The organism is Castellaniella sp., assembly GCF_049671645.1.
Lineage (GTDB): Bacteria > Pseudomonadota > Gammaproteobacteria > Burkholderiales > Burkholderiaceae_B > Castellaniella.
On sequence record NZ_JBATVG010000008.1, the window covers coordinates 1 to 113,704 of the forward strand.

Annotated in this window: 105 protein-coding genes, 2 tRNA genes and 2 pseudogenes (1 of these 109 cut by a window edge); 23 read left to right on the forward strand and 86 right to left on the reverse strand. The window is 65.4% G+C overall.

The annotated features are described in order from the left end of the window. The 4 genes from WBG56_RS02365 to WBG56_RS02380 all read right to left on the reverse strand — a co-directional run. Positions 1 to 208, reverse strand: a 208-nt coding sequence (locus tag WBG56_RS02365; protein WP_424264947.1) for a TRAP transporter large permease subunit, incomplete at its 3' end; no start/stop codon positions are given. After that, a complete protein-coding gene (locus WBG56_RS02370) occupies positions 205 to 741 on the reverse strand; it encodes a TRAP transporter small permease (RefSeq protein WP_424264948.1) in 537 nt (178 codons plus the stop codon). The genes WBG56_RS02365 and WBG56_RS02370, both read right to left, overlap by 4 nt. Positions 742 to 886: 145 nt before the next feature. Continuing rightward, positions 887 to 1,891, reverse strand: a complete 1,005-nt coding sequence (locus tag WBG56_RS02375) for a TRAP transporter substrate-binding protein (protein ID WP_424264949.1) — start codon at positions 1,889 to 1,891, stop codon at positions 887 to 889. Positions 1,892 to 1,954: 63 nt separating this feature from the next. Next, complete coding sequence (locus WBG56_RS02380; protein ID WP_424264950.1) at positions 1,955 to 2,947, reverse strand: TRAP transporter substrate-binding protein; 993 nt, start codon at positions 2,945 to 2,947, stop codon at positions 1,955 to 1,957. A gap of 224 nt (positions 2,948 to 3,171) precedes the next feature. Here WBG56_RS02380 and WBG56_RS02385 point away from each other — a divergent pair, with 224 nt between their 5' ends. Together WBG56_RS02385 and WBG56_RS02390 are read left to right on the forward strand one after the other, a co-directional pair. Continuing rightward, a complete protein-coding gene (locus WBG56_RS02385) occupies positions 3,172 to 5,184 on the forward strand; it encodes a PAS domain S-box protein (protein WP_424264951.1) in 2,013 nt (670 codons plus the stop codon). Positions 5,185 to 5,236: 52 nt separating this feature from the next. Next, entirely contained in the window at positions 5,237 to 5,827 is a 591-nt protein-coding gene (locus WBG56_RS02390) for a response regulator transcription factor (protein ID WP_424264952.1), read from the forward strand. Between the two features lie 96 nt (positions 5,828 to 5,923). On the opposite strand, the gene WBG56_RS02395 is transcribed toward WBG56_RS02390, so the two are convergent. The 15 genes from WBG56_RS02395 to WBG56_RS02465 all read right to left on the reverse strand — a co-directional run bounded on the left by WBG56_RS02395 (position 5,924) and on the right by WBG56_RS02465 (position 19,547). Beyond that, the gene (locus WBG56_RS02395) at positions 5,924 to 6,277 is read right to left on the reverse strand and encodes a GFA family protein (RefSeq protein WP_424264953.1); all 354 of its coding nucleotides are present in this window, start codon (positions 6,275 to 6,277) and stop codon (positions 5,924 to 5,926) included. 138 nt (positions 6,278 to 6,415) lie between these two features. Further along, entirely contained in the window at positions 6,416 to 7,423 is a 1,008-nt protein-coding gene (locus tag WBG56_RS02400) for a BMP family protein (RefSeq protein ID WP_424264954.1), read from the reverse strand. A gap of 114 nt (positions 7,424 to 7,537) precedes the next feature. Further along, positions 7,538 to 7,858, reverse strand: a complete 321-nt coding sequence (locus tag WBG56_RS02405; protein ID WP_424264955.1) for a hypothetical protein — start codon at positions 7,856 to 7,858, stop codon at positions 7,538 to 7,540. A gap of 242 nt (positions 7,859 to 8,100) precedes the next feature. Continuing rightward, positions 8,101 to 8,595, reverse strand: coding sequence for a YaiI/YqxD family protein (locus tag WBG56_RS02410; protein ID WP_424264956.1), 495 nt, complete (start codon positions 8,593 to 8,595; stop codon positions 8,101 to 8,103). Positions 8,596 to 8,598: 3 nt separating this feature from the next. After that, positions 8,599 to 8,865 carry a hypothetical protein gene (locus WBG56_RS02415; RefSeq protein WP_424264957.1) on the reverse strand — a complete coding sequence of 89 codons (267 nt, stop codon included), beginning with the start codon at positions 8,863 to 8,865 and terminating at the stop codon, positions 8,599 to 8,601. Positions 8,866 to 9,107: 242 nt separating this feature from the next. Next, a tRNA-Pro gene (locus tag WBG56_RS02420) sits at positions 9,108 to 9,184 on the reverse strand. Positions 9,185 to 9,286: 102 nt separating this feature from the next. Beyond that, positions 9,287 to 11,092 (reverse strand): GGDEF domain-containing protein, encoded by a 1,806-nt coding sequence (locus WBG56_RS02425; RefSeq protein ID WP_424264958.1) that lies wholly within the window; start codon positions 11,090 to 11,092, stop codon positions 9,287 to 9,289. Positions 11,093 to 11,247: 155 nt separating this feature from the next. Next, positions 11,248 to 11,805, reverse strand: coding sequence for a putative Fe-S cluster assembly protein SufT (gene sufT, locus WBG56_RS02430; RefSeq protein ID WP_424264959.1), 558 nt, complete (start codon positions 11,803 to 11,805; stop codon positions 11,248 to 11,250). A gap of 23 nt (positions 11,806 to 11,828) precedes the next feature. Further along, the gene (gene sufU / locus WBG56_RS02435; protein WP_424264960.1) at positions 11,829 to 12,281 is read right to left on the reverse strand and encodes a Fe-S cluster assembly sulfur transfer protein SufU; all 453 of its coding nucleotides are present in this window, start codon (positions 12,279 to 12,281) and stop codon (positions 11,829 to 11,831) included. Between the two features lie 3 nt (positions 12,282 to 12,284). Continuing rightward, the gene (locus WBG56_RS02440; protein WP_424264961.1) at positions 12,285 to 13,574 is read right to left on the reverse strand and encodes an aminotransferase class V-fold PLP-dependent enzyme; all 1,290 of its coding nucleotides are present in this window, start codon (positions 13,572 to 13,574) and stop codon (positions 12,285 to 12,287) included. Further along, positions 13,571 to 14,878 carry a Fe-S cluster assembly protein SufD gene (gene sufD, locus WBG56_RS02445; protein ID WP_424264962.1) on the reverse strand — a complete coding sequence of 436 codons (1,308 nt, stop codon included), beginning with the start codon at positions 14,876 to 14,878 and terminating at the stop codon, positions 13,571 to 13,573. The genes WBG56_RS02440 and sufD overlap by 4 nt, the downstream gene beginning before the upstream one ends. Next, positions 14,875 to 15,699, reverse strand: coding sequence for a Fe-S cluster assembly ATPase SufC (gene sufC / locus WBG56_RS02450; RefSeq protein ID WP_424264963.1), 825 nt, complete (start codon positions 15,697 to 15,699; stop codon positions 14,875 to 14,877). Before sufC ends, sufD begins: the two co-directional genes overlap by 4 nt. A gap of 13 nt (positions 15,700 to 15,712) precedes the next feature. After that, on the reverse strand, positions 15,713 to 17,161 hold the full coding sequence (gene sufB, locus WBG56_RS02455) for a Fe-S cluster assembly protein SufB (RefSeq protein ID WP_424264964.1): 1,449 nt from the start codon (positions 17,159 to 17,161) through the stop codon (positions 15,713 to 15,715). Further along, on the reverse strand, positions 17,158 to 17,652 hold the full coding sequence (locus tag WBG56_RS02460) for an SUF system Fe-S cluster assembly regulator (protein ID WP_424264965.1): 495 nt from the start codon (positions 17,650 to 17,652) through the stop codon (positions 17,158 to 17,160). Before WBG56_RS02460 ends, sufB begins: the two co-directional genes overlap by 4 nt. Before the next feature lie 74 nt (positions 17,653 to 17,726). Continuing rightward, positions 17,727 to 19,547 carry an ABCB family ABC transporter ATP-binding protein/permease gene (locus WBG56_RS02465; RefSeq protein ID WP_424264966.1) on the reverse strand — a complete coding sequence of 607 codons (1,821 nt, stop codon included), beginning with the start codon at positions 19,545 to 19,547 and terminating at the stop codon, positions 17,727 to 17,729. Between the two features lie 115 nt (positions 19,548 to 19,662). On the opposite strand from WBG56_RS02465, the gene WBG56_RS02470 reads away from it, so the two are divergent. Further along, positions 19,663 to 20,190 (forward strand): sigma factor, encoded by a 528-nt coding sequence (locus WBG56_RS02470; protein WP_424264967.1) that lies wholly within the window; start codon positions 19,663 to 19,665, stop codon positions 20,188 to 20,190. Continuing rightward, positions 20,187 to 20,660, forward strand: a complete 474-nt coding sequence (locus tag WBG56_RS02475) for a hypothetical protein (protein WP_424264968.1) — start codon at positions 20,187 to 20,189, stop codon at positions 20,658 to 20,660. The genes WBG56_RS02470 and WBG56_RS02475 overlap by 4 nt, the downstream gene beginning before the upstream one ends. Positions 20,661 to 20,666: 6 nt before the next feature. On the opposite strand, the gene WBG56_RS02480 is transcribed toward WBG56_RS02475, so the two are convergent. From WBG56_RS02480 to WBG56_RS02520, 9 genes are all read right to left on the reverse strand, one after another. Further along, positions 20,667 to 21,089: a MerR family transcriptional regulator gene (locus WBG56_RS02480; protein WP_424264969.1), complete on the reverse strand. Its 423-nt coding sequence runs from the start codon at positions 21,087 to 21,089 to the stop codon at positions 20,667 to 20,669. Next, entirely contained in the window at positions 21,086 to 21,394 is a 309-nt protein-coding gene (locus WBG56_RS02485) for an integration host factor subunit alpha (RefSeq protein WP_424264970.1), read from the reverse strand. Before WBG56_RS02485 ends, WBG56_RS02480 begins: the two co-directional genes overlap by 4 nt. An 11-nt stretch (positions 21,395 to 21,405) precedes the next feature. Beyond that, positions 21,406 to 23,811, reverse strand: a complete 2,406-nt coding sequence (gene pheT, locus WBG56_RS02490; protein ID WP_424264971.1) for a phenylalanine--tRNA ligase subunit beta — start codon at positions 23,809 to 23,811, stop codon at positions 21,406 to 21,408. A gap of 26 nt (positions 23,812 to 23,837) precedes the next feature. Beyond that, positions 23,838 to 24,860 (reverse strand): phenylalanine--tRNA ligase subunit alpha, encoded by a 1,023-nt coding sequence (gene pheS, locus WBG56_RS02495; RefSeq protein ID WP_424264972.1) that lies wholly within the window; start codon positions 24,858 to 24,860, stop codon positions 23,838 to 23,840. Positions 24,861 to 24,938: 78 nt separating this feature from the next. Next, positions 24,939 to 25,298, reverse strand: coding sequence for a 50S ribosomal protein L20 (gene rplT / locus WBG56_RS02500; protein ID WP_298015903.1), 360 nt, complete (start codon positions 25,296 to 25,298; stop codon positions 24,939 to 24,941). Positions 25,299 to 25,311: 13 nt separating this feature from the next. Continuing rightward, positions 25,312 to 25,509 (reverse strand): 50S ribosomal protein L35, encoded by a 198-nt coding sequence (gene rpmI, locus WBG56_RS02505; protein WP_043682165.1) that lies wholly within the window; start codon positions 25,507 to 25,509, stop codon positions 25,312 to 25,314. A gap of 191 nt (positions 25,510 to 25,700) precedes the next feature. Further along, positions 25,701 to 25,949, reverse strand: coding sequence for an accessory factor UbiK family protein (locus WBG56_RS02510; RefSeq protein ID WP_424264973.1), 249 nt, complete (start codon positions 25,947 to 25,949; stop codon positions 25,701 to 25,703). A 39-nt stretch (positions 25,950 to 25,988) separates the two neighbouring features. Beyond that, the gene (locus WBG56_RS02515) at positions 25,989 to 27,506 is read right to left on the reverse strand and encodes a YifB family Mg chelatase-like AAA ATPase (RefSeq protein WP_424264974.1); all 1,518 of its coding nucleotides are present in this window, start codon (positions 27,504 to 27,506) and stop codon (positions 25,989 to 25,991) included. Between the two features lie 115 nt (positions 27,507 to 27,621). Continuing rightward, positions 27,622 to 28,011, reverse strand: a complete 390-nt coding sequence (locus WBG56_RS02520) for a hypothetical protein (protein WP_424264975.1) — start codon at positions 28,009 to 28,011, stop codon at positions 27,622 to 27,624. A gap of 431 nt (positions 28,012 to 28,442) precedes the next feature. Here WBG56_RS02520 and WBG56_RS02525 point away from each other — a divergent pair, with 431 nt between their 5' ends. Continuing rightward, positions 28,443 to 28,781, forward strand: a complete 339-nt coding sequence (locus WBG56_RS02525; protein WP_424264976.1) for a P-II family nitrogen regulator — start codon at positions 28,443 to 28,445, stop codon at positions 28,779 to 28,781. A gap of 17 nt (positions 28,782 to 28,798) precedes the next feature. Beyond that, complete coding sequence (locus WBG56_RS02530; RefSeq protein ID WP_424264977.1) at positions 28,799 to 30,028, forward strand: ammonium transporter; 1,230 nt, start codon at positions 28,799 to 28,801, stop codon at positions 30,026 to 30,028. Here the strand turns inward: WBG56_RS02530 and WBG56_RS02535 are convergent. From WBG56_RS02535 to thrS, 7 genes are all read right to left on the reverse strand, one after another. Next, positions 30,016 to 31,803 carry a diguanylate cyclase domain-containing protein gene (locus WBG56_RS02535; protein WP_424264978.1) on the reverse strand — a complete coding sequence of 596 codons (1,788 nt, stop codon included), beginning with the start codon at positions 31,801 to 31,803 and terminating at the stop codon, positions 30,016 to 30,018. The genes WBG56_RS02530 and WBG56_RS02535 overlap by 13 nt on opposite strands. Before the next feature lie 117 nt (positions 31,804 to 31,920). Further along, positions 31,921 to 33,576 (reverse strand): phosphoenolpyruvate--protein phosphotransferase, encoded by a 1,656-nt coding sequence (gene ptsP / locus WBG56_RS02540; protein ID WP_424265126.1) that lies wholly within the window; start codon positions 33,574 to 33,576, stop codon positions 31,921 to 31,923. A gap of 139 nt (positions 33,577 to 33,715) precedes the next feature. Continuing rightward, a complete protein-coding gene (locus WBG56_RS02545; RefSeq protein ID WP_298015888.1) occupies positions 33,716 to 33,985 on the reverse strand; it encodes an HPr family phosphocarrier protein in 270 nt (89 codons plus the stop codon). A gap of 15 nt (positions 33,986 to 34,000) precedes the next feature. Continuing rightward, positions 34,001 to 34,414 carry a PTS sugar transporter subunit IIA gene (locus WBG56_RS02550; RefSeq protein ID WP_424264979.1) on the reverse strand — a complete coding sequence of 138 codons (414 nt, stop codon included), beginning with the start codon at positions 34,412 to 34,414 and terminating at the stop codon, positions 34,001 to 34,003. After that, on the reverse strand, positions 34,411 to 35,373 hold the full coding sequence (gene gshB / locus WBG56_RS02555; RefSeq protein WP_424264980.1) for a glutathione synthase: 963 nt from the start codon (positions 35,371 to 35,373) through the stop codon (positions 34,411 to 34,413). Before gshB ends, WBG56_RS02550 begins: the two co-directional genes overlap by 4 nt. A gap of 61 nt (positions 35,374 to 35,434) precedes the next feature. Beyond that, positions 35,435 to 36,016, reverse strand: coding sequence for a translation initiation factor IF-3 (infC, locus tag WBG56_RS02560; RefSeq protein ID WP_424265128.1), 582 nt, complete (start codon positions 36,014 to 36,016; stop codon positions 35,435 to 35,437). Beyond that, complete coding sequence (thrS, locus tag WBG56_RS02565; protein WP_424264981.1) at positions 36,013 to 37,959, reverse strand: threonine--tRNA ligase; 1,947 nt, start codon at positions 37,957 to 37,959, stop codon at positions 36,013 to 36,015. Before thrS ends, infC begins: the two co-directional genes overlap by 4 nt. A 407-nt stretch (positions 37,960 to 38,366) precedes the next feature. Between thrS and WBG56_RS02570 the strand changes: the two genes are divergently transcribed. After that, positions 38,367 to 38,443 (forward strand) — tRNA-Val (locus WBG56_RS02570). A gap of 129 nt (positions 38,444 to 38,572) precedes the next feature. Here WBG56_RS02570 and WBG56_RS02575 read toward each other — a convergent pair. The 3 genes from WBG56_RS02575 to WBG56_RS02585 all read right to left on the reverse strand — a co-directional run bounded on the left by WBG56_RS02575 (position 38,573) and on the right by WBG56_RS02585 (position 40,289). Next, positions 38,573 to 39,079, reverse strand: a complete 507-nt coding sequence (locus WBG56_RS02575; protein ID WP_424264982.1) for a PaaI family thioesterase — start codon at positions 39,077 to 39,079, stop codon at positions 38,573 to 38,575. Positions 39,080 to 39,101: 22 nt separating this feature from the next. Next, a complete protein-coding gene (locus WBG56_RS02580; protein WP_424264983.1) occupies positions 39,102 to 39,470 on the reverse strand; it encodes a hypothetical protein in 369 nt (122 codons plus the stop codon). Positions 39,471 to 39,542: 72 nt separating this feature from the next. Then, positions 39,543 to 40,289 (reverse strand): sulfite exporter TauE/SafE family protein, encoded by a 747-nt coding sequence (locus WBG56_RS02585; protein WP_424264984.1) that lies wholly within the window; start codon positions 40,287 to 40,289, stop codon positions 39,543 to 39,545. A gap of 89 nt (positions 40,290 to 40,378) precedes the next feature. Between WBG56_RS02585 and WBG56_RS02590 the strand changes: the two genes are divergently transcribed. Continuing rightward, positions 40,379 to 41,266 carry a LysR family transcriptional regulator gene (locus tag WBG56_RS02590; protein WP_424264985.1) on the forward strand — a complete coding sequence of 296 codons (888 nt, stop codon included), beginning with the start codon at positions 40,379 to 40,381 and terminating at the stop codon, positions 41,264 to 41,266. Positions 41,267 to 41,307: 41 nt separating this feature from the next. Here the strand turns inward: WBG56_RS02590 and WBG56_RS02595 are convergent, their stop codons facing one another. The 3 genes from WBG56_RS02595 to WBG56_RS02605 form a co-directional block, all read right to left on the reverse strand. Beyond that, the gene (locus WBG56_RS02595) at positions 41,308 to 42,078 is read right to left on the reverse strand and encodes a spermidine synthase (protein ID WP_424264986.1); all 771 of its coding nucleotides are present in this window, start codon (positions 42,076 to 42,078) and stop codon (positions 41,308 to 41,310) included. 86 nt (positions 42,079 to 42,164) lie between these two features. Then, the gene (gene bktB / locus WBG56_RS02600; protein WP_424264987.1) at positions 42,165 to 43,346 is read right to left on the reverse strand and encodes a beta-ketothiolase BktB; all 1,182 of its coding nucleotides are present in this window, start codon (positions 43,344 to 43,346) and stop codon (positions 42,165 to 42,167) included. A gap of 110 nt (positions 43,347 to 43,456) precedes the next feature. Continuing rightward, a complete protein-coding gene (locus tag WBG56_RS02605) occupies positions 43,457 to 44,425 on the reverse strand; it encodes a chemotaxis protein (protein ID WP_424264988.1) in 969 nt (322 codons plus the stop codon). Positions 44,426 to 44,600: 175 nt separating this feature from the next. On the opposite strand from WBG56_RS02605, the gene WBG56_RS02610 reads away from it, so the two are divergent. Then, a complete protein-coding gene (locus WBG56_RS02610; protein ID WP_424264989.1) occupies positions 44,601 to 45,335 on the forward strand; it encodes an ABC transporter substrate-binding protein in 735 nt (244 codons plus the stop codon). Between the two features lie 140 nt (positions 45,336 to 45,475). Here the strand turns inward: WBG56_RS02610 and WBG56_RS02615 are convergent, their stop codons facing one another. The 10 genes and pseudogenes from WBG56_RS02615 to recC form a co-directional block, all read right to left on the reverse strand. Further along, positions 45,476 to 46,072, reverse strand: coding sequence for an IMPACT family protein (locus tag WBG56_RS02615; RefSeq protein WP_424264990.1), 597 nt, complete (start codon positions 46,070 to 46,072; stop codon positions 45,476 to 45,478). Beyond that, the gene (locus WBG56_RS02620) at positions 46,073 to 47,674 is read right to left on the reverse strand and encodes an ABC-F family ATPase (RefSeq protein ID WP_424264991.1); all 1,602 of its coding nucleotides are present in this window, start codon (positions 47,672 to 47,674) and stop codon (positions 46,073 to 46,075) included. It abuts the gene before it with no gap. A 56-nt stretch (positions 47,675 to 47,730) separates the two neighbouring features. Next, entirely contained in the window at positions 47,731 to 48,771 is a 1,041-nt protein-coding gene (locus tag WBG56_RS02625) for an LD-carboxypeptidase (protein ID WP_424265130.1), read from the reverse strand. Positions 48,772 to 48,864: 93 nt separating this feature from the next. Next, positions 48,865 to 49,419, reverse strand: a pseudogene (gene tadA / locus WBG56_RS02630) (tRNA adenosine(34) deaminase TadA); the annotation flags it as partial. Then, positions 49,412 to 50,260 carry an HAD family hydrolase gene (locus tag WBG56_RS02635; RefSeq protein ID WP_424264992.1) on the reverse strand — a complete coding sequence of 283 codons (849 nt, stop codon included), beginning with the start codon at positions 50,258 to 50,260 and terminating at the stop codon, positions 49,412 to 49,414. The gene WBG56_RS02635 and the pseudogene tadA, both read right to left, overlap by 8 nt. 3 nt (positions 50,261 to 50,263) lie before the next feature. Continuing rightward, positions 50,264 to 51,757: an NAD(P)H-hydrate dehydratase gene (locus tag WBG56_RS02640; protein WP_424264993.1), complete on the reverse strand. Its 1,494-nt coding sequence runs from the start codon at positions 51,755 to 51,757 to the stop codon at positions 50,264 to 50,266. Beyond that, positions 51,754 to 53,400, reverse strand: coding sequence for an acyl-CoA synthetase (locus tag WBG56_RS02645; protein WP_424264994.1), 1,647 nt, complete (start codon positions 53,398 to 53,400; stop codon positions 51,754 to 51,756). The genes WBG56_RS02640 and WBG56_RS02645 overlap by 4 nt, the downstream gene beginning before the upstream one ends. A gap of 70 nt (positions 53,401 to 53,470) precedes the next feature. Next, positions 53,471 to 55,450: an exodeoxyribonuclease V subunit alpha gene (gene recD, locus WBG56_RS02650; RefSeq protein WP_424264995.1), complete on the reverse strand. Its 1,980-nt coding sequence runs from the start codon at positions 55,448 to 55,450 to the stop codon at positions 53,471 to 53,473. After that, complete coding sequence (gene recB / locus WBG56_RS02655; RefSeq protein WP_424264996.1) at positions 55,443 to 59,201, reverse strand: exodeoxyribonuclease V subunit beta; 3,759 nt, start codon at positions 59,199 to 59,201, stop codon at positions 55,443 to 55,445. Before recB ends, recD begins: the two co-directional genes overlap by 8 nt. Continuing rightward, positions 59,198 to 62,767 (reverse strand): exodeoxyribonuclease V subunit gamma, encoded by a 3,570-nt coding sequence (gene recC, locus WBG56_RS02660; protein WP_424264997.1) that lies wholly within the window; start codon positions 62,765 to 62,767, stop codon positions 59,198 to 59,200. Before recC ends, recB begins: the two co-directional genes overlap by 4 nt. A gap of 128 nt (positions 62,768 to 62,895) precedes the next feature. Here recC and WBG56_RS02665 point away from each other — a divergent pair, with 128 nt between their 5' ends. Together WBG56_RS02665 and WBG56_RS02670 are read left to right on the forward strand one after the other, a co-directional pair. Next, positions 62,896 to 63,681 carry a YggS family pyridoxal phosphate-dependent enzyme gene (locus WBG56_RS02665; RefSeq protein WP_424264998.1) on the forward strand — a complete coding sequence of 262 codons (786 nt, stop codon included), beginning with the start codon at positions 62,896 to 62,898 and terminating at the stop codon, positions 63,679 to 63,681. 170 nt (positions 63,682 to 63,851) lie between these two features. Beyond that, positions 63,852 to 64,346, forward strand: coding sequence for a Spy/CpxP family protein refolding chaperone (locus WBG56_RS02670; protein WP_424264999.1), 495 nt, complete (start codon positions 63,852 to 63,854; stop codon positions 64,344 to 64,346). 173 nt (positions 64,347 to 64,519) lie between these two features. On the opposite strand, the gene WBG56_RS02675 is transcribed toward WBG56_RS02670, so the two are convergent. Further along, entirely contained in the window at positions 64,520 to 65,047 is a 528-nt protein-coding gene (locus WBG56_RS02675) for a C40 family peptidase (RefSeq protein ID WP_424265000.1), read from the reverse strand. An 88-nt stretch (positions 65,048 to 65,135) separates the two neighbouring features. Between WBG56_RS02675 and WBG56_RS02680 the strand changes: the two genes are divergently transcribed. Continuing rightward, positions 65,136 to 65,843: a c-type cytochrome gene (locus WBG56_RS02680; protein WP_424265001.1), complete on the forward strand. Its 708-nt coding sequence runs from the start codon at positions 65,136 to 65,138 to the stop codon at positions 65,841 to 65,843. Further along, positions 65,840 to 66,772, forward strand: coding sequence for a c-type cytochrome (locus WBG56_RS02685; RefSeq protein ID WP_424265002.1), 933 nt, complete (start codon positions 65,840 to 65,842; stop codon positions 66,770 to 66,772). Before WBG56_RS02680 ends, WBG56_RS02685 begins: the two co-directional genes overlap by 4 nt. A 49-nt stretch (positions 66,773 to 66,821) precedes the next feature. On the opposite strand, the gene WBG56_RS02690 is transcribed toward WBG56_RS02685, so the two are convergent. Together WBG56_RS02690 and WBG56_RS02695 are read right to left on the reverse strand one after the other, a co-directional pair. Then, positions 66,822 to 67,505, reverse strand: a complete 684-nt coding sequence (locus WBG56_RS02690) for a response regulator (RefSeq protein WP_424265003.1) — start codon at positions 67,503 to 67,505, stop codon at positions 66,822 to 66,824. Then, positions 67,502 to 68,896, reverse strand: a complete 1,395-nt coding sequence (locus WBG56_RS02695) for an ATP-binding protein (RefSeq protein ID WP_424265004.1) — start codon at positions 68,894 to 68,896, stop codon at positions 67,502 to 67,504. The genes WBG56_RS02690 and WBG56_RS02695 overlap by 4 nt, the downstream gene beginning before the upstream one ends. Before the next feature lie 55 nt (positions 68,897 to 68,951). On the opposite strand from WBG56_RS02695, the gene WBG56_RS02700 reads away from it, so the two are divergent. After that, a complete protein-coding gene (locus WBG56_RS02700) occupies positions 68,952 to 69,917 on the forward strand; it encodes an ABC transporter ATP-binding protein (RefSeq protein ID WP_424265005.1) in 966 nt (321 codons plus the stop codon). Continuing rightward, complete coding sequence (locus WBG56_RS02705; protein ID WP_424265006.1) at positions 69,914 to 70,675, forward strand: ABC transporter permease; 762 nt, start codon at positions 69,914 to 69,916, stop codon at positions 70,673 to 70,675. The genes WBG56_RS02700 and WBG56_RS02705 overlap by 4 nt, the downstream gene beginning before the upstream one ends. A 75-nt stretch (positions 70,676 to 70,750) precedes the next feature. Here the strand turns inward: WBG56_RS02705 and WBG56_RS02710 are convergent, their stop codons facing one another. Next, positions 70,751 to 71,878, reverse strand: coding sequence for an aminotransferase class V-fold PLP-dependent enzyme (locus tag WBG56_RS02710; RefSeq protein WP_424265007.1), 1,128 nt, complete (start codon positions 71,876 to 71,878; stop codon positions 70,751 to 70,753). A 155-nt stretch (positions 71,879 to 72,033) separates the two neighbouring features. Between WBG56_RS02710 and WBG56_RS02715 the strand changes: the two genes are divergently transcribed. Then, entirely contained in the window at positions 72,034 to 73,317 is a 1,284-nt protein-coding gene (locus WBG56_RS02715; RefSeq protein WP_424265008.1) for an EAL and HDOD domain-containing protein, read from the forward strand. Continuing rightward, on the forward strand, positions 73,314 to 74,528 hold the full coding sequence (locus WBG56_RS02720) for a benzoate/H(+) symporter BenE family transporter (protein WP_424265009.1): 1,215 nt from the start codon (positions 73,314 to 73,316) through the stop codon (positions 74,526 to 74,528). Before WBG56_RS02715 ends, WBG56_RS02720 begins: the two co-directional genes overlap by 4 nt. A 48-nt stretch (positions 74,529 to 74,576) precedes the next feature. Here the strand turns inward: WBG56_RS02720 and WBG56_RS02725 are convergent, their stop codons facing one another. From WBG56_RS02725 to mdlC, 5 genes are all read right to left on the reverse strand, one after another. After that, positions 74,577 to 75,632 carry a TRAP transporter substrate-binding protein gene (locus WBG56_RS02725; protein ID WP_424265010.1) on the reverse strand — a complete coding sequence of 352 codons (1,056 nt, stop codon included), beginning with the start codon at positions 75,630 to 75,632 and terminating at the stop codon, positions 74,577 to 74,579. Positions 75,633 to 75,685: 53 nt separating this feature from the next. Next, positions 75,686 to 77,020 (reverse strand): TRAP transporter large permease, encoded by a 1,335-nt coding sequence (locus WBG56_RS02730; RefSeq protein ID WP_424265011.1) that lies wholly within the window; start codon positions 77,018 to 77,020, stop codon positions 75,686 to 75,688. Beyond that, on the reverse strand, positions 77,017 to 77,580 hold the full coding sequence (locus tag WBG56_RS02735; protein WP_424265012.1) for a TRAP transporter small permease: 564 nt from the start codon (positions 77,578 to 77,580) through the stop codon (positions 77,017 to 77,019). Before WBG56_RS02735 ends, WBG56_RS02730 begins: the two co-directional genes overlap by 4 nt. Before the next feature lie 91 nt (positions 77,581 to 77,671). Further along, positions 77,672 to 79,123, reverse strand: a complete 1,452-nt coding sequence (locus WBG56_RS02740) for an aldehyde dehydrogenase (RefSeq protein WP_424265013.1) — start codon at positions 79,121 to 79,123, stop codon at positions 77,672 to 77,674. Between the two features lie 52 nt (positions 79,124 to 79,175). Further along, entirely contained in the window at positions 79,176 to 80,798 is a 1,623-nt protein-coding gene (gene mdlC, locus WBG56_RS02745) for a benzoylformate decarboxylase (protein WP_424265014.1), read from the reverse strand. 152 nt (positions 80,799 to 80,950) lie between these two features. Here mdlC and WBG56_RS02750 point away from each other — a divergent pair, with 152 nt between their 5' ends. After that, positions 80,951 to 81,853: a LysR family transcriptional regulator gene (locus tag WBG56_RS02750; RefSeq protein ID WP_424265015.1), complete on the forward strand. Its 903-nt coding sequence runs from the start codon at positions 80,951 to 80,953 to the stop codon at positions 81,851 to 81,853. On the opposite strand, the gene WBG56_RS02755 is transcribed toward WBG56_RS02750, so the two are convergent. From WBG56_RS02755 to WBG56_RS02815, 13 genes and pseudogenes are all read right to left on the reverse strand, one after another. Next, positions 81,759 to 82,550: a hemerythrin domain-containing protein gene (locus WBG56_RS02755; protein ID WP_424265132.1), complete on the reverse strand. Its 792-nt coding sequence runs from the start codon at positions 82,548 to 82,550 to the stop codon at positions 81,759 to 81,761. The genes WBG56_RS02750 and WBG56_RS02755 overlap by 95 nt on opposite strands. Further along, positions 82,539 to 83,222: pseudogene (locus WBG56_RS02760) on the reverse strand (ABC transporter ATP-binding protein); the annotation flags it as partial. The gene WBG56_RS02755 and the pseudogene WBG56_RS02760, both read right to left, overlap by 12 nt. Next, on the reverse strand, positions 83,215 to 83,964 hold the full coding sequence (locus tag WBG56_RS02765; RefSeq protein ID WP_424265016.1) for an ABC transporter ATP-binding protein: 750 nt from the start codon (positions 83,962 to 83,964) through the stop codon (positions 83,215 to 83,217). The gene WBG56_RS02765 and the pseudogene WBG56_RS02760, both read right to left, overlap by 8 nt. Continuing rightward, complete coding sequence (locus tag WBG56_RS02770) at positions 83,961 to 84,956, reverse strand: branched-chain amino acid ABC transporter permease (RefSeq protein ID WP_424265133.1); 996 nt, start codon at positions 84,954 to 84,956, stop codon at positions 83,961 to 83,963. The genes WBG56_RS02765 and WBG56_RS02770 overlap by 4 nt, the downstream gene beginning before the upstream one ends. A gap of 66 nt (positions 84,957 to 85,022) precedes the next feature. Beyond that, positions 85,023 to 85,880: a branched-chain amino acid ABC transporter permease gene (locus tag WBG56_RS02775; RefSeq protein WP_424265017.1), complete on the reverse strand. Its 858-nt coding sequence runs from the start codon at positions 85,878 to 85,880 to the stop codon at positions 85,023 to 85,025. A gap of 107 nt (positions 85,881 to 85,987) precedes the next feature. Then, complete coding sequence (locus WBG56_RS02780; RefSeq protein ID WP_424265018.1) at positions 85,988 to 87,163, reverse strand: ABC transporter substrate-binding protein; 1,176 nt, start codon at positions 87,161 to 87,163, stop codon at positions 85,988 to 85,990. Positions 87,164 to 87,199: 36 nt separating this feature from the next. Beyond that, a complete protein-coding gene (locus WBG56_RS02785) occupies positions 87,200 to 88,159 on the reverse strand; it encodes a Gfo/Idh/MocA family oxidoreductase (RefSeq protein WP_424265019.1) in 960 nt (319 codons plus the stop codon). Then, entirely contained in the window at positions 88,159 to 89,025 is an 867-nt protein-coding gene (locus WBG56_RS02790; protein WP_424265020.1) for a class III extradiol dioxygenase subunit beta, read from the reverse strand. The genes WBG56_RS02785 and WBG56_RS02790 overlap by 1 nt, the downstream gene beginning before the upstream one ends. After that, positions 89,022 to 89,411, reverse strand: a complete 390-nt coding sequence (gene ligA, locus WBG56_RS02795) for a protocatechuate 4,5-dioxygenase subunit alpha (protein ID WP_424265022.1) — start codon at positions 89,409 to 89,411, stop codon at positions 89,022 to 89,024. Before ligA ends, WBG56_RS02790 begins: the two co-directional genes overlap by 4 nt. 3 nt (positions 89,412 to 89,414) lie before the next feature. Then, positions 89,415 to 90,332 (reverse strand): amidohydrolase family protein, encoded by a 918-nt coding sequence (locus tag WBG56_RS02800; protein WP_424265024.1) that lies wholly within the window; start codon positions 90,330 to 90,332, stop codon positions 89,415 to 89,417. Positions 90,333 to 90,342: 10 nt separating this feature from the next. Next, positions 90,343 to 91,038, reverse strand: a complete 696-nt coding sequence (ligK, locus tag WBG56_RS02805) for a 4-carboxy-4-hydroxy-2-oxoadipate aldolase/oxaloacetate decarboxylase (protein WP_424265026.1) — start codon at positions 91,036 to 91,038, stop codon at positions 90,343 to 90,345. A 19-nt stretch (positions 91,039 to 91,057) separates the two neighbouring features. Continuing rightward, on the reverse strand, positions 91,058 to 92,086 hold the full coding sequence (locus tag WBG56_RS02810; RefSeq protein ID WP_424265135.1) for an amidohydrolase family protein: 1,029 nt from the start codon (positions 92,084 to 92,086) through the stop codon (positions 91,058 to 91,060). Between the two features lie 43 nt (positions 92,087 to 92,129). Next, positions 92,130 to 93,287: a 4-oxalomesaconate tautomerase gene (locus WBG56_RS02815; protein ID WP_424265028.1), complete on the reverse strand. Its 1,158-nt coding sequence runs from the start codon at positions 93,285 to 93,287 to the stop codon at positions 92,130 to 92,132. A gap of 137 nt (positions 93,288 to 93,424) precedes the next feature. Between WBG56_RS02815 and WBG56_RS02820 the strand changes: the two genes are divergently transcribed. After that, complete coding sequence (locus WBG56_RS02820) at positions 93,425 to 94,339, forward strand: LysR family transcriptional regulator (protein ID WP_424265030.1); 915 nt, start codon at positions 93,425 to 93,427, stop codon at positions 94,337 to 94,339. Positions 94,340 to 94,349: 10 nt separating this feature from the next. On the opposite strand, the gene WBG56_RS02825 is transcribed toward WBG56_RS02820, so the two are convergent. From WBG56_RS02825 to WBG56_RS02850, 6 genes are all read right to left on the reverse strand, one after another. After that, positions 94,350 to 95,243 carry a DUF1932 domain-containing protein gene (locus tag WBG56_RS02825; protein ID WP_424265032.1) on the reverse strand — a complete coding sequence of 298 codons (894 nt, stop codon included), beginning with the start codon at positions 95,241 to 95,243 and terminating at the stop codon, positions 94,350 to 94,352. Positions 95,244 to 95,309: 66 nt separating this feature from the next. Continuing rightward, entirely contained in the window at positions 95,310 to 96,308 is a 999-nt protein-coding gene (locus tag WBG56_RS02830; protein WP_424265034.1) for an aldo/keto reductase, read from the reverse strand. Between the two features lie 93 nt (positions 96,309 to 96,401). Further along, a complete protein-coding gene (locus WBG56_RS02835) occupies positions 96,402 to 97,571 on the reverse strand; it encodes an ABC transporter substrate-binding protein (protein WP_424265036.1) in 1,170 nt (389 codons plus the stop codon). Positions 97,572 to 97,617: 46 nt separating this feature from the next. Further along, the gene (locus WBG56_RS02840) at positions 97,618 to 98,592 is read right to left on the reverse strand and encodes a PDR/VanB family oxidoreductase (RefSeq protein ID WP_424265038.1); all 975 of its coding nucleotides are present in this window, start codon (positions 98,590 to 98,592) and stop codon (positions 97,618 to 97,620) included. A 70-nt stretch (positions 98,593 to 98,662) separates the two neighbouring features. Continuing rightward, positions 98,663 to 99,715 (reverse strand): Rieske 2Fe-2S domain-containing protein, encoded by a 1,053-nt coding sequence (locus WBG56_RS02845; protein WP_424265040.1) that lies wholly within the window; start codon positions 99,713 to 99,715, stop codon positions 98,663 to 98,665. A 185-nt stretch (positions 99,716 to 99,900) separates the two neighbouring features. Then, on the reverse strand, positions 99,901 to 100,380 hold the full coding sequence (locus WBG56_RS02850) for a MarR family winged helix-turn-helix transcriptional regulator (protein ID WP_424265042.1): 480 nt from the start codon (positions 100,378 to 100,380) through the stop codon (positions 99,901 to 99,903). 161 nt (positions 100,381 to 100,541) lie between these two features. Between WBG56_RS02850 and WBG56_RS02855 the strand changes: the two genes are divergently transcribed. After that, a complete protein-coding gene (locus tag WBG56_RS02855; RefSeq protein WP_424265044.1) occupies positions 100,542 to 101,276 on the forward strand; it encodes an alpha/beta fold hydrolase in 735 nt (244 codons plus the stop codon). Between the two features lie 39 nt (positions 101,277 to 101,315). Here the strand turns inward: WBG56_RS02855 and WBG56_RS02860 are convergent, their stop codons facing one another. Continuing rightward, complete coding sequence (locus tag WBG56_RS02860) at positions 101,316 to 102,167, reverse strand: class III extradiol dioxygenase family protein (protein ID WP_424265046.1); 852 nt, start codon at positions 102,165 to 102,167, stop codon at positions 101,316 to 101,318. A 2-nt stretch (positions 102,168 to 102,169) separates the two neighbouring features. Next, the gene (locus tag WBG56_RS02865) at positions 102,170 to 102,532 is read right to left on the reverse strand and encodes a protocatechuate 4,5-dioxygenase subunit alpha (protein ID WP_424265048.1); all 363 of its coding nucleotides are present in this window, start codon (positions 102,530 to 102,532) and stop codon (positions 102,170 to 102,172) included. A 178-nt stretch (positions 102,533 to 102,710) separates the two neighbouring features. On the opposite strand from WBG56_RS02865, the gene WBG56_RS02870 reads away from it, so the two are divergent. Next, on the forward strand, positions 102,711 to 103,715 hold the full coding sequence (locus WBG56_RS02870) for a helix-turn-helix domain-containing protein (protein WP_424265050.1): 1,005 nt from the start codon (positions 102,711 to 102,713) through the stop codon (positions 103,713 to 103,715). Here WBG56_RS02870 and pobA read toward each other — a convergent pair. Then, positions 103,697 to 104,875 carry a 4-hydroxybenzoate 3-monooxygenase gene (gene pobA, locus WBG56_RS02875; protein WP_424265051.1) on the reverse strand — a complete coding sequence of 393 codons (1,179 nt, stop codon included), beginning with the start codon at positions 104,873 to 104,875 and terminating at the stop codon, positions 103,697 to 103,699. The two genes, WBG56_RS02870 and pobA, sit on opposite strands and share 19 nt — an antisense overlap. A 117-nt stretch (positions 104,876 to 104,992) precedes the next feature. Here pobA and WBG56_RS02880 point away from each other — a divergent pair, with 117 nt between their 5' ends. After that, positions 104,993 to 105,946, forward strand: a complete 954-nt coding sequence (locus WBG56_RS02880) for a helix-turn-helix domain-containing protein (RefSeq protein WP_424265053.1) — start codon at positions 104,993 to 104,995, stop codon at positions 105,944 to 105,946. 6 nt (positions 105,947 to 105,952) lie between these two features. On the opposite strand, the gene exaC is transcribed toward WBG56_RS02880, so the two are convergent. Continuing rightward, positions 105,953 to 107,479: an acetaldehyde dehydrogenase ExaC gene (gene exaC / locus WBG56_RS02885; RefSeq protein ID WP_424265055.1), complete on the reverse strand. Its 1,527-nt coding sequence runs from the start codon at positions 107,477 to 107,479 to the stop codon at positions 105,953 to 105,955. Between the two features lie 314 nt (positions 107,480 to 107,793). On the opposite strand from exaC, the gene WBG56_RS02890 reads away from it, so the two are divergent. After that, positions 107,794 to 109,674 (forward strand): sigma-54-dependent Fis family transcriptional regulator, encoded by a 1,881-nt coding sequence (locus tag WBG56_RS02890; protein WP_424265057.1) that lies wholly within the window; start codon positions 107,794 to 107,796, stop codon positions 109,672 to 109,674. 49 nt (positions 109,675 to 109,723) lie between these two features. Here the strand turns inward: WBG56_RS02890 and WBG56_RS02895 are convergent, their stop codons facing one another. The 3 genes from WBG56_RS02895 to dnaG all read right to left on the reverse strand — a co-directional run. Then, positions 109,724 to 110,668, reverse strand: a complete 945-nt coding sequence (locus WBG56_RS02895) for a DMT family transporter (RefSeq protein WP_424265059.1) — start codon at positions 110,666 to 110,668, stop codon at positions 109,724 to 109,726. Positions 110,669 to 110,787: 119 nt separating this feature from the next. Further along, positions 110,788 to 112,974: an RNA polymerase sigma factor RpoD gene (gene rpoD, locus WBG56_RS02900; RefSeq protein ID WP_424265061.1), complete on the reverse strand. Its 2,187-nt coding sequence runs from the start codon at positions 112,972 to 112,974 to the stop codon at positions 110,788 to 110,790. Positions 112,975 to 113,107: 133 nt separating this feature from the next. Further along, positions 113,108 to 113,704 carry the 3' portion of a DNA primase gene (dnaG, locus tag WBG56_RS02905; protein WP_424265063.1) on the reverse strand. 1,335 nt of this gene lie beyond the right edge of the window, so the window shows 597 of its 1,932 coding nt (coding positions 1,336–1,932); its start codon lies beyond the right edge, outside the window; it ends in the stop codon at positions 113,108 to 113,110.

Consider the following 113,704-nt stretch of genomic DNA (forward strand, 5'->3'; position numbering starts at 1 on the left):
TCATGAAGGCCCCGGCCAGGATGAAGAAGGGGATGGCCATGAGCGTGAAGTGCTCGGAGGTCTCGTAGAGCTTGAGCGAGAGCGAGGCCAGCGAGTCGGTGCCGAAGGCCATGATGGTCAGGAGCGAGGACAGGCCCAGGGCCACGGCCACGGGCATCCCCATGAACATGAACAGGAACAGCAGGATGAACAGAGCGGTAGTTGTCATTTTTGGTCTCCGGTGTCGTCGCTGCGGTATTTCATGGCGTCGGCGACTTCATCGCCCAGCAGGGAGGCGTGATCGCCCTGGAGCAGATGCCAGAGCACCTCGCCGAATCGGTAGATCAACAGCAGAAAGCCCACGGGCATGACCAGGCGCGGGACCCACTGGGGGATGGGCAGGTCCTGGGCCATGATGCCGATCATGTGGATCTTGCTGACGTAGATCCAGCTGCCGTAGAGCACGATGGCGGCGTAGACGAGGCACAGCAGCGTGCTGACGATGGCCAGGTAGCGGGCGGGGCGCGGGGCGAGCAGGCGCACGAAGGCGTCCACGCCGATGTGCGCGCCCACGCGCACGCCGTAGGAGATGCCCAGGAAGATCAGGGCGCCGAAGAAGTACATCGTCAGTTCGAGCGCCCAGACGAAGCTGTAGTTGAAGACGTAGCGGGCGACGACCTGGGCGAATGTCACCACAGTCATTGCCGCCAGCAGGAAAGCGATCAGGCCTTCCTCGATGTGTTCCAGCCAGTTTTTCAACATGGTAAGGAAATCCTTGAGTCGGGATGGGAAGCAGCTGCGGAAAGGCAGCTGCGAGAGCGATACGATGGCGCGCCCGGCCGCAGGACCGGGCGCGCGATGCGCCTCGGCGTCAGCGACTCATGCCGCTGACGCCGAGGCCCGATCATCAATTCTCGTTGGACGCCCGGGCCTTCGCGATCAGATCTTCGCCGATCTGGCTCGAGAACTTCGTCCAGACGGGCCGGACAGCCTCGCGCCATGCGGCGACATCCCGCTTGGTCAGGGGCTGGATCTTGGCCTTGCCGGCGTCGGCGATGCGCTTCTGGTCGCGATCGTTGATCTCGGAGGCCAGCTTGTTGGCGTGTTCCGTGGCGCCTGCCATGGCGGTCTTCAGCGCATCGCGGACGTCCTGGGGCAAGCCGTCCCACCAGCCGGAATTGGTGATGACCATGTAGTCCAGCGCGCCGTGATTCGTGACGGCGATGGTCTTCTGCACTTCATGGAGCTTTTGCGAGTAGATGTTCGACCAGGGGTTTTCGGCCCCATCCACCACGCCGGTCTGCAAGGCCTGGTAGACCTCGGAGAAGGCGAGTTTCTGCGGGTTGGCGCCCAGCTGGCGGAACTGGGCCTCCAGCACGTCGGAGGACTGGATGCGGAACTTCAGGCCTTTGATGTCTTCCGGACGAACCAGCGTGTCCTTGTTGGTGGACATCTGCTTCATGCCGTTGTGCCAGTAAGCCAGGCCCTGGATGCCCTTGGACTTCATGGAATCGAGCAGCTCGTGGCCGGCCGGGCTGGCCTGGAAGCGGTCCAGGGCGGCCACGTCGTCAAACATGAAGGGCAGATCGAAGACCTGCAGCTTCTTGGTGTAGCGGTCGAACTTGGCCAGGGACGGGGCGATGATCTGGACGTCGCCCAGCAGCAGGGCTTCCATTTCCTTGCCGTCGCCAAACAGCTGCGAATTGGGGAACACCTGCACTTGCACCTTGCCGGGCAAGGCGGCTTCGGCCAGTTCCTTGAACTTCAGGGCGCCCTGGCCCTTGGGCGTATTTTCAGCCACGACGTGGCTGAACTTGATGACGACAGGCTTGTCGGCGGCCAGCGCCGCCGAGGAGAAAGCCAGGGCGAGGCACACGCCCAGCGTTTTGACGAAAGGGATACGGATGCTCATAGGAAGGTCTCCTTGTTTTATGAAAATGACAGGGGGGGAAAACTGGATCATCGTATGGATTGCTCAAGGCGCTGCAATCGCGCGGCGGATATCGGAAATCAGTTGCGCGCCGATATGGGCTTCCATATCGACGCTGACGCCCGCCAGGGCCTTTTTCCAGGCCTCGCGCTCGGGCTCCGTCAGGACATCGACCTGGGTTCTTCCGGACTCGCGGATGGCCTCCAAGGCCCGATCGTTTTCTTCCTGCGCGATCGAACTGGCGTAACGCGTCGCTTCCCGCATTGCGCCTTCGAGTTCCCGGCGTATGTCGGGAGGCAGCCCTTCCCAGAATTTTCTATTCACGATCACGGCATACCCCAGGTAGCCATGATTGGAGACGGTGAAGTGCGATTGCACGTCCTGCATGCCCTGCGTGTAGAAATTGGAGGGCGGATTCTCGGTGCCGTCCACCACGCCGGCCGCCAGCGCGTCGTAGACCTCGCCGAACCGCAAGGTCATCGGCTGGGCGCCCAGCGCTCTCATCTGGGCATCCAGCACCCTGGACGGCTGGATCCGCATCCGCAAGCCCGCGAGATCGGAAGGCACGCGCACCGGGCGATTGGCGGAAAAGGACTTGAAGCCGTTATCCCAGAATGCCAGGCCGATGACGCCCTTGAGCCGCAGGCGCTGCAGCATGCCCTCGCCGATCGGCCCGTCCGTGATCCGGTGCAAGGCGGCCTTGTCGGGGAACATGAACGGCAGATCGAACACCTGAAACTCGCGCGCGCCCAGCGGCCCGAACTTGGACAGGGACGGCGCGATCATTTCAACGGCGCCCAGCTGCAGGGCTTCCAGTTCCTCCCGATCCCGATAGAGCTCGCTATTGGGGTAGATCCGCACGCGGACGCGGCCTTCCGTGGCCTGTTCGGCAAGCTGCCGGAAGCGTTCCGCCGCCTTGCCCTTGGGCGTATCCGCGGCAACCACGTGGCTGAACCGGATCAGGATGGGCTCCTGGCGCGCATAGGCGACCTGGGAACACACCAGCGCACAGGAGAACAGGAGAGCCAACAGCTTCATTGCTTGAGCGGTATCCGGAATCTTGAAGTCAGGGGAGTCGAAAAATACGCCGCCATTGTCTGCAAGCACGGCACGCGTTTCAACTGTGGAAATCCACAATCCGGCCCGCAAGACGGCGCGTCTTCGCCCTATGCCGCTCAGCTACACTGGAGGCGGAATAAATTTCGCCACGCCGCCCCCGCCCTCCCGTCACCAGGGGGCAGATGGCCTGCCGCCCGCCGCGCATGAGTCCCTTCCTGTCCTACGCTCCGCTTGTCCACCGACGCACCTGGCAATGGCTGGTGCCGATCTTGTGCGCGCTCTTGTTCCTGACCACCGTCATCTGGCTGCCGCGCCAGGCGCAGCAGATGGAATCCACAGAGCGCCAGGAACAATTGATCGCCGACACGCTGTGGGTCGAGCAGACCATCCGCTTCCAGCTGGGGCGCAACGAAGACGATATCCGCTCACTGGCCAATGCCATCGCCGCCGGCCGCCTGACGGGCGGAAAACTGCAGGACCGGATGCGCTTTCTGCAGCGAACCCACCCTGAACTGACCCGCATCGCCTGGGTCGATGCCGATGGCAAGGGGACGGCATCCGACCATAAAGACCTTCTTTCCCCGGAAGATCTGCCCGAGTCGCTGCGCCTGAAGCTGGAGCGCGTGCGCAGCACCGGCACGCCGGAATACACCCAGCCGAACCCGCCCGAAGGCACGCAGCGCCCCGCCCTGATGGACTATCTCTTCCCCATTCACCAGGACGGGCGCTACATCGGCTGCGTGATCGCCACCTACTCCCTGACCGGAATCCTGGAACAGATGGTGCCCTGGTGGTTCGCCCAGAAGAACGAAGTCCGCCTGACGGACCGTCACGAGAATGCGCTCGGGCAGCGCACGGCGGGCGGGGTCGGACGGGGCGTGTACACCTACGCGCACGACCTGAACCTGCCCTACGCGGACATCACGCTGCGAACCGACAGCGTCAAGGGAGCCCCGAACCTGCTGTCCAATCTGCTGGTCATCGTCATCGTCGCCTTGACGCTGGGCCTGCTCTGGAGCCTGGCCGCCCTGTGGCGCGACATCAACCGCCGGATGGCCGTCGAGCGGGCATTGCGCGAACAGATCGCTTTTCGCACCGCGATGGAGGACTCGCTGGTGACCGGGTTGCGGGTGTACGACCTGAACGGCAAGATCACCTACGTCAACCCCGCGTTCTGCCGCATGGTCGGCATGTCGGCCGAATCCTTGATCGGCTGCTCGCCTCCCATGCCCTATTGGGCGCCGGAAGTCTTGACGGAATACCAGGAGCGCTTCACGCAGCGCATGGCGGGCATGATCAGCCCCCATGGTTTCGAAACGCTGTTCCTGCGCAACCGCACCGAACGCTTCCCCGTGCTGGTCTATGAATCGGCGCTGGTCGACGAAAGCGGCCGGCAGACCGGCTGGATGAGCTCCATCCTGGATATTTCCGACCGCAAGCGATTCGAGGAACTGAACCGGCGCCAACAGGAAAAACTCCAGGCCAGCGCCAGAATGGTGACCATGGGAGAAATCGCATCGACATTGGCTCACGAACTGAACCAGCCGCTGGCCGCCATCACAAGCTACACGACCGGCGCCCTGAACCTGCTGAGCGACCCCGCCGCGCGTCCGGACGATGCGGGCCTGGAGCGCATCCGGGGCGCTCTGGAAAAAGCCAATGCCCAGGCGCAGCGCGCGGGGCACGTCATCCGCAGCGTCCACACATTCGCCAAGCGGCGCGAACCGCATCTGGAAACGGTGCAACTCCCCGCCCTGATCGCGGACGTGGTCCAACTGGCGGAACTGCAGGCCAGCCAGCACTTCATCACGATCAAGGCCGACATCGGGCCGGACACGCCGGCCGTGCTGGCCGATCCGATGATGCTGGAGCAGGTGCTGCTCAACCTGACCCGCAACGCCATCGAGTCCATGCGGGACGTGGAGCCCGAACGCCGCGTCCTGCACATCGGCGCCAACGCGGACCCGCTTGTGCCGGGCAGTGTTACCATCAGCGTGGCTGATCGCGGATGCGGCATTCCGCCGCATGCCCGGGACCGCCTGTTCTCGCCCTTCTTTTCCACTAAGTCAGATGGCATGGGCATGGGCCTGAAGATCTGCCGCACCGTCGTCGAGTTTCACGGCAGCGCCCTGGCCTACGCGGACCAGCCCGGCGGAGGCACCGTCTTCCGCTTCTCGCTGTCCGTGGCCACCGCCGCCGAAAACATGAAAAAATAGGGTTGCCGGGCCGCTCATGGGCCGGACACGCCCAGAGGAGGGAGACAGCAAGGTGCTACACATCGTCGACGATGAAGAAGCAATACGGGATTCACTGATCTGGCTGGCTGAGTCGCGCCGGATCAACGCCTCAGGCTACGACTGCGCCCAGGCCTTTCTCGACATGCTGGAAGCGGACCACGTCTTCAGCCCCGAGGGGGACTGCCTGCTGCTGGACATGCGGATGCCCGACATGAGCGGCGCGCTGCTGTTCGACACCCTGGCGGCGCGGGGGCTGACCCGGCGCATGCCGGTCATCTTCCTGACAGGCCACGGCGACGTGCCGATGGCGGTCGACAGCCTGAAGCGCGGGGCATTCGATTTCTTCGAGAAGCCGTTCAACGACAACAAGCTGATGGACCGGGTGCAGGAAGCGCTGCAAGCATCGCTGGACGCCGGGGACCAGGCGCTGGTGCAGGCGCGCCTGGCCGCTCTGTCGTCGCGTGAACGCGAGGTCATGGACCTGATCCTGGAAGGCAAGATGAACAAGGTGATCGCCGACATGATGGGCATCAGCATGCGCACGGTGGAAGTGCACCGGTCGCACATCCTGACAAAGATGCACGTGCGCACCGCCGTCGAACTGGCGCGGCTGCTGAAATAGCCGACGGTCGAGGGCGGTCCGCGCACAGCGGGCCTGGCCATCAGCCAGCCCGGTAGCCGCCATGCTCGCCCTCTGCGCGGCCCGCCCCGAGCATCCCTAGCGGAGGTTCGCCCCGTCGTAGCGGGTCAGATCGAGCGCGTCCAGATCCGCCTGCGGGACGCAGCGCAGATTGACCGCGCGTGAAAGCGTGCCATCGGGCAACGCACCCAAGGCGAAGGCCTGGGTTCCGCACACGGCGCAGAACTGATGCTCGATCTGGTGAGTGTTGAAACGGTAGCTGCGCAGCGAATCCTGGCCTTGCGTCAGACTGAACTTTTCCGCGGGAAAAAACGCCAGCAGAAAGCCCTTGGCGCGGCAATGGGAACAATTGCAGCTCACCGCCTGCGTCGGCAGGGGCGCATCCACGGAAAATTTGACGGCACCGCAGTGGCACTGGCCTTGGAAGGACATGATGTCTCCTGGGAATGAGGCTATTGAGCCAAACATGATAATCGCTGTCTGGCGGACATGCGGGAATTCCACACCAAGCGATCCATCCCCACGCCCGGCGCAGGCGGGCCCATACGGGCCCCCGCCCGGGGACTGATGTCACAACTGGATCTTGAACTCGGGGCCCGAATAATCCGTCTTGACCTGGATCCGCCCGCTCAGGATCTGCTGCCGGAAGTCTTCAATTTTCTGCCGGACAGCCTGGGGCGTGTCGTCTGCCATGATCAAGCGCACCGCCTGATCGTTCTGCAGGCCGACCTTGGAGATGCTCCCGGGCCTGAAGCGCTTCTGGACAAAATCATCCACCGCAGCGAACACCCCGATGCCGACGTCGGCATAGGCCGACGCGATGAACACCTGGGGATCCCTGGCCACCCAATCCGCCACATTGCCGATCTCGTGAATGCCCAGGGCGCGACAGGCCTCGGTGGTCCCCGACCGGCCGGCGTTCAGCATGGTGAAGATGATATCGGCCCCCTGCTTCGCCTGCGCCCGCGTGACCCGGTCCGCCAAGGCGGCATCATCCTGATTCCCAGAAAAATTGGTCAGCAGGCGCACCTTCGGATTGGCTGTACGGACGCCATCCGCATACGCGGCGCGCCCGCGCAGACCCGGCGGGACGCGGATGCCGGATTGATGAGCCACCACGCCGGTGCGCGTCATCATGGCTGCATACGCGCCAGCCAGCCACGCCGATTCCTCTTGAAGCACATCGTAGCTGGACAGATTCGCGCCGGTCACATGGCCCTGCGTCACGACAAAAAGAATGTCCGGGAACTCGGCGGCGACCTGCTCCGCTGCCTTGTTGTTCTGCCCGCCATGCGCGATGACGAGCGCGGGACGCGCCTGCGCCAATCCCCGAAGCGCCACGACTTGCGCGCTGGTTTCGTTGGGGATTTTGTCGACGTAGGCCGTCTGGACCCCGAGCTTTCGCTTGGCCAGCATCAGCCCCTGATAACCGGCCTGCATGAAACCGCCATCATTGATCTGGCCGCAAAACAGCGCCGATACCCTGGTTGCGCCACCGGAGCCTTTAAGGGGCGCGCAAGCGGCCAGGGAAGCCAGGGGGATCGCCGTCAAGAGGCGCCGCCGAGTGTGATTCATCATGTCGTCTCCGTTTTCCGGTTTCATTGAACCTTCGAAGACTTTAGCAAAGAAGGCTTCCGGGAATATGCGCATTCCCGTATGAAACGCATACGAAGACGGACATGGTGCGACCCGCTAGTCCACCAGGGCAGTTCCCGAGCCCAGCGCAACCAGGCGAAGCGCATTTCTAAGGTTCGCTTTCATGAGCTTGCTGACAACCTTTGCGGTATCCGCATCGCGCGGGTTCGCAAGGCAGGTCAGCAGCCTTTCGATGTCGCCGTCCGTCAGCGCCACCTGGTGCTGATCCGCACCATCTTTCCCATTCGGAACCCAGGCGGTTATCTGAACGACCAATCTCCCTTGGTCATCGATCTGTGTTTCCGGCTGCCCAGGAAATTTCGCGCGCAGGTCACCCGCTTTTCCTGCCGACGATTTTTCAGTTTTGTTGATCTGCATGGCACCCCCAATGTTTCAAATCGCACCGGCTGATTCTAAGCCCGACCACCCCTAAAAATCCCTCAAGGAAAACCATGACCATCGCCCGCTTTGACTGGGATGGGCGGGCGTGGCGGCATGCAAATCATCGGTCACCTTGAGCAACCTGCGGCAGATGCCGGCTTGGTGGGAAAAGCGGCAGCCCTGGCTGGACTGCTCGTTTTATAGGTGCTCGCAGCAAAGCGGCACGGATGAGCGCGCCGTCAGGACGTTGAGAGAGGCGGCACTTTCCCCCGACCGGCGCCGTCTTCCCGCCGCGCCTTCTGCAATATCTGGTCCAGGGCATTGGCAAATGCGCGCCTGTCCGCCTGGCTGAAAGTCGCCGGCCCGCCGGTATCGACGCCTGCGCTACGCAACTCTTCCATCATGTCTCGTATCGACAAGCGCTCACTGATGCTATCGGCGGTATAGCGCTCGCCACGCGGGCTCAGCACCAGCATCCCCTTGCCCAGGGCTTCGCTTGCCAAGGGAATATCCGCGGTGATGACGAGATCGCCGGTAGAGGCGTGTTCGACGATATAGGCGTCCGCCACATCAAACCCGCGCGGCACCTGGACGGCCCGGATCAAAGGCGATGGCGGCGTGCGCAACATCTGATTGGCTACCAGGGTGAGTGTCCGCTGCGATCGCTGCGCGGCCCGATACAGGATGTCCTTGATGACGGCAGGACAGGCGTCAGCATCGACCCATATGTTCACGGACTAGCCCTTCAACGCTTCGGCCAGCAGCACGTTCACCAGCTCGTTGACGCTGACGCCATCCGCCTGCGCCTTGACGTTCAAGGCCGTGATCAATGGCTGGCGCAGCTTGACGGGAAAGGACACCAGGCCAGCAGCTCGATCCAGGCGACGCTGTTCGCGGCGATCCACAGCAGACGCGGCGCCGGCAAAGCGATCCGGCGGGATGGCGGCATTGAGCTTGCCCATGAGCTTCAGGGCTTTCTGCTTGTCGAGATCGGTTTTTTTCATGGAGAGCTCAGCGTAGTGATCCGCCGACGGCAAACTTGGCAGACAGCGTTATAGAAGATATCACCTGAGCAAGTTTTGACCGGGTCAATTCAGGTGGCGATAAACAGCACTTCATCAATGATGACGTACCTGCGGTAGCTGGCCCCGTACCGGGACGGGGAAATCCAGGGCGCCTGTAGGGCACGGCCCCCATGAAAAGAGCAAGGGCTTACAGAGAAACCTCTGTAAGCCCTTGGTAATGCTGGTCGGGACGGCGGGATTCGAACTCGCGACCCCTTGCACCCCATGCAAGTGCGCTACCAGGCTGCGCTACGCCCCGAAAGAACGTGATTCTAGCATAGAAATTCACAGGTCTGCAGGCGGCCAAAGTGAATTCACCAAAGACGTCGGCCCGCCCCCGATCCGTCTCCTCGGACCCGGATCAGGCAGCCGCGCCAATCGGTGCTCGCCGCTCGATGAACAAGGCGGGACCGGGCCGCTTCTTCGCCTGGGATTTGGCTTCGCCGGCGGCTTGCGCGACCTGATGGCGCGAATGATAGACGCCAGGCTCGACCGGCACCACTCCCAGGGACAGCGCGGGCAGCTCATAATGCCGGAGTTGGCCCTGGCGGTCCTCGGCCACGTAGCCCTGGATGTCGCCCCGCCCTGCCTCCACCATCAGCTGAATCATGCCCTGACTGAAGGACTCGATCATGCTGCGACAACGCTGCTGCCAGTCGGCGCAGCGGAACAGCACGATGAAATCGTCGCCGCCGATGTGACCCAGAAAGTCCTGACGCTCATCCACCTGCTGCGACAGCACCCGGCTCAGCAGCCGGATGACATCGTCCCCAAGGCGATAGCCGAACACATCGTTGAAGGGCTTGAAATGATCCAGATCGGCATGGCAGACGGCAAATTTCCGGCCGCTGGCCAGATAGCGCTGAATCTGCCGGTCGATGGGGACATTGCCGGGCAGCTGGGTGAGCGGATTGGCATGACGCGCCGCTCGAAGCTGCAGGCGGTTCAGCGCCTGCAACAAATCCTGGCTGGACCCGATGCCCAGATACTGCCCCCGGGCCGTGATGACGAAATCCGTCGCCAGCGCGTGGCCTTCGGCCTCGGCCAGCCAGCGGCTGAGCGTCAGCAGCGGCGTGTGCATGTCCACGATCAAGGGCTTGCTGTCCATGAACAGGCTGCAGGGCTTGGGGCCGTACAATTCCCGCTGGTACGGCAGTGAAAACCGCTCGACCAGGCTGGCCCGGGTCAAGACCCCCACCGGAACATCCTCATCCACCACCGGAATGGTATGCAATTCAGGATGGTGGCGAAACAGGCTGAATACCGTCTCGTTGGGCATGACGGGGGACACGCTGGGCACGCGGCGCAGCAAGCGCAAGGCGCGGCCCTCCGCGCCGTCATGGGCCGGACTGGATTCCAGACCGTCCTGCGTGTCCGCCCGCCGGAGTTCCGCCAGGCTGAGCATCAATTCAGGCCACAGTGTCCGGGCGGGCTCCGCTGCGGGATGGTCGATGCAATATCCTTGCGCGCAGGCGACGCCCAGGTCCACCACGCACGCCAGTTCATCCAATGTTTCGACGCCCTCGGCGACGACGACGGCGCCGGCGACGGTGGCGATGTCGCTGACCGAACGCAGAATCTGCTGACGCAGCACGTCGTGCTGAATCCCGGCCGTGAAGGTTTTATCGGTCTTGATGAACTCGGGCCGCAAGGCCAGCCAGCGCCCCAGGTTCGAAAGACCCGAACCCAGGTCATCGATGGCGAAACGGATGTCCCGCGCCCTGAGCCGGGTGATCACAGGAAGCAGATCCCCCGGAGCCCGCCCCTGATCCTGTTCAGTCAGTTCAATGACCAGGCGGCTGGTCGGCAGGCCGCACGCCGCCAGCAAGCCGATCAGGTCCAGCGCCCCTCCAGCCGCGTGGAGCAAAGCCGTCGGGCTGAGATTCACGAACAGGTTGCCGGGCAGCCGCAAGGCGGCGAAGCGCTGGATCACGATGCGGCAGCAGCGAAGTTCAAGCGCGATATCCAGGCTGCGCGCGCGGGCGGCCTCGAACAGGCGATCCGGCGTGTGCAGGGGATGGTCGCTCGGCCCGCGGATCAAGCCTTCGAATCCCAGGAGCGCGCCTTCCCGCGCCCACAAAATCGGCTGAAAGACGGCGCTCAATTCACCCTGGAGCAGCTGCGCGGCGACGTCGCCCCTCCCTTCTTGAGAGTCCGGATCAGTCATCGGTGATTCGTGCGGCCCGGATTCCGGAAAACAACGCATGGGAAACATCAGCAAAACGACGTGGCACACACATTACACGATGTTCATGACACAAAGATGAACCCGTCGCGTCTGCCCGCACGATAAAAAAACAGGGTAACCGTCAAGCGCAAGCCCTACAGCAAGCCCAGTTGCAGCTTGGCCGGCTCGCTGATCATTTCCCGGCTCCAGGGCGGGTCCCAGACCAGGTCGACGGTGGCTTCGTCCACGCCTTCGATGTTCAGCAGCTTGTTGCGCGCCTCATCGGCGATCATGGTGCCCATGCCGCAACCCGCCGCTGTCAGCGTCATCTTGATTTCGATGCGGAAACGATCGGGCGTGCTGGCGGGCAGCACCTTGCATTCGTAGACCAGGCCCAGGTTGACGATGTCCACCGGAATCTCCGGGTCGTAGCAGGTGGACAGCATGGTCCAGGCGGCTTCCTCGACGGATTCCAGAGTCGCCGGACCTTCATGGACATGCTTGACGTCTTCTGTGGGCTCGAAGCCCAGGGCGTCGCCATCGGCGCCCTCGATGCGGTATAGGTTGCCTTCCACCATGACGGTGTAGGTGCCGCCCAACTGCTGGGTGATGACGGCTTCGCAGCCGGCCTCGATGGTGACGGGCGAGCCGTAAGGCACAGTGACCGCCGGGCAATCCCGGTTCACGATCACTTCCTGACGATTGAAACTCATGATGTTACCTCTGGTTCATCGCGTTATTCGGTGACGGCCGTATCCTGCGCCTGGACAATGGCGTTGTGCAGGGTGTGCCAGGCCAAGGTGGCGCATTTCACCCGCGAGGGGAATTCGCGCACCCCGGACAGGACTTCCAGCTTGCCCAGATCGCAATCCGGGTGGGCCTCGGTCAGCATGGCGTGGATGTTGCGAAACAGCGCGTCGACCTCTTCGATCTTCATGCCGCGCACCGCTTCGGTCATCAGCGAAGCCGATGCCGTGGAGATGGCGCAGCCATGGCCGACGAAGCTGACTTCCTGCACCACGCCGTCCTGCACCTTGGCGTACACGGTCAGTTGATCGCCGCACAGGGGGTTGTGGCCGTCGGCCCGGTTCGAGGCATCCTCCATCGCATGGAAATTACGCGGATTGCGGTTGTGGTCGAAGATGACTTCCTGGTAGAGATCGCGCAGTCCGTCGTCGGTGTCCCTCATGCTTTACACCCCAAACAATTTCTGGGCCTTGCGCACGCCGGCCACCAGGGCTTCGACGTCGCGCAGGTCGTTGTACAGGGCGAACGATGCCCGCGCCGTGCCCGGAATGCCGAAGTGCGACATCAGCGGCATGGCGCAATGGTGTCCGGCGCGGATGGCCACGCCTTCGGTGTCCAGGATCGTGCCCAGATCGTGCGGATGGATGCCATCCACCAGGAAGGACAGGATCCCGGCCTTGTGCGCCGCCGTGCCGATCAGGCGCACGCCGGGGATGGACCGCATGGCGTCCGTCGCCTGTGCCAGCAGGGCCGATTCGTGGGCCGCGATACGGTCCAGCCCGATGCCGCGCACGTAGGCAATGGCGGCGCCCAGGGCCACGGATCCGGCGATGTTGGGCGTGCCGGCCTCGAAGCGCTGCGGGCCGTCGGCCCAGGTGCTGCCGTCGAAGCTGACGGTCCGGATCATGTCGCCGCCGCCCTGCCAGGGCGGCAGGTCCGCAAGGATGGAGCCGCGCACGTACAAGGCGCCGATACCGGTGGGACCGTAGATCTTGTGACCGGAAAAGGCATAGAAATCGCAATCCAGCGCCTGCACATCCACCGTGGCATGAGCCACAGCCTGGGCGCCGTCGATCAGCACCAGAGCGCCGGCCTCGTGCGCCAGGCGGGTCAGCTCGGCCACCGGGTTCACCGTGCCCAGCGCGTTGGACACATGCGCGATCCCGACCAGGCGGGTGCGGGCGTTCAGCTGCGCCTTGAAATCGGCCAGGTCGAGTTCGCCGGTCTCTGTGATGCGGGCATGCCGCAACACCGCGCCCGTGCGGGCGCACAGCAGTTGCCAGGGCACGATGTTGGAATGGTGCTCCATGCCCGTGACCAGGATCTCGTCGCCCGCCCGCAGGCCCTGCCCCCAGGTCTGGGCGACCAGATTGATGGCTTCGGTGGTGCCGCGCGCGAAGATCACGTGCTGGCTGTCGGGCGCGTTCAGCAAGCCGCGCACCTGTTCCCGCGCCTGTTCGTACAGATCGGTGGCATGCTGGGACAGCCAGTGCACGCCGCGATGGATGTTGGCGTTGGACTGTTCGTAGAACTGGTCCAGGGCCTGGATGACGGCGCGCGGTTTCTGGGTGGTCGCGCCGTTGTCCAGATAGGCCAGGCGGCGCTTGCGCACCGGCCGGGCCAGGATGGGGAAATCATCCGCCACGGGACGGCCGTCGGCGCCCAGCAAGGCGCCGGCGGTCTCATCGGATTGCGCCAGGCGCACGGTTTCGGAAGAGCTCAGGGGCGCGTTCATGCGGCCTCCAGCGTCATGCCGCCCGGCAGCAGGGCCCGAATGGCGTATTCGATGCGCTGGCGCAGCACCGGCGTATCGATGCGGGCCACGCTGGCGGCGGCGAAGGCATAGGTCAGGATATCGCGGGCATGGGCTTCGTCCAGGCCTCGTGTGCGCAGGTAGAACAGGCTGTCGGCATCGATCTGGCCGACCGTGGCGCCGTGGGCGCATTTCACATCGTCGGCGTAGATTTCGAGTTCCGGCCGGGAATCGGACTTCGCCAGGCGCGACAGCAGCAGGCTATCGTTGCGCTGGACGGCATCGGTGCCATCGGCGCCGGGAGCCACCAGGATGCGCCCGCTGAACACGCCATGCGCCGTATCGGCCAGGATGCCGCGATAGTTTTCGTGGCTGACACAGCGCGGCTGGTCGTGACCGATCAGGGTGTGGTGATCGACATGACGGCGCTGATCGACGTAATACAGGCCGTTGAACAGGGTTTCGCAACGTTCGCCCGCGAAATGCGTGGCGATGTCGTGACGCGCCAGGCGGGCGCCCAGCGACACCGAATGGGAAGCGAAGTACGAGCCGCGCGACTGCACGGCGTCGATGTCCCCCAGGTGCCAGGCCTGCGCCGATTCCTGTTGCAGCTTCAGGTGCGTGACGCGGGCGTCCTGATCCAGGGTCAGGCGCGTGGCCGCATGGCGGAAATTGCTGGCCTGGGCCACGCCGACGTAGTGTTCGACGACCGTGGCCTGCGCGCCGGCCGCCGCCTGAATGACGTGCCGCAGAAAATGGGCCGCTTGCGGCGAGGCGGCCGCGCAGACCACATGGATAGGCTGCTCGACGGCCACGCCCCGGGCCAGGCTGATCCAGGCGCCGTCGCTGGCCAGAGCCAGATTCAGGGCGCTGGTGCTATGCCCTTGTTCCGCCTGGCCGTAGGCGGCCTGGATCGCATCGGCATGGTCAGACCAGGCCTGCGACAAGGGCAGCGCGAGCGCGCCGTCCGGCAGTGCGCCGATATCCGACAGGCCGGCGTCGAAGGCGCCATCCACGAACACCAGCCAATGGCCGGACTCGCCCGCCTTCAGATCGGCGACCAGATCGGCCACCGGCTGGGCGCCGCCATCGGCGAACGTGGCGGCGGCCAGGGGCGACAGCGACGTATGACGCCAGGCCTCGATCTTGGTGGTGGGCCAGCCCTCGCTCATGAAACGGTCCAGGGCCTGCCGGCGCACGCCGGCCAGCCACGGCAACCGGGCGCCGGGCAAGTCCCCCGCCCGCTGGCCGAAGACATCGGCCCAGGCTTGCAGATCCGTGCTCATGCCCGCGCCCCCGGCTTGACGCCGATCTTCTTGCCATCGTCGGCCGGCTTGGCGGCGCGCGCGGCGGCCGGGGCTTGATTGACCCCTTCGATCCAGCCGTAGCCCTTGGCTTCGAGTTCGAGCGCCAATTCACGCCCGCCGGAGCGCACGATCTTGCCGTGGGCCAGCACGTGCACGAAATCGGGCACGATGTAATCCAGCAGGCGCTGGTAGTGGGTGATGACGATCATGGCACGATCCGGCGAACGCAGGCGGTTCACGCCATCGGCCACGGTCTTCAGGGCGTCGATGTCCAGGCCGGAATCGGTTTCGTCCAGGATGGCCAGCCTGGGTTCCAGCAAGGCCATCTGCAGGACTTCATTGCGTTTCTTTTCGCCGCCCGAAAAGCCTTCGTTCACTGACCGGTACAGGAATTCATCACGCATGCCCACGAGCTTCATTTCGGCCTTGGCGCGTTTGACGAAATCCATGGCGTCCAGTTCGGGCTCGCCGCGATGGCGGCGGCCGGCGTTGACGGCCGCCCGCAGGAAATAGGCGTTGGAGACGCCCGGGATCTCGATCGGGTACTGGAAGGCCAGGAAGATGCCGGCGCGGGCGCGTTCTTCCACGGGCAGGTCCAGCAGGTTCTGGCCCATGAATTCGACGGTGCCGCCCGTGACCTTGTAGTCGTCGCGCCCGGTCAGCACCTGCGACAGCGTGCTCTTGCCCGCGCCGTTGGGGCCCATGATGGCGTGGACTTCACCGGCCTTGACCTCCAGGTCGAGGCCACGCAGGATTTCGTTGTCCTCGATCGAGGCGTGCAGATCATTGATTTTCAGCATGAGATGGGTTTCCTTAACCGACGCTGCCTTCCAGGCTCACGCCGAGCAGATTCTGCGCTTCGACGGCGAATTCCATGGGCAATTCCTTGAAAACTTCCTTGCAGAAGCCGTTGACGATCATCGACACGGCGTCCTCGGCCGACAGGCCGCGCTGCATGGCATAGAACAACTGGTCTTCCGCGATGCGCGACGCCGTGGCTTCGTGCTCGACGCTGGCGGTGGGGTTCTGCACCTCGATGGTCGGGAAGGTGTGCGCGGCGCATTCCTTGCCGATCAGCAGCGAATCGCACTGCGTGTAATTACGGGCGTTTTCCGCTTTGGGCGTCATCCGCACCAAGCCCCGGAAGGTATTGCTGCCATGGCCGGCGGAAATGCCTTTCGAGATGATGGTGCTGCGGGTATTCTTGCCCATGTGCACCATTTTCGTGCCGGTATCGGCCTGCTGGTAATGGTTGGACAGCGCCACGGAATAGAATTCACCCGTGGAATCGTCGCCGCGCAGGATCACGCTGGGATATTTCCAGGTGATGGCCGAACCGGTTTCCACCTGTGTCCAGGAAATCCGCGAACGCGGCCCGCGACAGTCGCCGCGCTTGGTGACGAAGTTATAAATGCCGCCCACGCCGTTTTCGTCGCCGGGATACCAGTTCTGCACCGTGGAATACTTGATGCGGGCATCCTCCAGCGCGACCAGCTCGACCACGGCGGCGTGCAGCTGGTTTTCATCGCGCATGGGCGCCGTACAGCCTTCCAGGTAGCTGACGATGGCGCCTTCGTCGGCAATGATCAGCGTGCGTTCGAACTGGCCGGTATCGGCGCTGTTGATGCGGAAATACGTGGACAATTCCATCGGGCATTTCACGCCCTTGGGAATATAGACGAACGACCCATCCGAAAAGACGGCTGAATTCAGGGCCGCATAGAAGTTGTCGCCCGGCGGCACGACCGTGCCCATGTATTTCTGCACCAGATCGGGGTGGGATCGGACGGCTTCCGAGAACGAACAGAAGATGATGCCGACGTCGGCCAGCTGCTTGCGAAACGTCGTCGCCACCGACACCGAATCGAACACGGCGTCCACCGCGACTCCGGCGAGTTTTGCCCGCTCGTGCAGGGGCACGCCCAGCTTTTCGTAGGTCTTCAGCAGTTCCGGATCGACTTCGTCCAGGCTCTTGGGACCGTCCTTCTTGGATTTCGGGGCCGAAAAATAGCTGATGTCCTGGAAATCGGGTTCCGGGAAATTGACCTTGGCCCAGTTGGGGCGCGGCATCTTCAGCCATTCGCGGTAGGCCTTCAAGCGCCATTCCAGCATGAATTCAGGTTCGCGCTTGACCGCGGACAGGCGGCGGATCACGTCCTCGTCCAGACCTTTCGGAAAGGTCACGGCCTCGATTTCGGTCACGAAACCGGCGTCGTATTCACGGTCGAGGAAAGAATCGAGCTTGTCGTTGACAGTACTCATTTGGACAGACTCCAGTTCGGGGTATTCGGGACGGGACGAACGGCGGCCACGGTGGGGGCGGACGCCACGGGCACCGGAATCGGCCGGCCTTCATCCAGCATATCGGCCAGCGTGACGGATTCCAGGGTGCGCCGCACGACCAGATTGATGCGTTGCCAATGGGTGCGGATATGGCAACCGCTTTCCACGCTGCAGGCGCCGGGCATCGCTGTGCATTCCGTCAGACCGAAAGGCTGGTCTTCCAGAGCATCGATGATTTCGGCCACGTTGATCTGATTGGCGGCGCGCTCCAGGCGGTAGCCGCCATGGGCGCCGCGCGTGCTGGACACCAGGCGGTGCTGGGCCAGGAGCTTCAGGACTTTGCTGACGACGGGCTGCCCCAGCCCCAGGCTGGCGGCCAGATCAGCGGCGCTGCAGACGTGCGTCGGACGGGCTGCCATGTGCGTCAGCACAAGGATTCCGTAATCGACGATCTTGCTGATCCGCAGCATCGGCTGTTCCAGGGAAAATTCGGTAAACCAAATAGTACTGCTTTGGTACGGTATAGGTCAAACCCTAATGGCCTTCAATCGCCCTTCGCGGAAGAGCCAGAACCGTCGAAAGAGCCCATCTCGCCGTGCGACTGCTGCAACTGCCACATACGGGCATAGCGGCCCTGTTGCGCCAGCAGGGCCGCATGGGTGCCCTGCTCCACCACCCGGCCGGCATCCAGCACCAGGATGTGGTCGGCATGCACGATGGTGGACAGGCGGTGCGCGATGATCAGCGTGGTGCGCCCCTGGGCGATGCGCTCGAGCTGCTCCTGGATGGCCCGTTCGGTGCGGGTGTCCAGGGCGCTGGTCGCCTCGTCGAACACCAGGATGGGCGGGGACTTCAGCAGCGCCCGGGCAATGGCGACCCGCTGCTTTTCCCCGCCGGACAATTTCAGCCCGCGCTCGCCCACCGGGGTATCGTAGCCCTGTGGCAGGGATGAGACAAAATCGTGGATGTGCGCGGCCTGCGCGGCGCGGATCACGTCCTCCGGCGTGGCATCGGGACGGCCATAGGCGATGTTGTAGCCGATGGTGTCGTTGAACAGCACCGTATCCTGGGGCACGATGCCGATGTGCGCCCGCAGGCTGTCCTGGGCGTAGCCGCGGACATCGAGGCCGTTGATCCGCACGGCCCCGCCGGTCGGATCGTAAAAGCGGAACAGCAGGCGCGACAAGGTGGATTTGCCCGCGCCCGACGCGCCCACCACGGCCAAGGAACCCCCGGCCGGCACGCTGAAACTGACGCCATGCAGAATCTGCCGGTCGGGTTGATAGCCGAAATCGACCGCCTCGAAACTCAGGCTGGCCCGATCCGCCCGCAAAGCCACCGCGTCCGGCCGATCCGCCACTTCCTGCTGATGCGCCAGCAGATCGAACATGCGTTCCATGTCGGCCAGGGCGTGCTTGATTTCCCGGTAGACGAAGCCCAGGAAATTCAGGGGAGCGTACAGCTGCGTCAGATAGGCCGACACCAGCACCACGTCGCCCACGGTCATGCGCCCCTGGACCACGCCCTGCGCCGACTGCCACAACAGCGCGGTCATGCCCGCCGTGATGATCAGGCCCTGTCCCATGTTCAGCAGATTCAGCGAGACCTGATTGCGCACGGCCGAATCCACCCAACTGCGCATATCCTTGTCATAGCGCTGGCTTTCGTAGGTCTCGTTGCCGAAATACTTGACGGTTTCGTAGTTCAGCAGCGCATCGATGGCCTTGCCGTTGGCCTGGCTGTCCAGGGTGTTCATGGTGCGCCGATACACCATGCGTCGTTCCGTGACCCGCAGGGTGAACAGCACGTAAGCCGCAATCGTGGCCAGCGTCAGGGCGGCAAACACCCAGTCATAGCGCCATAGCAGCACCCCCGTCACCATGGCGATTTCCAGCAGCGTGGGCAGCACGTTGAACACCGTGAAATTCAACAGAAATCCGATGCCCTTGGTGCCGCGTTCGATGTCGCGAGTCAGCCCGCCGGTGCGCCGCCCCAGGTGAAAGCGCAGCGACAGCGACAGCAGATGGGCGAACAGCTGGCTGGCCACCTGCTGGATGGCGCCCTGCGTCACCCGGGCGAACAGGGCATCGCGCAGCTCGCCGAACACGCCCGTCAGCAGCCGGGCCAAGCCATAGCCCGCCAGGGCGGCCAGGGGAACGGTCAGCAACGCCGGCGCCGTCCCGAGGGCGTCGATCAGGTCCTTCAGATAGATCGGCGTCAGGACATTGGCGACCTTGGCCACGACCATGCAGCCAAAGGCCAGCAGCACCCGGCTGCGAAACGCCCACACATACGGCCAGAGATTCTTCAGGGTCTGCCAGTCGTCGCGCCGCGAGGGCGCCGGGCCGGTATGGGAAAAACGCATGGAAACGTCCGGAAATCGGGGGTGACAATCTGCCCGTCCGCCCATCGGGACAAGCGGAAGGCTGCGCATACAATAGGGAGCATTGACGAAAACCCGGCAAAGCCGGAAAGATTGTATGACTGTTTCGGTATTCGATTACGAGGCGGAGCTGACTGCCTGCGCAGCCGGGGATCGCGCGGCCTTTCACACGCTATACCACCACGAGGCGCCCGTCATGCGGGCGCTGGCCCTGGCGATGCTGGGCGCGACCGACGAGGCCGATGCGGTTTTGCACGAGGCCTTCGTGCTGATCTGGCGCAATGCCGCCGGCTACAGCGCATCCATCGGCACCGCCCGGGCCTGGATGTACAGCATCCTGCGCTACCGGGCCCTGGATCACCTGCGCCGCCAGCGCGCCACGGGCGATACCACGGCCGAACAACAGCCGCTGCCCGATCTGTCGCTGCCCGGCGCCGACAGGCCGGACACGATCCAGGGGGTGCTGGCCGCCCTGCCCGCGCCACAACTCGACGCGCTGCTGCAAGCCTACCTGCACGGCGGCGACCCGGCACGCATCGCCGACCGGCTGGATCGGTCCGAACCCGATATCCAGGCGTCCATCGAATCCGTCCTGACGCATATCGACGAGGCCGTGCACGCATGAAACAGCATCGTTCCTATTCCGACCACGAAATCGCCTGCTATGTCCTGGGGCTGGACATGCCCGAGCACGCGGGCGACATCCAGGCCCGCCTGGCGCGCGACGACGCGGCGGCCGCGTGCGCCTTGAAATGGGAAGCCTATTTTCTGGGAATCGCGGACGCCCTGCCCCCTGCGGCGCCCCCTGCGGCGCTGCTGATGCAGATCCAGGCGACACTGGGCATGGAGGACACGCCCATCGTGGCAGAGCCTCGCCAGCCCCGGCAGGCGGCAGACGAACCCGAGCACGACGCGACAGCCGCCGCCGAACCTGCCATGCCCCATCGGGTCCGGCGCCTGTCCTGGCGCCGCGTGCTGGCGGCCATCGGCATTGTCGCGGCCGTGGCCGTGATCGCGCTGCTGACCTGGGCCAGCCTGAAGCCGCCCCCCGACGGCACGCTGGTGCAGCAGCCGCTGCACCTGGAATCGCGCTAGGCGCCCCTACAGATTCAGCAGGCCATCGGCCTGGTTCGAGGGGCGGGCCTGGCCCAGAACCTGACCCAGACTGTCCCGGATGGACTGAAGGTCGCCCCGCAAGGCCTGCAATTCGGCGCCGCTGAGCCGCACGGCGGCATCCTGATCGTGGGGGACATCGCCGCCTTCGCCCAGGCGGTTGCGAGCGCCGGCGATGGTGAAGCCCTGTTCGTACAACAGATCGCGGATACGACGCACCAGCAGCACCTCATGATGCTGGTAGTAGCGGCGATTGCCCCGGCGCTTGACCGGCTTCAACTGGGCGAATTCCTGTTCCCAGTACCGCAGGATGTGCGGCTTGACCCCGCATAATTCGCTGACTTCGCCGATGGTGAAATAGCGCTTGGCGGGAATGGGCGGCAGTACAGTGGCGGGGGTGACGGGTGTCATGCGGGACCTCCGGCCGCCTCAACGCCATCCTTCAGTTTCTGGCTGGCATGAAAGGTGACCACCCGGCGGGCGGAAATCGGAATGACCTCGCCGGTTTTCGGGTTGCGGCCGGGGCGCGGCGGTTTGTTGCGCACCTGAAAGCTGCCGAACCCCGACAGTTTGACCTCGACCCCCTGGACCAGGGCGTCGCGGACCTCGGAAAAGAACGTGTCCACCACGTCCTTGGCTTCGCGTTTGTTCAGGCCCACCTGCTCGAACAGCAGTTCGGCCAGATGGGCTTTGGTCAGCGTCCGATCCGTATTCACCCGAAAACCTCCTATGTGCGCAAGCGTGCCCCGTGATGCCGGGACAGCGCGTCGATCAAGCCCTGCATGCAATATTCGATCTGGCTTTCTTCGAGCGTGGCATTGCGTTCCTGGAACCAGAAGCGTAGCGCCAGACTGCGTTGATCGCCGGACGAGGCATCGCGCCAAATGTCGAACAGTTTAATGTCTTTGACGACCGCCAGCGCAGGATCGGCCGCGATCTGGTGTTCAAGTGTATCAAGCAGGGACTGCCATGATTGATCGGCAGCCACCCAGATGGCCAGATCCCGCACCACGACAGGCTGGCGGGACAAGTCGGCCGGCCGTGGAAAGACCCGCGCGGCAATGGCTTCGGCATCCAGTTCGAAAACGACCGGAGCGTGCGGCAGATCCAGCCCCTGCGCCCAGCGGGGATGAACTTCGCCCAGCCAGCCGATGGGCAGGCCATCCAGAAGCACCCGGGCGCTGCGGCCGGGATGCAGGGCGGGATGGCTGGCGGCCTCGCAGCGCAAGCCGGCCGCCCGGGCCCCCAGCAACGATTCCAGATCGCGCTTGAGATCGAAGAAATCGACAGAACGGTTAGCCTCGCCCCATTGTTCGGGCAAGGCCGGCCCCCAGGCCGCGGCGGCCAGGTGCGTGGGCTGCGCGACGCCCGCCACCGAGAGGTCGCCGTCGGCCACGGATGCGTCACGGGCAAAGACACGGCCGAGTTCGAAGACGCGGACCCGGCTTTGCCGGTGCTTGGCATTGTGCGCGATGTTGGCCAGCAGGCCGCCAATCAGGCTGGAACGCATCACCGCCAGTTGGCTGGCGATCGGGTTCAGCAGCCGGATGGGTTGTTCGTTGCCGCAGTAATCGCGCTCCCAGGCTTCCTCGACGAAGGAAAAATTGATGACTTCCTGGAAATCCAGCGCTGCCATGGAGGCCCGCATGGCGTGCGGGCCATACAAGACTTCAGGCTGCGCCCGCATACGGGCGGGCGCCACGGGCGGCTGGTCGGGAATCTGGTCGAAACCATAGATGCGGGCGACTTCCTCGATCAGGTCTTCCTCGATCGTCAGGTCGAAACGCGCGGCCGGCGGCGTCACCACGAAGGCGTCGCCCTGCTGCTCGAAATCAAAGCCCAGGCTGCCGAAGATGCCGGCCACCTGCTCCGCGGACAACGCGACGCCCAGCACCCGGGTGCAGCGCGACAGGCGCATGCGCACCGGCTCGCGAGCGGGCAGCCGGATAATCTGGTCATCCAGGGGGCCGGCTTGCCCACCGCAGATGTCCAGGATCAGCTGCGTCATGATGTCGAGGTGGGCGGGGATCGTCGAAAAATCGACGCCGCGCTCGAAGCGGTGCGCGGCTTCCGAGGTGAGCTTGAACCGGCGCGTCAGGCCCATGATAGCCTCCGGCCACCAGAATGCCGCTTCCAGGAAGACGTCGGTGGTGTCCAGGGTCACGGCGGACGCCTGCCCGCCCATGACGCCGGCCAGGCTTTCCAGCGCCCGGTCCGTTTCGATCACCCCGACGTCCGGGGCCAGCTCGACCGTCTGGCCATTGAGCAGTTCCAGCTGTTCGCCGTCGCGGCCCCAGCGAACGGTCAGCCCGCCCTGGACACGCTGCAGGTCGAACACGTGCGTAGGCCGCCCGAGTTCCAGCATGACGTAGTTGGAAATATCCACCAGGGCGGACACGGACCGCTGGCCCGCGCGTTCAAGCCGGGCTTTCATCCATTCGGGCGTCGCGGCGCGGGCGTTCACCCCGCGCACGATGCGCCCGGCGAAACGGCCGCACAGATCGGGCGCCTGCACACGGACCGGCAGGCGGTCGGCGATCGTGACGGGCACGGCCGGGACGTCCAGGGGGCGCAGAGCGCAGCCGGTCAAGGCGGCGACTTCCCGCGCCACCCCCCGGATGGACAGGCAATCGGCCCGGTTGGGCGTGAGTTTCAGGGTGAAGATCGTGTCATCCAGATCCAGCGCCTGGCGCAAGTCGGCGCCGGGGGCCAGATCCGCAGGCAGTTCCAGCAGGCCGGCATGGTCCTGGGAAAGACCCAGTTCGCGGGCCGAACACAGCATGCCGCTGGATTCGATGCCGCGCATCTTGACGGGACCGATCTTCATGCCGTCCGGCAGTTCGGCGCCCACCCTGGCCAGGGGGATCACCAGGCCGGCGGCCGCATTGGGGGCGCCGCAGACGATCTGCAGGAGGCTGCCCGAACCGTCGTTCACCTGGCAGACCCGCAATTTATCGGCATTCGGGTGCGGCTCGACGGATTCGATCCGTGCTACTACGACCCCGGAAAACGGCGGCGCGTAGGGGTCGGCGTCTTCGACCTCCAGCCCGGCCATGGTCAAGCGGTGGGACAAGGTCTGGCTGTCGATGGCGGGATCGGCCCAGGCCCGCAGCCATGATTCTGGAAATTGCATGATTCAGATTCCGTTTCGCAGGGGCACTAGGCGTTGAACTGGCGCAGGAAGCGCAGGTCGCCCTCGAAGAACTGGCGCAGGTCGTTGACGCCATAGCGCAGCATGGTCAGGCGTTCCAGACCCGAGCCAAAGGCGAAACCGATGTAGCGTTCCGGATCCAGTCCGAAATTGCGCACCACCTGGGGATGCACCTGGCCCGAGCCGGAAATTTCCAGCCAGCGGCCTTGATTCGGCCCCGACGTGAACATCATGTCGATTTCGGCCGAGGGTTCCGTGAACGGGAAAAACGACGGCCGGAAGCGCAGCGTCAGGTCGTCGGTTTCGAAAAATGCCCGCAGGAAATTCGTGTAGACGCCCTTCAGGTCGGCGAAGGAGATGTCCTCTGCGATCCAGAGGCCTTCGACCTGGTGGAACATGGGCGAATGGGTGGCATCGCTGTCCACGCGGTAGGTGCGCCCCGGCGCGATGACCTTGATGGGCGGCTTGTTCATGCGGGCATAACGCACCTGCATGGGGCTGGTGTGCGTGCGCAGCACCAGCGGCAGCCCGCCGGCATCCTGCATGTCCACGTAGAACGTGTCCTGCATGGAGCGGGCCGGATGGTTCTCGGGGTTGTTCAGGGACGTGAAATTGGTCCAGTCGTTCTCGATTTCGGGACCGTCCGCGACATCAAAGCCGATGGAACGGAAGATCTGCTCGACCCGCTGCCAGGTGCGGATGACGGGATGGATGCCGCCGACGCCTCGCCCGCGCCCCGGCAAGGTCACATCGATGGTTTCAGCGGCCAGACGCAGGTCCAGCGCCGCCTGGACCAGTTCTGCGCGACGCGCATTCAACAGGGCTTCGACCTGCTGCTTGGCCTGATTGATCTGCGCCCCGCGGGTGCGCTTTTCCTCGCCCTGCAAACCCGCCAGGCCTTTGAGCAGCGCCGTCAAGGACCCTTGTTTGCCCAGAAAGACCGCTTTTTCATTTTCCAGCGTGGCTGCATCCCGCGCCTGGGCGAAACGGCCCTGCGCCTGGGTGATCAGCTCGTCGAGCGTCGTGTCCATAGTTCCTTCCAAAACACAAACGGAGCCCAGGTGAGCTCCGTTTGCGATGAGACAGAATCGAAAACGAAACTGTGTCGATTAGGCTGCCAATGCGGACTTCGCCTGGGCCACAATGGCGGCAAAGCCAGCCTTGTCCTTGACGGCCATATCGGCCAGGACCTTGCGGTCGAGTTCGATCGAAGCCTTTTTCAGGCCGGCGATGAACACGCTGTAGGTCACGCCGAGTTCACGGCAACCCGCATTGATGCGAGTGATCCACAGAGCGCGGAAGGTGCGCTTCTTGTTGCGGCGGTCGCGATAGGCGTACTGGCCCGCACGCATGACCGCCTGTTTGGCGATCCGGAATACATTACCGCGACGACCGCGGTAGCCTTTGGCGGCCTTGAGGACTTTTTTATGGCGTGCACGAGCCGTGACGCCGCGTTTTACGCGAGGCATGAGAGATCTCCGATCAGGCGAAAGGCAACATCGCCTTTACGGAGGCGACATTCGTTTCATGGACAGCGGCCGAACCGCGCAGTTGACGCTTGTTTTTGGTGGTTTTCTTGGTCAGGATGTGACGCTTGAAAGCCTGGCCGCGCTTGATGGAACCACTGCCGCGCACCTTAAAGCGCTTGGAAGCGCCTTTTTTGCTCTTCATCTTGGGCATGACGATTACTCTGTTGGCTTGGGCGAATCCAGGTGTCCCGACACATCGGGCGCTTGTCTGACCTGTTATCCGCCAGTCTGACGAACCCGGCATGCGCAACCTGCATGACCGGCTTCAATGTTCCCCCTATCGGCAAATGCCTGTAAAAAGGCCTTGCAAACATAGGGGAAAGCCCTTGATTATAGGACGATTCATTCAGCTTTGTCTAATTGCTGTTCCAATGCCTGCACACGGGCTTCCAGGGACTGGACGCGATCCAGCGCCCGGGCCAGCAGATCCGCCTGGACGTCGAACTCTTCCCGGGTGATCAAGTCCATGCGGGCAAACGTCTGCGCCATCAGGGCCTTCATATTGCGTTCAATGTCGGCGGCCGGGGTCTTGGCCAGCAAATCGGACATGTTCTTCTGGAAATCGTCGAACCATTGATTGGGGGCGATCATCGCGACCTCCTGCAGCGGATAAAAGCTCATTTTAACGGTTCAGAGGTTCCCTGGACCCGCGTCCGGTCGAAACTGGATCGCCTGCGCCAGCGCCGCCACCCCGACCGCCGGCTCGTCCCTCAGGTCGGCCAGGGTGCGCGCCACCCGCAGGACCCGCTGGGTCGCGCGGGCCGACCACCCCCAGGTCTCGACGGTGCGGGCCAGCAGAGCCTGGCCCGTTGCATCCAGGCGGGCGTGCGCAGCCAGCGCCGACGCATCCAGACGGGCATTCAGGCAGGCCTGGCGCTCCAGTTGCCGGGCGCGGGCCGCCGCCACCCGCACGCGCACCCGGGCCGACGATTCCCCAGGGGGCGCCTCGTGCCAGGCGCTCTCGACGGACAGGGCGACATGCAGGTCGATGCGATCGAGCAGCGGCCCCGACACCTGCGAGCGATACCGCGCGATCCGCTCCTGGGGACAACGGCACACCCGGCGCGGGTGGCCCAACCAGCCGCAGGGGCAGGGATTCATGGCGGCCACCAGCTGGAAGGCGGCCGGGAAATGACAACTGCCGGCCGCCCGCGCCACCGTCACCGAGCCGGTTTCCAGCGGCTCGCGCAGGGCCTCCAGCGCCCGGCGCTCGAATTCCGGCAATTCATCCAGAAACAACACGCCATGATGGGCCAGACTGATTTCCCCCGGCCTGGGGCAAGCGCCGCCGCCCACCAGCGCGGGCCGCGAGGCGCCATGATGCGGCGCCCTGAACGGCGGCGCGCCCGGCAGCGCCAGCAAGGGCCGCACCAGGCCCTGGATGGCGGCGACTTCCAGCGCCTGGTGCGGCGTCAGAGGCGGGAGCAAGCCGGGCAGGCGCTGGGCCAGCATGCTTTTACCCACGCCGGGCGGCCCGCTCATGATCAGGCTGTGCCCCCCGGCGGCGGCAATTTCCAGTGCGCTGCGCGCCAGCGCCTGGCCGCGCACGTCGCTCAGACACGACGCCGCGCCCGCCTCGACCGTCAGCGGCGCCGGGCTCGCCTGCGGCAAGGGCCGGCGGCCTGCGAAATGCGCCACGACCTCATCCAGACCGCCGGCCGCCAGCACCCGCAACCCAGGCACCAGGGCGGCAATGCCGGCAGCCGGCGGCGCCATGATGAGGATAGCCCGGGAATCATCCCGCGCCACCGCCAGGGCGATCGCCAAGGCGGAATCGGCCGGCACCAGCGCCCCGGTCAAAGACAGCTCGCCCGCCAGGACATAATGGCGAAGATCAGGGCTGCCGCCCTGCCCGTCGGCCACCTGCCCCGAGGCCAACAAGACGCCCAGAGCGATCGGCAAATCGAAACGCCCGGAATCCTTGGGCAGATCGGCCGGGGCCAGATTGGCGGTGATCCGTCCCGCAGGGAAATCAAAGCCGCAATTGAGAATGGCGGCACGCACCCGCTCGCGGCTTTCACGCACTCCGGCGCCGGGCAGGCCCACCAGAGAAAAGGACGGCAAACCGCCGCCCACATGGACCTCGACCTGAACCGGCCGGGCATGCAGGCCGAGCAAGGCCCGGCTGGCCAACACTGCAAGCGACATGTCGTTCCCCCGCCTCGATGCGTCTGCATCGCACTATACGAGGCGGGCTCGACAAAAAGGGCGCGGATGCGCCCTTTTTGCCACACCCTCCGCTGCTCGCGGAGGGGGATACCGCTTACTTGCTGCCGTTGCCCACGGAGTTCTGGATCGCGGCATCCGCCTTGGCGGCGCCTTCCTTCACGGACTCACGCGCGCTGTTGGCGGCTTCCCCTGCCTTGTTGGCCAGTTCACCTGCCTTGTCGGACACGGCCTGACCCATTTCCGCTGCCTTTTCCTTGGCGGATTCAGCCGAATCCTTCATCTTGTCCTGCATGGATTGCGGCTCGCCCTGGGGCGCCGTCGACTGATCTTGCGGAGCCGGCGGCACGGGCGCCGGAGTGGGAGTCGTGGAAGGGGCGGGAGCCGCCGGCGGAGCAGCCGGCTCTTCGCTCTTGGAGCAAGCCGCCAGCAGGCCCAAAGAAGCCACCACGGCAGCCATCGTCAGCGTTTTGCGCATCGTGTTCATGATCTTCCCTATTCAAAATTCCGCTTTCGGTACATCGCGGATCATTCTCGAAGGCCGGCCTGTTACAACCGGGTTAGTTACAATTCTAGCGGCCTCAAAAACAGGGTAAACCCTGACATGTAAAGACTGATTTCAACCGCACAGGGGTCTTCCGATCCCCTATCCGCCAGCCCCCGCAGGGGAAACCCGGCGCCGAAGCGGCGGGCCATCCGGCGGTCTCGCCAACAACTCGACACAAAACACGGGGCCGCGTCGGGGTTTTCGCAGCCGGGCATCGGCCGATTCCATGCCCCGGCATGGGGCACCGCAAGGCGCGGATGCGCCAAGATGGGGCGCCGACCCCGCCGGCCGCTCTCGGGTACCCGCGTCGCAAAGACCTGGCACGGCTTTTGCTTTGAATTTTCCGCACCCCGCTTCAACAAGGAACGCTCATGAAACTCATCACCGCCATCATCAAGCCATTCAAGCTGGACGAAGTGCATGCGGCGCTCGTCGCATCCGGCATCCAGGGCATGACGGTCACGGAGGCCCGCGGCTTCGGCCGCCAGAAAGGTCATACGGAACTGTATCGGGGCGCCGAATACCAGGTGGACTTCCTGCCCAAACTGCAAATCCAGGTCGCCGTCCCCGACGATTGGGTCGACCTGACGCTGGAATGCCTGTGCCAGGCGGCCCATACCGGCAAGATCGGCGACGGAAAGGTCTTTGTCACCCCGCTGGACCAGGCCGTGCGCATCCGCACCGGGGAAACCGGCGAAGCCGCCCTTTGAATACAGGAGCATCTCTCATGGATAAAGCTGACGTTGTCTGGACGATGGTGTCCACCTTGCTGGTCTGGTTGATGTGCATGCCGGGGCTGGCGCTTTTCTATGGCGGCCTGGCCCGGGGACGCCACGTGCTGTCCGTCATGAGCCAGACACTGGCGGTCTGCGCCCTGGTCACCGTGCTGTGGTTTCTATATGGCTATTCGCTGGCGTTCGCCCCCGGCTTCGGGGGCTTGGGAGGCTGGTCGCGCCTGGGCCTGGCGGGGCTCTACCAACCGGCCGCGACGACTACCCTGCCCTTGCTGGGTTCCATCCCCGAATTGCTGTTCGCGCTGTTCCAGGCCACCTTCGCGGCCATCACCTGCGCGCTCATCACCGGCAGCATCGCCGAACGGGCGCGGTTCGGCGCTGTGCTGTGCTTCACCGGTCTCTGGTTCACCCTGGGCTATCTGCCCATCGCCCACATGGTCTGGGCGGGAGATGGCTGGCTGCACCTGCGCGGAGCGCTGGACTTCGCGGGCGGCACCGTCGTGCATATCAGCGCGGGCGCGGCCGGCCTGGTTGCCGCCCGCTACCTGGGGCCGCGCCGGGGGTATGGCCGCCAGGCCATGCCGCCTCACAGCCTGCCTCTGAACCTGGTGGGCGCCGCCCTGCTCTGGGTGGGTTGGTTCGGCTTCAATGGAGGGTCCGCCCTGGCCGCCAACGAACAAGCCGTGCTGGCGCTGGTCAACACCTTGCTGGCCGCGGTCAGCGGCATTCTGGCCTGGGCGTTGGCGGAAGGCCTGCTCAAGGGCAAGGCATCCCTGCTGGGAGCCGTTTCCGGCGCCATTGCGGGACTGGTGGGTATCACGCCGGCCGCCGGCCTGGTGGCTCCCGGCGCCGCGCCTTTGATCGGGGCGCTCACCGCCTGGGCGGCCTTGTACGGGGTCAATGGGCTGAAACGGCGCCTGGGCATCGATGACGCTTTCGATGTGTTCGGCATCCACGGGGTCGGCGGCATCGTCGGCGCCCTGCTGACGGGCGTGTTCTATTCAGGCAGCCTGGGCGGCCCCGGCCCGGCCGGCTGGGGCGCCCTGCTCTGGCAGACCTGGCTGCAGGCCGAAGCCGTTGTGGTCAGCCTGCTGTGGGCAGGCCTGACGGCCGCGCTATCGATCTGGGCGGCCGACCGTCTGGTCGGACTGCGGGCCAGCGGCGAACAGGAAAGCCAAGGCCTCGACCAGGTGGACCATGGCGAAACCGCCTACCCTGTCTGACACGCGCCCTGCGGCTCGGCGACCACCTCGTCGGGCTGCGGGCCGCGCAACGGATCGCGACGCAATCGGGCGGTTTCCCGCAGCTCCGGGGAAAACAGACAATATTGATTCCGACCCATTTCCTTGGCCGCGTACATCGCCAGGTCGGCATGCTTGAGCAAGGTCACGGCATCCTGGCCGTCGTGCGGATAGAACGTCACGCCGACGCTGGCGGAAACATGCGCGGTATTGCCGCCCAGCATGTAGGGCTGCGCGATGGCATCCAGCACTTTCCGGCAGACCGGACGCACATCGTCCGGGTGATCCAAGCGGTCGATGATCAGGATGAACTCGTCTCCTCCCAGGCGGGCCGCCAGATCGGAATCGCGGATGCAGCCCGCCAGGCGTCGGGACACCAGGCGCAGCAATTCGTCACCCTGGTCATGGCCGAAGGTGTCATTGACCTCCTTGAACAGATCCAGGTCCAGGAAAACCAGCGCGAAAGACAGGCCGCTTTCACGTGACGCCTCGATGCGCTGCTGCAGGCTGGTATGAAACATCTGCCGATTGGGCAGCTGCGTCAGATGGTCGTAATGGGCCTGGCGCCAGATCAGCGCCTCGCGACGGCGTTTCTCCGTCACATCGGAAAAGAGACCGATCCGGCAGTTCACGCTGCCATCCGGGTTGTATGACGTATTGATCGTCAGGCGCTCGATGAATTCCTCGCCCGATTTACGCCGGTTCCAGATATCGCCGCCCCAGCGCCCGGTATCCGCCAGGCTTTGCCATATGTTTCGATAAAAATCCTGATCATGGCGGCCCGAACTGAGGATATTCAGGCGCTTGCCCACGACATCGGCCGCCTGGTACCCGGTCACTGCCGTGAAGGCGGGATTGATGTTCCGGACGTAGCCATCGACATCCGTGACCACCATCGCCTCGCTGGTGTGCTCATACACCAACGCGGCCTGTTGAAGCGAGACCCGTTCGCGGGCGATTTCGGCCAGCAGGCGCTCGATGTGTTCCGCGGACTCATCCAGCGCCTGGCCCAGGCGCCCCAATTCATCGCGGCGGCGCAGACGGGAGCGCACCGTAAAATTGCCCGCCGCCAATTCCTGGCATTGCCGCACCAAAAGGCGGATCGGGCGCAAGACCTGGCGGGACACCAGCGCATAAGCCAGCAGCAACAGGCACAGATCCAGCAAGAACAGGCCATACGAACTGTACAGCGCCCGCTGCTGAACATCGCGGGCATGCCGGACCAGTGAATCCAGCAGGGTTTCGGCGCTGGCCAGCAACTGGTCCCCCGCCGCCAGGAGCGGCTCGGGATCGCCGATCAGGGCCGCCCGCGCCGCCGGCGTCATCGCGGCCCCCGACGTGATGGAGGCAATGAGCTCCTGGTAGATCTGCCAATCGCGGCCCACGGCGGCCAATTGCCGCGCCTGAAGCAGTCCCACCCGAGGGACATTCAAACCATAGACTTCACCGCCGGACATCAAGGCGCGATAGGCTTGATCGAACGTGTCCCGATGCTGCTGCAATCGGCTGACGTGCCGCGGCGCCGCAGCGCCGGCCAGCGCCTCCAGGGCAATGCGCTGGCTGAGCATGCGCATTTTGCCCGCCACATTGACCGCCACGGCCAGACCGTCCGATTCCTGCAGCAGGGACCGGACAACCAGAATATTGCCCACGGCCAGCAGCATCACCAGCGCGAAGGCCAGGATGACCTTCTGCTTGAGCATCCGGGGCCAGGGAAAACCGGGCAACTGGCGTTCCGCCAGACGAGAAGGGGTCATCAGGGCCTCAAGGTCGACGGGCTGCCGGTCCAGGCCCGCAGCATGAACCCAGTGTAATGGGCAGGTTTGGGGAAAGTATCCGGGAACCGCTGAAACCTGCGCCGGATTTGATCCGCATCAAGCCGACAAAGCGGCCAGATCGATGCGCTCCGCGCGATTCAGCGCCGAAGCGACCTTGACCCGCAAGGCATTGGAATGCGCCCTGCGGATTTCTTTCTTGACGTCCAGCAATTGCTGCGGATGCATGGAAAACCCCGTCAGCCCCAGCCCCAGCAGCATGCGGGTGACGCGCACGTCGCCCGCCATCTCGCCGCACACCGACACGGGCTTGCCCACGCGCTCTCCGACATTGATGGTATGGGCGATCAAACGCAGCACGGCCGGATGCATGGGGTCGTACAGCGAGGCGACGTCCGTGTCTCCCCGGTCGATGGCCAATACGTACTGGATCAGATCATTGGTGCCGATGGACAGGAAATCCAGCGTTTCCGCGAAGGGTTCGATGGCGATCGCCATGGCCGGGATCTCAACCATGGCCCCCAGCTGCACGCAGGTTTCATGGGCCAGGCCGGCATCCCGCAGTTCTTCGGCCGCGCGCGCCAATGCCCGACGGGTCGCGACCACTTCGTGCATGTGCGACACCATGGGCACCAGGATCCGGATGGGACCATGCGCGGCCGCCCGCAACAGGGCCCGCAACTGGGTATTGAAGAGTTCCGGATTGGCCAGGCAATACCGGATGGCCCGCAGGCCCAACGCAGGGTTGGTGGCCACGGTCGCCTCGCCATCCAGCGTCTTGTCCGCCCCGATGTCCAATGTGCGGATCGTCACCGGCCGCCCCGCCATCGTGCGCACGACAGCGGCATAGGCCTCGTACTGTTCGTCCTCGTCGGGCAGGTCCTTGCGCCCCATGAACAGGAACTCGCTGCGAAACAGGCCGATGCCTTCGGCGCCGGCGGACAGGGCATCGGCGGCTTCCTCGGGCAATTCGATATTGGCTTCCATGCGGATCTGGATGCCGTCCAGCGTCATCGCAGGCGCAAAACGCAGGGCTTTGAGTTCATCACGCTCGCGCAGAAAAGCGGCTTGCCGTTGCTGGTATTCCCGCAGGATGGCCGGAGACGGGTTGACCAGCACCAGGCCCTGGATGCCATCGACGATCAGCAGATCGCCATCGCGCACCAACGCCCGCACCTGCCCCATGCCGACCACGGCGGGCACGTTCATGCTGCGAGCGACGATGGCCGTATGCGAGGTCGCTCCGCCCAGGTCGGTCAGGAAGGCCCCGAATTTGCCGCCGCGCAGGCGCATCATGTCGGCGGGCGAAATATCGCGCGCCACGACGATCAGGCTGCCGTCGGTATCGACTTCGTCCAGATCGGGCAGCCACTGGGCGGACCCCGACAGGACGCGCAAGACCCGCTCGATCACCTGGCGCACGTCGGCGCTGCGCTCGCGCAGATAAGCGTCTTCCATGAGGGCGAATTGTTCCGCCAGGGTCTGGCCCTGCGTGGTCAGCGCCCATTCGGCATTGACCAGGCGCTCCTCGATCAGCTGGCAGACCGACTGCACCAGCATGGGGTCCTGCAGCAACATGGCATGCACCGACAGCAGCACCCCCAGTTCCCGCGGCGCATCGTCGGGCAGCGTCTCGACCATCTGATGCAGGTCGTGGACGGCGGCATCGACCGCCTGGCACAGGCGCTGCTTTTCGGCGATGGTGTCTTCGTGGGCGATCCGGTAGTGCGCGACTTCCAGCGCGGCGGCGCTCATGACGACCGCATGGCCGATGGCGTAACCGCGCACGACCCCCTGTCCAAACAGGCACAGGGTCGAATGCAGGACGGTCACCGTCGTGTCGGGCGCGCTCATGCCGGGATCCCGGCACAGCATGCGCCCGCAGCGGCCTGGCTCATTCGGGTTCCCCGAACTTGCCTTCGAACAGGGCGCGGATGTCGCCCAGAGCCTGATCCTCGTCGGCGCCCAGCGCCTCGATCTTGACTGTGACTCCCAGGCCCGCCGCCAGCATCATGACGCCCATGATGCTCTTCGCATTGACGCGCTGCGCCCCACGGGAAATGAAGACGTCGCTTTTGAAGCGGCCGGCCAACTGGGTCAGTTTCGCCGCCGCGCGGGCATGCAGGCCAAGCTTGTTGGAAATCACCAGATCGATCATGGGCATGGGCAAAACTCCTAACTAGCAGTCGGGAGGGGGATCCGCGTTGACGATCCCGCGCAGCGCCCCCTGTCGCACGCGCTCGCTGAGAGATTCCGGATTTTCCTGCTGATCGGTCAAGGCCTTGAGCACCATGCAAGCATTGGTGCCGGTCAGCAGATGAATGATATAGCCTTCTTCGAGCGCCTGGCGCAGCGCCTGGGCCGCAATATTGAACGGCGTGGCGCCGTACAGATCGCACAGGATCAGGATGGGTTCCTCGGGCTGGCCCTGATGCACCCAATCCAGCACCCGATCAGTCTGTTCCTGCGGCGGCGCGTCGGGCACGATGTCGAAGACCTGCAGATCGGGCACCCGACCCAGCACGTGTTGGGCGCAGGCGGTGAAAGCCGACCCCAAGGGCTGATGCATCACCAGGGCCAAGCGGGTTTTCATACCGCCCCCAGGGCCTGCTGCAGCGCATCGACAAAGCGTCCTGCCACGTCAAAGCCGGTTTGCTCCGTGATTTCCACGAAACAGGTCGGGCTGGTGACGTTGATTTCCGTGATGTAGTCGCCGATGACGTCCAGGCCGATCAGCAGCAGGCCGCGCCCCGCCAGCCGGGAACCGACGGCGCGCGCCAATTCCAGATCGTGCGCGGACAGCGGCCTGGCGACCCCGCGCCCCCCGGCCGCCAGGTTGCCACGGGTTTCGCCCTGCAGCGGAATCCGCGCCAGCGCGAACGGCACAGGCTCGCCGCCGATGATCAGAACGCGTTTATCCCCCTGGGCGATCTCCGGGATATACCGCTGCGCCATGATGGTGCGCGTGCCCAGTTCCGTCAGGGATTCCAGGATCGCCCCGAGATTGGGCTCGCCGGGCTGCAGGCGGAAAATGCCGCTGCCGCCCATGCCATCAAGCGGTTTGACGATGACATCGCCCTGCTGCGCATGAAAGGCCCGCAAGCGGGCCATGTCGCGGCTGACCAGAGTCGGCGCCGTGTACTGCGCGAATTCCGTGATGGCCAGCTTTTCAGGGTGGTTGCGGATGGCCGAACCGGCGTTGAAGACCCGGGCGCCCTGCGCCTGCGCATAATCGAACAGATGCGTGGCGTAGACGTATTCCATGTCGAAGGGCGGATCCTTGCGCATCAGGACCGCATCGAACTCCGTCAGATCGCAGTCTCGCGCATCGGCATCCTGGGTCCACCAGCCATGCCCCATCCAATCGGCATCGCCGCGCAGCCGCATGGCGGTCGCGGCCACCCGCACGCGCCCTTGATCCACGAACAGATCGCCCATTCCGGCGAAACTGAAAGCGTGGCCCCGCGCCGCCAGGCTGCGCATGATGGCCACGGAAGAATCTTTCCAGGCTTTCAGGCCGGGCAGCGGATCGATGACAAACAGGACATGCATGAAAAAAACCTATGGATGAACAAACGACCCGCCCTTGCGGCCCACCGGTCAACTGTCGTGATCAGGCCGCATCGCCTTGCTTGCCGGCTTTCCGGCGCGGCGCCAGCACCATCACCATCTGACGGCCTTCCAGCTTGGGCATGGCCTCGACCTGCACCAGTTCCCCCAGGTCGTCGCGCACCCGTTCAAGGACCCGCATCCCCAGTTCCTGGTGAGCCATTTCGCGGCCCCGGAAGCGCAGCGTGACCTTGGCTTTGTCGCCCTCTTCGATGAAGCGGCGCAGATTACGCAGTTTCACTTGATAATCGCCTTCGTCGGTACCCGGGCGAAATTTGACTTCCTTGACCTGGATGACCTTCTGGCGGGCGCGAGCTTCGGCCTGGCGCTTTTGTTCCTGGTATTTGAACTTGCCGTAATCCATCAGTCGGCAGACCGGGGGGTCGGCCGTAGGCGAGATTTCGACCAGATCGACGTCGTTCTGTTCGGCCTGGGCCAAGGCGTCGGAGGTGCGCACGATGCCCAACTGTTCACCGTCCACGCCAAGCAGACGGACCTCATGGATACGGATTTCACCGTTGATGCGGTGTTTCTTTTCGGTTGCGATGTCAAAGACTCCTAGGTGTTGAAGAAATGGAGGTTTCAGGCCTGACCTGAATCACCCCCCTGATAACGGGAAACGATTTCCTGCTGCAGGCGGGCGGCAAAATCGGCGATCGGCATGGTGCCCAGATCCAATTTCCCGCGCCCCCGCACCGCGACGGCGCCGGATTCACGTTCTTTATCGCCCACAACCAGAATATACGGAATTTTCTGCAGGCTGTGCTCGCGAATTTTACGGGTGATTTTTTCGCCGCGCAAATCAGACAAGACCCTAAACCCTTGTTTAACAAGGGTTTTGGAAACCTGATCCGCGTAATCAGCCGAACTGTCGGAAATACAACAGACGACGGCATGGTGCGGCGCCAACCAGGCGGGCAGCGCACCCGCGTGATTTTCGATCAACATGCCGATGAAACGTTCCAGCGACCCCAGGATCGCGCGGTGCAACATGACCGGCGTGCGGCGCTGATCCTGGGCATCGACGTATTCCGCGCCCAGGCGCGCCGGCATGGAAAAGTCGACCTGGATCGTGCCGCATTGCCAGTGCCGGCCGATGGCGTCTTTCAGGGTGTATTCGATCTTGGGGCCATAGAAGGCGCCCTCGCCTTCGGAGACCTGATAGTCGCAATGCGACAGATCCAGGCTGTCCATCAATGCCTTTTCGGCCTTATCCCAGACCTCGTCGGCGCCGATGCGCTTTTCAGGCCGCGTGGCGACCTTGTACAGGATTTCAGTAAAGCCGAAGTCGGCGTAGACCTTCTGCAGCAGGCGGGTGAAGGCCGCGCATTCATCCTGCAGCTGGTCTTCGGTACAGAAGATATGGCCGTCGTCCTGGGTAAAACCGCGCACCCGCATCATGCCATGCAGCGAACCCGAAGGTTCATTGCGGTGGCACTGGCCGAACTCGCCATAGCGCAGCGGCAGTTCGCGGTAGGAATGCAGGCCGGCGTTGAAGATCTGCACGTGGCCGGGGCAATTCATGGGTTTCAGGCCATACACGCGGTTTTCGGATTCCGTCGTGAACATGTTTTCCTGGTAGTTGTCCCAGTGGCCGGTTTTCTTCCACAGGGACAGGTCCAGGATCTGCGGAGCCTTGACTTCCTGGTAGCCGTTGTCCTGATAGACCTGGCGCATGTATTGCTCGACCTGCTGCCAGACGGTCCAGCCCTTGGGGTGCCAGAAGATCAGGCCCGGCGCCTCATCCTGGAAATGGAACAGATCCAGTTCCCGGCCGATGCGGCGGTGATCGCGCAATTCAGCCTGTTCCAGCATATGCAGGTAGGCATCCTGGTCGGCCTGGCGCGCCCAGGCAGTGCCGTAAATGCGCTGCAGCATTTCGTTCTTGCTGTCGCCGCGCCAATAGGCGCCCGCGACCTTCATCAGCTTGAAGACCTTCAGGTGGCCCGTGGACGGCACGTGCGGCCCCCGGCACAGGTCGACGAAATCGCCCTCGCGATACAGACTGATCTTTTCATTCGTGGGAATGGACGCGATGATTTCGGCCTTGTAGGCCTCGCCGATGCCGCGGAAGAACTTGACGGCGTCGTCGCGGTCCCATTCTTCCCGCACGACGGTTTCGTCACGCTTGGCCAATTCGGCCATTTTCTTTTCGATGGCCTGCAGGTCTTCGGGGGTGAAGGGGCGTTTATACGAAAAATCGTAGTAGAAGCCGTTGTCGATCACCGGGCCGATCGTGACCTGGGCATCGGGAAACAGGGATTTCACCGCATAGGCCAGCAGGTGCGCGGTGGAATGGCGGATCAGCTCCAGGCCATCGGGGTCCTTGTCCGTGACGATGCTGAGCGCCGCATCCTGGCCGATGACATGGCTGGCATCGACCAGCCGGGCGGGCTGACCATCGACTGTGATCCTGCCCCCAAGGGCGGCCTTGCCCAACCCGGTCCCGATCGACTTCGCGACGTCGTGCACGGAAACAGGATGATCGAACTCACGTTGTGAGCCGTCGGGCAAGGTGATGCGAACCATGAATGTGTGTCCTGAAAATACAAAACGCGGCCTGCGCCGCGTCGGTAAAAGTCTAGATTGCCATGCAGGAAGGATATGAGTGCAGTTTAGCAATCGAGCCCGCAACAATCAATTTCACGCGGCCCCAGCCGCTATTTGCCGAGCCCCGCAGCCATCCGTCACGGATTACTGTTGCAAACAGGACATTTTCTCGCCATGCCCTTGAACATGATACGAGCATTTCACCCCCTTCCCCGCCACTCCCGAGCCGAAGACCGCATCGAAAACCCCGGCATCGAAGCAGGACCTGGCCACCACCTTGAAACCTGCTCCGGCGGACCTCTTACCGCCCCAAGTCCATCCAGCGTCAAGCAGCACTTCGCATTTGACAGCTACCGAAATCACCCATACAATCACGTTCTTTCTTCAGGCGGTTAGCTCAGTTGGTTAGAGCGCTACGTTGACATCGTAGAGGTCGCTGGTTCGAATCCAGTACTGCCTACCAGAATTCACAAGGGCTTCCCAGCCCTGCCAAGAGAAGCCGTGTTCTCAATGAGATACGGCTTTTTTGTCACCAAATGGCACCCAGCGGCCCCGATTCAGCAAAGGCGCGATAGGGGTAAGTTTGGGAGAGTCACCGCCCCAAAGCGGCATCCCCGCGCAATGCCATCACAACGCTTTCGAAAGTGGCCACTACCATGCCATCTTCGCCGCGCTGAATGTCGCATCTGTAACGGCTGACAGTCCGGCCTCTGTGCGAGGCCCAGGCATTGATACGCAGTTGAGAAGCCCAGACGGGGCGTAGGAAATTTGCTTTCAAATCGATGCTGGTGAAACTCTCATCCGCACGCACGAGCGTTGAATGGGCTGTGCCAATCGCAGCATCCGCCAACTCGCAAAGCAGCCCGCCATGGACAGTCCCTTGTTGATTGCCATGTATCGCGGCATCAGCCTCGAACTGGAGAGACGCGGTGCCTTCACCGATGGCAATAATGCGGAACCCCAGCAACTGCGAGATCGCGGTGGGATACCGCATATGCGTGATATCGCTCTTGGTCAGCGTGCCGTCCAACTGACGCTGTAAATACTCCAGGACAGACAGAGGACGGGGGGCAGTTGGCGGAACATGAGATGCATGCATAGGAACTCTCGATCAATTCAGGTTAACGGATACGAGCGGTCTTGGTCGCGTAATAGATGCAATACCGGTATGCACGCTCAAGATTTTCTGGAGCAATCCATGGGTACTGTTCGGTAAGCAGTGCGTTGAAGCGGTCATGCATGCTCGATGATTCCTCTCCTGAGGAAAGCCGCAACGCCAAGTGCTGCCCAAAGAGAACCATGTCGAGGCAGGTCTGGTTCAATTCATCAAGCTCCTGATCCGAAAGCGAGGGGCGGAGATCTTTCAACCGGCCTTGAATCGGGCTCAAGCAGTTGTCAAAATCAAGCGCGATATCGAGGGCGCTATTGAGCAAGCCTTCGCGGCTTTCGTCCCGATCCTGCTTTTTCCAAAACGACGCAAATAACTTCATAACTCGAATCTATGGACTCAAAGGAAAGGTCAAACGTCCGGATAGCCATCAAACTGCTCTCGTTGTCATGCGTCAGAAAAAGGGACGGGAGACGAGTTCGAGACCCAACAATGCAAGGAACAGCAGGAAGCATTGCCGAAACCGCACAGGGCTGATGCGCGCCCTGATCAGCGCCCCCAGCCGCATTCCTACCAAGGCAGGGGCGATGGCCATCGCCGACAAGCCAAGCTGATCGACATGAAATGCACCATTGGCGATCAGTCCCGCCGCCAGCGCAACGGTCGAGACGGTAAAGGACACGCCTAATGCCTGGACAAGCTCATCCTTCTCCAAGCGCAAAGCGCCAAGATAGGGAACCGCAGGCATGACAAAGACTCCTGTCGCACCGGTAATGGCTCCAGTGAGGAGACCCGCCGCAGGAGACATCCACGGTTCAATGTGTGGCGGCACGGAAAACTCCGGGGCGAACAAGGCATAGCCAGCATATGCAAGCAGAGTCGCGCCCAGGCCAAAGCTGGACCAAAGGGGATCGATGCTCACTAGAAGCGCGGCCCCACCCATCGACCCTGCCACGATAGCTGACAGCATGGGCCATAAGCGCCGCAGCAGACACGCGACGGCAGGGCCGGAGAAAATCTGCCAGACATTGGTGACGAACGAAGGCATCACCAATAGCGCCGCCGCAAGGGGCGGAGATATGATCGCGCCGAGAACCCCCATTGCAACCGTCGGCAGGCCCATGCCTGTGACACCCTTCACCGCCCCTGCGAACAGGAAGGTCAAGGCCAGCAGGCCGTAGTAGTGTATTTGCTCGCTCATGCCTACATTGAAGCGAATCACACGCTCGGGCACAATGCGGAATCTTGGTTCAACCCTTCGGCTCAACCGAAGGATTCGAGGGCGATTTCATGCGACTTGATCTGGCCGATCTGCACCTTTTTTTATGCATCGTCGACGCGGGCAGCATCACCCAGGGCGCCGCTCGCGCCAATCTGGCACTGGCGTCCGCCAGCGAGCGATTGCGCAACATCGAAACAGACGCTGGCGTAGCGCTCCTGGAACGTCGTCCGCGCGGAGTCGTCGCGACGGAAGCGGGAGAGGCCCTGGCTCACCATGCGCGCCTCATCCTGCGCCAGCGAGATCTTCTGAAGGGAGAACTGGATGGTTTCTCGAACGGAATGCGGGGAACGCTTGTCCTTTACGCCAATACTGCCGCGCTGACGAACTTTCTTCCACAGAGGCTGGCAGCCTGGCTGGCCGAACGCCCCCAGCTGCACATCGAGCTAAAGGAGCGTACCAGCGCGGAAATAGTCCACCTCGTCAAAGCTGGTCTGGCGGAAGCCGGCATCGTCTCGGATGCGGTCGAAGTGCACGATCTGCGCGTGAAACCGGTGACGAAGGATCACTTGATTCTGATCGTGCCCAGCTCGCATCGCTTTGCCTCCCAGACAAACATTCAATTTTCCGATGTCCTGTCCGAACCGTTCGTGGGCCTCGCCCCGGGCAGCGCATTGCAGGATCACATTGAAGAGCGGGCTCGCGCGGCTGGCCGAATCCTGAAACTACGCATACGCATGAAAACCTTCGAGGGCCTTTGCGAGATGGTCCAGCACGGCATTGGCGTGGGTATCCTGCCGCAAAGCATTGCCCGTCGCTACCAGCGGCGCTACACATACCGAAGACTGGCGTTGACGGACGGCTGGGCTCGCAGGAGGCTCTGCGTCTGTTTTCGCGAATGGGAGACGCTGTCATCCCCGATGCGGAGCCTGCTCACGCACTTGGAAACAACGCGCTAAGCCGCATATGGCCGGGGCGAGACGGCGGCCTTGCCGCCCGCCTACATCAACGCCAGCAAGGACCGCGCCCAGCGCTGAGCGGGCAGGCCGGTGCGGGATTCCACCAGCGAAGCCCGATTCAGCAGATCGGCGGCGGAACCGTCCAGCGCATGACCCTTGAAGGCCAGCGCAACGGTATTGCCCTCGTCGATTTCCGGCAGGCACAGCACCCGGCCGTTGAACGCCTCGCGGATGCGCTGCAGATTGCGGTCGAAACTGTCGTGCTGGCCGAACAGATTGACCGCCATGACGCCCGGCTCATCCAGGATCCGGTAGCAGTCGCGGTAGAAAGAGGCCTCGTCACAGACCGGCCCCTGGGCCTGGCTGTCGTACAGGTCCACCATCAGGGCGCGGTAGCTCCCCGCCCGATGAGGCTCGGCTGCCCAGTCGCGGGCGTCGGCATGATCGATGACGGACCGCTCGCTGCCCGGCAGGCGGAAGAATGCCCGGCACATGGCGGTGACGGCCGGATTGCGCTCGACCGTGTCCACCTGCGAACGGGTATGGCGCAGAGTGAAGCGCAGCAGCGAACCCGCCCCCAGGCCCAGGATACCCAGGCGGTCGCGCCCGCCTGGCTGCACGAACAGCAGCCAGGCCATCATCTGCTGGGTATAGGCCAGCACGAGCTCCGACGGCCGGGCCACCCGCATGGCCCCCTGGATCCATTCGGAATTGAAATGCAGATAGCGCACCCCGTCCTCCTCGGACAGGGTCGGCAGATCCGCTTCGATGGCGGCTTGCCGCGCAGGCGCGCGGCCATGGCTTCGAGACATGACGATGAATTCCCGCCATCCGCCGCGCCCCGGCATGCGGGCGCTGCGGACGGAAAGCTGCTGATGCCCTGATTGCAGGCGTTTGATTACAAGCGTTCGAAAATAGCGGCGATCCCCTGCCCGCCGCCGATGCACATCGTGACCAGCGCATGGCGGCCCTGGACGCGTTGCAGCTCGTGCAAGGCCTTGACAGTGATGATCGCCCCAGTGGCGCCGATGGGGTGGCCCAGGCCGATGCCGCTGCCGTTGGGATTGACCTTGGCCGGGTCGAAGCCCAATTCGCGAGAGACGGCGCAGGCCTGCGCCGCGAAGGCCTCGTTGGCCTCGATCACGTCGATCTGGTCCAGCGTCAGGCCGGCGCGCTGCAGCGCCTGGCGCGTGGCCGGCACCGGGCCGATGCCCATATACTGCGGATCCACCCCGGCGTGGCCGTAGGACACCAGCCGCGCCATGGGCTTCAGGCCCCGGGCCTGGGCGGCGCTGGCCGTCATCAGCAGCACGGCTGCGGCGCCGTCGTTCAGCCCCGAAGCGTTGCCGGCCGTGACCGTGCCGTTTTCCTTGGCGAAGACGGGCTTGAGCTTGCTGAAGCTATCCGGCGTGGCATCGAAGCGCACATGCTCGTCCTGATCAAAGACGACGTCGCCCTTGCGGGTCTTGTGCGTGACGGGCACGATCTGGGACTTGAAATAGCCCTGTTCGATGGCATGGGCGGCCCGGCGGTGCGATTCCAGCGCCAGGGCATCCTGGTCCTCGCGGCTGATGCCGTATTTCTGCGCCACGTTTTCGGCGGTCACGCCCATGTGATACTTTTCAAACGGGCAGGACAAGGCGCCTGTCATCATATCGACCAGGCGGGAATCCCCCATGCGCGAACCCCAGCGCTGGCCCACCGCCACATAGGGGGCGCGGCTCATGCTTTCGGCGCCGGCGCCGATGGCGACTTCCGCATCGCCCAGCATCAGGACTTGGGCCGCCGACACGATGGCCTGCAGGCCGGACCCGCACAGGCGGTTGACGTTGAAGGCCGGCGTGGCCTGCGGGATGCCGGCATTGATCGTGGCGACCCGCGACAGATACATGTCGCGCGGTTCCGTGTTGATGACGTGGCCGAACACCACGTGGCCGACGTCGGCGGGCGCCACACCGGCGCGCTCCAGCACCTCGCGCGCCACCAGCGTCCCCAGTTCGCATGGCGCGGTGTCTTTGAGACCCCCGCCGAAATCCCCGACCGCCGTGCGGCATGCTTGTACGACTACGATATCCTGCATGATGATGTCTCCGTAATGAGTGCTGCACCGCAGCAACCAAAGACATGGTAGCGCATCGGCGGCCCTGGCGGGGCGCCGCGGACGGGGAATCGACAGCCAGGAATCGGACGCTACTTCAGCTTGGACAGCGCCTTGCGCAGGGCGCTCGCCAGTTCCTCGGCTGAAAATTTCGCCACGTAGCCATCGGCGCCGACGCTGCGCACGTGATCTTCGTTGGCCGAGCCGGACAGGGACGAATGGATGACCACCGGCAACACCCGCATACGAGTGTCCTGCTTGATGTTGCGGGTCAGGGTGAAGCCGTCCATCTCCGGCATTTCCAGATCGGTCAGCATCAGGCTGACCTTGTCCAGAATGGTCTTGCCTTCGGCCTCGGCGGCGGCCTTGAGCACGTTCAGGCGATCCCAGGCTTCCCGCCCGGACTTGACCATTTCATAAGGAATGTTCATGGCCTTCAGGGCCTGTTCGAGCAGGGAGCGGGCGACGAAGGAATCATCGGCGACCAGAACGACTGAACCGGGTTTCAAGGTGATTTGTTCGCCGACGTCCTTCGGGTCGACCTGATGGCGGTCTTTTTCGGGCGTGACCATCTGCAGGATGGCCTCGACGTCCAGCACCTGCGCCAGGCGGGTGTTGTCGGCGGTGTCGTCCAGCCGCGCCATGCTGCTGACCAGGCTTTGCGAAGTGCCGCTGGATTCGGCCGAAATCACCTGATTCCAGTCCAGACGCACGATGTCGTCCACGGATTCCACGGTGAAAGCCTGCGTGGTCCGGCCGAATTCCGTGACCAGCATCAGCGTGGGCGCGGCCGGCAGCTTGCAACCCACGATGGCGGGCAGATCAAAGACCGGAATCACCTGATCGCGCAACTGCACCACCCCCAGGGAATATTTGGGCGCCCCCGCCACGGCCGTGACGGTGGGCATGGTGACGATCTCGCGCACTTTCAGCACATTGATGCCGTAGAGTTCCGACTGGCCGGACTCGTTGTTGGCGCCCAGGCGGAAAAGCAAAAGTTCGAACCGGTTGGTGCCGGTCAGATTGGCGCGATCATCCACGACGTGCTGGCTGGGGCTCATGGGAACCTCTTCCTATCAATAGGCTGAAAACGCAAGTGTAAAGGAAAGCAGCGCCAGGCAATCCAGGCAATACGCCAGGTCCCCGCAGCCTATTCAAGGCCCAAGCGCGGGTCGGACTTGTCCGCGCCTTCCCCCATCCCTTACAGTTCGAAGATACCTTGAAGGAGAGATGCGCATGGACACTTCCGGCATCGATACGCAGGCCCTGGCGCCCACGGGGGCCTTGCGGGCCGCCATCAACATCGGCAACCCGATCCTGGCGGGACTGGACCCCTCGGACGGACAGGCCAGAGGCGTCTCCATCGACCTGGCGCAACGCCTGGCCGAGCACCTGGGGCTGGGCCTGAGCCTGGTGATCTACGACACGGCAGGCAAGTCCGTGGAAGGGGTCACCCGGGGCGAGGCCGACTTCGGCTTTTTCGCCATCGATCCGAAACGCGGTGAACAGATCGCCTTCACGACCCCCTACGTGCTGATCGAAGGCAGCTACCTGGTGCGTCAGGATTCCCCGCTGACGGACAATGCCCAGGTGGACCGGGTCGGCCGCACCGTGGTGGTCGGGCAGGCCAGCGCCTACGACCTGTTTCTGTCGCGCGAACTGCGACATGCCGCCATCGTGCGCGCGCCGACCTCGCCGGCCGTGGTGGGCACATTTCTGGAAACGGGAGCGGATGTCGCAGCAGGCGTGCGCCAGCAACTGGAAATGGGCGCTCTGGAATTCGGCGGCCTGCGCCTGCTGGATGGGCATTTCATGCTGATCCGCCAGGCCCTGGGCGTGTCGCGCGACCGCGATCCGGACCTGACTGCGGGATTGACGCGTTTCGTGGAAGACGCCAAGGCATCGGGATTCGTGGCTCATGCCCTGGCCCGCCACGGCATCCAGGGGGCCGCGGTGGCGCCCCCGGGATGAGCCTGGGCGCCGGACAGACCCTGCGGACTGCCCGGCGCCTGACGAATCCGGACCGCTTGCCAGCGGTGATGCGGACAAGCCATGCAGCAGACCGTCCAGGCCGCGGTTGCGCACGGCGCGACGACTTGTTCAGAGGCCCCCTATGACGCCTCGTCCAGAACGCGCCAACTGCCCTGCCCCCGCGTCTGATCGACATACAGGGACTCCAGGCCTGTCGCGTCTGCTCGAGGCACACTCAGATCCCAGATGACGCCATCGGCATCGAACTGCGCGGCCTCTATCCGGGCGCCGGCGGCCAGCAGCCGGGCCTGGACGCGATCCATGTCGGCATACGGACAGGTGCAGCGCACGCGGCGCTCTTCCCGAATCAGGACTTTCCCGGCCGTCCGCAGGCATTCGGCGGCCGTGCCGCCGTAGGCGCGCGCAAGGCCGCCGGTGCCCAGCTTGATGCCGCCGAACCAGCGGATGAGCAGTACAGCCACGCGGTCGCAGTCCTGCGACTGGATAGCCTGCAGGATCGGCCGGCCGGCCGTGCCGCCGGGCTCGCCATCATCGCTGAAGCGGTATTGATCGCCCAGCTGCCAGGCCCAGCAATTATGCGTGGCCTGGGGGTCGCGGCTCGCCTCCAGGAAAGCCTGGGCCGCCTGGGGCGAGTCGATGGGCGCAGCCAGCGCCAGAAAGCGGCTTTTGCGGATATCCGCTTCGTGGCGGGCGGGCCCGGCCAGCGTATAAGGCAATCAGGCCTCTATGCCCTGCGAGGCCAGGTATTCCTCGTAGGTGCCGGGATAGTCGTTGAGACGGCCATCCGGCAGGATCTCGATCACGCGGGTCGCCACGCCGGACACGAACTGCCGGTCGTGCGACACGAACACCAGGGTCCCGGCGTACTGTTCCAGCGCATACTGCAGGGATTCGATGGATTCCATGTCCAGGTGATTGGTGGGCTCGTCCATCAGCATGACATTGTGCCGGCCCAACATCAGGCGGCCGAAGCTCATGCGGTTCTTTTCGCCGCCGGACAGCACCCGCGCGGCCTTGGTGATCTCGTCGCCCGAAAACAGCAGACGCCCCAGCACGGAACGGATGGACTGGTCCTCGTCGCCGGCCTGACGATAGTCGGTCATCCAGTCGAACAGGTCGCGGTCGGAATCGAACTGGTCGGACACGTCCTGGGCCATATACCCGATGTCGGCGTTTTCGGACCAGCGCACATGGCCGTCATCGGGCGCCAGGTTGCCCGCCAGCAGACGCAGCAGCGTGGTCTTCCCCACCCCGTTGGCGCCGATGATGGCAACCTTCTGCCCGGCCTCGATCATGGTGTTCAAGCCCTTGATGATGGGCCGATCGTAGGTTTTGGAAAGTTCCTCGATGTGGGCGGCCTGGCGGTGCAGGACCTTGCTGACCTCGAAGCGGATGTAGGGGTTCTGGCGCGAGGACGGCTTGACCTGCACGGTTTCGGACTTGATGCGGTCGATCTGCTTCAGGCGGGACGTAGCCTGACGGGACTTGGATTTATTGGCGGCGAAGCGGCGCACGAAATCCTGCAGCTCGGTCACGCGCTCCTTGGCGCGTGCGTTGGCGGCCACCTGGCGCTCGCGCGCCTGGGTCGATGCCAGCATGTAGTCGTCGTAGTTGCCCGGGTAGACGCGCAGTTCGCCATAATCCAGGTCGGCCATGTGCGTGCAGACCTGGTTCAGGAAGTGGCGGTCGTGGCTGATGATGATCATGGTGCTGTCATAACCGTTCAGCACGTTTTCCAGCCAGCGGATGGTATTGATGTCCAGGTTGTTGGTAGGTTCGTCCAGCAACAGCACGTCCGGATTGGAAAACAGCGCCTGCGCCAGCAGCACGCGCAGCTTCCAGCCCGGTGCGATCTCCCGCATGACCAATTGGTGCTGTTCCACCGGGATTTCCAGGCCCAGCAGCAATTCCCCGGCTCGCGATTCGGCCGTGTAGCCATCGTATTCGGCGAATTTTCCTTCCAGCTCGGCCGCCCGCATGTAGTCGTCTTCGGTGGCGTCCGGATTGGCGTAGATGGCGTCGCGGTCGGTCATGGCCTGCCACATTTCCACGTGTCCCATCATGACGACGTCCAGTACCCGCACATCTTCGAAGGCGAACTGGTCCTGGCGCAACTTGCCCAGGCGCACGCCGGGATCCAGCGCCACATTGCCGGACGAAGATTCCAGATCACCGCCGATGATCTTCATCAGGGTGGATTTGCCCGAGCCGTTGGCGCCGATCAGGCCATAGCGGTTGCCATCGCCGAATTTGACGCTGACGTTCTCGAACAGGGGTTTGCTGCCGAACTGGATGGTGAGGTTATTGGTGGAGATCACGGTGGATGGCTTGGGAAATTGAAGTCAAAACAACCTCTTAGTTTAACAGGCGGCAATCAGTGTTCATGCTCCTGCAGCACCAGGTGCGCCATGCCGTCCTCGGTGGCGATGCCCACGCGTGCGCCGATCGGCAAGGTCGCCTTGACCTTGACGTGGCCGACCGGCAGGCCGGTGACGACCGGGACCTTGACTGTCTTGCGCAGCCAGGCCACGACGGCGGGCAGGTCGTAGCCATTGTCATGCGGCGCCAGACGGTAGTCGGTGAAATGCCCCAGGACGATCACGCGCTGCTTCTGCAGCACGCCGGCATGCCACAGCTGCGTCAGCATGCGTTCGACACGGAAAGGATGCTCGGCGATGTCTTCCAGGAACAGGATGCCGCCCTGGACATCCGGCAGATACGGGGTGCCCACCAGGGACGCCACCATGGCCAGATTGCCGCCCCATAGAATGCCTCGCGCATCGACCGGGTCGGCATCGGGGGATTCGAAACTGAGGATTTCCAATTCGCCGGACAGGGTTTCCTGGAACAGCGCCTGGGTCAGGTCGTCCACCTTCTTGCCGCCGAAATCGTACAGGGCGGTGGGGCCGGCCAGGCTGACGGCGCCGGTCTGCGCCAGCAGGGCCAGGCTGAAGGCCGTGAAATCACTCTGCCCGACGAAGGTCTTGCCGCTGTCGGCCACGGCCCGCCAGTCGATGAAAGGCAGCAGGCGGCTGAGCCCGTAGCCGCCCCGGGTCGCCATGACCACCGGATGTTTCTGCTTCAGAGCGCGCTGGATGCAGGCCAGGCGCTGTTTGTCGGTACCCGCGAACCGTTCATGCACGGCGCACGCGGTGCGATCGACCGTGACGCGATAGCCCATGGCCTTCAGGCGCTGGACCGACAGATCCAGCGCGGCCGGATCGGGCACGGCGCCGGACGGCGAGATCAGGTAGATGCCGGACGGGGCTTCATGGCGATGGACGTGAGATTCCCCGTCCGGGCAGGCCCAATGGGTGTGCTCGGCATGATGCGCGCCTGCGTCAGCCGGGGCCGATGCGGGCTGCGAGGGCTGGCCGTGTTCAAGGGATGCCGGGGCAGGAGAGGCTTTTTTCATGGTCGATGAGTCAGGATGAGCAAGAGAGGTTGCCGGATGGGCGACCCCCGGACGAGCGGCGTCTCCCGCAGGCGCGTCACCCTTGCGAGCGGCGCGCGCGGCCTGGCGCCGGGTGCGGAAGAAAGCGCGCAGCAGCTCGCCACAGGCGTCGGCCCGGATGCCGCCGCGCACGGCGGCGTGGTGATTCAGGCGCGGCTGCCGGGCAAGATCCACCACCCCGCCGCAGGCGCCGGTCTTGGGGTCGGCCGCGCCATAGACGATTTCCGCCAGCCGGGCGTGGAACATGGCGCCCAGGCACATGGCGCAGGGTTCCAGCGTCACGACCAGGCGAGCGCCGCTCAGGCGGTAATTATCCAGGCGGCGGGCAGCCGCCCGCAAGGCCACGACCTCGGCATGCGCCGTGGGATCGCAGTCCAGAATGGTACGGTTATGGCCGACAGCCAGCAAGCGGCCTCCGGCATCCAGCACGACGGCCCCGACCGGAACTTCGCCCAGATCCGCCGCCAGGCGGGCCTGGGCCAGCGCCAGGTCCATGGCGGCGGCATCGTCCAGCGCCGGCTCAGTCCCGTCGGCCCCGACGGGTTCGGCGCAGGCCGCCGCATCGGGCGCCGGCAACGGATTCTGTCGGGATCGGGAATGACTAGCCACGATACGTCCGCGCCTTGAGCACGATCTTGGACGCCAGGCTTTCCACGGCGGCTTCCAGCCACTGATAGAGCTCGGCGTCTTCGCCGAACCGCGCCTGGTTCAGATTGGACACCCGCCCGTCTTCGATGAACCCCCAGGCGCGGCTGCGTTTTTCCTTGTGGCGCGGGTCCCAGACGCCGAAGGCCACGCCGCCGGATCGGCGGATCAGGGAAAAGCACGGAATGTCGGTGTAACCGTCGCCCACGAAAATCATCTGATCGAAAGGCACGCGCAGCTTGTCGGCATCGACCTTGCGATTGACCTCGAAGGGTTTGTTGCGCGACTCCGGCCCGATCATGCCTTTCTGGATATGGAACAGATAGCGCGTCTTGTCCGTGAAGCTGACGATGCGGCGCGGGAAATCGATGGCGCCGACCCGGTCGTAATGAAACTCGGACGCCCAGATATCGGCGAACTGTTCCGCGATCGGCGTGCTGCGCAGAACGTCGCCGATGCCGCTGGAAATCAGGTAGAACTCCAGTTGCACGGTGGGGTGCGCCTGATGCAGCCGCGTGCGCAGACGGTCGAACAGCGTGGCGACCCCGTCATGCAACGGCAGATGCCGCCCCCAGTCCAGCAGGCGTTCGCGGGTGATGGGGCCCTGCGGGCCCGTGCGGGACAGTTCCAGCATGCGATACAGGTAGGCGGGAACGGGATCCCAATCCTGCTCGCTGAGCAAGGGCCCCACCCGGTCGCGCCAGAAGGCCTCCACGTCCACGCCCAGATGCTGCAGGAAACCGGAGGTGCTGTCCGGCGCCAGGGTGTCGTCGAAATCGAAAACCAGAGCAATCACGTCGGCCATGAGTCATTCCATCCGATGTTCGGCCAGTCGGGCCAGCGATGCCAGCGCGCCCGGCAAGGCGCCGGGCAAGTCCTCGGCCAGCAGCCCCCAACCCAGTTGATCGGCGGCCAGGCCATGCAGCCAGACGGCGGCGCAGGCGGCCTCCCAGGCTGGCATGCCGGCCGCCAGCAAGCCCGCGACGCAACCGGCCAGCACGTCCCCCGCCCCGGCCGTGGCCAGGGTGGGCGGCGCATTGTCGTTGATGGCGCAGCGCCCATCGGCAGCGGCGATCACGGTGTCGGCGCCCTTGAGCACCAATACGGCGCCGCAACGCTGCGTAGCCGAACGCGCCCGGCGCAGCTTGTCGCCGGACGACGGAAACAGCCGGGCGAATTCGCCCTCGTGCGGAGTCAGCACGCATTGGGGATGCAAGGCATCGAACAACACATCGGGCTGGTCGGCAAAGACGCTGAGCGCATCCGCATCCAGCACGCACGCACGGCCCGTCGCCAGCAAACTCAGCACGTGTCGCCTGGCGGCCTGCGAGCGTCCCAGTCCGGGGCCGATCAACAGCACGTTGCGCCGGGAGTCGGCCAGCGTCTGCTCCAGCCCCTCGTCCGAGGGCAAGGACTCGACCATCACGGACGTCAGCGCCCCCGCTTGGACGGCCCAGGCCTGCGGCGGGACGGCCAGCGTCACCAGGCCGGCGCCGATGCGGGCCGCCGCCAGGCAGGCCAGGCGGCTGGCCCCCAACATGACGGCGCCGCCGATCACCAGCACATGGCCGCGCCGGTATTTGTGATCGCCCGCATCCGGCCAGGGAAAGCGCGGCAGCCACAGATCGGGGCCGTTGGCCCAGACCTGGGCGGCGATCGGCCCCAGCACGGCAGGCGGGATGCCGATGTCGGCGCAGCGCAGTTCGCCGCACAGCGCCCGGCCGGGCAGCAGGAGATGCCCCGGTTTGCGGCGGAAAAAAGTGACGGTCAGATCGGCCCGGATGACGGCGCCCGGACACTGGCCGGTGGCGCCATCCAGGCCGGTGGGCACGTCGATCGCGCACACTGGCACGCGCGCGGCATTCACCGCCTCGATCAGGGCATCCAGCGCGGCATCGGGGGCGCGGCTGAATCCTGCGCCCAACAATGCGTCGACGATCAGCCCCGCTCCGGCCGGAGACGTCGGATCGGCGGATTCCACCGGCCCCGTCCAGCCCTGGGCCGCCCAGGCCGCATCGCCGCGCAAAGCTGTGGCATCCCCCATCAGAGCGACCCGCACCGGCCAGCCGGCCGCCCGCAAGCGCTGGGCGACGATGAAGCCGTCGCCCCCATTATTGCCAAGGCCGCACAGCACCAGTACAGGCGCGCAGCTCCAGCGATCCAGGATCGCCTGGGCGACGGCTGCGCCCGCCGCCGCCATCAGGCGACGGCCGCCGATACCGGCGGCCATGGCGGCCTGATCGGCCGCCGCCATCTGGGCGGGGCTGAGCAAAACGCAGGCGTCGACGCTGCGGGTGGTCATACCGCCTTGACCGCCCGCTGGCGCAATTCGAACTTCTGGATCTTGCCGGTGGAGGTCTTGGGTAACTCGCCGAAGATCACCAGACGCGGCACCTTGTAGCCCGCCAGATGGGCTTTGCAATGCGCCACGATATCTTCGGCGCTGACCTGCGCATCGGCCTTGAGTTCGACGAAAGCGCAGGGAGTTTCCCCCCAGCGCTCGTCGGGCCGCGCCACGACGGCCGCCGCCAGCACGGCCGGATGCCGGTACAGCACATCCTCGACCTCGATCGAGGAAATGTTCTCGCCGCCGGAGATGATGATGTCCTTGGAACGATCCTTGATCTTGATGTAGCCATCCGTATCCATGACGGCCAGATCGCCGCTGCGGAACCAGCCGCCGGCAAAGGCTTCCTGGGTCGCCTGCGGGTTCTTCAGATAGCCCTTCATGCAGATATTGCCCTGGAACATGATCTCGCCCATGGTCTGGCCGTCGGCCGGGACCGGCTGCAGGGTCGCCGGGTCCAGGACCTTCGCCGCCTTTTCCAGATGGTAGCGCACCCCTTGCCGGGCATTCAGGCGCGCACGCTCGCCGATGTCGAGCGCGTCCCAGTCGTCGTGCTTGGCGCAGACCGTCGCGGGCCCGTAGACTTCGGTCAGGCCATAGACGTGGGTCAGATCGACCCCCAGGGATTCCATGCCCTCGATCATCGATGCCGGCGGCGCAGCCCCGGCCACCATGGCGCTGATGCCGGCGGGAATCCGTTCCTGCAGCGCCCGCGGCGCATTGACCAGCATGCTGTGCACGATGGGCGCGCCGCAATAATGCGTGACGCCATGGTCCACCATGCGATCGATCATGGCGGCGGCGTCCACCCGCCGCAAGCAGACGTTGACCCCGGCGCGGGCGGCCACCGTCCAGGGAAAGCACCAGCCATTGCAATGGAACATGGGCAGCGTCCACAAATAGACGGCATGCTTGGGCATGTCCCATTCCAGGATATTGGACACGGCATTGATGGCCGCGCCCCGATGATGATAGACGACGCCTTTCGGGTTGCCGGTCGTGCCACTGGTGTAGTTCAGGGAAATCGCGTCCCATTCGGATGACGGCATCGGCCAGGCGTATGCCGGATCCCCCTGGGCCAGCAGCGCCTCGTAGTCCAGGGATCCGATGGATGCGCCCGGGCCATCGTACTGCGGATCATCGACGTCGATGACCAGGACGGGCTCGGTGTTCGTGCGCAGCGCCAGCGCCTGCGCCATGACGCGGGAAAACTCCCGGTCCACGACAACGGCGCGAGCTTCTCCATGGTCCAGCATGAAAGCCAGCGTCTGGGCATCCAGGCGGGTGTTGAGCGTATTGAGCACCGCGCCGCACATGGGAATGCCGAAATGAGCCTCGACCATGGCCGGGGTGTTGGGCAGCATGACGGCCACCGTCTGGCCGGGGCCGATGCCCCTGCCCGCCAGCGCGCTGGCCAGGCGCCGGCAGCGCTGGTACAGGCCGGCCCAGGTGAGCCGGATGGCCGACGCACCCAGGCCATGCACGACGGCCAGCCGCTGCGGGTAGACCTCGGCGGCGCGCTCCAGATATAGCAGCGGCGTCAGGGGCGCGAAATTGGCGGCGGTCTGAGGCAGGTCCTGATCGTATATCGAAACCATGGATGTCTCCTTCGGGATGAGGTCATTTTAGCGGCGCGGCGCGAAAAACCACCTGCGCCGGCGCAAACCCTCAGGGATTCCAGACCCCGCCGGCGCGCCGGGTCGGATGCCGCACGGCATGGCGGATGATGGACTCGTCACGCGGGAGCACCAGTGTCAGCGACCGGCGCGCGCGAGTGGCCCCGGTGTAGAGCAATTCGCGCGTCACGAGAGGCCCCGGGCGGTCCGGCAGCACCAGCACCACCCGGTCGAATTCAGACCCCTGGGATTTATGCACTGTCAGGGCATAGGCGGTTTCAGCGTCCGCCAGGCGGGCCGGAGACACCCAGCGCACCGTGCCCTGCCGGGCGCCGGGAAAAGCCACCCGCAGGCGGCCTCCCGGCCTGCCGGGGGCCGGGACGGGCAGTGCCAGGCCCATGTCCCCATTGGCCAGGCCCAGAGCGGGAAGATTGCGGCGCACCAGGACGGGCTGCCCCGGATACCAGAGGCCGGAACCGGACGGGATCAGGCCGGCGGCCTGCAGACGCGACTCGATCAACTGATTCAGGCCTCGAACCCCCCAGGGCCCCTGGCGGACTGCGCATAGAACCTGGAAGCGTGTCTGCATGCGCAGCAGCTCCAGCGCCCACTGGTCCCAGTGCGCCGATGGCGCATCGGCGGCAGGCCGATGCGCCTGCATGTAGGCGAAGATCGCCGGATATGCCGTCTCGGCCAGGACTCCGGCATCCCGCAACCAACCTTCGGCGGCATCCGGCCCGATCGATCCGCCCGCCTCGGCCATGGCGACGCAGTTCAGATCCGACAGCCCTGCGTGCAACAGGGCGTCAACCTGCGCAACCCGGCCCCGATTGACGGCGTCGGCGAACCGGCCGATACCGCTCTCCATCCCGAAGCGCATGCTGCGTCGCAACATCACAATCGCCTGATCCAGGGCGGTCCCGCCCGGGTCCGGCCAGCGCACAACATCGGCCTCCACCCCGGCCAGGGCGGGGTCTGCGGCGGCGGCCAGCAGGTCTTGGCCGCACAACGCCGCCAAGCGCTCGCAGGTGTCCCGGGTATAGTGGCCGCCCTCGGCGCGGGCGCAGAGTTCCCCCAGCACCGCGCCCGCCTCGACCGAGGCCAACTGATCCTTGTCCCCCAACAGCACCAGTTGCGCCGCGGCCGGCAAGGCCGACAGGACGGCATCCGCCATCTCGATGTCCATCATCGAGGCCTCGTCGATCACCAGCACGTCCAGATCCAGCGGCCGGCCGGCATGATGGCCCATGCGCCGGGTGCCCGGCCGGCTGCCCAGCAGGCGATGCAGCGTCACCACATGGGACGGCACGCAGTCCAGCGCGGCGCGCAGTTCCGGTCCGCCTGCGCGGCCTAGTTCCTGCAGCTTGCCGGCGATGGATTCATTGAGGCGGGCGGCCGCCTTGCCCGTGGGCGCGGCCAGGCGGATGCGCAGCCCCCGCGCCAGGCCCCGGGCCTGGGCCAGCCCCTGCAGCACGGTCAGCAAGCGGACCACGGTCGTCGTCTTGCCGGTGCCCGGCCCGCCGGTGATCAGGCCGAAGCGCTGCCCCAGCATCACGCCGCAGGCCAGTTTCTGCCAATCCAGCGGCGCGCCCTCCTTGGGCGGAAACAGGCGATCCAGCCATTCTCGCGCCAGCGGCGGATCCGTCAGCGCCTCCGTGGCCGCGCTCAGACGCCCGGCGATGGCCCGGCGGATGCGTTCGCCGGCCCGCCAGTAGCGGGCCAGGTACAGGCGGGCGCCATGCAGCACCAGCGGCTCGTCGCCCCGGCCGTCGCCCACGAAAGGGGCCGCCGCCAGTTGCGCCAGGCATTCATCCAGCGGCAGCGGCAGCCGGTCTGTCACGGCCCGCAGGTCCAGGCACGGATGACCCTGGGCCAATTGGGCGCAGCACTGCATGGCCAGGCGCACCGCGGTTTGCGGCGAGTCCGGGCACTGTTCGAGCAGCAGGCGGCCGAAGGCGACGTCCAGGTCCTGGACGGCATCGGTCTGCCCGTAGGAAAGCCACGCCGGCCACGCCGGGGATCGCTCAATCATGCTCGGCTCCCGCGAACAGGGCGTCCAGGGATTCGACCAGATCCTGAGGCGGACACAAGGACAGCAGCCCCTGTCCAGGCGCGTCCTGGCCACGCAGGAACATGTAGACGGCCCCGCCCATATGACGCTGATAATCGTAATCGGGCAGCCGCAGGCGCAGTTGCCGGTGCAGAGCCAGCACGTACATCAACATCTGCACGTCATATCGGGCGGCGCAGGCAGCCTTCCGCAGGAACGGCGCGGCGTAGTCGGCCAGGCGCGGCCCCAGGTGATTGGATTTGTAATCGATCAGGTAGTAGCGCTCCCCGACCTGGAAACTCAGATCGATGAAACCTTTGAAAAGGCCGTTCAGGGCCTGCGCCGCCAGCGCCGGACGCGGGGTGCCCTGGAACACGCCCTCGGTGATCCGACGGTCCAGTTCAACCACGGAAACCTGCCGCACCGGCAGCCAGAATTCCATTTCCGGCAGGCAGGCCTGCAGGCGGTCCAGCCGGATGCGCGGATCGCCCGGCAGTTGCGGCTGCCACTCGGCCTGCGAGAAACGCGACAACCAGTCGTGCAGGACGTCGATCTGCGATTCCCAGCCGCGCACGGCGCAGCGGCGCGCGATCATGTCCCGCATCCCGTCGAGGTGGCGAAACCGCCGCTGCGCCGCCCATTCCAGCAGGCCATGCAGGAACGTGCCGGCCTCGCTGCCCCGGGGGAAACCGGACAGGCCCGCCGGCTGCGAAGCCGCATCCTCCGCCTCTTCAACCCTGTCGTCCGGCGCACGCGCCCCGGCCGACAACCCTTCCGGCGGCACGGCATCCTGGCGAATGTCGTACGGCGCGTCCGACGCGAAGGCCTGCGCCCCGAGGCCGCCCTGCTCTTCCCGCAACACGTCCTCCAGCGCCGTATCCGGCGACCTGTCCGGCCGTCCGGCAGCGCGCGCGGGCCGATCCGCCAGTTCCAAGGCGGAATAGCTGGCGATCCACCAGGGGTTTCCCACGACGAACCCCGACAGCCGTCGGGCGGGGCCGATCTCATCGGGCCGGGGCGATTCCGGCGCGGCGGCGGCGCCCTCCGGCCGGCCGGCATCCACCGGGTCCGGATCCCAGGCGAATTGCTCCGGATGATCCCCGCAGCGCCGGTCCCAGACCTGGCGCACGTCGCCGCCCAGCACGTGCGACAGGCCGCTTTCGCGGCCAGTGTCGCCCAGCGCCACCCAGACCGCATGCCGGGCGCGGGTCAGCGCCACATAGAGCTTGCGGGTTTCCTCGCCCAATTCCTCGCGCTGCACCTGCCGCGCCTGCTCGGCATCGAGCTGCAGCAGCCATTGCCGCCGCCCTTCCCAGTGCAGGGCCTGCGGCCCGGTCTTCGGTTTCGCGGAACGGCCGCGACAGACGAACGGCAGGAACACCAGGGGATATTCGAGTCCCTTGGATTTGTGGACCGTGACGACGCGCACCAGCGCCTCGTCGCTTTCCAGCCTCAGGCGGCGGGCGCCTTCGGCATCGGCGTCGGCGTCCAGGAATTCACGCTGTCTTTCCAGATAATGCAGCAGCGCTTCTTCGCCATCCAGTTGCACGCTGGCCTGCTGCAACAATTCGGCCAGATGCAGGCAATCAGTCAATTGGCGTTCGCCGGACGCGCCCTGGGCCAACAGACGCGACGGCACGGAGAAATCATGCAATAGCTGACGCACCATCGGCAGCACGCCGCGCTGCCGCCAGCGCCCGTGATAGAACTGGAACCGTTCCACCTGATCGTCCCAGGCCCACTCGTCTTCGGCCAGCATCGCCAGGCGGGAGATGTCCAGTCCCAGCAAAGGCGTGGCCAGGGCCGCCCGGATGGCCTGCTCGTCGTCCGGGTGGGCGCATGCGTTCAGGACGAAGCCCAATTCCAGGGCGACCCCCGATTCGTATACGGAACGCCGGTCGGACAGGTAGACGCTGCGCACGCCCAGTGCCATCAACGCGTCCCGGATCAGTCCGGCCTCGTCCCGGCCATTGACCAGAATGGCCATGTCCGAAGGCTGGACGGCCCGCAGGCCCTGCCCGGACCGGAATCCGGCCTGCCCCTGGCGCCCCAGGCACAGCCAGTCGGCCACTTTCCGGGCGCAGGCCTGCGCCGCCTGGGCGCAATAGGCGCCGACCCCCAGAGGCCCGTCATCGTCGGCCCCGACCCAGGCGGCCTGCAGGGCGGCCGGCGCGCGACCGGCGATCGTCCAGCATTCATCCCGGCCTTGTGCCCGCACCGGATGAAAGGCGATGCTTTCCCCGTCCAGGCCAGTCGGAAAGACGGGTTCGCCGCCCTGCCGGTCGAAGCAATGATTGACCGCCTGCACCAGTTCGCTTGCAGAGCGGTAATTGCAATCCAGGGTCTGGACCCGATCTCCGCAGGCCTGTGCCGCCTTCAGATAGGTCTGCACGTCGGCGCCCCGGAAACCGTAGATGGCCTGCTTGGGGTCGCCGATGAAGATCAGCGTCGTCAGGGGCTGCGGCGCCGCGACGCGGTAGATCCGGTCGAAGATACGGTATTGGATGGGGTCCGTATCCTGGAACTCATCGATCAGCACCACGGGGAACTGCTGCCGCAAGGTCTGCGCCAGAGGCTCGCCTCGCGCGCCTCGCAGGGCGGCGTCCAGCCCGGTCAGCAGGCCGTCGAAACCCATGGCGGCGCGCCGGCTCAACGTCTGCCGCAGACGATCCGCCATCCAGGACAGCGCATGCCGGCGCGCCGGCAACTGAATGGTCGGCAGATCCCGCAGGGCCTGCTTCAGCTGCTGCAAGGCCAGGCTGGCCGCCGGCGGTTCCGGCGCCGGGCCGTCTCCCTGCCAGCGATCCCGCAAGCCTTCGGGCACGAGCGCGTCCCAGGCCGTCTTGCTAAGCGCCGGCTCGATCTGATCCGGCTGCGCGGCCCAGTCCCGCAGGGCCTGGAGCCAATTGCCGCCATCGTTCGAGCGGATCTTGATCTGCTTGTCCCGAGCCGCCAGCCAGGCCTGGAAGGCGTCCGCCTGTTCGGCCCAGGGCGCTTTCAGGACCTGCAGGGCGGCCCGACGGTCGGCCTGCGCCCGGTCGCAGACCTGCGCCAACGTGTCGTCCGCGGGCGGCGGCAGGCCTTCCTGGGTCAGCACGGGAGACAGAGACTGGTGCAACGCATCCGGCGTGGCCCAGACCGCCAACAGCTCACCCAGGGCGCGGTCGTCCAGCGCGGCGACGCAGGCCCGCCAGTAATCCCAGGCGACCTGGCGCTTGGCCTCGTTCAGATCCGTCAGCAGTTCCTGTTCGAACTGGCTGGCGCTGTCGAAAGCGTGCTCCTTCAGCACCCGGGCGCACCAGGCGTGAATCGTGGAAATGGCGGCTTCGTCCATGGACTGCGCCGCCAGGTCCAGGGTGCGGGCGCAGGCCGGCCAGAGATCTTGCGGATAATCGGCTCGCAGCGCATCCAGGAACGGGTCTTCCAGCGGCGCAACGGTACCGGATTGCGCCCCGCCGTCGGCGAAACCGGCCGCCGCCTCGGACAGGCGACGGCGGATGCGGTCGCGCAATTCCTGCGCGGCCGCATCGGTGAAGGTCAGCACCAGGATCTGCCCCGGCAGCTGGGCCGCCTGGCCGCCGTGCCCCAGAACCAGGCGCGCGTACAGGGCCGCGATCGTCCAGGTCTTGCCGGTGCCGGCGCTGGCCTCGATCAGGTGGCTGCCCTGGAGCACGAAGCGCAGAGGGTCCACCTGGGGCGGCTCACGCGGAGCCAGGAGTGGATCGGCCATCATGTCGAACGCTTCCTTGAGGCGCGCTGGCGGGTATCCGGCAGGCTGTCGGACAGCGCGCCGTACAGAGTCCGCGCCAAGGTGAAGAACTGCCGGTCCCCCGCAAGGGATTCGAAGTCGGGATGGCAGCGGCGCAGATACAGGTCCCGCTCGACCGTCCGCGCATAGGCATCCCGGGCCGCCTGCCAGGCGTCGCTGTCTTCCTGCGGATCAGCCCCCGAGCGCAGCCAGGCGCCCGCCGCGTTGATCTCCACCGGCAGCGCCGCCCGCAGGCCCAGTCTCCCGCACTGCAGCCAGTCCCGCCAGATCGCCTGGGCGGCATCCGCCGACAGGGGCGCGAAGCTCGCCTGGCCTTTGGGGCTGATCAGCAGCGTCGCCAGGGACCGGCCGCCCAGCGCGTGCGCCGCCACATGTTCCACCCACGCCCCCAGCAGCGCCTTGAAGCGATAGCGGTTCTTGTCGTCCACCAACTGGCTGGCCTGCAGCAGCACGCGACACCAGTCGCCCTGATCATTGCGCCGCCAGCCGGCCAGAGTGTCCTCGAAAGCGCCGTCATCGCCTGCCGTCTGCAGGCGCAGGGGTTCCACCGCCTGGACCGGCCAATCCTCGCAGGCCTGGACATAGGCCGCCAGCGGTTGGTCCAGTGCGCGGCGCAGGGCGTCGGCCGCCACGCGCCCCAATGCTCCGTCCACCAGGTCGCCGCGGCGGCGCAGACGCCGCAACCCCTGTTCGACGGCCTCTCCGATGCGGGGCGCCAGAATGTCCTGCCGGGCGTCCTGTTCCGCGATGCCGCTCTGCGCCGCCGCGGCCGCGTCCATCAGCTCCTGGCACGCGCGCCAGCGTTCGAGCTGATCGAGCACATAGGGCTCGTCCTCGTCGAGCGCCGCCCCCGCGTCCCGAAAACTGATCTGCAGCCGCTGCTGGAAGAAATTCCGGATGGGATGCGCCAGGAAGGCGCCCAGCCGGCTCAGGGTCAGGGGCGCCTCGGAGGGCGCCGGCGGCGGCAGATCCGCCGCAGCGTCCATCGGAGCCGGCGCCTGCCCGGCGGCCGCCTGCCGCGCGGCGCGCCACTCGACGGCATAGGTGAACAGGCCCTGCGGGCCTGATGCCGGCTGCACGGGGAAATAACGCCGGCTGAAGGGCTGCAGGGGATGGCGGCAGGTCAGCGCCTCGGCCAGCGACGGATTGGCATCCGCACTGCGCCATCCCCGGTCCAGATGCTCGCGCAACTGGGCTACCAGCACCGACGGCGGCTGCTCGGCGTTGTCCTGGATGCTGTGGCCGACCCAGGAGATGCTCAGTTGCTCGCGCGCCGACAGCAGGGCCTCCAGGAACAGGTAGCGGTCGTCCTCGCGCCGCGACCGGTCGCCCGACCGGGGATGGGTGGCCATGAGATCCATGTCGGACGGCGGCCGGATCCGGGGGAAGGCGCCGTCTTGCATGCCCAGCAGGCAGACGCGGCGAAACGGGATGGCCCGCATCGGCATCAAGGTGGCGAAGGTCACGGCGCCGGCGAAGAAACGCTGGGACAGGCCGCCCTGATCCAGCCACCCCAGGCAATGCTCGGCCGCGATGGCCGAGGGCAAGGGTTCCTGCAGCTCGGCGGCCTGGCAGTGCTGCAGCCAGTCCTGCAGGCCTTCGCGGAAACGGTTCAGGACCAGAGCGTCGCCATCCTGGTCCGGGGTGAAGAAATCGTCCAGCAGCGCCTGCAGGCAGCCGCCCCATTCCGCGGGAGGAGCGGGCTCGCTCAGCCGCTGCCAGTAATGGTCCAGAGTATCCAGGAAATGGGCCAGCCCCCCCAGGACGGCGGCCTGCAGCCCCGCGGGTTCGTCGTACGGTTCGATGTCCCGCCAGGCGGGCGCGTCGGCGCCGGCCGCGTATCCCAGCAGCATGCGCCGCAGGCCGAAATCCCAGGTATGGCGATGCGCCGCTTGCGGACTCTGGTCCAGCTCGAACGCCCCCCGATGATCCGCATGCAGCCCCCAGCGGACCTGCGATTCCCGCGCCCAGACCTGCAGCAGCGGCAGATCCTCGACCGCGATCCCGAAGCGCTGCCGCAAGGCGGGCACTTCCAGCCATTCCAGGACCTCGTTGATGCCCAGGCGCAGGCGCGGCAGCGACAGCAGCTGTTCCAGCACGATCACCAGCGGATCGGCGCGACGCGAACTGCGGTCCGCCAGCGCATACGGAATGTGGCGCCAATCGCGCGGGCCGTACAGGCCGAACACGGCCTGGATGTGCGGCGCATAGGCCTCGATGTCGGGCACCATCACGATCACGTCGCTCGGCTGCAGCGCGGGGTCGGCCTGGAAGGCCGCCAGCAGCTGGTCCTGCAGGATCTCGACCTCGCGCTGGGCGCTGTGGGCGACCTGGAAGCGGATGGATTCGTCGCGCAGGGGGTCTGCCGCCGGCCAGAGCTCGCGGGTTTCGGACAGCGGCCGCAGATCGCGGATGTCGTCCTGCAACTGCGCCAGCAGGCTCGCGCCCGGCACGGCCTCGAATGCGTCGATGCGCCGGTGCAGGATGGCGAAATGCGGGTCCCAGCGGGCCCGCTGGGCAGGGTCGTCGAAATCATCGAGCATGCCGATGTAGTCGCGCCCCTGGCGCCCCCAGGACGCCAGCAGCGGATGCGTCTGTTGATGCAGGGCTGTGTCATCCAGGATGTCGGGCATGCCCGGCCGGCGCGTCTGGCGGCGAAAACGCGCTCGCAGCAGATCCCGGTCGCCCAGGATGTCCGCCCAGTAATGGGCACAGGGGTTGTGGACGCAGACCAGAATCTGCGCCCAGCGAGACAAACCCGCCAGGGCCTCGAAGGTCTGGCGGGGCATGGCGGAGATGCCGAACACGAGGATGCGGCGCGGCAAACCGGCGGGACGGTCCGCCGCATCGGCCGCCAGCACCTTGGACATGAAGGATTCATGGATGGCGGCGCGGCCGACGAGGCCCGCGCGGCCATCGGCCGCACCGGCCTGGGCGCCCAGGTCGTCGAGCAAAGCGCGCCACAGGTGGGCCTGCCAGGCCTGCGTGGCGGGCAATTCCCGCATCTCGCCCCGGCCATCGGGCAATACGGCGCGGCCTTCGGACCAGGCTTGCAGCCAATCGGCCCGATAGACCTGATATTGATCGAACAGATCCGCCAGCCGGCCGGCCAGTTGATACCGCTTGCGCACGTCGGTGTCATCGGCCAGGAACTGCTGCAACACGGCATATTCAGGCCGATCCAGCACGGCCGGCAACAAGCGCATCAGGCGCCAGACCAGAGCGTCCTTGTCCAGGGGAGAGTCTTCGGGCACCGCGCCGGCCCCCAGCACGCTGCGGTAGGCCTGCCACATGAAACGCGAGGGCAGCAGGAAATCCAGGGCCGCCGCGACACCGCCATGCTCGTCCCGGGCCAGCGCCAGGCGCAGCCATTGGGCGATGCCGTTGCTGTGGACCAGCAGGCATTCGTTTTCCAGCGGGGCCAGCGGACTATGCCGCATCCAGGCCACCAGGACATCGCGCAACTGTTCGGCCCGGTTGCCATGCACCAGCACCAGACCTGGCATCAGTTCCGCAGCCGGTTCCCGCATTCGCACCTCCCGTCCTCAACAGCAGCATGATACGGGATCCGCGCCGCAAATCCAGTTGCCCGCCCAGACCCCGTTGGCAATTGCGGGTATCCTTGACAGGTTTCGTATCGTACGCCCCGAGGCTGTCCATGAGCGCAGTTCCCCCGATCCGTCCGGCTTACCAGACGGCATCCTCCCAAGCGGAAATCCAGGCCAACCTGGCCGACATCCGGCACAGGATCGCTGCAGCCTGCGCCCGCGCCGGCCGCGACGCCGCCGACGTGCGGCTGCTGCCAGTCAGCAAAACCGTGGACGAATCCCGCATCCGCATGGCCTATGCGGCCGGCTGCCGGCTGCTGGGCGAAAACAAGGTGCAGGAAGCCTACGGCAAATGGGAAACCATGAACGACCTGACGGACCTGCATTGGGCCGTCATCGGCCACCTGCAGACCAACAAGGCCAAATTCGTGGCCCGGTTCGCGCAGGAATTCCAGGCCCTGGACAATCTGCGCGTCGCCGAGGCCCTGGACCGCAAGCTGCAGGAAGAGGGCCGCAGCCTGGACGTCTTCGTGCAGGTGAACACGTCGGACGAGGACAGCAAATTCGGCCTGCCCCCCGATCAGGTGCTGGATTTCGCCCGCGCCCTGCCCGCCTACGGCAGCCTGCGGGTGCGCGGTCTGATGACGCTGGCGCTGTTCTCCTCCGACGAGAACCACGTGCGCCCCTGCTTCGTGCTGTTGCGTGATCTGCGCGACCGGCTGCGCCAGGACGCGCCCCAGGGCGACGCCTTCGCCGAACTGTCGATGGGCATGTCGGGGGACTTCGAATGGGCCATCGAGGAAGGCGCCACCACCGTGCGCGTGGGCCAGGCGATCTTCGGCTCCCGGGCGCTGCCCGACAGCTACTATTGGCCCGAAGGCGCCCAGGCGAAATGAGCGGCCGCGCGGCCGGCTGATCCGCGCCGCGCCGGGCTTCGCCTCGGCCCCAGGGCTCCGGGAGGATTCATACTTTTTTCACATTTCGTCCACGGTTGCGCCGCAGTCCGTCCGTAATCTGTACCCATCGCCGCACCACTTCGGTCCGGCTCATCAGAAGGACACCGACTATGACGATCCACGCTCCCCGCTCTCTTTCCGCCCTGGCTCTGGCGGCCGCCATCATCGCCGCGCCGCTGGCCGCCAGCGCGGCCCCCGGCCCGCAACCCGAAGGCATGCGCGCCCACCAATGGGCCGGCCACCAAGACCACCAGATGCGCGGGCGCCACGGCGACCGCTGGCTGCGCGGCCTGGACCTCAGCCAGGACCAGCAGGACCAGATCTTCAAGATCCGCCACGACCAGGAACAGGCCGTCTATGACCAGAAAAAGGTCCTGAAGGCGGCCGCCGGCACGCTGCGCGATGTGGGCCGCGCCGATTCCTTCGACGCCGCCAAGGCCAAGCAGGCCGCCGACGCCTTGGGCCAGGCCCAAGGCCAACTGGCCCTGCTGAGGGCGCAGTCCATGGCGCAGATCCGCGCCGTGTTGACGCCGGAACAGCGGCAGAAACTGGCGGAACGCCATCAGCGCAAGGACAAGGGCGAAGCCAAAACGACGAAATCCTGATCGTCCGCGCGCCGTTTTGCACTGCGAAGGCCCCTCCGGGGGCCTTTTTCGTGCGGTTGCAAGCACCAGGGCGAACACTGCGGACCGCCTTGGCTTGTCCACCTCGCCGCTTGCAAACGGCTAGGATTCGTCAGGCACCTGGCAGTCCGCGGTGGACTGCCAGGTGCCCGGCCTCATCCGCTGAACAAAGTCCCCACCGACTGGAAATGCTTGCGGTAATAGGGACTATCCAGGGAGTCGATGCGTACCTGCCCCCCCGACGAAGGGGCATTGATGAACCGTCCATCGCCCAGGTAGATGCCCATGTGGGAATTGGGCTGACCCAGCGTATCGAAGAACACCAGATCGCCCGGCTGCAGCCTGCTGTGGGAAACCGGCCGGCTCAGCTGCGCGATCTGGTCGGTATTGTGCGGCAGCGCCGTATGCGTCGCCGTGGCGAACACGTATTTGACCAGGCCGCTGCAATCGAAGCCCCGAGCAGGACGGGCGCTGCCGTAGCGATATTGGGTATCCAGCAAGCTGAGCGCCGTCATCACGACTTCGGTGCGTTGAGCCGGATCGATGGGCGCCAGCGTCCGGGCGGTGCGCCCTGGTCCGGCAGGCCCGGCGCAGGCCGCCAGGATGGCTGTCAGCCCCATCACCAGCCACAGGCGCGATGCGGCTGGCAGCCGCGCCACGGCCTGTCGCAATGGACGCGACATCCCGATCAGACGCTGCTTAATAACAAAAATGTCCATGCTTATAATGTGGAGACATATCGGACACCCCATACAACACCGAGGAAGCAGCATGAATACACGCCACGGACCCAGGCCAGCCCTGGGATGGAAGTCCCTCTTGGCAGGTTGCCTGACTTTATCCGCCTTGTCCACTGCCCAGGCCGACGCGCTGCTGGACCAGGGCAAACAGATCTATACCCAGGGCATCGAAGGCGTCCCGGCCTGCCTGGCCTGTCACGGCGCGCAGGGCGAAGGCTCCACAGCCGCCAATTTCCCCTACCTGGCGGGCCAGAGCGCCGCCTACCTGCAGGAGCAACTGCAGTCACTGGCCGATGGCGGCCGGCAAAACGCCATCATGAAGCCGATTGCCTCGGCGCTCTCGGCCCAGCAGCGACAGGCCGTGACGGCCTATGTCGTGTCTCTGCCCCGCCCCTGGGACCCGGTCAAGCTATCCGCGCTGGCCCAGACCTACCCCGATGCCAAAGATGCCGGCGCCTGGCTGGCCAATCGCGGCGACTGGTCCAGGCAAGTGCCCGCCTGTACCCAATGCCACGCCGCGGGCGGCGTGGGCGTGGGCGAACACTTTCCAGCCATCGCGGGCCTGAGCAAGACCTATATCGTCGAGCAATTCAAGCTCTGGCGCCAGGGGCAGCGCCCCAACGGGCCAGGCGAACTGATGGGCGACATCGCCAAACGGCTGGATGACGCGCAGATCGATGCCGTCGCCACCTATTTCGCCGGTCTTCCCCAGGCCGCCGCCACCGGAGCCCAACCATGAAACCGACGCCTCTTTGCCTGCGGGCCGCAAGCGTTCTGGCCGGCCTCGCCCTCCTGGCCCTCCAGCCCGTCCATGCGGCCGCCCCCGCGCCGCAATTCACACCGCCGCCCGCCGATACGATTCCCGATGGACCTTTCGGCGACGCCGTGCGGCGCGGCCAGGACATCTTCCTGCACACCGGGAAATTCGCCGCGGACTATGTCGGCAATTCTCTGAACTGCTCCAGCTGCCACATGGACGCGGGCCGCCAGGCGGGCGCCTCCCCCCTGTGGGCCGCCTATGTGCTGTACCCCGCATACCGCTCGAAAAACGGTCACGTCAATACGCTGGCCGAACGCCTGCAAGGCTGTTTCCAATTCAGCATGAACGGCAAGATGCCGCCTGCGGACGGCGACGCCATCGTCGATCTGGAAAGCTATATGTACTGGATGGCCCAGGGCGCCCCTACCGGAGTCAAGCTGGCCGGACAAGGCTTCCCGGCGCTGGCCGATCCGGCCCAGCCGGCGGACTATGTGCGCGGCCAGAAAGTCTTTGAACAACAGTGCGCCCTGTGCCATGGCGCGCAAGGCCAGGGCCAGCACGATGTCACCGGCCGCATGGTCTTCCCCGCCCTGTGGGGGGATGATTCCTTCAACTGGGGCGCCGGCATGCATTCCATCAGCACGGCGGCCGCCTTCATCCACGCCAACATGCCGCTCAGCCAAGGCGGCAGTCTCAGCGAGCAGCAGGCCTGGGACGTGGCGTATTTCATGAACGCCCACGAACGCCCCCAGGACCCGCGCTACAAGGGCGACCTGCAGGCCACGATCAAGGATCACCACGGCGGCAAGAACGACCTGTACGGCCAGAAGGTGAACGGCACAGTGCTGGGGGCGCAATCCACTGCGGCCGGCGGCCGCCTGACGGGACACGGCGCCAAAGCCATGTAATCACGCGCCCGGCCCGGCCCCCGACCCGATCTCCGGGGGCTGTGGCGCGTCATGGGGCGTCGACAGGCAGATCCAGCCGGTAGCCGACGCCGTACACGGACCGGATCAGGTCATCATCGGGCCGCACATCGGCCAGCTTGCGGCGCAAGTTCTTCACATGGCTGTCCACAGTGCGGTCGGTGACGACCCGATGATCATCGTACAAGCCGTCCAGCACCTGGTCGCGGGTGAAGATCCGCCCCGGCTGGCTGGCCAACAAGGCCAACAGGCGGAATTCGACCGGCGTCAGGTCCAGGGCCACGCCATCCAGGCGCGCCTGCCAGGCATCGACCTGGACCACCAGGCCGGACGTCTGCGTCTGCGCCGCAGGCGGCGCATCGAACCGCCGCAGCACGGCCCGCACCCGGGCCACGACCTCGCGGGGGCTGTAGGGCTTGCAGATGTAGTCGTCGGCGCCCAGTTCCAGGCCCAGCAGGCGGTCGATTTCCTCGGTGCGAGCCGTCACCATGATCACCGGAATGCGGGTCTTGGCGCGAATGTCCCGGCAGACGTCCAGGCCGTCGCGTCCGGGCAGCATCAGATCCAGCAATACCAGATCGGGCGCCCATTCCATCACCGCATCCATGACCTGCAAACCGTTGTCCACCCAGCGGACGGCATAGCCGGCCGCCTCCAGATACGCGCGCAGGACTTCAGCCAGTTTGGGCTCATCTTCGACGACAAGAATATTCATGCGGTTTCCTCGGTCATGTCATTGGCCGGCCAGTGGATCCGGATGGCCAGGCCGCCCAGATCGGACGCCGACGCGCTGATCCGCCCATCGTGCGCTTGCACGATATGCCGGCAGATCGCCAGCCCCAGGCCTGCGCCGCCATGCTGGCGGCTGCGCGAAGCCTCGGCCCGGTAGAGGCGTTCAAACAGCCTGGGCAGATGCTCGGCGGCGACCCCGGGGGCCGTATCGGCGACCTCCAACAACAGGTCCCCCTCCTGACGACCCGCCCGCACCCGCACCCGGCCGGGACGGTCGGTATAGCGCAAACTGTTTTCCAGCAGATTGCCCACCAGCTGCGACAGGCGCCGGACATCGCCCCGCAGGCGCAGCCCCGGGGCCACCTGCACGTCCAGCGCCAGGCCGTGGCGATCGAAACGATCCCTCACGGCATCCACGGCCTGCGACACCACCGCCCCCAGATCGACGATTTCCATGTGGTACGTCAGGGCTCCGGCATCGGCCAGCGATAATTCATACAAATCGTTGATCAGTTCGCTGAGCTGGCCGACTTCATGCGCCAACGAAGACAGCGCCGCCTGATCCAGGGGCCTGAGGCCGTCCTGAAGCGCTTCGATCTCGCCGCGCAACACCGACAGCGGCGTGCGCAATTCGTGCGAAACGTCGGCCATCAATTCACGTCGCCATTGCTCATGGCGCTCCAGGCTATGGGCCAGCCGGTTGAAATCCCGGGCCAGGCGGCCCAGTTCGTCGAGCGCCCCTACCCGCACGCGCGTCCGATAATCGCCGCCGGCCAGCCGGTGGGTGGCCTGGGCCAGGCGCCGCACCGGCACCAGCAGAATCCTGGCCAGCAGCAGGCTGACCAGGGCCGCCAGCAGCACGGACAGGCCGACGATCACCCAGGTCGCCCGCAATTGCCTGGCCTGGAACTGCTGATCGATGTCGTCGTTGACCACGCGGGGCATGAACGGCGGCGTCAACAGCCACCCCACGGTCCGCCCCTGAGCCACGATCGGGACACGGCGCAGGCCGCGCGCGCCGGCATCGGCCGGCACCCGGGGCCCCGCCAGCCAGTCGCCCTGGCCGTCCACCAGCGTCACCCGAAGCGGAGGCTCGCCGTGGCCGCGATCCTCGGGCAGGTCGCGTCGCGACAGCCTGAGGCTGCGCCACCAGCGGCCATGGCGGTCCGCCAGAAACTCCCAACTGCCCGATTCCGCATAATCCGTCGCCAGCAACTGGGCCAGCGCGTCCAGGCGCTGGTGTTCGCGTTCCTGGACATAATCGTCGAAGCCGCTGTCAAAACTGACCCGCACCGCAACGCCCATGGCCAGCGCCACGACGATGCAGCTTGCCAGAATCGCCAGAAACAACTTGAAGGTGATACTGGATCGCACTGATTTCTCCGCTCATCCGGGTTACGCTAGGGAGTTTTCGACATTCCTTCGCATCATGCCAGAGACTTCAGCCCCACCTGCGACCACCGCCCCGGCCAACCCGGTCATCGCCATCCGGAATCTGAGCAAGACCTATGCCTCGGGGCATCAAGCCCTGAAACACATCGACCTGGACATCCGGGCCGGCGAGATCTTCGCCCTGCTGGGGCCCAACGGCGCGGGCAAGACCACGCTGATCAGCATCGTCTGCGGCCTGGTCAATCCCAGCACAGGCACGGTTCAGGTTGCCGGCCACGATATCGTACGCGACTATCGGGCCGCCCGCTCCGCCATCGGACTGGTGCCGCAGGAATTGACGACGGACGCCTTCGAGACCGTCTGGGACACCATCCGCTTCACGCGCGGCTTGTTCGGCAAGGCCCCCGATCCCGCCGGCCTGGAGCGCATCCTGCGATCCCTGTCGCTCTGGGAAAAACGCGACAGCAAGCTGATGGCCCTGTCCGGCGGCATGAAGCGGCGCGTGATGATCGCCAAGGCTTTGTCGCACGAGCCCGCCATCCTGTTCCTGGACGAACCGACGGCGGGGGTGGACGTGGCCCTGCGCAAGGACATGTGGAACATGGTGCGTTCCCTGCGCGCAACGGGGGTCACGATCATCCTGACGACCCACTACATCGAGGAAGCCGAGGAAATGGCCGACCGGGTCGGCATCATCAACCAGGGCCAGTTGCTACTGGTCGAGCAGAAATCCAGCCTGATGCGCCAACTGGGCCAGAAAGGCCTGACGCTGCACCTGCAAACCCCCCTGTCCCGCATTCCGGACAGCCTGAGATCCTGGCCCCTGGACCTGGCCGAGGGCGGGCGGGCGCTGCACTACCGCTATGAATCGCCGCAGGCGGGCGCGGACGTTCCCGCCCTGATGGCGGCGCTGCAGGCCGAGGGGCTGCTGCTGGCCGATCTCGACACCGAACAGCGATCCCTGGAAGACATTTTCGTCGATCTCATCGGAGGACCGGCATGAACTGGCCTGCCATCTATGCCATCTATCGTTTCGAGATGGCCCGCACCGGACGCACCCTGATGCAAAGCATCATCGCGCCGGTGATCTCGACCTCTCTGTATTTCGTAGTGTTCGGCACGGCCATCGGATCGCGCATCCAGCAGGTGGGCGACGTCAGCTACGGGGCCTTCATCGTGCCCGGGCTCATCATGCTGTCACTGCTGACCCACAGCATCTCGAATGCGGCCTTCGGCATCTATTTTCCGAAGTTCACCGGGACCATCTACGAGATCCTGTCCGCCCCCATGTCGTATCTGGACATCCTGCTGGGCTACGTCGGGGCGGCCGCCACGAAATCCATCATTCTGGGGGTCATCATCCTGGCGACAGCCACGCTGTTCGTGCCGCTGCGCATCGACCATCCCCTGGCGATGCTGGCCTTCATGGTGCTGACGGCATTCACGTTCAGCCTGCTGGGGTTCATCATCGGCATCTGGGCCGACAATTTTGAAAAACTGCAATTCGTGCCGCTGCTGATCGTCACGCCCCTGACCTTCCTGGGCGGCAGTTTCTACTCCATCGACATGCTGCCTCCCTTTTGGCAGCAGGTCACGCTGCTGAACCCGGTGGTGTACCTGGTCAGCGGCTTTCGCTGGAGTTTTTTCGGCCTGGCCGACGTCAATATCTGGCTGAGCCTGGGGATGACGTCGTTGTTCCTGGCAGCCTGCCTGGCCATCGTCGCCTGGATCTTTCGCACCGGCTACCGGCTGCGGCCCTGAACCGCCCGGCCCGCGGATCGCGAGACCGGCGTGCCGCCCGGCCGGAAGACCGGCCGAGGCAGGACAGGGGCGGGCTTATTGCATCCGGTCCAGCGCCTGCGCCAGGGTGCCGACCGTGCGCTCGACATTGTGCAGCTTGTCCAGGCCGAACAGACCGATGCGGAAGGTCTTGAAATCCGCCGGTTCGTCGCAGGCCAGGGGCACGCCGGCGGCCGCCTGCAGGCCGGCCTCGGCGAATTTGCGCGTGGACTGGATGCCATCGTCGGTGGTGTAGCTGACCACTACGCCCGGGGCTTCGAAACCCGGCGCGGCGACGCTTTTGAAGCCGCGCTCGCGCAGCAAGGCCCGCACCGCATCGCCCAACTGCTGCTGTTCGGCCTTGACCTTGTCGTAGCCGTAGGAACCGGTTTCCGCCATGACGTCGCGCAGCACGGTCAGGGAATCCGTGGGCAGCGTCGTGTAATAGGCGTGCCCCCCTTTTTCGTAGGCCTCCATGATGCCCAGCCACTTGCGCAGATCGCAGGCGAAACTGGTGCTCTGCGTGGATTCGATGCGCTGCCGGGCGGTCTCGCCCAGCATGACCAGGCCGCAGCAGGCCGACGAGGTCCAGCCTTTTTGCGGGGCCGAAATCAGCACGTCCACATGCACGTCGCGCATATCGACCCAGATCGTGCCCGAGGCGATGCAGTCCAGCACGAACAGGCCGCCTTCGGCATGCACGGCATCGGCCACCCGGCGAATGTAGTCATCGGGCAGCATGATGCCGGACGCCGTTTCCACATGAGCGGCAAAGACGACATCGGGCTTGAATTCGCGGACGGCCGCGATGACCTCGTCGACCGGCGGCGGCGCGAAATGCGCCTGCGCGCCGGATTCGACCGGACGGGCCTTGAGCACGCGCGATTCGGACGGAATATCGCCGGCTTCGAAGATCTGCGTCCAGCGATAGCTGAACCAGCCATTGCGGATCACCAGGCAGCGTTTGCCGGTGCCGAACTGACGGGCCACGGCTTCCATGCCGAACGTACCGCTACCGGGGATCACGATGGCGGAATGAGCGCCATACACGGTTTTCAGGGTGCGCGAAATATCACGCATGACCCCCTGGAACGACTGGGACATGTGATTCAAGGCGCGGTCGGTGTAGACCACGGAATATTCCAACAGACCGTCGGGGTCAACCCGGGGTAGCAATCCTGGCATGGGTTTCTCCAGTTAAAGAACTGTTCGATTGTAGACTTCCCTATAATGTCATGCGCCATGGGCCGCAACAAGCCATGCGCCACAAGCACAATAACCCAGGACACGAAGCCGGGCAGCCACCTGAAGCCTGACCCGCCTAAAAAGGAGGAGCAACCATGGAGACCACTCTGATGGCCGAGCCAGAGAGCACTGCAGCGCAGGACGAGGCCGAAGCCGTCGTCCCCCCCCATCTGATCCGCCGGGAGCCCATCCTGGACCAGAACCGGGGGCTCAGCGGCTACCGGCTGCGCATCCTGTGGGCGGACGCCGACTCAGCGGATGCGGACCCGGGGTCCGCCTTGATACAGACCGCCCGGGAACACGGCGCCAGCAGCTTCCTGGCCTATGCGCCGCACTGGATCGACGGAACGCCCGCGCTGCTGAAAAACGCCTTTACCGCAACCTTGCCGCGCAATCGCTGTTACCTGGAATTCCCCGAATCCCTGGACATCACGCCGGAACTGATCGCGTCCTTGCAGAGTCTGGCGCACTCCGGCCTGAAATTCTCCCTGCGTGGCGACCTGGCGGCGCAGCCCGAGCGCGAGGCCCTGCTGCCCTTCGTCAAGGCCGTGGGCTTCGACCCCGCCCTCAGCACCAAGGCCGAGATCTTCCGCCAGAGCTTCCAGCACAAACAGGCGGGCCGGCTGCTGATGGCCGTCAACACCCCCGACAAGGCCGCCCTGGATAATTTCCTGCTGCTGGGCTTCACGGCATTCCAGGGTCACTGGCCCATGGATCTGGTCGCCGCAGCCTCGCTGACGCCGCGCCAGAAAACCCTGCTGCGCCTGATCACCCTGATCATGGGCGAAGGCGAAGCGCCCGAAATCGAGGCCTGCCTGAAGCAGGACGCCGAACTGGTCAAGACCTTGCTGGACATGGTCAACACCCCGGCCTATGGACTCAGCCAGGAAGTCGAATCCCTGAGCCAGGCCATCATGCTGCTGGGCCGCCGGCAACTGCAACGCTGGATTCAGGTCCTGATGTACACAGAGGCCGGGCGGCCAGCCGGCTACCTGTCCCCCATCCTGATCCAGGCCAGCGCCCGGGCCCACCTGATGGAGTCCCTGTCCACGCTGCGCTACCCCGACCAGCCCGTCCGGGCGGAATCGGCCTTCACCACCGGCATCCTGTCCATCATGGACCAGTTGTTCAACGGCACCATGAAGGATCTGCTGGCCCAGGTCAGCGTCGACGTGCCCATCCGCGACGCCCTGTTGCGCCACGAGGGCGCCCTGGGCGCCGATCTGCGCCTGGCCACCCTGATCTTCCCCTCGGACCGCGACATGACCGAAGACCCGGCGCCGCTGCTGAAGACACTGGAAGTGCGGGCCGAGCAGATCAACCCTTTGATCCAGCAGGCCTTCACCTGGGCGCACGGCATCACCCGCGCGGCCCCATGACCCACGCCTCGGATCCGGCCCCCCCGCCCGCCCCGACCGCAGCGCGCGGACTGGGCGGGTGGCTGCGGATTTCCCACGTTTCATCAGGCTTCATCGCCGTGCTGGTGGGCTATACCAGTTCGGTGGCCATCGTCTTCCAGGCAGCCAGCGCCGCCGGGGCGCAGGACGCGCAACTGGCGTCATGGATGTGGGCATTGGGCATCGGCATGGGCATCACCTGCATCGGCCTGTCGCTGGCCTGGCGGGCGCCCGTGCTCACCGCCTGGTCCACCCCGGGCGCGGCTTTGCTGGCCACCAGCCTGGGCGACATCGGCCTGGCCCAATCCATCGGGGTGTTCATCGCCAGCTCCCTGCTGATCACACTGTGCGGCCTGACCGGCGGGTTCCAGAAGATCATGGACTGGGTGCCGCGCCACCTGGCATCGGCGATGCTGGCCGGCATCCTGCTGCGCTTCGGCATGGACCTGTTCTCCTCGATGCAGGGGCAGCCGGCGCTGGTCATCGCGATGTTCGCGGCCTTCATCGCCGCGCGGCGCCTGCTGCCGCGCTACAGCGTGCCTCTGGCGCTGCTGGCGGGGGTCGTCTGCGCGCTCCTGCAAGGCAATCTGTCCCTGGGCGGGCTGGATTGGACTCCGGCCCACCCGGTCTGGATGGCCCCGGCTTTTTCCGCATCCGCCCTGATCGGCGTAGCGATCCCGCTGTTCATCGTGACGATGACTTCACAGAACGTGCCGGGCCTGGCGGTGCTGCGCGCCAATGGCTACGCCAGGGTGCCGGCCTCGCCGCTGATTTCCTGGACCGGCCTGACCGGCATCGTCCTGGCGCCGTTCGGCGGCTTCGCCTACAACCTGGCCGCCATCACCGCCGCCATCTGCATGAGCCCCGACGCCGACCCGGATACCCGGGAACGCTACAAGGCATCCGTATGGGCCGGCGTGTTCTATCTGCTGACCGGCATTTTCGGGGCCACCGTCGTCGCCCTGTTCGCCGCTTTTCCGCACGAACTTGTGGCCGCCATCGCCGGCCTGGCCCTGCTGGGCACCCTGGGCAACAGCATCCATGATTCGCTGCAGACCCCCGAATACCGAGAATCCGCCCTGGTGACATTCCTGGCCACGGCGTCGGGCATGAGCCTGCTGGGCATCGGCAGCGCCTTCTGGGGGCTGGTGCTGGGGGTCATCTGCCACGCCATCCAGCAGCGGCGCGCCTGAAACGGGCAGGCAGGCACGCCGGCCCCCTGCCCGCCGCCGCCCGATTCCTCAATGCTGCGTTGCGTACTGCTTGATCAGATTGCGCGCAGCGGCATACAGGTCCGCGCCCTGGCCGCCCTTCTTGTCCACGGCCTGGATCCAGAGATCCCGCACCCCCTGGGTGGCCTTGATCCAATTCTGGTATTCGGCGTCATCCATGTAGTAGAAGACGCTGCCATTTTCTTTTGACGTCTTCATGAACTCGGCCTCGCGTTCATCGAACACGGTGCGCCCGGCCCAGGCCGACACATCGGCGCCGCTATTGTCGTCGATGACCTTCTTCAAGTCGGCGGGCAAGCTGTCGTAACGCGCCTGATTCATGCCGAACAGAAAGATCGAATTCCCCATGCGCGGCCTGCCCTGGGGCACGTCCAGGTGATAACGGGAGATTTCATCCAGCTTGATCGCGGGGACGCCTTCCCAGGGCACGGCGGCGCCATCCACCACCCCCTTAGCCAGGGAGTCGGGCACCGCCGGCAGCGGCATCTGCACCGGCACGGCGCCGATGGCATCCAGCATCTGCGAATTGACCCGATTGGCCGAACGGATTTTCAGGCCTTTCATGTCGGCCAGCGTCCTGGGCTGCTTGTCGACGAAATGCATCAGCGTGCCGCCATGCGTGTGCATGAAGATCGGGTGCACGCCCTTGTACTCGTCCCGGGCGTATTTTTGGGTGAATTCCCACAAGGCCCGGCTGCCGGCCTCGGCATTGGGCACCAGCCAGGGCAATTCGTAGACGGCGCTCTTGGTGAAGCGGCCCGCCGAGTAAGTCGGCAGGGTCCAGACGATATCCGCCACGCCATCGCGGGCCTGGTCGAACAGCTGCGCCGGCGTACCGCCCAACTGCATGGCCGGATAGATCTGGCAGACCATGCGATCCTGGGATTCCCGGGCGATCTTGTCGCACCAGGGCTGGATCATGTTGACCTGGGCATTGGAGGTGGCCGGCAGAAAGTGATGAACCTTGAGAACGACCTGCGCTCCTTGGGCCGCCGTGGCCAACAGCAGGCCGGCGGCCGCGCCGCTCAATAGGCGCAGGGGCAATGCCCGGCAATGGATTTTCATGGTGTGTCTCCTTGATGGATGGGAAGGGTTTCCCTTGTATGAATGGTTGACCGTCAGAGCGCTCCGAACATCCGGACCAGCACCAGGGCGATGCTCGGGAACAGCACCAGAGCGGCAATGCGGATGAAATCCGAGGCCAGGAAAGGCACGACCCCTTTGAAGGTGTCCGTCAACGGAACATCCTTGGCCATGCGATTGATGATGTAGACGTTCATGCCCACCGGGGGATGGACCAGGCCGATTTCCACGACCATCAGGGCAAGGATGCCGAACCAGATCGACTTGTCGTCGTGGCTCATGCCATAGAAATCCAGCCCCATCACCACCGGATAGAAGATCGGAATCGTCAGCAGGATCATGGCCAGCGAATCCATGACGCAGCCCAGGAAGATATAGACCAGCAGAATCGAGACGATCACCAGGAAAGGCGACAGGCCGCTGTGCTGCACCCAGGACGCCAGCTCCGCCGGCATCTGCGACAGGGCCAGGGACACGTTCAGCATGTCGGCGCCCAGCAGCACCAGATAGATCATGGCCGTGGCCTGAGCCGTGCCCAGGGCGCTTTCCAGCAGCCCTTTCCAACGCAGGCCGCCCGACACCACGGCAATGATTCCGCAGGCTGCCGCGCCGATGGCGGCGGCTTCGGTCGGGGTGGCCCAGCCGGCATAGATCCCCACGATGACGATGAAGAACACCGCCAGCACCGGCCCGACCTGGATCAGGGCCTTGATGCGTTCCGGCCAGGGGGCCCGGGCGCCCGCAGGCCCCATTTCCGGCTTCCAGCGCACGATGAGCTGAATGACGATCATGTAGCCGATCATGGCCAACAGCCCCGGAATGACAGCCGCCATGAAGAGCTTGCCGATGGACTCCTGGGTCAGGATGGCGTAGATGATCAGCGGCACGGAGGGCGGAATCATGATGCCCAGCGTACCGCCTGCCGCCAGGGTGCCGGTAGCCAGGCTGCCCGCGTACCCATAGCGGCGCAGTTCCGGCAGCACCACCTGCCCCATGGTCGCCGCCGTCGCCAACGACGAACCGCAAATGGCGCCGAATCCCGCGCAAGCGCCCACCGCCGCCATGGCGACTCCGCCGCGCCGATGGCCGATGAAGGCGCTGACGAAACGAAACAGGCTGCGGCTCAGGCCGCCGTGCGTGGCGAACTGCCCCATCAGCAGAAAAAGCGGAATCACCACCAGGTCGTAGTTGGACAGCCGGGCATACGCCAGATTCTTCAGCGACGCCATCAGCGGCACCCAGCTGCCGCCGGTCAGGTACACATAGCCGCCGGCCCCCGCGACGAACATCGAAATGCCGATCGGAATCCTGATGACCATCAAGGTCAGCAGAACGGCGAACATGATGAAACCTATGCCGATGCCGCTCATGACCGGACCTCCGATGCTCGTGCGCGACCGGCCTGCACGTGCTGGACGCACATGTACAGACCCGCCAGGGTGAGCAGCGCAAAACCCGGCACCATGCCGGCCTGGGCCAGCCACACCGGCCACCCCAGAATCGCGGACGTTTCCCCGGCTTCGCGCAGGGACAGGGCCCCCACCCCGCTGCGCCAGGCGATCAGGGCGCCGAACAGCCCCACCAGCAGGGAACCCAGCGCGTCAAGCCTGTGAATGGTCTGCGGCAGGGCCCGCGCCGTGAAGAAATCGACCTTGACGTCACCGCCTTCCAGGTGGCAATAGGCGAAAAAGGTCGCTGAAGCGGTCGCGGCCACCATCATCAGGATTTCCATATCGCCCGGCACCGGCATGGCGAACAGCTTGCGCCCGACAATGGAAATCAACGACATGACGACCAGAGCCACGAAGGCCAGGCCGCCCAGGGCCGCCCAGCCCTTGGACGCGATCAGCAAGGCGCGGCCCCAAGGCCCGAACTGGTCCGGGTGCAGCGTCGCCGGAGCGGCGGCATCGTCGACCGGGGGTGTGTGCATGATGTCTCCTGTGGAATTCTTGTGCATGCGAATGGCTCTGACGCCCGGTGTCTCGCAGGCGCCCGATCGGCGCCCGCGCAGCACCGGGGCTTCAGAAGGGATAAACGCGCGGCGTCGTCTGGACGGTAATCCAGCGCAGCTCGGTGAAAGCCTCGATTCCCGCCTTGCCGCCGAAGCGCCCGTAGCCGCTGTCCTTGACGCCGCCGAACGGCATCTGCGGCTCGTCGTGGACGGTGGGGCCGTTGACGTGGCAGATGCCCGATTGCACCTGACCCGCCACCCGCATGGCCCGGGCCACGTCCGCGCCGATCACGGCGGCGGACAGCCCATAGGCGCTGTCATTGGCGCAGGCCACGGCGGCCTCTTCTCCCTGGACGCGCACGATGGCCTTGACCGGCCCGAAGGTTTCCTCGGCATAGATGCGCATGGCCGGCGTGACGTGATCCAGCAGGGTGGCCGGCATCAGGGTATTGTCGGCCTTGCCGCCGCACAGCAGCCGGGCGCCCTTGCTCAGGGCATCGTCGATCATGGCGTTGCAGCGCTGCACCGTGGACATGTCCACGACGGACCCGAGCACCACCGGCCCCTGGCGCGGGTCGCCCACCGGCAGGCCCCGGACCTTGGCGGTCAGCCGCTCGACGAAGGCGTCCGCGATCCGCTCATCGACGATGATGCGCTCGGTGGACATGCAGATCTGTCCCGAATTGGCGAAAGCGCCAAAGGCGGCGGCGCCGACGGCGCAGTCCAGATCCGCATCATCGAGCACGATCAGGGGAGCCTTGCCGCCGAGTTCCAGCACGGCGGGCTTCAGATGCTGGGCGCACAGGCCCGCGATGATGCGGCCGACTTTGGTCGATCCGGTGAAATTCACGCGCCGGGTCGCCGGGTGCGACACCAGGGCTTCCACCACGGCGGGCGCATCCTGCGGCGCATTGGTGATGAAATTCACCACGCCGTCCGGCAGACCGCCCTCCTGCAGGGATTCGATGATCAGGCCATGCGTGGCCGGGCACATCTCCGACCCCTTGAGCACCACGGTATTGCCGCAGGCCAAAGGCGCGGCCACGGCCCGCACCCCCAGGATGACCGGCGCGTTCCAGGGCGCCATGCCGACGACCACGCCGGCCGGCACCCGCTGGCCCATGGCCAGATTGCCCGGCACGTCCGAAGGAATGACTTCCCCGCCAATCTGCGAAGTCAGCGCGGCGGCCTCGCGCAGCATGCCGGCCGCCAGATGCACGTTGAATTCCGCCCACAGGGCCGAAGCGCCGGTCTCGGCCGCCATGGCGGCGACGAAATCCGCCTGACGCGCTTCCAGCGCATCGGCCGCGCGGCTGAGCAGGGCGCGGCGCTGGCTGGGTCCCGTCTGCGACCAGGCGGCAAACGCATCGGCGGCCGCCTGCACGGCTGCCCGGGCATCCTCGGGGCCGGCGGCTGGCGCCACCGTGGCCACCTGGCCATCCAGGGGATTGCGGCGCTCGAACGTTCCGCCCAGGCCGGCCGACTGATGCCGGCCCCCGATCAATAGAGAAATGGTGCTCATGGTGTTCTCCTGTGGATAGCAAACAACGGGGTGTCCGGATCTCATCCTGCCATCAGGCCACTTCGATTTCGACCAGAACCGGCCGCTTCATGCCCAGGGACTTGCGCAACGCGGCCGGCAAGACCTCCGGATCCGAGACGCGCACCGCCTCGCAACCCAAGCCCCGGGCCAGCGCCGCAAAATCGATGTCCGGCAGATCGACGCCATGCAACGTATCCCGCTCGGTGAATCCATAGACGGGAGCGAACTCCCGCAGGGCGGCATAGCTGCGGTTCTTGAGGATCAGGAAGGTGATGGGCAGGCCCAGCTGCGCGGCGCTCCAGAGACCCTGGATCGAATACATGCTGGAACCATCCCCCAACACGCCGATGACCTTGCGGTCCGGCTTGGCCAAAGCCACTCCGACAGCGGCGGGCAGGCCGAATCCCAAACCGCCGCTGCACATCGTGTAGAAAGTTTCGGGCTGCAGGATCGGCAGATGGCGCTGCAGGACCGGACGCGCACTGGGCGCCTCCTCGACAATGATGGAATCCGGCGAACGGATAGCGGCCAGGGTCTGCAGCGCATAAGCCACCGACATCAGGGGCGTGGGCTCGGCATGCGGCGCGGGCGGCCTCGCGGGCGGATCCTGCCGCGCAACCGGCTGCGCACGCGCCAGCAGATCGCGCACGCTTTGGCGCACGCTGCCCTGGACGGCGGTGCCGACCGGCGCCCAGGCCAGCGTGTTGGGATCGTCGACAATCTGCGCCAGGGCGCTGCCTGCCGGAATGTGAGGTCCCTCGCCTTCAATGTGGTAAGTAAAGGCCGCCGCCCCCAGGGCCAGGATGAAATCATGTCCGCCCAGCAGATCGACGATGCGTTCGCGGGCGGCCGGCAGGAAACCGGCGAACAGGCGGTGGTCTTCCGGAAAACCGTTGCGCCCCGACATGGGCGCCGTCCAGACGGCGGCGCGGTGGCGCTCGGCCAGCTCCACGACGTCGGCCCAGGCGCCATCCCGGTCGACCGCGGCCCCCAGCACGAAGGCGGGGCGCTGCGCGGCATCCAGTTGACGGCCGATCTGATCCAGCAGCAGCGGATCCGGGCGCACCGAGCGGCTCACCCGGCGGGCGCGCACAGGCTCGCACAGGCGCCCCCAATCGTCGGCCGGCACCGACACCAGCACCGGGCCGCACGGCGGCTGCATGGCCATGTAATAGGCGCGCGCTATGGCCTGCGGCACATCTTCGGCGCGGGCAGGCTCGACGCTCCATTTCACGTAGGGCTTGGGCAGCTCGGTGGCCTGGCTGGAAAACAGAAAGGGATCGTAGGGCAGGATGGCCCGCGACTGCTGGCCGGCCGTGATCACCAGCGGCGTGCGATTCCTGTAGGCCGTGAAAATGGCCCCCATGGCATGCCCCACCCCGACGGCGGAATGCAGATTGATGAAGGCCGCGTTGCGCGTGGCCTGGGCATAGCCATCGGCCATGCCGACAACGACGGATTCCTGCAGGCCCAGCACGTAGCGGAAGTCTTCGGGGAAGTCGAGGAACAGCCCCAGCTCGGTGGAGCCCGGATTGCCGAAGAGCGTCGTCATGCCGAACTGCCGCAACAGGTCGGTGACCGCCTGGCGCACCGGCACCAGCGCGGTGTTCTGCCGAATCCTGGATACGCGTTCGATGAGCGCATCTGCTTGCATGTCGTCCTCCGGGTCTTTCAACCATCCGGGTGGCTCTGCGCCACCGCCATGTGAAGCCTGCCCGCGCGAGCGGCGGTCAAAGCATTGAAAGCATGATGAAAGCCGCCATGATATAAATCAATAAAATAACTTAGATATCGGTTATTAGATTCATGAATATTAAAAACCTGGACCTGAATCTGCTGCGCCTGTTCGACGCGGTGTACAGCGTCGGCAGCGTCAGCCAGGCGGCCGCTCTGCTGGACCTGACGCAGCCCGCCGTCAGCCAGGGGCTGACGCGCCTGCGCAACCTGCTCGGGGACCCCCTGTTCGTCCGCGCGGCCGGCGGGGTGGCGCCGACGCCCAGGGCGCAACGCATGGCGCAGCCCATCCACGACGCCCTGCAGGCGCTGGAAAGCGCCGCGCTGGACTCGGCGCCCTTCGCTCCCCTGCTGTCCGACCGGCGCTTTCGCCTGCACATGACCGACATCGGAGAGGGGCAGTTCCTGCCCCGCCTGGCGCAGGCGATGCGCCTGAGAGCCCCGCACACCCGCATCGAAACCATGCGCCTGACCATGCCGGAACTGGCGCCCGCCCTGGACCAGGGCCGCATCGACCTGGCCTTCGGCTTCCTGCCGGGGCTGCAGGGCATGCAATCGGCGGTGATGTTCCAGGACCGCTATATCATCCTGATGCGCCAGCATCACCCCTTCACCCTGGCGCGCCGCCCCGCGCCGATTCCTCTGGACGACATCCGGGCGCTGGAATTCATCGCCGTGCGCACCCATGCCTATACCCATACCGCGCTGGAAGCCCTGCACATGCAGGACCGCATCCGTCTGACGACGGAACATTTCATGGCCCTGCCCACCGTCATCGACAGCAGCGACCTGGCCGTGATCATCCCGCTCAACATCGCCCGCTCATTCGCCCCGGCCAAACGCTACGCGATGGTCGAGGCGGACTTCCCGCTGCGCGACTTCAACGTCGGCCTCCATTGGAGCCGCCGGCAGGATGGCGACCCCGCCCACCGCTGGCTGCGCAGCCTGGTCCTGGAGCTCTACCAGGAGGCCTGAGACTGCGACGGCCAGGAATGGGCCGGGCTCGATCCCCGCCCGAGGCCGGCCCGCCGACGCCGATCGGGGCCGGAGCCAGGTTGGCGATGCGCTTGAACAGTTCGGCATAGCGATTTCCCTGGCCGGACCAGGGATCGCCGTTGCGTGCGAAATCCGCATTGATGTCCCGCCATTCCTCGGCGCTGAACAGGCGTCGGGCCGCCGGCAGGATGTGGGATTCCTCGGTGTTCAAGTGGACCCATTCATGGGCGATGTAGGTGCGCGCCGCATCCCGGAACCCCTGGAACGCATCGGCGCCCCCCTGGAGGTAGGCCACCAGGGCCCGGTCCAGACGGCTGGTGGCCGGGATGCTGTCGCGGTGCTCGGCCTCCAGCTGATCCAGTTGCGCATCGAGTTCGTGCGTCTTGGCGCGCAACAGGGCGAAAATCCGGTCTTCCTTGGGGTGATGCAGCTTGTCGGGCATCTCCACGATATATTCGACCAGGCTGGCGAGCAGTTTGAAATCGGGCTGCAGATGGCCCGACTCGATGCCCGCCAGAATATGCGACAAGGCGTTCAGGATCGCAGCGATGGCCCGATGCTCCTCGCGAATCGCCTCGATGGCCGGGATCGATGCCGACTCCGGAGACGCCGCCCCGGCGTCGGACAGCGCCGATTCCTGTTCGGTCGAACCCGCCCCCAGCCAGCGGTCCAGCATGGCGCCATCCCGCAGCAGCGTGCCGCTGTCGCCGGCGTACACGACCTTGCCGCGCTCCAGGATGAGGGCCTGGCGCGTGATCGGCAGGATCTGCCGCGCATGCTGTTCGACCAGGATGACGGCCATGCGCCCTTCCGTGACCATGCGGTCGATGATGTGCAGCAATTCCTGCGCAATCAAAGGCGCCAGGCCTTCCAGGGGTTCGTCCAGCAACAGTACTTTGGGATTGAGCATCAGCGCCCGGCCCATGGCCAGCATCTGCTGTTCCCCCCCCGAGAGCTGGTTGCCCAGATTGGCGCGGCGCTCGCGCAGGCGCGGAAACAGGTCGTAGACGCGATCCAGCGTCCACTCCCCCGGCCGGGCGACGACGGTGAGGTTCTCTTCGACCGTCAGCGACTTGAAGATGTCGCGTTCCTGAGGCACCCAGCCCAGGCCCGCCCGCGCTCGCAGATGACTGGGCACCCGGGCGATGTCGCGGTCCTCGAAGAAGATCCGGCCCTTGCGCAGGCGGGTCACGCCCATCAGGGTGGCCAGCAGCGTGGTCTTGCCCATGCCGTTGCGTCCCAGCAAGGCCAGGCTGTCGCCCGCCGCCAGGGAAAAGGACAAGTCCTCCAGAATGATGGCGTCGCCATACCCGGCCCAGATGTTTTCCATGCGTAGAAGTTCAGCCATGGGACTCTCCGAGATAGACTTCCTTGACCTTGGGATGGTGGGCGATGACATCGGGGGTGTCTTCCAGCAGCAGCGCCCCGGACACCAGCACCGAAATCCGCTCGGCGAAGCGGAAGACCAGATTCATGTCGTGTTCAATCAGCAGGATCGTGACGTCGCGCGGCAGTTGCGCGATGGTATCGAACAACTCGCGGGATTCGCCTGTGGGAACGCCTGCGGCCGGCTCGTCCAGCAGCAGGACCTTGGGGCGCAGCGCCAGCGCCAGGGCGATCTCGATCAGTCGCTGACGGCCATAGGCCAGGTCGCGCGTGATTTCGTACGCGTCGGGCAGCAGCTTGAGCTGATCCAGGATCTCGGCCGCCTCGTCGAGCACCTCGGGATGGGCCGCCAGAGGCTTCCACCACCGGGTGCCCAGGCCCTGGCGTTCGCTGACGGCCAGCGCCACGGATTCCAGCACCGTCATGCCCATGAAGAGCTGATTGATCTGGAACGTGCGCACCAGCCCCTGGCGGCAGCGCTCGTGCTGCGCCATGCGGGTGACGTCCCGTCCCATCAGGCTGACCTGCCCGGAGGTGGGCTCCAGGTAGCCGGTCAGCAGATTGATCAGAGTGGTCTTGCCCGCCCCGTTGGGGCCGATCAGGGCATGGCGAGCCCCCGCGGGGATCGCCAGATTCACCTGGTCGGTCGCGACGAAGCCGCCAAAGCGTCGGACCAGGTCGTGGGTTTGCAGAACCGCGTTCATGAAGAGGACTCCGTGCGGGCAGTGGCCTGGGCCCTGTGGCGGGCGGATCGTATCCATTGCTGCGCCGTGCCCAGGATGCCGCCGCGCGCGAACAGCACGACCAGCACCAGGATCAGGCCCAGCCAGAACTGCCAGTACTGCGGGTTCATGTCGGACAGGAAATAATTGATCATGACGAAGACCACGGCCCCGATCAGGCCGCCATACAGGTGCCCGGCGCCGCCCAGGATCAGGATCAGCAGCAGGTCGGCAGAGCGCTGGAAGCTGAGCACGTCCAGGGACACGAACTGGTTGGTCTGGGCCAGCAAGGCGCCCGCCACGCCGGCATAAGCCGCGCCGATGGTGTAGATCTTCACCAGGCGGCTATTGACCGGCACGCCCAGCGCAGGCATGCGCAGCACGTTCATGTGGATGCCGCGCAGGCTTTGCCCAAAGGGCGAATACACCAGGCGGCGCGCCAGCCAGAACAGGACGAACAGCACGATCACCGAATAGATGAAGCCCACCCGGCCGAACATATCGAAATCGAACACCCCCAGGATGGGCTTGATCTCGACGCCCGGCATGCCGTCGACGCCGCCCGTGATGCTGGTGAATTTATTGGCCAGTTCATAGAGCATCAGCGCCACACCCAGCGTAACCATCAAGCGCGACAGATCGCTGCCGCGCAGCAACAGAAAGCTGCTGAGGAAGCCCACCACGCCGGCGAAGAACGCCGCCAGCACCAGCCCCAGCAAGGGATCTCCGAGACCGTGGGATCCCAGCAGCCCCACGGTATAGGCGCCAACGCCGAAAAAGGCGGCATGGCCCAGGGAAATCACCCCGGCATAGCCGAAGATCAGGTCCAGCGACAGCGCGAACAGGCCCGTGATGGCAATCTGGCTGAGCAGCAGATAATTGCCCGGGAAGGCGAAGTACGCCAGGACCGGCAGGCACCAGAACAGGTATTCCAGGGGTTTCCAGCGCGCCGTGCGGCGGTAGGCGGACAGCATTTCTGCCCGCTGCGCCCCCCGGTCGGCGGCCGCCCCGGATAGGAAAGAAGTCGTCATCTCGGCATCCTATTTGTGAGAGCGGCCAAACAGGCCATGCGGACGGTAGATCAGCGTCACCACCATGACGGCGTAGATGATGAAGGCGCCTATCTGGGGGATATAGTATTTTCCGGCCACGTCGGCCACCCCCAGCAGGATCGCGGCGTACAGGGACCCGAGAATATTGCCGCTGCCGCCCACCGACACCACGATCAGGAAATACACCAGATACTTGACCGGGAATTCCGGGTCCAGACCTAGCATTTCCACCCCCAGGGCGCCGCCCAGGCCCGCCAGGGCCGAGCCCAGCGCGAAGGTCAGGCTGAAGACTCGGTTGACGTCCACACCCAGGCCGCGCGCCACGCGTTGGTTGTCGACGGCCGCGCGCAAGCGGGCGCCGAAAGAGGTGCGGATCACGGACCACTGCAGCAACACCGCCACCAGCAGTCCGGCGATGACCAGAAACAGGCGATAGACGCCCACGTCCAGCCCGGGCATGACATGGAGCTGCCCGGACAGGAATTCAGGCAGGTGCAGGGGCTGCTGCTGGGCGCCGAAGAAATAGTGCGCCGCCGCGACCGCCATGAACACCAGACCGATGGAAAACAGCACCTGATCCAGATCGGAGGCGGCATACAGGCGCCGATACAGCAGACGCTCCAGAATGACGCCGACGATGGCCGGCACGATGGCGGCCACCGGCAGGGTCGCCAGGAACGGCACCCCGTAATTGTTGAGCAGAATCACACAGGCGTAGCCGCCCAGCATGGCAAAAGCGCCATGGGCCAGATTGACGAAATTCATCAGGCCCAGGGTCACGGACAACCCGACGCTGATCAGGAACAACAGCATGCCGTAGGCAACGCCATCGAATAATATAGTCATGATTCATCCTGGAGGGTAAGACAGGCGGTGCCCCATCGGGGCGCCGCCTCCACAGGAATCCGGACGGCGGCGGGGCATCGGATGATGACCACCGCCGCCCGCACGGATCAGCCCTGTTTACCGGGGTCCTTCACGGCCTTGATGGTGTCGAATTCCACGTTCTGCAACACGCCGTCGACCTTTTCAACCTTGCGGATGTAGACGTTCTGGATGATGTCGCGCGTTTGCGGATCGATTTCCACCGGGCCGCGCGGGCTTTCCCATTTCATGCCCTTGACGGCATCCATGAAGGCCGCCGCGCTGGCGTCGCCCTTGGTCTTTTCCAGGGCGGCATAGATCAAATGCATGCCGTCATAGCCGGCCACCGACACGAAGTTCGGGCGATCGTTGGGGTAGGCCTTGTGGTAGGCCGCCACGTAGGCCTTGTTTTCCGGCGAATCGTGGACTGCGGAGTAGTGGAAGGACGTGATCATGCCGATGGCGGCGTCGCCCATGGCGTTCAGCACGTCCTCGTCGGTCACGTCACCCGTGGCCAGCTCCTTGATGCCAGCCTGGTCCAGGCCGCGTTCCTTGAAGCCTTTGGCCAGGGCCACGCCTTGTTCGCCGTTGGGCACGAACAGGAACACCGCATCGGGCTTGGCGTCCTTGATGCGCTGCAGATACGGCGCGTAGTCGGGCGTGGCGACCGGCGTGCGGACTTCGCCGATGATCTTGCCGCCCAGTTCGGTGAAGGTCTTCTGGAACTGCTTTTCGGCGTCATGCCCGGGGCCGTAATCGGCGACCAGGGTATAGACCGAACGGATGCCGTTGGCGTACGCCCACTGCGCCATCGGAGCCGTGTCCTGCGGCAAGGTCATGGACACCCGGACGATGTTGGGGGACTTTTCGGTGATCGACGAGGTTGCGGCGTTCAGCACGACCATCGGGACCTTGGCCTCGGTGGCCAGCGGCGCGACGGAAAAGGCGTTCGGCGTCAGGGTGAAGCCCGCCAGAATGTCGACCTTGTCCTTGATCAGCAATTCCTGGGCCTGGCGCTTGGCCACAGCGGGAGAGATGCCGGTGTCGTCCTTGATGATGATCTTGACCTTGCGGCCGGCCACTTCGTCGCCATGCTGGGCCATGTACAGATCGACGCCATGCTGGATCTGTTTGCCGTGAGCGGCAAACGGCCCCGACATCGGCATGACGATGCCGATCTTCAGGTCCTTGGCCTGGGCAGGCGTGAACGCAGCGGCCGTGCTGAAGGCCAGCGCCATCGCCCCGAGGGTCTTGATGAGTTTCATGGTCTCTCTCCTGGAAAAATAATAAAAACCAGCTTTTCAGCCGGCCAGCTGCTGCTCAAGGTCATGTAACACCTGATAGCACGGCAAGACCTGCTCGACGCTGGAGTTGGGCTCCCGCCCCTCGCGGATCGCCGCGAAGAATTCGCGGTCCTGCAATTCGATGCCGTTCATGGAGACGTCCACCCGGCTGACGTCGATGACTTCGTCGCGCCCGGTGACCAGATCGTCATAGCGGGCGATATAGGTGGCGGTATCGCCGATGTAGCGGAAGAACGTGCCCAGAGGGCCGTCATTGTTGAAGCTGAGCGACAAGGTGCAGATCGCCCCGTTGGCGGCCTGTAGCTGGATGGACATGTCCATGGCGATGCCCAGGGTCGGGTGGACCGGCCCCTGGACGGCATTGGCTTTCACGATCGGGCTGCCGCACTGATAGGCGAACAGGTCCACGGTGTGGGCCGCGTGATGCCACAGCAGGTGGTCGGTCCAGCTGCGCGGCTCGCCCAGCGCGTTCATATTGGTGCGGCGGAAGAAATAGGTCTGCACATCCATCTGCTGGATGTGGAATTCGCCGGCCCGAATGCGCTGATGCACGTACTGGTGGCTGGGGTTGAAGCGGCGCGTGTGGCCGCACATGGCGACCTTGCCGCTTTGGCGCGCCAGGGCCGCCAGGGCTTGCGCATCCTGCAGCGTGTCGGCCATGGGAATTTCGACCTGCACGTGCTTGCCGGCGCGCAGGCAGGCCATGGCCTGCGCCGCATGCATCTGGGTGGGCGTGCACAGGATGACGGCATCGACATCCGGACGCTTGAGCACTTCATCCAGATCGGTGGTGGATTGTTCGATACCGTACTTCTGCGCCACGGCCCGGGTTTTTTCCAGATCGCGGCTGACCAGGGCGACGACGTCCACGCCATCGATGCGGGCGATGCCGTCCAGGTGCTTGATGCCGAAGGCGCCGGCCCCGGCCAGAGCGACCTTCAAGGATTGATCCGCCATTATTGTTCCTCCAGAATCAGATGCCCCACCGCCGTATTCGACGCGGGCACATGGTAGAAGCGATGCACGACGCGCGGCGCGGGCCCGCCCGCCACGTCGGCCATGGCCCCGCGGGCGATCAGCCACATCACCAGTTCGATGCCTTCGGAGCCGGCTTCGCGCACGTAATCGATGTGCGGCACCGACGCCTGCCCGGCGGGATCGGCGATCAGACGATCCAGGAAGGCATTGTCGAATTCGCTGTTGATCAACCCGGCGCGGGGCCCCTGCAACTGATGGCTCATGCCGCCGGTGCCCCAGATCTGCACATTCAGGGGCCGGTCGAAGCTTTCGATGGCGCGGCGGATCGCCTGCCCCAGCTGGAAGCAGCGCTGCCCCGAGGGCACGGGATACTGGACCACGTTGACGGCGAACGGAATGACCGGGCACGGCCAGGCCTGCGGCTGGCCGCACATCAGCGACAGCGGCACGGTCAGGCCATGATCCACGTCCATCTTGTTGACGATGGTCAGATCGAAATCCTGCTGGATGACCGACTGGGCGATGTGCGCCGCCAGTTCGGGGTGGCCGATCACGGGCGGCACGGGACGCGCGCCCCAGCCTTCATCGGCCGGCTGATACTGCGCTGCGCAGCCGATGGCGAATGTCGGGATGAAGTCCAGGCTGAAGGCCGTGGCATGATCGTTGTAGACCAGGAAGATGACGTCGGGGGTGTTGTCCTGCAGCCATTGCTTTGAAGGTTCATAGCCCTTGAACAGCGGCGCCCAGTAATCGGTGCCCGTCTTGCCCAGATCCAGGGCGGCGCCGATGGCCGGCACATGGGACGTGTACACGCTGGCGGTGATGCGGGCGTGAGTCTGGCTCATGAGTGTTCTCCGATTTTGCGGTTGCCTTTGGCGGAACGCCCGCCCGCCAGCATCATGGCGGCGTAGTCTTCCTGGGACATGCCGGTCATGCTCGCGGCCATGTACTGGAAGGAGCGGCCATCGGTGGCGCCCAGCTTGGCCAGGAAATAAATGTTGCCGCCCAATTCCAGGCAGCGATTCAGATCGCGCGCCAGCACGGCCTGCTTCTGGTCCTCGGTCATGGGCCACTCATCCAGATAGGCGCGCTCGTCGGCCAGAAACCGCTTGCGATTGTCGGCCTTCATCAGCGACATGCAGAACTGATTCAGGTGGTAGCCCACTCGGGACTGATCGGCATCGAAGATCGTGGTGCCGGGAATATCGGTATAGGGCTTGTTCAAGGACATGGCTCAACTCCAGTACAAGCGGTTCGGATTGTCCACCAGCAGGCTGCGCTGCAAGGCCGCCGTCGGGGCAATCTGCGGGATGTAGTCCACCAGCAGCCCGTCGTCGGGCATGTGGGACTTCAGGTTCGGGTGCGGCCAATCCGTGCCCCACAGGACACGATCCGGGAACGTTTCCACCAGGCTGCGGGCAAAGGGCACGACATCCTGATAGGCATGCTGTTCGCCGTTCAGGGCGTGGGGCCCGGACTGGCTGAGGCGTTCTGGGCAGCTGACCTTGCTCCAGATATTGGGGTGCTCGCGCATCAGCGCGACGAAGCGCTGGAACTCGGGCCCGTCCACCGGCTGGGTGACGTCGGGACGCCCCATGTGATCGACCACCACCGTCGTCGGCAGCGCGGTGAAGAAATCATACAGTTCGGGCAGGTCCTTGGATTCGAAGTAGACCACCACGTGCCAGCCCAGCGGTGCGATGCGGGCGGCGATGTCGGCCAGGACCTCGCGCGGCGTGAAATCCGCCAGGCGCTTGACGAAGTTGAAGCGCGTGCCGCGGACCCCGGCGGCATGCAGGGCCTGCAGTTCGGCATCCGTGATGTCCTGCGACACCGTCGCCACCCCGCGGGCCCGGCCGCCGGACGCTTTCAGGGCATCGACCAGGGCGCGATTGTCCGTGCCGTGGCAGGTCGCCTGCACGATCACGTTCTTCGCGAACCCCAGGTGGTCGCGCAAGGCGAACAAGGCCTCTTTCGGCGCGTCGCAGGGCGTGTATTTGCGCTGCGGCGCATAGGGAAAAACGGCCCCCGGCCCGAAGACATGGCAATGCGCGTCCACGGCATCGGGCGGCAAGCGGAAACGCGGACGGCTGGGGCCGTCGTAGTAATCCAGCCAGCCCGGGGTCTTGATGAAGGGTTCGACGTTGCTCATGGCGCAGTCCTCAATCCAGGTATTTCAAGCCGGCCTTCTCCAGGCCCTCGCGCATCTTGTAGTAATCCAGCCCCAGCACGCCGGAGGCGAAGATGTCGCGCTTGTTGCCTTCATTGTCCTCGCGGGCCTGGGCCTTGGCGGCGACTTCGCCGGCGATCGCCGCCGGCACCACCACCACCCCATCGGTATCGGCCACGACCACGTCGCCCGGCATGATGGCTGCGCCGGCGCACACCACCGGGATGTTGACCGAGCCCAGCGTGGCCTTGATCGTGCCCCGGGAACTGATGGCTCGCGAGAAGACGGGGAATTCCATGGATTCCAGCGTATCGACATCACGCACGCCGCCGTCGATGATCAGGCCGCGCGCGCCGCGCGCCTTGAAGGACGTGGCCAGCAAGTCGCCGAAGAAACCGTCGGTGCTGTCGGCCGTGCAGGCGGCCACCACGACGTCGCCCGGGCGGATCTGCTCGGCGGCCACGTGCAGCATCCAGTTATCGCCCGGCTGCAACAGCACCGTGACGGCCGTGCCGCACATGCGCGCCCCGCGCCAGACCGGCCGCATATAGGGCTTCATCAGGCCGACGCGGCCCATGGCCTCGTGGATGGTCGCCACGCCGAAATGCGACAGATGTTCCACGGCGGCGGGGTCGGCGCGCTGAATCGTGCGATGCACGACACCCAGCTGATTCAAGGGAGTGCTCATATCCATCATCCTCTAGAGATCAAAGGCCCTTGGCCTTCAGGGCGGCGTCCAGGCGCGGGAAGACGCGCCGGGCATTGCCCTCGTAAATCTGGAAGCGGTCGGCGTCGGACAGGACGGTGGCCGCCTCGATGTAGCGTTTGGTGTCGTCGAAATAATGGCCGGTCTCGGGGTCGATGCCGCGCACCGCGCCGATCATTTCCGAGGCGAACAGCACGTTTTTGACCGGGATGACCCGCGTCAGCAGATCGATGCCCGGCTGATGGTAGACACAGGTATCGAAAAACACATTATTCAGCAGATGTTCGTCCAGCAGCGGTTTTTTCAGCGCCTGGGCCAGGCCGCGGAAGCGGCCCCAGTGATAAGGCGCCGCGCCGCCTCCATGCGGAATGACGAAGCGCAACGTGGGGAAGTCCCGGAACAGATCCGAGGTCAGGCACTGCATGAAGGCCGTGGTGTCGGCGTTCAGGTAATGAGCCCCCGTCGTGTGAAAGGAGGGATTGCAGCTGGTGGACACGTGGATCATGGCCGGAATGTCGTATTCCACCATCTTTTCGTAGATCGGATACCAGGAATGATCGGACAGCGGCGGCGACGTCCAGTGCCCGCCGGACGGATCCGGATTCAGGTTGATGCCGACCGCGCCGTATTCCTTGACGCACTTTTCCAGCTCGGGAATGCAGGTGGCCGGGTCCACGCCGGGCGACTGCGGCAACATGGCGGCCATGGCGAAATGATCCGGGAACAGCGTGGCGACCCGGTGGCACAGCTCGTTGCAGATCGCCGACCAAGTGCTGGAGACCTGAAAATCGCCGATGTGATGCGCCATGAAGCTGGCCCGGGGCGAAAAGATCGTCAGGTCGGAGCCGCGCTCGAGCATCAGGCGCAGTTGGTTGGCCTCGATGCTCTCGCGCAGATCATCGTCGCTGATGCGCAGGTCGGAGACCTGCGGCTTTTGCGCCGGGTCCTGAATGCCGGCGATCTGCCGTTCACGCCAATCGGCCAACGCCTGCGGGGCGGTCGTGTAGTGCCCATGGCAATCGATGATCAGGGGTTTTCGGTTCATGTTGACAGATTCCTTTTGATAAGCCGGATCAGCGAGCGCAGTCGTCGTCCACCCCCGCCGCCTGCCAGACGGAGCCGGGGACCATGACTTCACCGCGCATGATGAGACGCGCCGTGCGCAGCAAGGCGGCCCGCACGACTTTTTGAGCGTCATGCGGGTCCAGTTCAAGTTCAACGGTGAATTCGCCGCTGGGGTGTTCGATGGAAACGGCCTTGCGAGCGCCGCCGGGCACCTGAGCCAGGGCGTGCGGCACGGAGCCTTCCAGCACGCAGGCCGTGCCGACCGTCACGGCCGCCAGCACACCGATGGCCTCGTGGCAGACGTGCGGGATGAAACAGCGCGTATTGATGGCGCCGCCGTCCTGCGGGGCCGACACCAGCGTCATCTTGGGGTAGTTGCGCCCGCTGACGTCGCCCAGCCCCATGAGTTCCGCCGTCTTCAGGCGCAAGGCCTCGATCCTGGCCTTCAGCGCCGTGTCGGCATTCAGCTCCGCCGGGCGCTCCTGCCCGGTGCAACCTACGTCCTGCGCCCGGAACAGCACCAGCGGCATGCCGTTGTCGATGCAGGTCACGTCGATCTCGAACGCCGGAAACTGCGCCCCGGCCGGCGGCTCGACGCGCACGCGATCCAGCACCCGGCCGGTCGGCAGCAGGCCGGAACACACCGAGCCGGCCGTGTCCAGGAAATTGATGGTGATGGGGGCTGAGGTCTTGGGCACGCCGTCGATGCGCGCCTGGCCTTCGTAGCTGACCTGACGGCCGGCCGGCGTGAGCGGCGTCTGCACGGTAATATCGCACTGCATCCCGGTGTTCCGGGTCAGGACGCGCGCCGTCGTCTGATCGCCCTGGGCCTGGATCAGGCCGCGTTCCAGGGCGAACGGCACCACGGCCGCCAGCATGTTGCCGCAGTTGGCCGTGGTGTCGACGGTATCCTGGTCCGGCTGCAATTGGGCGAACAGGAATTCCAGATCGACCCCCGGCGTGGTGCCCGAGCGCACGATGCCGACTTTGCTGGTCAAGGGGTGCGCCCCGCCCATGCCGTCGATCTGCCGGCGGTCGGGCGACCCCATCACGGCCAGCAGAACCTGATCCCGGACGGCCGTATCGGCCGGCAGATCGGATTCCAGGAAAAAGGGCCCGCGCGAAGTGCCCCCGCGCATGAACAAGGCCGGAACAGGCTTTTGCATCACACCACCACCGTTGCTATGTTGCAGTCATTATGGGCGCAAGCTGCCTGGTGAATAAGGGCATACGTACACTAGCTGCTATATCAAATCGGTATAATAAGATCGGTGTCATGCCAAACTTAAGGGTAAACCCTGATATGGACCTCAAACAGCTGGAATACTTCACCCGCGTGGCCGAACTGGGCAGTTTCACTCAGGCGTCCCATGCCCTGGATATTGCCCAACCCGCCCTCAGCCGGCAGGTGCGGCTGCTGGAAGTCGAACTGCGCCAGAACCTGCTGAACCGCAATGGCCGGGGCGTGACCACGACCGAAGCCGGCAAAGTGCTGCTGGAACACTGCCGGGGGATTCTGCACCAGGTCGAACGCGCCAAAGAAGACATGGCGCGGGTCCAGGGCGCTCTGGCGGGCCGGGTGGTTCTGGGCATCGTTCCCAGCGCGTCGAAAATGCTGACGGTGCCGCTGACCCGGAAATTCCGCAAGCAACTGCCCAACGCCACGCTGTCCATCAGCGAAGGCCTGTCGGTGATGATGCAGGAATCGCTGCTGGCGGGCCGCCTGGACATCGCCCTGCTCTACAACCCCAGCGCCTCGGCGGAACTGGACCTCAGCCCCCTGACCAGCGAACTGCTGTATCTGGTCGGCCCCAAGGGCCCGCACCCGTCCCACCAGGCCATGCCGCTGCGATCGCTGGCCGGCATCCCCCTGGTGATTCCCAATCGGCCGCATACCATCCGCATGCTGCTGGAATCACAGATGGCGCTGATCGGCTGCCGCCCCAACATCCGCCTGGAAATCGACGGGGTGCCGGCCATCCTGGACCTGGTGGCCGACGGCGCCGGCTATGCGGTGCTGACCGAACATGCCGTGCTGACCTCGGCGCAGCCGGACCGCTATCACATCCGCCCCATCAGCCAGCCCGAACTGCCCAGCCGGCTGTATCTGGCGACGGCGTCCGGGCGCATCACGACCCTGACGCAGCAAGCCATGCTGGAGCTGATCCGCAGCACGGTGCGCGAGGCCTACCCCACCACGCTGATCCAGGCCGGCTGAGCGCCGCCGGTCAGTCCTTGACGTGCTTGACCAGGCGATCGGCGTAAGCCTGCCAGCCGCCCGCCTTCTGGACGCCTTCGAACAGACCCTGGGCGGCCAGCCCGGCGACCCAGTCCTGCTTTTCCGCCGTCGCGGCGGCCATCCAGGGCTCGAAGCCGGCCTCGCGTACGGTATTGGCGACCTCGCGCATTTCCTCGGCGCGGCGCCGGCCATGCTGCACCACCCGGCTGTAGAAATAACGTCCCTGTTCCGTCCAGTCGATGGACGGGAAGGTTTCCTGCAGCGTCGGCAGCACGTAGTCCTCGACCCCATAGGCGCGCGCGGCGGTGTAGCTTTCGATCACCAGGGCTTCCAGGCCCTTGATCATGACGCTGCGGCACATCTTGATGGCCGAGGCCACACCCAGTTCCGGCGATACGGCCTTGGCATCCATGCCCCAGGCGGCCAGCTGCCCCGCCAGGGCTTCCGCATGCGGACCGCCCAGCAGCATGGGCACGCGAATGCCATACGGCGGCACCGAGGTCATCACCCCGGCTTCGACATAGTGTCCGCCCGCCGCTTCGATCAGGGCGGCAGCTTCGCGCTTGGCCCCCGGAGACGCGGAATTCAGGTCCAGAAAAACCGTGTCCGGCCGCAGGTGGGCAGCCGCTTCGCGGGCCACCGCCACCGTGTTGGACGCCGTCACGGCCGAAATCACCAGATTGCTGGCGGCGCACAGATCGGCGGAGGAAGCGCGCAGGATAACGCCATCGTGGGCGGCCCGGTCGCGCAGCGGCTGCGCCGCCGCCGGATCGGCCAGTTTCAGGTCCCAGGCGCTGACGCCCGCCACTTGCGGCCCCAGGCCTGCGCAGAAAATCCCGCCGACTTCGCCATAACCGATCAAGCCCAACTGTGTCGTCTGCATGACTGCTCCCAAAGACTGAAATAGAATGGCCGGCCCGGGTTCCGGGCCGGCCGACGCCCCCGCGTTTCAGGCGGGCGGAAACTGTTCCGTATCGACTTCCAGCTGCGTGGCGGGCCCGTAGCGGTCCCCCGCCACCCGGTGGTGGTCGAAGTGGGCGGCCAGCTCGGCGCACAGCGCATCATCCGGCGCCACATCGACGGCGGCCAGGTTTTCCCTGAGGTGCGCCAGACGGGTCGTGCCGGGGATGGGGATGACATCCGGCCCCTGATGCAGCAGCCAGGCCAGGGCCAGCTGACCGGGGGTGCAGTCCAGACCCCGGGCGCGATCACGCAGCAGGACCAGCAAGGCCTGATTGCGCTCAAACGCATCCGGCTGAAAACGCGGCATGCGCAGGCGCAGGTCGGTGTCCGCCAGCGCCGTCATGGACGGCAGGCCATCGGCCAGGAAGGCCCGGCCCAGCGGGCTGAAGGCCACGAGCGCAGCGCCCAGTTCGCGGCAGGCCTGCAAGACGGCGATTTCCACGTTGCGCGACCACAGGGAATATTCGCTTTGCACCGCCGCGATGGGGTGCACCGCATGCGCCCGGCGCAAGGTGTCGGCCGAGACTTCGGATAAACCGATGTGGCGGATCTTTCCCGCCTGAGCCAGATCCGCCAATGCGCCGATGCTGTCCTCGATAGGGACGGATTTGTCCCAGCGGTGCAGATAATACAGATCGATGACATCGGTGCGCAGACGGCGCAGGGAGTCTTCGCAGGTGCGGCGCAGGGTATCGGGGCGGCCATCGATGCGGCGCTGGCCGTCTTCCCGGAAGACGCCGCATTTGCTGGCCAGGAAGAAGCGGCTGCGATGCGCCGACAGCACCCGGCCCACGAGTTCTTCGTTGTGCCCGAAGCCATAGAGCGCCGCCGTGTCGAACAGCGTCACCCCCTGATCCAGCGCCCCCAGCAGCAAGGCCTGCGCCTGTTCAGGCGGAACGGCCGGGCCGTAGCCGTGACTGAGGCCCATGCATCCCAGGCCGACCGGAAACACCGGCATCCCGGCAATCGTGCGTGTCTGTGTCATAGTGGTTCGATTATCCCCAGAACGCCGGGATAAGGTAAGCCCGCATCGACGACTAACAGCTATAACCGATTGCTATGGGATGCCGTGCGGCGCTTATTGCTTGCCGGGGTCTTTCACCGCCTTGATCGTGTCGAACTCCACGTTCTGCAGCATGCCGTCGACTTTTTCGACTTTGCGGATATAGACGTTCTGGATGATGTCGCGCGTCTGCGGATCGATTTCCACCGGGCCGCGCGGGCTGATCCACTTCATGCCCTTGGCGGCCGCCACGAAGGCGTCGCCCCGGACATTGCCCTGGTCCTTTTTCAGAACCTCGTCGATCAGGCGCATGCCGTCATAGGCGGCCACGGCGACCATGTTCGGGCGCACATTGGGATACGCCTTGGCATAGGCCGCCACGAACGCCTTGTTCTCCGGCGATTCGTGCGCCGTGGAATAGTGGAACGACGTAATCATCCCCAGGGCATTGTCTCCCATCGCCCCCAGCACGTCTTCCGTCACCACGTCGCCCGTGGCCAGGAGACGGATGCCGCTCTTGTCCAGCCCCCGTTCCTTGTAGCCCTTGGCCAGCGCCACGCCCTGTTCGCCGTTAGGCACGAAGGAGAAGATCGCATCCGGCTTGGCATCCTTGATCTTCTGGAGGAAAGGCGCGAAATCCGGGCTGGTCAGCGGGGTATGGATCTCGCCCGCGATGCTGCCGCCCGCCGCCGTGAACGTCTTTTTGAACTGGGCCGCGGCATCATGGCCGGGGCCGTAATCCGCCACCAGCAGATACACGGAATGGATGCCGTTTTTCGCCGCCCAACTGGCCATGGGCGCAGCGACCTGCGGCAGCGTCATCGAGGTGCGCACGATATAGGGCGATTTTTCCGTGATGGACGAGGTCGCCGCGTTCAACACGATCATGGGAATCTTGGCCTCGGTCGCCAGCGGCGCCACCGCGAACGCGGCCGGCGTCAGGCCGAACCCGGCCAGGAGGTCGACCTTGTCCTGAATCAACAGGTTTTGCGCCTGGCGCTTGCTGATCGCAGGCGAGATCCCGGTATCGTCCTTTTCCAGCAGGACGGCCTTGCGCCCGCCCAGCAGGCCGCCGTGTTCATCCAGATAGAGCTTCGCCCCGTTCATGATCTGCTGGCCCGTGGATGCGAAGGGCCCCGAAGCCGGGACCACCATCCCGATCTTCAGATCCTGCGCCTGGGCCAACCCCAGCGCACCCGCCCCCAAGGCGGCGGCGACCAGCAACTTGCCGATGGAATGTCTCACGAATTGTCTCCTTGGTTTTTGTAAGATGTGCTTCAGGTGAAAAGGTCTATAGATCCAATACCAGCAAAGGCGTGCGAGCACGCGAACAGCATGGGGTGAATTGATCGTTGGCGGCATGCTCCTCGTCGGTCAGGTAGCTGTCGCGATGGTCCGGCGTGCCGGACGTCACGCCCGTCAGGCAGGTGCCGCAGATGCCTTCCTCGCAAGAAACGGGAATGAAGACGCCCTGGCGATCCAGCGCATGCGTGATGGTCTCGTCCGCCGGAATGTCGAAGATCTCTCCGGTGCTGGCCAGCTGCACCTGAAACGCCTGATCCTGGTCTCCCGGGCGCGGCTTGTCCGCCTCGTCCAGCGCGAACAGTTCGAAATGGACCTGCGCGTCCGGAACGCCCGCCGCCCGGGCCTGGGCGCGAACGAACTCGATATAGCCCGCCGGCCCGCACACGTAGACCTGCGCCCGGTCCCGAGCCGCCCGGGTCAGCAGCGCGGCGGCATCCAGCGCCGTCGAAGGCTCGTCGTCGAAGTGCAGATGGGCATGGCCCGCCTGCTCGAATGGCGCGATGTCATCCAGGAAGGCGGCCCGCGCACGGCTGCGGCAGCTGTAATGCAGCGCAAAGCTCTCGCCCCGGGCATTCAGCTCGGTCGCCATGCACAGGATGGGGGTGATGCCGATCCCGCCCCCCAGCAGCAGGCTATGCGCGGCAGGCACCAGCTCGAAGCGGTTGCGCGGAGGGCTGATGCGCAGCAGATCGCCGTTTTGCACCTGATCATGCAAAGCGACGGACCCGCCCCGGGACTGCGGCTCGCGCAGGATGCCGATCCGGAAACGGCCGTGCTGCCGACAATCGTTCATCAGCGAATACTGCCGGATCAGCCCGTTGGGCAAATGCACGTCGATATGCGCGCCGGGCGTAAAGGCCGGCAGGGGGCCGCCTGCGGGATCTTCCAGATCCAGGCTCACGATGTCCTGGGCTGCCTCATGTTTGGCAGCCACACGGACGGACAACAAAATATCAGTCATGGTTTTCTCTCGCGCGCCCAGCCTCCGGCCGGCTCATGTGCCGCGTGCCGGAGCGGGGACAAGCTGCACTTTAGCCCACCGCGGCCTCGGATGACACCGCGCGTTCGGCTGCGACGAGATCATCCAGGATACGGTTGGCCCGCACGCCGCCGGAATCAATATTCAGCGCCAGCAGACGACGGTCGCTGAATGCCTCGCGGTTGCGCTGCTGGGCTTCCAGGACGGCCAGATCCTGATTGAAGATCTTGCCCTGCCCCTCCCGGATGGATTCCGTCAAGGCCGCGTCGTCCGGTTTGAAGTGCCGCGCCATGCCCCAGAAATACCAATGGGAGGATTCGGTTTCCGGCGTCATGAAGTCCACTACGATCGCCGATACCCGCTTGGCGGGGTCCGCCTGGATGCCGCCCGCTCCCGCCAGCGCCACCCCCACGTCGATCAGCACGCTGCCCGGCGCGGTAAAGCGCGAATATTGCCAGCGATCCACCCGGGCCTGATCATCCAGGCCGCTGGCCCGCATGCCCAGCTGCCAGAAGGGCGGCGCAACGATGTCATTCATTTCGCGGCTGGTGACGACCTGCCGGCCTTCGATGTGCGTTTTGACGGGCGACTGGTCGATTTCGTCCTGACCGATGCTGCCGGCATGCACATAGGCCTCGTGGGTCAGGTCCATGAGATTATCGATCATCAGCCGATAACTGCACTGGATGTGGTACAGGCCGCCGCCAAAGGCCCATTCAGGATCGTCCGCCCAAGGCAGGTCGGGAATGGCCGAGAGATCGGCGAGCGCCGGATCGCCGGGCCAGATCCAGACGAAGCCGTGGCGCTCTTCGACCGGGTAGCTGCGGATACAGGGGAAGCCGCCCACCCGCTGCATCGGCATGGAAACGGCCTTGCCATGACAGTCCATGACCAGGCCGTGATAGCCGCACATCAGATTGCCGTCCACGACCGAACCCAGGGACAAGGCCGCCCCCCGGTGCGGGCAGAAGTCCTCCAGAGCGGCGACCCGGCCTTCCCGGCCCCGGTACAGCACGATCTGCAGGCCGCAGATCGTGCGGCCCAACGGTTTGTCGACGACTTCATCCGGGGTACAGGCCACGTACCAGGCATTCATGGGAAACATGAGGGTCCTCCTGGCGCGGCAGCGAAAACGGCGCGCCATTCATGATGATATTTGAATCTTAAGCCTTCAGTACACAATTATTCAGAGCACTGAACGTTTAACCATTCTACAAATGAGGACTTGGAGGATGAATTAGGACTAACCCTCTGGAGGTTTACCCGCAGCCGGGCGGCGGACCCCGCGGTTTACCGGCCTTCGGAGGCCACCGTGAGCGGCGCCCGGCTTTGGTGATTATTCAGGTGGACCAGCTTTTCCAGCAAGGTCATGAACTGGGCTTCTTCCTGGGCCGAGAACTTCTCGAAGATACGCTGGTGCAGCCGGGCGATTCCGTCGTTGACCTCGCGCAGAAGATCGCAGCCCGCCGGCGTCAGGGACAATCGGCGCTGGCGCCGATCGGCCGGGTCGACTGCGCGCAGCAGCAGCCCCTTTTCTTCCAGCCGGGTGGCGACGCTAGCCGCCGTCGAAGTGTCCACCGCCGCCAGCCCCGCCATGGACACCTGGTCCACGTGGGGATTGTCCAGCACCACGCACAACACCGCGTACTGCATCGGGGTGACCCGGCTGCCGATCTCATCGTGGAAAATAGAAGCGGAGATCTGCTGCGCACGCCGCAGAAGGTGTCCCGGCTGGACATAAAGAGGCTCGTACAGAATAGAATCCGTCATGCGCAATCTCATGAAAACCCGCCGGGCGCGCGGCTGAAAACACCCAAACTGCTCTCCAGAGCGCCACCCTCGCGCCCAGTCAAGATTATCACGCCGGAAATATTCACGGAACGCGCCCTCCCGCCTCTTGCACAACCACCTCTCGCAGAACCCCTACAGACATGACCGACCCGAACATGAATCCCGCATCCCCCACCTGGGTCCTGCTGCACGGCCTGCTGTGCGACGCGGACACCTGGTCCGACTTCATCGGGCCGCTCTCGCGCACCGGCCCGGTCCTTGCGGCGAATCTCAGCGGCATCGCGTCGCTGTCGCAGGCCGCGGCAGACATCCTGGGCAGGATCCGCGGTCCCGCGATCGTCGTAGGCCACTCCATGGGCGGGCGCGTCGCGCTGGAAATGGTCCGGCAGGCCCCGGACCGGATCCGGGGGCTCGTCCTGATGAACACCGGATATCAGGGCCTGGGCGCCGGCGAGATCGACAAACGGCATGCCATCGTCCAGGCTGCTCAAGCCGGCGGCATCGCCGCCATCGTCGAAAGCTGGCTGGCCGGCATGATCACAGCGGACACCGGCAACAACGCTGTTCTCATGCAGCGCATGCGGGACATGGTGCTGCGCTCCGGCGTGGAATCATTCGCCGGCCAGATCCAGGCGCTCATCGAGCGCCCCGACGCCGGCGGCCTGCTACCCCGGATCGCCTGCCCGACGCTGCTCATGAGCGGCACGCAGGACCGCTGGAGCCCCTTGTCGCGGCACGAGGACATGGCCCGCCAGATCCCCGGCGCCGAGCTGGGCGCCATCCCGGATGCGGGCCACATGGCGCCCTTCGAAGCGCCGGCGGCCTGCCTGGAACGCATCCTGGACTGGGCCGCGCGGCATCGTCTGACGGCATGACCCCATGCCCGCCGGCGGCCTGCTCCGTTCCGGCGGGCGTCAGGCCGGTTCCAGCACCAGCAGGCCGGTGGCGGTATTGGAAATCGGCACGTGATAATGAGCGTGGCGCTTGCGCACCGGCATGTCATCCAGCACGCCCCGCGCCGCCACCCACATCAGCAGCTCGATGCCTTGCGTGCCCGCCAGTTCCACCAGTTCCTCGTTGGAATACTGCGTGATCCAGGTCGGGTCGTCCACCAGGCTGCCCATGAACTGCAGGTCGAAGGGCTTGTTGATGAAGCCCGCGCGCTCGCCGTCCAGCTGATGCGACAGGCCGCCGCTGGCGATCACAAGCACCCGCCGATCATCGTCCCAGGACTCGATGGCGCGGCGCAGCGACTGGCCCAGGCGATAACAGCGGGAGGCCGAGGGGTACGGCGCCAGCACCGTGTTGATGCAGACCGGCACGATTTCCACCGGCCAGGCCCCGGACTGCTGGCCTTCGGGCCACAGCAAGGCCAGCGGCAGGGACACCGCATGGTCGATCAGGGCTTCCTGGCAGGTGGTGATGTCGAACTCGTCGGCCACCAGGGTCTCGACGATGTGCCAGGACAGATCCACGCAACCGCGCGGTTCGACCAGGGCGGGAATGCCCCAACCTTCATCCGCGGTCTGATAGGACGGCGCCGCCCCCACCGAGAAAGTCGGCATCTTGTCCAGGAAGAAATTCAGGCCATGGTCGTTGTGCAGGATCACGACCACGTCGGGGCGCGTCTGCGCCAGCCAGTCGCGGGCCTGATCATAGGCGTCGAAAAACGGCTTCCAGTAAGGATCCTGCTGCTTCTGGCGGGCCAGCGCGCCGCCGATGGCCGGAACGTGGGAAGTGCTGATGCTGCCGATGAGATGCGCCATGGTCATGCTCCCGCTGCGGCGAGTTTCGCCTGGAATGCCTGTTTGCTCATGCCGGTCTGCTGGGCGCCGATGTCCTGCATGTCCAGGCCGAAGATGCCGGCCAGTTTGGCCAGGTAATAGGGATGGCCGCCCGCCGCGATCATGCGCAGCACCTCGCGGCTGCGCACGGCGGCTTTCTGCTCGTCATTCAGGCGGTAACGCGTCATGTAGGCTTCTTCGTCCTGCAAGAAGGCCGCGCGGCATGGCGCCGCATTGAAGCTGAAGCACATGCGGTTCAGGGCGTAGCCGATCCGCGCCAGGTCGCCGTCAAAGATCGCCGTGCCGGGAATATCGCGCCGGCGCGCGCGGGTCTGGACTGTCGTCATGAGGGGTCTCCTTGAAAAACGCCCCGCCCGGATGCCGGGATCTGGGGCGCTGCATCAAGCCCCGGGGCCACTCCATGTCAGACACGTCCATCATGCGGCCAAGCGATGCTGCGGAGAATGGATTTTTGCGTTTTAAAAATGTACATTTCGTGGATAGCCATTCCACGGCAGCGCCCCGATGACCGCACTGATTCCCGCCCCGCCCGCCCACGATCACACCACGATACCGATCTATAAACTATACGGTTACGGCAACGTCTGGACCAGCCCGGATCCGCTGTTCTGCGAAACCATCGCGGCGCAGGAAAAATTGCACAATTGGCATGTCACAGCCCACAAGCACACGGACCTGTTCCAGATCCTCTTCCTGCAGTCGGGAGACGCCACCGTCGTGCTCGACGGTCAGGCCCGGGCCCTGAGCGCGAAACCCGCCGGGCCGCGGTCCGGCGGCCGCCGGAACGGCGCGCCATCCCTGCCGTCGGGCGCGGGACACGTGGTGCTGATTCCCCAGCGCGTCGTCCACGAATTCATCTTCCAGCCCGGCGCGGGCGGCTACATCCTGACCCTGACATACGCCCTGCTGCAACCGCTGTGCCAGCGCCACGGCCTGGGCCTGCACGCGCTGTCGGATCCGGCCCTGCTGGCACTGGGCGCGGAGGATGACTATACGAGCCGCACCTTCGATCAGTTGGACCTGGAATATCACCGCCCACATCAACCGCAACGCGGTCCGCTGCTGGAAGCGCTGCTGGGCGCCATCCTGGTGTGGATTCACCGCCATCACGCGCCTGGCCCGGAAAAGCTTGCGGGGCAAGCTCCGGGCGATCTGCACCTGGCGCGTTACGCGCAGATGATCGAGACGCACTTTTCCCGCCAGCATCAGGTCCACTGGTACGCCGGGCGCCTGGGAATGACGGCCGCGCACCTGAACGCCATCGCCCAGACGCTGGCAGGCAAGACGGCCCTGCGGCTGATTCACGAACGCCTGCTGCTGGAAGCCCGCCGCGAGCTGATCTACACCACCCGGCCGATCAGCACCATCGCCGATTCACTGGGCTTTGCCGATCCCGGCTACTTCACGCGTTTTTTCAAACGCCTGTCCGGCCTGTCCCCCAAGGACTTCCGGCGCCGGACGCTGGGCGGCGGCGCACCCGCGCCGGACGCTCACACCACCGGTTCGTAGGGCAGGCCCACGTAATTTTCCGCGATGGTGGTCAGCCCCGCCTGCGTGCTCGTGTAGTAATCCTGTTCCGCCTGCTGGATGCGCTGGGTGAAGGCATCGCCGTCGAAAGCATGCAGCAGCGAGGTCATCCACCAGGAGAAGCGTTCCGCCTTCCAGATCCGGCGCAGGCAGATCTCCGAATAACGGTCCAGCAGCTCCGGGCGATTGTCCAGGCAGGCGCCGCGCAAAGCATGGTACAGGGTATAGACATCGCTGGAGGCCAGGTTCAGGCCCTTGGCCCCGGTGGGCGGCACGATGTGCGCGGCGTCGCCCACCAGGAACAGCTGGCCGAAGCGCATGGGCTCCGCCACGAAGCTGCGCAGCGGCGCGATGCTTTTTTCAAACGACGGACCGGTCTGCAGCTTGGCTGCCACGTCCTCGGGCAAGCGGGCCGACAGTTCCGTCCAGAAGCGGTCGTCGGACCATTCCTCGACGTGTTCGGCCAGACTGCACTGCAGATAATAGCGGCTGCGGGTGTGCGAACGCATGCTGCACAGAGCGAAGCCGCGCGGATTGTGCGCATAGATCAGTTCGTCTTCGACGGGCGGCGTCTCGGTCAAAAGCCCCAGCCAGCCGAAAGGATAGACGCGCTCGAAGTTGCGGATGCGATCCTGCGGCACCGATTGGCGCGACACCCCGTGGAAGCCATCGCAACCCGCGATGTAATCGCACTCCAGCGTCTTGCGCTGACCCTCGTGCAAAAAGGTGACGCGCGGCTTGCCATCCAGGAAATCATGCAGCTGCACGTCGGTGGCCTCGTAGTAGATCGGCGCGCCATTGGCCCGGCGGGCATCCATCAGGTCGTGCGTCACCTCCGTCTGCCCGTAGACCAGCACGGACTTCCCCGTCAAGGCCATCATGTCGACCCGCTGGCGGCGTCCTTGAAAAGCCAGCGTGAAGCCATCGTGCTCCAACCCTTCCGCGTCCATCCGCGCCGACACGCCCGCCTCGCGCATCAGATCGACGAAGCCGTATTCCAGCACCCCGGCCCGCACCCGCCCCAACACGTAGTCCGGGGTATGACGTTCCAGGACGACGTTGTCGATGCCGCAACGATGCAACAACTGCCCGAGCAACAGCCCCGACGGCCCCGCGCCGATGATCGCCACTTGTGTCTTCATGATTCTCCTCCGCCCGGACTCGGCGCCCCCTGGCGCTCGGATCTGTCCGGCATAGGCATCATGGTGAACGCCCGCCGCTGATTTGGGAATGGACTTTTCAAGCATAAAATTGCCGATATGAACTATTTCCAGACCGCCCCCCTTTTTCAGCTGTACGGCGAACAGGCTGAATGGCCCTTGGCAGAAATGCTGCACTGCGAAACCATCGCATCCCGAAGCCGCTTGCATAATTGGCATATCCGGCCGCACCGTCACGCGGGCCTCTACCAGATTCTGTACCTGCATCGAGGCCGGGCCATCGTCAGCCTGGATCAGGCGCGGCCCGAGATCGCGGGGCCGGCGGCCGTCGAGGTCCCCCAGGCCTACGTGCACGGTTTTGAATTTGACGCCGACTGCTCGGGCCACGTGATCACCGTCACCAATGCGCTGTTGACGCAACTGGCGCAGCGCCTGGGCCCGTCAGCGGCCCCGCCGTCCCACCCCGTGCTGCATCGGTTCCTGTCCGGAGCGCGCAGCGACGGCCTGCACGAGGCCTGCACCCATCTGAATGCCCAGTATGCCGCCCGGCAGCCCTTCCGGGAGGCCCAGATCGAAGCCTGGCTGACGTTGCTCTACACCCGCCTGCGCAGCCATCCCGCAGACGGGGCGCCATCGCCTCGGGCCGCCCGGGGCCTGCAGCACTACGCCCGATTCGGCGAACTGCTGGAACAGGCCCATGGCCGCCAGCATGCGGTCGCCTGGTACGCCCGCGAATTGGGCCTGAGCACCACCCACCTGAACCTGATCGCCCGCACTCACGCCGGCAAGACCCCGCTGCAACTGATCCATGACCGCCTGGCGCTGGAAGCGAGCCGCAGCCTGATCTATACCTCCATGACGATCGGCGAAATCTCCGACGCGCTGGGCTTCTCGGAGCCCGCGCACTTCACCCGATTCTTCCGCAAGACAGCCGGACAATCCCCTCGGGATTTCCGGCTGCGGGTGCTGGGCGCAGTCGACACGCCGGGCATGCCGACCGACCTGTCCGGGCGCCCGGCGGACGACCCCGCGCGCGACGGGAGCCCGGATTGAAACCGCTTAGAAAAAGCCCAGGGCATTCGGGCTATAGCTGACCAGCAGGCACTTGGTCTGCTGGTAGGCGCCCAGCGCCATCTTATGGGTTTCACGCCCGATGCCGGACTGCTTGTAGCCCCCGAACGCGGCATGCGCCGGATACAGGTGAAAGCAATTCGTCCAGACCCGGCCGGCCTGGACCTGCCGGCCCACTCGATAGGCCTGCGACCCGTCGCGCGTCCAGACCCCCGCCCCCAGGCCGTAATAGGTGTCGTTGGCGATGGCGATGGCCTCGTCCTCATCCTTGAAGGTCGTGACCGACGCCACGGGACCGAAGATTTCTTCCTGGAACACCCGCATGCTGTTCTCCCCGAACAGCAATGTCGGTTTGACATAGAAGCCTTGGTCCAGCCCCTCGCCCGGCACGTTGCGGGCGCCTCCCGTCAGGCAGCGCGCGCCCTCTTCCCGGCCGATGTCGATGTAGCCGAGGATCTTGTCCATCTGCGCCCGGGACACCTGTGCCCCCAGCATGGTGCCGGCCTCCAGCGGATGGCCGGCTTTCATGGACTCCACCCGCTTGACGGCGCGTTCGATGAAGCGCTCGTAGATGGATTCCTGAACCAGGACGCGCGACGGGCAGGTGCAGATCTCGCCCTGGTTCAGGGCGAACATGCTCAGGCCTTCCAGGGCCTTGTCGAAAAAGGCGTCATCCTGGTCCATCACGTTGGCGAAGAAGATATTCGGGCTCTTGCCGCCCAGTTCCACCGTGCTGGGAATCAGGTTGTCGGCCGCCGCATGAAGGATGTGCTTGCCCGTGGGGGTGGAGCCCGTGAAGGCGATCTTGGCGATGCGCTTGCTGGACGCCAGCGCCGCCCCGGCTTCCTTGCCAAAGCCGTTGACGATGTTCAGCACGCCCGGCGGCAGCAGATCGCCGACCAGCTCCATCAGCACCAGGATCGAAGCGGGCGTCTGCTCGGCGGGTTTCAGCACCACGCAGTTGCCCGCGGCCAGCGCCGGCCCCAGCTTCCAGGCTGCCATCAGCAGCGGAAAATTCCAGGGAATGATCTGGCCGACCACGCCCATGGGCTCATGAAAGTGATAGGCCACCGTCGTCTTGTCGATCTCGGAGATGCCGCCTTCCTGGGCGCGGATGCAACCGGCGAAATAGCGCAGGTGGTCGATCGCCAAAGGCAGGTCCGCCGCCATGGTTTCGCGCAGCGGCTTGCCGTTGTCGATGGTCTCGGCCACAGCCAGCAGGCGCAGGTTCTGTTCCATGCGGTCGGCCATGCGCAGCAGCACGCCGGCCCGCTCCGCCACGGAGGTCTCGCCCCAGGCCTTGCGAGCGGCATGCGCCGCATCCAGGGCGGCCTCGACGTCGGCGGCATCGGATCGCGGCACTTCGCAGAACACCTGCCCGGTGATCGGCGAGAGATTGTCGAAATAATTGCCGGCCACAGGGGCCACCCAGCGTCCGCCGATATAGTTTTCGTAGTGTTTCTTGTAGGGGAAGCCGATATCGATCCCGAAGTGCTTCAGGTCGGTCATGTCCATGTCTGTCTCCTTGATCCGGGGCGCTCGTCCCGTTGCCGGGGCGCCGGCATGTCCGGTGCACCATGCACCGGCGCCTGATTCTCTTGAAGCAAGGACCGTGCCAGATACAGCCACGCCCGGTGCGCGGAGCGCAAACGGGCAAGCGCATCGCAGCGGGACGCCGGGCTTCCCTTACGTCGGCAGCGATGGCATACTGAAGCGGAACCTGCTTTAAAAACAGGGGCTTGTCGCATTTTGCGACACTTGGCCCTGCATTTTGCGACAGCGATGCCTCAAACTGCGTCACCCGCATCGCGATCCGGACGGAGACGCCTATGCAGCACTCACCGCCACTGGCCATCACGCCGGACGCCCGCGCCCAGGCCTCTACGCGCATCCACCAGTCCTGGGCGCGCTGCGCCGATCTCGACCGGCAACTGCTGGCCGACCCCGCCCCTTTGCCCCGCGCCGACCTCGGCGTTCGCATCGAAACCCATCAGGTGCTTCTGCGGCACTCGGAGGCCAGCCTGTGCGCCTTGGGCGCCCTGGCCGGATCGACCAACGGCATCGCCGTGCTGGCCGACCCCAGCGGCCTGATCCTGCACGAACGCGGCAACCCCGGCTTTCTGGACAAGGCCCAGCGCGTCGCCCTGCTGCCCGGGGTCAGCTGGGCCGAAACCCAGCGGGGCACCAACGCCATCGGCACCGCGTTGCACGACGGCCGCGCCGTCCGCGTCCATGGCGCGGAACACTTCCTCAATCGCAACAGCATCCTCAGTTGCCATGCCGCTCCGATCCTGTCCGCAACCGGCAGCATCCTGGGCATCCTGGACCTTTCCGGCCCCGCCGACGCGCTGTATCACTACGCCCTGCCGCTGGTCCAACGGCTGGCTCAGGGCATCAGCAACCAGATCCTGATCGACAGCCCGCTGCGCCGCCTGGATTTCTATCCGGGCGAACATCCGGGGCCCGATGCCTGGCCGGCCATCCTGCTGCTCGACGACGACGACCGCATCGCAGGGGCCAACGAAGCGGCGCTCCAGGCCCTGAACACCGATTGGCAGCTGATCGGCACCGCCTGCGCACAATGGATAGACGGCCCCCTGCGGGCCCGCGACGGCCGGCTGCGCCGCCACGACGGTCAGGCGCTGACCGGCCGCCTGCATACACCCGCCCGGCCGCTTGTGTCCCTCGATGTCCCCAAGCCCCGCGCCATTCCCGCGCCCTCTCCCGCCTCGGACCTCCTGCCGCCGCCGGACACTGTCCACCGGCCTCTCCTGGAACAAGGCATCCGTGCCATCGACAACGGCCTGGCCGTCTTGCTGCAGGGCGAAACCGGCACCGGCAAGGAAGTGCTGGCGCGGCACATCCACGCAGGCGGCAACCGCCGCCACGGCGCATTCATCGCAATCAACTGCGCCGCGCTGCCCGAACACCTGATCGAATCCGAATTGTTCGGCTACGAGGCCGGCGCCTTCACGGGGGCCCGGCGCGAAGGCGCCCGCGGGCTGCTGCGCCAGGCGCACCAGGGCGTGCTTTTCCTGGACGAGATCGGCGACATGCCGCTGGTCCTGCAGACCCGGCTGCTGCGAGTGCTGCAGGAACGGGAAGTCCAGCCGCTGGGTTCGGAAAAACGGCTGCCCCTGGATTTCGGCCTGATCAGCGCCAGCCACCAGGATCTCAAGGCCCTGGTCGCCCGGGGGCTGTTTCGCGCCGACCTGTACTACCGGCTGCAGGACATGCCCCTGGCGCTGCCGCCGCTGCGCTGCCACCCCGATCTGGCGGAACTCATCGCCGCGCAGTACCAGGCCCTGGGGGGCAGGATCACCCCGGAGGCCGCCGCCACATTGGCGCGCCACACCTGGCCAGGCAACTATCGTGAACTGCGCAGCATCCTGCGACGGCTGCAGTGCCAGCATCCGGGGTCGGCGCCGATCACGACCGATCAGTTGCCCGTTGATCTGATCGCCGACTCGTCCGCGGCCCCGCACCCGTTCGGAAATGATCCCGCGCCCGAGTCCCTCCGGGGTCCCGACGCCGGCGACCTGCCCGCTGCGGCGGGCATGCTGCCGGGCGCAGGGGCAACCGGCCAGTTGCGGGACCTGGAACATGCCGCAATCCACCAGGCGCTGCAGGATTGCGCGGGGAACATCACGCAAGCGGCCCGCCGCCTGGGTATCCACCGCAGCACCTTGTACCGCAAGCTGGATGACTGACTGATCGACGATCAGCGCCCTCGCCGCCCGGATCCCGGTTCCGGGGCGATCAGACTCTCTTCTTCGAACGCCCGCGCCGGCGGCCGGCGCGCAGCCAATACATCGCCGGCTCCGCCATCACGGTGCCCACGATCACCAGGACGCCAAGGTAGAACAGCGGACCGAGCTGCCGCTGCTCGCCCAGGAGAGGCACAGCCAGCAGCACGGCATAGACGGGTTCGAGATTCACCGCCATCTGCTGGGCGAACACACTGATGTGACGCAGCGCGGCCAGCATCATCGCAATGGGCAAGGCGGTCAGCGCGATGGCGAACACCAGCAGCAGCACCAGGTCCCGCCCATGCGGAACCGTCAACACGGCATCGTCCCCCGGCAGCAGGAAGAGCACGGCGGCCAGAAAAGCGGCGCCCGCCCCCATCTCTATGCACGTCGCACTGAGCGGATGGACACGGTTTGCCAGAACCTTGTTGAGCCCGCTGAACACGATGAGCACCGCCGCCGACAGCAGTCCGACTCCGAGGCCCAGGTACATATCGGGGGGAATGCCGCCGACGACCAGCGCGACACCCGGAACGATCGCGGCCGCCAATCCCAGGTCCGAGCGCTTCCAGGGACGGCGCATCACGACCGGCCCGAACACGGCGACGAACAGCGGCGCCGTGCCGAGGCACACTGCGGCAACGGACGCATTGGTGAGTTTGACGGCCAGGTAGAACAAGGCCCAGCTGGTGGCCAGCACCACGCCCGCAGCGCAGCAGAGCGCCAGCAAGCGCGGCGACAGCTTCCGGATGCCGCGCCAGGAAGCAGGCAGGGACAGCAGCGCAACCGCGGCCAGCGCCATGCGCCACCAGACCAGGGGCAGCGCGTCCAGCGTGATCAGCCGCCCCATGATCGGCGTGAACCCGAACAGCAGCACACAGGCATGCATCAGCACGTACCCCCTGGCCGCCAAAGGCTCGGGGCTGGTCGTGGTCACTGGCGAGGATATGGACATGGTTGACGATGGCAAGCGGCGGGAGGCCCCAGGAGTTTCCGCGAATGACGCTCTGGCCGGCGCATCATCGCAAACGGGCCACCCATGCAGGGCGGCCCGTCCATTCCCCTCGAAGGGCGTTACTGGCCTTCGAGGAAGCTCTTCAGTTTGTCCGCCCGGCTGGGGTGGCGCAGTTTGCGCAGGGCCTTGGCTTCGATCTGGCGGATGCGTTCGCGGGTGACGTCGAACTGCTTGCCGACTTCCTCCAGGGTCTGGTCGGTGCTCATTTCGATGCCGAAACGCATGCGCAGGACCTTCGCCTCGCGCGGGGTCAGCGAATCCAGCACTTCCTTCACCACGTCGCGCATGGAGCCATGCAGGGCCGAATCGGACGGCGACACCGTGCCGGTGTCCTCGATGAAGTCGCCCAGGTGGGAATCGTCATCGTCGCCGATGGGCGTTTCCATGGAAATGGGTTCCTTGGCGATCTTCAGGATCTTGCGGACCTTGTCTTCCGGCATGTCCATTTTCTGCGCCAGGGTGGCGGGATCGGGCTCCGCCCCGGTTTCCTGCAGGATCTGGCGATTGATCCGGTTCATCTTGTTGATCGTTTCGATCATATGGACCGGAATCCGGATCGTACGAGCCTGGTCGGCGATGGAACGCGTGATGGCCTGACGAATCCACCAGGTGGCATACGTGGAAAACTTGTAGCCGCGCCGGTATTCGAACTTGTCCACGGCCTTCATCAGGCCGATGTTGCCTTCCTGGATCAGGTCCAGGAACTGCAAGCCGCGATTGGTGTACTTCTTGGCGATGGAGATCACCAGGCGCAGGTTGGCCTCTGTCATCTCGCGCTTGGCCTTGCGGGCTTTCGCCTCGCCGGTGGCCATGCGCTTGTTGACGTCTTTCAGGTCTTTCAGAGGCAGCACGACGCTGCGCTGCAGCTCGATCAGTTTCTGCTGGATCTCCAGCACCGCGGGCGCATGGCGTTCCAGGGTTTCCGAATAATCGTGGGCGCCGGAGATTTCCTGGACCACCCAGTCCAGATTGGTTTCGTTGCCCGGGAAGGCCTTGATGAAGTGCGCCCGGGGCATGCCGGCCCGCGTGACGCAGATCGACATGGCGGCGCGTTCGTGGGTGCGGACCTCGGCGACCTGGGCGCGCAGGGCATCGGCCAGCCGCTCCACCATCTTGGCGGTGAAGCGCACACCCAGCAATTCGGCGTGAATGGCTTCGCGGGCCTCGACGTAGGAGGGGGACTTATAGCCCTCGTCCTCGAAGGCCAGGCGCATTTTGTCGAACCAGGACTCGACCAGGTCGAATTTCTTCAAGGCCTTGGCGCGCAGGTATTCCAGCTGCTTGCTGCTCATGCCGCCCGCCGGGCCGTCATCGTCGTCCGACGTGACCCCGGAACCGGCGTAGTCCTCGCCTTCCTCGTCGATCAGGCCGTCCACGACCTCGTCGATCTGGGCGGTGCCTTCGCGGACCTTGCGGATGTGTTCCAGAATCTCGTTGACCGTCGTCGGGCAGGCGGCGATCGCCATGACCATGTGCTTCAGGCCGTCTTCGATGCGCTTGGCGATTTCGATTTCGCCTTCGCGCGTCAGCAGTTCGACCGTGCCCATTTCACGCATGTACATGCGCACCGGATCGGTCGTGCGGCCGAAATCGGAGTCCACGGTGGTCAGGGCGGCTTCGGCCTCGTCCTCGACGTCGTCGTCGCTGGTGGCCGAAGGCACGTTGTCGCTCATCAGCAGGGTTTCGGCGTCGGGGGCCTGGTCGTAGACCGAAATCCCCATGTCGCTGAAGGTGCTGATGATACCGTCGATGGCTTCGGCATCGACCAGATCGTCGGGCAGGTGATCGTTGATCTCGCCGTAGGTCAGGTAGCCGCGGTCCTTGCCCAGCTTGATCAGGATCTTCAGGCGGTTGCGCCGGGCTTCCTGTTCTTCGGGGGTCATCTGGCTGCGCGACGGGCTTTCCTTCTCGCCCTTGGCGCGCTTGCCGCCCCGCTTGGGCAACGGCTTCAGATCGGGAATGACTTCGCCGTCATCGGCGTCGTCGTCCACGTAATCGGCGCCATCGCCATTGGCATTCTTGGCCGGACGCCCGGGCTTGCGCCCGCTGGGAACCTTGGGCGCGCGCGGCTCGGCCGCCGCTTTCTTGGTGGTTTTCTTGGCGGCGGGCTTGCTGGCCTTCTTCGCCACCGGCGCCGTCACACTGGCCGCCTTGACCGCGGATTCGAGCTCAGCGCTCTGGGCCTTGGTTTTTTTGGCTGCTGTTTTTTTGGCAGCCGCAGGGGTTTTGCCAGTTGCTTGGGTCATGTGCTCTTTCCGTTTTCAGTTCCGTTGCCGCTCAGCCTCAAAGCCGAGCGGGCAACAATTCCGGGTCGACAATTCTGTTGAAGGCGCTCAACTTATTGAAAACCATGTAGTTTACTGCACTTGACAGGAAGATTCATCCTGTCGGGGCCTTCAGCCGGGCCAGACGACGGCTGAGGTCCTGATATCGCCGGCGCTGCGCGTCATCCGTCAAACCGGCCGCAACCAGGCGATCGCACTGTTCCTGCACCGCCTGCAATTCGATGTGCCGCAAGGCATCGCGCCATTCCGCCTCGGGGTCAGGCAATTCCTGCGTCAGGACTTCCGTGGACAAATCCCGGATGGCGGCCGCCAGATCCGAGTCGGGGTCGGCTGCCTCCAGCAGCGCGCCGGCATGGCGCCCGCCGCACGCGCTGGCCAGGCTGATCAATTCCCGCACCAACTGCAGATGGGGATGATGGGCCAACAATTCAAGCTGCTGATCCCCCAGGCTGTCCACCAGCGCGGGGTGCGCCAGCAGCAGACGCAGCAGCCGCCGCGCCAAAGGGGTGACGGTCCGGGCCTGGTTCGCGCGGCCGCGCCGCTTCTGGCCGGCCGCAGGCCGACCTGCGGGAGCTCCGTCCCGGGCGAATTCCGCGCTGACCCAGGAAGGCTCATCGACGGGCGCGCCAGGGCTCTGCCAGTCCTCCGCAGCCCCATCGGACGCCCGGCCGGCCGGCCTCCCCGGCGCCCC

Coding starts and splice junctions, on each gene's coding strand:
- WBG56_RS02770 (WP_424265133.1), bottom strand. CDS start 84,956: ATGCTGTCCGCCTACCGCCGCACGGCGCGCTGGAAACCCCTGGAATAC.
- WBG56_RS02625 (WP_424265130.1), bottom strand. CDS start 48,771: ATGAAAAAAGCCTCTCCTGCCCCGGCATCCCTTGAACACGGCCAGCCC.
- WBG56_RS02730 (WP_424265011.1), bottom strand. CDS start 77,020: ATGAGCGGCATCGGCATAGGTTTCATCATGTTCGCCGTTCTGCTGACC.
- pheT (WP_424264971.1), bottom strand. CDS start 23,811: ATGCAATTTCCAGAATCATGGCTGCGGGCCTGGGCCGATCCCGCCATC.
- WBG56_RS02685 (WP_424265002.1), top strand. CDS start 65,840: ATGAAACCGACGCCTCTTTGCCTGCGGGCCGCAAGCGTTCTGGCCGGC.
- WBG56_RS02380 (WP_424264950.1), bottom strand. CDS start 2,947: ATGAAGCTGTTGGCTCTCCTGTTCTCCTGTGCGCTGGTGTGTTCCCAG.
- WBG56_RS02860 (WP_424265046.1), bottom strand. CDS start 102,167: ATGGCGCATCTCATCGGCAGCATCAGCACTTCCCACGTTCCGGCCATC.
- WBG56_RS02735 (WP_424265012.1), bottom strand. CDS start 77,580: ATGCACACACCCCCGGTCGACGATGCCGCCGCTCCGGCGACGCTGCAC.
- WBG56_RS02870 (WP_424265050.1), top strand. CDS start 102,711: ATGACCGCACTGATTCCCGCCCCGCCCGCCCACGATCACACCACGATA.
- WBG56_RS02395 (WP_424264953.1), bottom strand. CDS start 6,277: ATGTCCTTCCAAGGCCAGTGCCACTGCGGTGCCGTCAAATTTTCCGTG.
- WBG56_RS02525 (WP_424264976.1), top strand. CDS start 28,443: ATGAAACTCATCACCGCCATCATCAAGCCATTCAAGCTGGACGAAGTG.
- WBG56_RS02880 (WP_424265053.1), top strand. CDS start 104,993: ATGAACTATTTCCAGACCGCCCCCCTTTTTCAGCTGTACGGCGAACAG.
- WBG56_RS02800 (WP_424265024.1), bottom strand. CDS start 90,332: ATGAGCAACGTCGAACCCTTCATCAAGACCCCGGGCTGGCTGGATTAC.
- WBG56_RS02370 (WP_424264948.1), bottom strand. CDS start 741: ATGTTGAAAAACTGGCTGGAACACATCGAGGAAGGCCTGATCGCTTTC.
- WBG56_RS02680 (WP_424265001.1), top strand. CDS start 65,136: ATGAATACACGCCACGGACCCAGGCCAGCCCTGGGATGGAAGTCCCTC.
- WBG56_RS02510 (WP_424264973.1), bottom strand. CDS start 25,949: ATGATCGCCCCCAATCAATGGTTCGACGATTTCCAGAAGAACATGTCC.
- WBG56_RS02665 (WP_424264998.1), top strand. CDS start 62,896: ATGAGCGCAGTTCCCCCGATCCGTCCGGCTTACCAGACGGCATCCTCC.
- WBG56_RS02595 (WP_424264986.1), bottom strand. CDS start 42,078: ATGTCTCGAAGCCATGGCCGCGCGCCTGCGCGGCAAGCCGCCATCGAA.
- WBG56_RS02415 (WP_424264957.1), bottom strand. CDS start 8,865: ATGAAAAAAACCGATCTCGACAAGCAGAAAGCCCTGAAGCTCATGGGC.
- WBG56_RS02850 (WP_424265042.1), bottom strand. CDS start 100,380: ATGACGGATTCTATTCTGTACGAGCCTCTTTATGTCCAGCCGGGACAC.
- WBG56_RS02710 (WP_424265007.1), bottom strand. CDS start 71,878: ATGCCAGGATTGCTACCCCGGGTTGACCCCGACGGTCTGTTGGAATAT.
- sufD (WP_424264962.1), bottom strand. CDS start 14,878: ATGAGCACGGATCTGCAAGCCTGGGCCGATGTCTTCGGCCAGCGGGCG.
- WBG56_RS02725 (WP_424265010.1), bottom strand. CDS start 75,632: ATGAAAATCCATTGCCGGGCATTGCCCCTGCGCCTATTGAGCGGCGCG.
- WBG56_RS02855 (WP_424265044.1), top strand. CDS start 100,542: ATGACCGACCCGAACATGAATCCCGCATCCCCCACCTGGGTCCTGCTG.
- WBG56_RS02610 (WP_424264989.1), top strand. CDS start 44,601: ATGGACACTTCCGGCATCGATACGCAGGCCCTGGCGCCCACGGGGGCC.
- rplT (WP_298015903.1), bottom strand. CDS start 25,298: ATGCCTCGCGTAAAACGCGGCGTCACGGCTCGTGCACGCCATAAAAAA.
- gshB (WP_424264980.1), bottom strand. CDS start 35,373: ATGCATGTCCTGTTTGTCATCGATCCGCTGCCCGGCCTGAAAGCCTGG.
- WBG56_RS02895 (WP_424265059.1), bottom strand. CDS start 110,668: ATGTCCATATCCTCGCCAGTGACCACGACCAGCCCCGAGCCTTTGGCG.
- WBG56_RS02675 (WP_424265000.1), bottom strand. CDS start 65,047: ATGTCGCGTCCATTGCGACAGGCCGTGGCGCGGCTGCCAGCCGCATCG.
- thrS (WP_424264981.1), bottom strand. CDS start 37,959: ATGGTTCGCATCACCTTGCCCGACGGCTCACAACGTGAGTTCGATCAT.
- exaC (WP_424265055.1), bottom strand. CDS start 107,479: ATGGACATGACCGACCTGAAGCACTTCGGGATCGATATCGGCTTCCCC.
- WBG56_RS02890 (WP_424265057.1), top strand. CDS start 107,794: ATGCAGCACTCACCGCCACTGGCCATCACGCCGGACGCCCGCGCCCAG.
- WBG56_RS02720 (WP_424265009.1), top strand. CDS start 73,314: ATGACCCACGCCTCGGATCCGGCCCCCCCGCCCGCCCCGACCGCAGCG.
- WBG56_RS02535 (WP_424264978.1), bottom strand. CDS start 31,803: ATGACCCCTTCTCGTCTGGCGGAACGCCAGTTGCCCGGTTTTCCCTGG.
- WBG56_RS02475 (WP_424264968.1), top strand. CDS start 20,187: ATGAAACAGCATCGTTCCTATTCCGACCACGAAATCGCCTGCTATGTC.
- WBG56_RS02585 (WP_424264984.1), bottom strand. CDS start 40,289: ATGAGCGAGCAAATACACTACTACGGCCTGCTGGCCTTGACCTTCCTG.
- WBG56_RS02530 (WP_424264977.1), top strand. CDS start 28,799: ATGGATAAAGCTGACGTTGTCTGGACGATGGTGTCCACCTTGCTGGTC.
- WBG56_RS02640 (WP_424264993.1), bottom strand. CDS start 51,757: ATGACCACCCGCAGCGTCGACGCCTGCGTTTTGCTCAGCCCCGCCCAG.
- WBG56_RS02750 (WP_424265015.1), top strand. CDS start 80,951: ATGAATATTAAAAACCTGGACCTGAATCTGCTGCGCCTGTTCGACGCG.
- WBG56_RS02405 (WP_424264955.1), bottom strand. CDS start 7,858: ATGCAGATCAACAAAACTGAAAAATCGTCGGCAGGAAAAGCGGGTGAC.
- WBG56_RS02440 (WP_424264961.1), bottom strand. CDS start 13,574: ATGAACGCGCCCCTGAGCTCTTCCGAAACCGTGCGCCTGGCGCAATCC.
- WBG56_RS02385 (WP_424264951.1), top strand. CDS start 3,172: ATGAGTCCCTTCCTGTCCTACGCTCCGCTTGTCCACCGACGCACCTGG.
- WBG56_RS02550 (WP_424264979.1), bottom strand. CDS start 34,414: ATGAAAACCCGCTTGGCCCTGGTGATGCATCAGCCCTTGGGGTCGGCT.
- WBG56_RS02825 (WP_424265032.1), bottom strand. CDS start 95,243: ATGCAGACGACACAGTTGGGCTTGATCGGTTATGGCGAAGTCGGCGGG.
- WBG56_RS02775 (WP_424265017.1), bottom strand. CDS start 85,880: ATGACTATATTATTCGATGGCGTTGCCTACGGCATGCTGTTGTTCCTG.
- WBG56_RS02460 (WP_424264965.1), bottom strand. CDS start 17,652: ATGCTGCGGATCAGCAAGATCGTCGATTACGGAATCCTTGTGCTGACG.
- sufC (WP_424264963.1), bottom strand. CDS start 15,699: ATGCTGAAAATCAATGATCTGCACGCCTCGATCGAGGACAACGAAATC.
- rpmI (WP_043682165.1), bottom strand. CDS start 25,509: ATGCCCAAGATGAAGAGCAAAAAAGGCGCTTCCAAGCGCTTTAAGGTG.
- WBG56_RS02545 (WP_298015888.1), bottom strand. CDS start 33,985: ATGCCCATGATCGATCTGGTGATTTCCAACAAGCTTGGCCTGCATGCC.
- WBG56_RS02580 (WP_424264983.1), bottom strand. CDS start 39,470: ATGAAGTTATTTGCGTCGTTTTGGAAAAAGCAGGATCGGGACGAAAGC.
- pheS (WP_424264972.1), bottom strand. CDS start 24,860: ATGGACACGACGCTCGACGAGCTGATCACCCAGGCGCAGGGCCGTTTC.
- WBG56_RS02635 (WP_424264992.1), bottom strand. CDS start 50,260: ATGGCCGACGTGATTGCTCTGGTTTTCGATTTCGACGACACCCTGGCG.
- sufB (WP_424264964.1), bottom strand. CDS start 17,161: ATGAGTACTGTCAACGACAAGCTCGATTCTTTCCTCGACCGTGAATAC.
- WBG56_RS02765 (WP_424265016.1), bottom strand. CDS start 83,964: ATGAACGCGGTTCTGCAAACCCACGACCTGGTCCGACGCTTTGGCGGC.
- sufU (WP_424264960.1), bottom strand. CDS start 12,281: ATGAGGGACACCGACGACGGACTGCGCGATCTCTACCAGGAAGTCATC.
- WBG56_RS02700 (WP_424265005.1), top strand. CDS start 68,952: ATGCCAGAGACTTCAGCCCCACCTGCGACCACCGCCCCGGCCAACCCG.
- WBG56_RS02375 (WP_424264949.1), bottom strand. CDS start 1,891: ATGAGCATCCGTATCCCTTTCGTCAAAACGCTGGGCGTGTGCCTCGCC.
- WBG56_RS02840 (WP_424265038.1), bottom strand. CDS start 98,592: ATGACTGATATTTTGTTGTCCGTCCGTGTGGCTGCCAAACATGAGGCA.
- ligA (WP_424265022.1), bottom strand. CDS start 89,411: ATGTCCTTGAACAAGCCCTATACCGATATTCCCGGCACCACGATCTTC.
- ptsP (WP_424265126.1), bottom strand. CDS start 33,576: ATGAGCGCCGCCGCGCTGGAAGTCGCGCACTACCGGATCGCCCACGAA.
- recC (WP_424264997.1), bottom strand. CDS start 62,767: ATGCGGGAACCGGCTGCGGAACTGATGCCAGGTCTGGTGCTGGTGCAT.
- WBG56_RS02815 (WP_424265028.1), bottom strand. CDS start 93,287: ATGCAAAAGCCTGTTCCGGCCTTGTTCATGCGCGGGGGCACTTCGCGC.
- WBG56_RS02865 (WP_424265048.1), bottom strand. CDS start 102,532: ATGACGACAGTCCAGACCCGCGCGCGCCGGCGCGATATTCCCGGCACG.
- WBG56_RS02645 (WP_424264994.1), bottom strand. CDS start 53,400: ATGGTTTCGATATACGATCAGGACCTGCCTCAGACCGCCGCCAATTTC.
- WBG56_RS02605 (WP_424264988.1), bottom strand. CDS start 44,425: ATGAGCCCCAGCCAGCACGTCGTGGATGATCGCGCCAATCTGACCGGC.
- WBG56_RS02400 (WP_424264954.1), bottom strand. CDS start 7,423: ATGATGAATCACACTCGGCGGCGCCTCTTGACGGCGATCCCCCTGGCT.
- WBG56_RS02590 (WP_424264985.1), top strand. CDS start 40,379: ATGCGACTTGATCTGGCCGATCTGCACCTTTTTTTATGCATCGTCGAC.
- WBG56_RS02520 (WP_424264975.1), bottom strand. CDS start 28,011: ATGAACACGATGCGCAAAACGCTGACGATGGCTGCCGTGGTGGCTTCT.
- WBG56_RS02820 (WP_424265030.1), top strand. CDS start 93,425: ATGGACCTCAAACAGCTGGAATACTTCACCCGCGTGGCCGAACTGGGC.
- pobA (WP_424265051.1), bottom strand. CDS start 104,875: ATGAAGACACAAGTGGCGATCATCGGCGCGGGGCCGTCGGGGCTGTTG.
- WBG56_RS02755 (WP_424265132.1), bottom strand. CDS start 82,550: ATGCTGGACCGCTGGCTGGGGGCGGGTTCGACCGAACAGGAATCGGCG.
- bktB (WP_424264987.1), bottom strand. CDS start 43,346: ATGCAGGATATCGTAGTCGTACAAGCATGCCGCACGGCGGTCGGGGAT.
- WBG56_RS02740 (WP_424265013.1), bottom strand. CDS start 79,123: ATGAGCACCATTTCTCTATTGATCGGGGGCCGGCATCAGTCGGCCGGC.
- WBG56_RS02780 (WP_424265018.1), bottom strand. CDS start 87,163: ATGAAACTCATCAAGACCCTCGGGGCGATGGCGCTGGCCTTCAGCACG.
- WBG56_RS02790 (WP_424265020.1), bottom strand. CDS start 89,025: ATGAGCCAGACTCACGCCCGCATCACCGCCAGCGTGTACACGTCCCAT.
- WBG56_RS02670 (WP_424264999.1), top strand. CDS start 63,852: ATGACGATCCACGCTCCCCGCTCTCTTTCCGCCCTGGCTCTGGCGGCC.
- sufT (WP_424264959.1), bottom strand. CDS start 11,805: ATGAGTTTCAATCGTCAGGAAGTGATCGTGAACCGGGATTGCCCGGCG.
- WBG56_RS02480 (WP_424264969.1), bottom strand. CDS start 21,089: ATGACACCCGTCACCCCCGCCACTGTACTGCCGCCCATTCCCGCCAAG.
- recB (WP_424264996.1), bottom strand. CDS start 59,201: ATGATGGCCGATCCACTCCTGGCTCCGCGTGAGCCGCCCCAGGTGGAC.
- WBG56_RS02425 (WP_424264958.1), bottom strand. CDS start 11,092: ATGACTGATCCGGACTCTCAAGAAGGGAGGGGCGACGTCGCCGCGCAG.
- WBG56_RS02575 (WP_424264982.1), bottom strand. CDS start 39,079: ATGCATGCATCTCATGTTCCGCCAACTGCCCCCCGTCCTCTGTCTGTC.
- ligK (WP_424265026.1), bottom strand. CDS start 91,038: ATGAGCACTCCCTTGAATCAGCTGGGTGTCGTGCATCGCACGATTCAG.
- WBG56_RS02515 (WP_424264974.1), bottom strand. CDS start 27,506: ATGTCGCTTGCAGTGTTGGCCAGCCGGGCCTTGCTCGGCCTGCATGCC.
- WBG56_RS02845 (WP_424265040.1), bottom strand. CDS start 99,715: ATGTTTCCCATGAATGCCTGGTACGTGGCCTGTACCCCGGATGAAGTC.
- WBG56_RS02785 (WP_424265019.1), bottom strand. CDS start 88,159: ATGGCGGATCAATCCTTGAAGGTCGCTCTGGCCGGGGCCGGCGCCTTC.
- WBG56_RS02470 (WP_424264967.1), top strand. CDS start 19,663: ATGACTGTTTCGGTATTCGATTACGAGGCGGAGCTGACTGCCTGCGCA.
- WBG56_RS02690 (WP_424265003.1), bottom strand. CDS start 67,505: ATGAATATTCTTGTCGTCGAAGATGAGCCCAAACTGGCTGAAGTCCTG.
- WBG56_RS02465 (WP_424264966.1), bottom strand. CDS start 19,547: ATGCGTTTTTCCCATACCGGCCCGGCGCCCTCGCGGCGCGACGACTGG.
- WBG56_RS02705 (WP_424265006.1), top strand. CDS start 69,914: ATGAACTGGCCTGCCATCTATGCCATCTATCGTTTCGAGATGGCCCGC.
- WBG56_RS02715 (WP_424265008.1), top strand. CDS start 72,034: ATGGAGACCACTCTGATGGCCGAGCCAGAGAGCACTGCAGCGCAGGAC.
- mdlC (WP_424265014.1), bottom strand. CDS start 80,798: ATGCAAGCAGATGCGCTCATCGAACGCGTATCCAGGATTCGGCAGAAC.
- rpoD (WP_424265061.1), bottom strand. CDS start 112,974: ATGACCCAAGCAACTGGCAAAACCCCTGCGGCTGCCAAAAAAACAGCA.
- WBG56_RS02830 (WP_424265034.1), bottom strand. CDS start 96,308: ATGACACAGACACGCACGATTGCCGGGATGCCGGTGTTTCCGGTCGGC.
- recD (WP_424264995.1), bottom strand. CDS start 55,450: ATGATTGAGCGATCCCCGGCGTGGCCGGCGTGGCTTTCCTACGGGCAG.